The 106,377-nt window shown below is 69.5% G+C and carries 85 protein-coding genes, 1 tRNA gene, 2 other RNA genes and 5 pseudogenes (1 of these 93 running past the window's edge); 36 read left to right on the forward strand and 57 right to left on the reverse strand.

The window, feature by feature from the left end; all coding sequences use genetic code 11:
- A pseudogene (gene aceE, locus IPK24_19925) lies at positions 1–2,297 on the reverse strand (pyruvate dehydrogenase (acetyl-transferring), homodimeric type) (it extends 437 nt beyond the left edge of the window).
- A 211-nt stretch (positions 2,298–2,508) separates the two neighbouring features.
- On the opposite strand from aceE, the gene IPK24_19930 reads away from it, so the two are divergent.
- The 4 genes from IPK24_19930 (at position 2,509) to IPK24_19945 (ending at position 5,339) form a co-directional block, all read left to right on the forward strand.
- The gene (locus tag IPK24_19930; protein ID MBK8077762.1) at positions 2,509–2,985 is read left to right on the forward strand and encodes a DUF3052 domain-containing protein; all 477 of its coding nucleotides are present in this window, start codon (positions 2,509–2,511) and stop codon (positions 2,983–2,985) included.
- A 125-nt stretch (positions 2,986–3,110) separates the two neighbouring features.
- A tRNA-Val gene (locus IPK24_19935) sits at positions 3,111–3,183 on the forward strand.
- A gap of 215 nt (positions 3,184–3,398) precedes the next feature.
- Complete coding sequence (locus tag IPK24_19940) at positions 3,399–4,577, forward strand: Nif3-like dinuclear metal center hexameric protein (protein ID MBK8077763.1); 1,179 nt, start codon at positions 3,399–3,401, stop codon at positions 4,575–4,577.
- 21 nt (positions 4,578–4,598) lie between these two features.
- Positions 4,599–5,339, forward strand: coding sequence for a hypothetical protein (locus IPK24_19945; GenBank protein ID MBK8077764.1), 741 nt, complete (start codon positions 4,599–4,601; stop codon positions 5,337–5,339).
- Between the two features lie 92 nt (positions 5,340–5,431).
- On the opposite strand, the gene gabT is transcribed toward IPK24_19945, so the two are convergent.
- Positions 5,432–6,787, reverse strand: coding sequence for a 4-aminobutyrate--2-oxoglutarate transaminase (gene gabT, locus IPK24_19950; GenBank protein MBK8077765.1), 1,356 nt, complete (start codon positions 6,785–6,787; stop codon positions 5,432–5,434).
- A 130-nt stretch (positions 6,788–6,917) separates the two neighbouring features.
- Here gabT and IPK24_19955 point away from each other — a divergent pair, with 130 nt between their 5' ends.
- Genes IPK24_19955 through IPK24_19965 form a run of 3 tightly spaced genes read left to right on the forward strand, consistent with a single transcriptional unit; the run spans position 6,918 to position 9,223 of the window.
- Complete coding sequence (locus IPK24_19955; protein MBK8077766.1) at positions 6,918–7,574, forward strand: maleylpyruvate isomerase family mycothiol-dependent enzyme; 657 nt, start codon at positions 6,918–6,920, stop codon at positions 7,572–7,574.
- 24 nt (positions 7,575–7,598) lie between these two features.
- On the forward strand, positions 7,599–8,012 hold the full coding sequence (locus tag IPK24_19960; protein MBK8077767.1) for a rhodanese-like domain-containing protein: 414 nt from the start codon (positions 7,599–7,601) through the stop codon (positions 8,010–8,012).
- Positions 8,009–9,223, forward strand: coding sequence for an O-succinylhomoserine sulfhydrylase (locus IPK24_19965; protein MBK8077768.1), 1,215 nt, complete (start codon positions 8,009–8,011; stop codon positions 9,221–9,223). The genes IPK24_19960 and IPK24_19965 overlap by 4 nt, the downstream gene beginning before the upstream one ends.
- Positions 9,224–9,402: 179 nt before the next feature.
- Here IPK24_19965 and IPK24_19970 read toward each other — a convergent pair whose 3' ends face one another.
- Genes IPK24_19970 through IPK24_19990 form a run of 5 tightly spaced genes read right to left on the reverse strand, consistent with a single transcriptional unit; the run spans position 9,403 to position 14,345 of the window.
- On the reverse strand, positions 9,403–10,347 hold the full coding sequence (locus tag IPK24_19970) for a hypothetical protein (GenBank protein ID MBK8077769.1): 945 nt from the start codon (positions 10,345–10,347) through the stop codon (positions 9,403–9,405).
- Positions 10,344–11,456, reverse strand: coding sequence for an alpha/beta hydrolase (locus tag IPK24_19975; GenBank protein MBK8077770.1), 1,113 nt, complete (start codon positions 11,454–11,456; stop codon positions 10,344–10,346). The genes IPK24_19970 and IPK24_19975 overlap by 4 nt, the downstream gene beginning before the upstream one ends.
- Before the next feature lie 52 nt (positions 11,457–11,508).
- Positions 11,509–11,928: a DUF2089 domain-containing protein gene (locus IPK24_19980; protein ID MBK8077771.1), complete on the reverse strand. Its 420-nt coding sequence runs from the start codon at positions 11,926–11,928 to the stop codon at positions 11,509–11,511.
- Positions 11,925–12,833: a hypothetical protein gene (locus IPK24_19985; protein ID MBK8077772.1), complete on the reverse strand. Its 909-nt coding sequence runs from the start codon at positions 12,831–12,833 to the stop codon at positions 11,925–11,927. The genes IPK24_19980 and IPK24_19985 overlap by 4 nt, the downstream gene beginning before the upstream one ends.
- A 45-nt stretch (positions 12,834–12,878) precedes the next feature.
- On the reverse strand, positions 12,879–14,345 hold the full coding sequence (locus IPK24_19990) for an aspartate aminotransferase family protein (GenBank protein ID MBK8077773.1): 1,467 nt from the start codon (positions 14,343–14,345) through the stop codon (positions 12,879–12,881).
- A gap of 120 nt (positions 14,346–14,465) precedes the next feature.
- Here IPK24_19990 and IPK24_19995 point away from each other — a divergent pair, with 120 nt between their 5' ends.
- Positions 14,466–15,710 carry a matrilysin family metalloendoprotease gene (locus IPK24_19995; GenBank protein MBK8077774.1) on the forward strand — a complete coding sequence of 415 codons (1,245 nt, stop codon included), beginning with the start codon at positions 14,466–14,468 and terminating at the stop codon, positions 15,708–15,710.
- 271 nt (positions 15,711–15,981) lie between these two features.
- On the opposite strand, the gene IPK24_20000 is transcribed toward IPK24_19995, so the two are convergent.
- Entirely contained in the window at positions 15,982–16,758 is a 777-nt protein-coding gene (locus IPK24_20000) for a peroxide stress protein YaaA (protein MBK8077775.1), read from the reverse strand.
- 80 nt (positions 16,759–16,838) lie between these two features.
- Here IPK24_20000 and IPK24_20005 point away from each other — a divergent pair, with 80 nt between their 5' ends.
- The 4 genes from IPK24_20005 (at position 16,839) to rnpB (IPK24_20020) (ending at position 20,511) form a co-directional block, all read left to right on the forward strand.
- A complete protein-coding gene (locus IPK24_20005) occupies positions 16,839–17,327 on the forward strand; it encodes a cation:proton antiporter regulatory subunit (protein MBK8077776.1) in 489 nt (162 codons plus the stop codon).
- A 16-nt stretch (positions 17,328–17,343) separates the two neighbouring features.
- Entirely contained in the window at positions 17,344–18,534 is a 1,191-nt protein-coding gene (locus IPK24_20010; protein MBK8077777.1) for a cation:proton antiporter, read from the forward strand.
- A 21-nt stretch (positions 18,535–18,555) separates the two neighbouring features.
- Positions 18,556–20,043, forward strand: a complete 1,488-nt coding sequence (locus IPK24_20015) for an RNB domain-containing ribonuclease (GenBank protein ID MBK8077778.1) — start codon at positions 18,556–18,558, stop codon at positions 20,041–20,043.
- A 71-nt stretch (positions 20,044–20,114) separates the two neighbouring features.
- Positions 20,115–20,511, forward strand: an RNA gene (gene rnpB / locus IPK24_20020) — RNase P RNA component class A.
- A gap of 126 nt (positions 20,512–20,637) precedes the next feature.
- Here the strand turns inward: rnpB (IPK24_20020) and IPK24_20025 are convergent.
- The 20 genes and pseudogenes from IPK24_20025 to IPK24_20120 form a co-directional block, all read right to left on the reverse strand.
- Positions 20,638–21,147: pseudogene (locus tag IPK24_20025) on the reverse strand (TRSP domain-containing protein).
- A gap of 155 nt (positions 21,148–21,302) precedes the next feature.
- The gene (locus tag IPK24_20030) at positions 21,303–21,749 is read right to left on the reverse strand and encodes a phosphoribosyltransferase domain-containing protein (protein MBK8077779.1); all 447 of its coding nucleotides are present in this window, start codon (positions 21,747–21,749) and stop codon (positions 21,303–21,305) included.
- Complete coding sequence (locus IPK24_20035) at positions 21,746–22,846, reverse strand: HpcH/HpaI aldolase/citrate lyase family protein (protein ID MBK8077780.1); 1,101 nt, start codon at positions 22,844–22,846, stop codon at positions 21,746–21,748. Before IPK24_20035 ends, IPK24_20030 begins: the two co-directional genes overlap by 4 nt.
- Before the next feature lie 112 nt (positions 22,847–22,958).
- Positions 22,959–23,516: a TerD family protein gene (locus IPK24_20040; GenBank protein MBK8077781.1), complete on the reverse strand. Its 558-nt coding sequence runs from the start codon at positions 23,514–23,516 to the stop codon at positions 22,959–22,961.
- The gene (locus IPK24_20045; protein MBK8077782.1) at positions 23,513–24,235 is read right to left on the reverse strand and encodes a hypothetical protein; all 723 of its coding nucleotides are present in this window, start codon (positions 24,233–24,235) and stop codon (positions 23,513–23,515) included. Before IPK24_20045 ends, IPK24_20040 begins: the two co-directional genes overlap by 4 nt.
- Positions 24,236–24,462: 227 nt before the next feature.
- Positions 24,463–25,536: a hypothetical protein gene (locus tag IPK24_20050; protein MBK8077783.1), complete on the reverse strand. Its 1,074-nt coding sequence runs from the start codon at positions 25,534–25,536 to the stop codon at positions 24,463–24,465.
- A 2-nt stretch (positions 25,537–25,538) separates the two neighbouring features.
- On the reverse strand, positions 25,539–27,533 hold the full coding sequence (locus IPK24_20055; protein ID MBK8077784.1) for a hypothetical protein: 1,995 nt from the start codon (positions 27,531–27,533) through the stop codon (positions 25,539–25,541).
- A complete protein-coding gene (locus IPK24_20060; GenBank protein MBK8077785.1) occupies positions 27,530–29,716 on the reverse strand; it encodes a hypothetical protein in 2,187 nt (728 codons plus the stop codon). Before IPK24_20060 ends, IPK24_20055 begins: the two co-directional genes overlap by 4 nt.
- Before the next feature lie 36 nt (positions 29,717–29,752).
- Positions 29,753–30,763 (reverse strand): hypothetical protein, encoded by a 1,011-nt coding sequence (locus tag IPK24_20065; protein ID MBK8077786.1) that lies wholly within the window; start codon positions 30,761–30,763, stop codon positions 29,753–29,755.
- Between the two features lie 9 nt (positions 30,764–30,772).
- On the reverse strand, positions 30,773–33,421 hold the full coding sequence (locus IPK24_20070) for a hypothetical protein (protein MBK8077787.1): 2,649 nt from the start codon (positions 33,419–33,421) through the stop codon (positions 30,773–30,775).
- The gene (locus IPK24_20075) at positions 33,414–36,941 is read right to left on the reverse strand and encodes a hypothetical protein (protein MBK8077788.1); all 3,528 of its coding nucleotides are present in this window, start codon (positions 36,939–36,941) and stop codon (positions 33,414–33,416) included. The genes IPK24_20070 and IPK24_20075 overlap by 8 nt, the downstream gene beginning before the upstream one ends.
- Before the next feature lie 87 nt (positions 36,942–37,028).
- Entirely contained in the window at positions 37,029–39,824 is a 2,796-nt protein-coding gene (locus tag IPK24_20080; protein ID MBK8077789.1) for a VWA domain-containing protein, read from the reverse strand.
- Positions 39,821–39,988: a hypothetical protein gene (locus tag IPK24_20085; GenBank protein MBK8077790.1), complete on the reverse strand. Its 168-nt coding sequence runs from the start codon at positions 39,986–39,988 to the stop codon at positions 39,821–39,823. The genes IPK24_20080 and IPK24_20085 overlap by 4 nt, the downstream gene beginning before the upstream one ends.
- Positions 39,989–40,677: 689 nt before the next feature.
- Entirely contained in the window at positions 40,678–41,271 is a 594-nt protein-coding gene (locus IPK24_20090; GenBank protein ID MBK8077791.1) for a TerD family protein, read from the reverse strand.
- Positions 41,272–41,331: 60 nt separating this feature from the next.
- Positions 41,332–42,561 carry a DUF475 domain-containing protein gene (locus tag IPK24_20095; protein MBK8077792.1) on the reverse strand — a complete coding sequence of 410 codons (1,230 nt, stop codon included), beginning with the start codon at positions 42,559–42,561 and terminating at the stop codon, positions 41,332–41,334.
- Positions 42,480–43,067: a TerD family protein gene (locus tag IPK24_20100; protein MBK8077793.1), complete on the reverse strand. Its 588-nt coding sequence runs from the start codon at positions 43,065–43,067 to the stop codon at positions 42,480–42,482. Before IPK24_20100 ends, IPK24_20095 begins: the two co-directional genes overlap by 82 nt.
- A 94-nt stretch (positions 43,068–43,161) precedes the next feature.
- Complete coding sequence (locus IPK24_20105; GenBank protein ID MBK8077794.1) at positions 43,162–43,719, reverse strand: hypothetical protein; 558 nt, start codon at positions 43,717–43,719, stop codon at positions 43,162–43,164.
- A gap of 293 nt (positions 43,720–44,012) precedes the next feature.
- Positions 44,013–44,897, reverse strand: a complete 885-nt coding sequence (locus tag IPK24_20110) for a TerD family protein (protein ID MBK8077795.1) — start codon at positions 44,895–44,897, stop codon at positions 44,013–44,015.
- A complete protein-coding gene (locus IPK24_20115; GenBank protein MBK8077796.1) occupies positions 44,894–45,136 on the reverse strand; it encodes a hypothetical protein in 243 nt (80 codons plus the stop codon). The genes IPK24_20110 and IPK24_20115 overlap by 4 nt, the downstream gene beginning before the upstream one ends.
- A 43-nt stretch (positions 45,137–45,179) precedes the next feature.
- Positions 45,180–45,647, reverse strand: coding sequence for a hypothetical protein (locus tag IPK24_20120; GenBank protein MBK8077797.1), 468 nt, complete (start codon positions 45,645–45,647; stop codon positions 45,180–45,182).
- 272 nt (positions 45,648–45,919) lie between these two features.
- Here IPK24_20120 and IPK24_20125 point away from each other — a divergent pair, with 272 nt between their 5' ends.
- Entirely contained in the window at positions 45,920–46,495 is a 576-nt protein-coding gene (locus IPK24_20125) for a TerD family protein (protein ID MBK8077798.1), read from the forward strand.
- Positions 46,496–46,524: 29 nt separating this feature from the next.
- On the opposite strand, the gene IPK24_20130 is transcribed toward IPK24_20125, so the two are convergent.
- The 5 genes from IPK24_20130 to IPK24_20150 are packed head-to-tail and all read right to left on the reverse strand — an operon-like array spanning position 46,525 to position 51,306.
- A complete protein-coding gene (locus IPK24_20130; protein MBK8077799.1) occupies positions 46,525–47,313 on the reverse strand; it encodes a hypothetical protein in 789 nt (262 codons plus the stop codon).
- Positions 47,310–48,437 carry a cysteine protease StiP family protein gene (locus IPK24_20135; protein ID MBK8077800.1) on the reverse strand — a complete coding sequence of 376 codons (1,128 nt, stop codon included), beginning with the start codon at positions 48,435–48,437 and terminating at the stop codon, positions 47,310–47,312. Before IPK24_20135 ends, IPK24_20130 begins: the two co-directional genes overlap by 4 nt.
- 9 nt (positions 48,438–48,446) lie before the next feature.
- Entirely contained in the window at positions 48,447–49,145 is a 699-nt protein-coding gene (locus tag IPK24_20140; GenBank protein ID MBK8077801.1) for a response regulator transcription factor, read from the reverse strand.
- 11 nt (positions 49,146–49,156) lie between these two features.
- Complete coding sequence (locus tag IPK24_20145) at positions 49,157–50,344, reverse strand: hypothetical protein (protein MBK8077802.1); 1,188 nt, start codon at positions 50,342–50,344, stop codon at positions 49,157–49,159.
- The gene (locus tag IPK24_20150) at positions 50,341–51,306 is read right to left on the reverse strand and encodes a hypothetical protein (protein ID MBK8077803.1); all 966 of its coding nucleotides are present in this window, start codon (positions 51,304–51,306) and stop codon (positions 50,341–50,343) included. The genes IPK24_20145 and IPK24_20150 overlap by 4 nt, the downstream gene beginning before the upstream one ends.
- 613 nt (positions 51,307–51,919) lie before the next feature.
- Between IPK24_20150 and IPK24_20155 the strand changes: the two genes are divergently transcribed.
- Complete coding sequence (locus tag IPK24_20155) at positions 51,920–52,993, forward strand: cutinase family protein (protein MBK8077804.1); 1,074 nt, start codon at positions 51,920–51,922, stop codon at positions 52,991–52,993.
- 103 nt (positions 52,994–53,096) lie between these two features.
- Complete coding sequence (locus IPK24_20160) at positions 53,097–53,858, forward strand: CHAP domain-containing protein (GenBank protein MBK8077805.1); 762 nt, start codon at positions 53,097–53,099, stop codon at positions 53,856–53,858.
- A gap of 403 nt (positions 53,859–54,261) precedes the next feature.
- Here IPK24_20160 and IPK24_20165 read toward each other — a convergent pair.
- The 4 genes and pseudogenes from IPK24_20165 to IPK24_20180 all read right to left on the reverse strand — a co-directional run bounded on the left by IPK24_20165 (position 54,262) and on the right by IPK24_20180 (position 59,172).
- A pseudogene (locus IPK24_20165) lies at positions 54,262–54,981 on the reverse strand (IS256 family transposase).
- 131 nt (positions 54,982–55,112) lie between these two features.
- Entirely contained in the window at positions 55,113–56,570 is a 1,458-nt protein-coding gene (ltrA, locus tag IPK24_20170; GenBank protein ID MBK8077806.1) for a group II intron reverse transcriptase/maturase, read from the reverse strand.
- 591 nt (positions 56,571–57,161) lie between these two features.
- Positions 57,162–57,656, reverse strand: a pseudogene (locus IPK24_20175) (transposase).
- 313 nt (positions 57,657–57,969) lie between these two features.
- The gene (locus tag IPK24_20180) at positions 57,970–59,172 is read right to left on the reverse strand and encodes a tyrosine-type recombinase/integrase (protein ID MBK8077807.1); all 1,203 of its coding nucleotides are present in this window, start codon (positions 59,170–59,172) and stop codon (positions 57,970–57,972) included.
- A gap of 170 nt (positions 59,173–59,342) precedes the next feature.
- Between IPK24_20180 and IPK24_20185 the strand changes: the two are divergent.
- Positions 59,343–59,630: pseudogene (locus tag IPK24_20185) on the forward strand (ATP-binding protein).
- A gap of 49 nt (positions 59,631–59,679) precedes the next feature.
- Here the strand turns inward: IPK24_20185 and IPK24_20190 are convergent.
- Positions 59,680–59,982 carry a hypothetical protein gene (locus IPK24_20190; protein ID MBK8077808.1) on the reverse strand — a complete coding sequence of 101 codons (303 nt, stop codon included), beginning with the start codon at positions 59,980–59,982 and terminating at the stop codon, positions 59,680–59,682.
- Between the two features lie 128 nt (positions 59,983–60,110).
- Between IPK24_20190 and rnpB (IPK24_20195) the strand changes: the two genes are divergently transcribed.
- From rnpB (IPK24_20195) to IPK24_20205, 3 genes are all read left to right on the forward strand, one after another.
- Positions 60,111–60,507: RNase P RNA component class A (rnpB, locus tag IPK24_20195), an RNA gene on the forward strand.
- 123 nt (positions 60,508–60,630) lie between these two features.
- On the forward strand, positions 60,631–61,503 hold the full coding sequence (locus IPK24_20200; protein ID MBK8077809.1) for a hypothetical protein: 873 nt from the start codon (positions 60,631–60,633) through the stop codon (positions 61,501–61,503).
- Positions 61,504–61,855: 352 nt separating this feature from the next.
- Positions 61,856–62,170 (forward strand): hypothetical protein, encoded by a 315-nt coding sequence (locus IPK24_20205; GenBank protein ID MBK8077810.1) that lies wholly within the window; start codon positions 61,856–61,858, stop codon positions 62,168–62,170.
- Positions 62,171–62,226: 56 nt separating this feature from the next.
- Here the strand turns inward: IPK24_20205 and IPK24_20210 are convergent, their stop codons facing one another.
- The 4 genes from IPK24_20210 to IPK24_20225 all read right to left on the reverse strand — a co-directional run bounded on the left by IPK24_20210 (position 62,227) and on the right by IPK24_20225 (position 66,701).
- Entirely contained in the window at positions 62,227–63,009 is a 783-nt protein-coding gene (locus tag IPK24_20210; GenBank protein ID MBK8077811.1) for an ROK family protein, read from the reverse strand.
- On the reverse strand, positions 62,979–63,881 hold the full coding sequence (locus IPK24_20215) for a two pore domain potassium channel family protein (protein MBK8077812.1): 903 nt from the start codon (positions 63,879–63,881) through the stop codon (positions 62,979–62,981). Before IPK24_20215 ends, IPK24_20210 begins: the two co-directional genes overlap by 31 nt.
- Positions 63,882–63,988: 107 nt before the next feature.
- Positions 63,989–64,900, reverse strand: coding sequence for a type I methionyl aminopeptidase (gene map, locus IPK24_20220; protein ID MBK8077813.1), 912 nt, complete (start codon positions 64,898–64,900; stop codon positions 63,989–63,991).
- A 58-nt stretch (positions 64,901–64,958) separates the two neighbouring features.
- Positions 64,959–66,701 (reverse strand): hypothetical protein, encoded by a 1,743-nt coding sequence (locus IPK24_20225; protein MBK8077814.1) that lies wholly within the window; start codon positions 66,699–66,701, stop codon positions 64,959–64,961.
- A 98-nt stretch (positions 66,702–66,799) separates the two neighbouring features.
- Here IPK24_20225 and IPK24_20230 point away from each other — a divergent pair, with 98 nt between their 5' ends.
- Complete coding sequence (locus tag IPK24_20230; protein ID MBK8077815.1) at positions 66,800–67,003, forward strand: methionine aminopeptidase; 204 nt, start codon at positions 66,800–66,802, stop codon at positions 67,001–67,003.
- A gap of 56 nt (positions 67,004–67,059) precedes the next feature.
- Here IPK24_20230 and panB read toward each other — a convergent pair whose 3' ends face one another.
- The 3 genes from panB to IPK24_20245 all read right to left on the reverse strand — a co-directional run bounded on the left by panB (position 67,060) and on the right by IPK24_20245 (position 70,358).
- Positions 67,060–67,944, reverse strand: a complete 885-nt coding sequence (gene panB, locus IPK24_20235) for a 3-methyl-2-oxobutanoate hydroxymethyltransferase (protein MBK8077816.1) — start codon at positions 67,942–67,944, stop codon at positions 67,060–67,062.
- A 145-nt stretch (positions 67,945–68,089) separates the two neighbouring features.
- Positions 68,090–69,880, reverse strand: coding sequence for an NAD+ synthase (locus IPK24_20240; GenBank protein ID MBK8077817.1), 1,791 nt, complete (start codon positions 69,878–69,880; stop codon positions 68,090–68,092).
- Positions 69,881–69,920: 40 nt separating this feature from the next.
- Entirely contained in the window at positions 69,921–70,358 is a 438-nt protein-coding gene (locus IPK24_20245) for a DUF4870 domain-containing protein (GenBank protein ID MBK8077818.1), read from the reverse strand.
- A gap of 168 nt (positions 70,359–70,526) precedes the next feature.
- On the opposite strand from IPK24_20245, the gene IPK24_20250 reads away from it, so the two are divergent.
- The 6 genes from IPK24_20250 to IPK24_20275 all read left to right on the forward strand — a co-directional run bounded on the left by IPK24_20250 (position 70,527) and on the right by IPK24_20275 (position 79,208).
- Positions 70,527–71,897: a glutamine synthetase gene (locus IPK24_20250; GenBank protein ID MBK8077819.1), complete on the forward strand. Its 1,371-nt coding sequence runs from the start codon at positions 70,527–70,529 to the stop codon at positions 71,895–71,897.
- A 176-nt stretch (positions 71,898–72,073) separates the two neighbouring features.
- Entirely contained in the window at positions 72,074–72,631 is a 558-nt protein-coding gene (locus tag IPK24_20255; GenBank protein MBK8077820.1) for a type 1 glutamine amidotransferase, read from the forward strand.
- A gap of 77 nt (positions 72,632–72,708) precedes the next feature.
- Positions 72,709–75,768 (forward strand): bifunctional [glutamine synthetase] adenylyltransferase/[glutamine synthetase]-adenylyl-L-tyrosine phosphorylase, encoded by a 3,060-nt coding sequence (locus IPK24_20260; protein ID MBK8077821.1) that lies wholly within the window; start codon positions 72,709–72,711, stop codon positions 75,766–75,768.
- Positions 75,769–75,825: 57 nt separating this feature from the next.
- On the forward strand, positions 75,826–76,764 hold the full coding sequence (locus IPK24_20265) for a hypothetical protein (protein MBK8077822.1): 939 nt from the start codon (positions 75,826–75,828) through the stop codon (positions 76,762–76,764).
- Between the two features lie 81 nt (positions 76,765–76,845).
- Entirely contained in the window at positions 76,846–77,430 is a 585-nt protein-coding gene (locus IPK24_20270) for a DUF1349 domain-containing protein (protein ID MBK8077823.1), read from the forward strand.
- 59 nt (positions 77,431–77,489) lie between these two features.
- The gene (locus IPK24_20275; GenBank protein MBK8077824.1) at positions 77,490–79,208 is read left to right on the forward strand and encodes a hypothetical protein; all 1,719 of its coding nucleotides are present in this window, start codon (positions 77,490–77,492) and stop codon (positions 79,206–79,208) included.
- Between the two features lie 128 nt (positions 79,209–79,336).
- On the opposite strand, the gene IPK24_20280 is transcribed toward IPK24_20275, so the two are convergent.
- Positions 79,337–80,317, reverse strand: a complete 981-nt coding sequence (locus tag IPK24_20280; GenBank protein ID MBK8077825.1) for a type IV toxin-antitoxin system AbiEi family antitoxin domain-containing protein — start codon at positions 80,315–80,317, stop codon at positions 79,337–79,339.
- Positions 80,318–80,563: 246 nt separating this feature from the next.
- Positions 80,564–82,216 carry a glucose-6-phosphate isomerase gene (pgi, locus tag IPK24_20285; GenBank protein MBK8077826.1) on the reverse strand — a complete coding sequence of 551 codons (1,653 nt, stop codon included), beginning with the start codon at positions 82,214–82,216 and terminating at the stop codon, positions 80,564–80,566.
- A 415-nt stretch (positions 82,217–82,631) separates the two neighbouring features.
- Here pgi and ggt point away from each other — a divergent pair, with 415 nt between their 5' ends.
- From ggt to IPK24_20300, 3 genes are read left to right on the forward strand one after another with little or no spacing between them, the layout of a single operon-like run.
- Positions 82,632–84,335, forward strand: coding sequence for a gamma-glutamyltransferase (ggt, locus tag IPK24_20290; GenBank protein ID MBK8077827.1), 1,704 nt, complete (start codon positions 82,632–82,634; stop codon positions 84,333–84,335).
- A 46-nt stretch (positions 84,336–84,381) separates the two neighbouring features.
- Positions 84,382–85,218, forward strand: a complete 837-nt coding sequence (locus tag IPK24_20295; protein MBK8077828.1) for a hypothetical protein — start codon at positions 84,382–84,384, stop codon at positions 85,216–85,218.
- Between the two features lie 33 nt (positions 85,219–85,251).
- The gene (locus IPK24_20300) at positions 85,252–86,595 is read left to right on the forward strand and encodes an aspartate aminotransferase family protein (GenBank protein ID MBK8077829.1); all 1,344 of its coding nucleotides are present in this window, start codon (positions 85,252–85,254) and stop codon (positions 86,593–86,595) included.
- Positions 86,596–86,619: 24 nt separating this feature from the next.
- Here the strand turns inward: IPK24_20300 and IPK24_20305 are convergent, their stop codons facing one another.
- Both IPK24_20305 and IPK24_20310 read right to left on the reverse strand, forming a co-directional pair.
- Positions 86,620–87,024 (reverse strand): type II toxin-antitoxin system VapC family toxin, encoded by a 405-nt coding sequence (locus tag IPK24_20305; protein ID MBK8077830.1) that lies wholly within the window; start codon positions 87,022–87,024, stop codon positions 86,620–86,622.
- Positions 87,021–87,254 carry an AbrB/MazE/SpoVT family DNA-binding domain-containing protein gene (locus IPK24_20310; GenBank protein ID MBK8077831.1) on the reverse strand — a complete coding sequence of 78 codons (234 nt, stop codon included), beginning with the start codon at positions 87,252–87,254 and terminating at the stop codon, positions 87,021–87,023. The genes IPK24_20305 and IPK24_20310 overlap by 4 nt, the downstream gene beginning before the upstream one ends.
- Before the next feature lie 91 nt (positions 87,255–87,345).
- On the opposite strand from IPK24_20310, the gene recC reads away from it, so the two are divergent.
- From recC to IPK24_20335, 5 genes are all read left to right on the forward strand, one after another.
- On the forward strand, positions 87,346–90,894 hold the full coding sequence (recC, locus tag IPK24_20315; GenBank protein ID MBK8077832.1) for an exodeoxyribonuclease V subunit gamma: 3,549 nt from the start codon (positions 87,346–87,348) through the stop codon (positions 90,892–90,894).
- Positions 90,895–90,914: 20 nt separating this feature from the next.
- On the forward strand, positions 90,915–94,361 hold the full coding sequence (locus IPK24_20320; GenBank protein MBK8077833.1) for a UvrD-helicase domain-containing protein: 3,447 nt from the start codon (positions 90,915–90,917) through the stop codon (positions 94,359–94,361).
- Positions 94,358–96,142, forward strand: coding sequence for an exodeoxyribonuclease V subunit alpha (recD, locus tag IPK24_20325; protein ID MBK8077834.1), 1,785 nt, complete (start codon positions 94,358–94,360; stop codon positions 96,140–96,142). The genes IPK24_20320 and recD overlap by 4 nt, the downstream gene beginning before the upstream one ends.
- Before the next feature lie 143 nt (positions 96,143–96,285).
- On the forward strand, positions 96,286–97,548 hold the full coding sequence (locus IPK24_20330) for a hypothetical protein (protein ID MBK8077835.1): 1,263 nt from the start codon (positions 96,286–96,288) through the stop codon (positions 97,546–97,548).
- A 4-nt stretch (positions 97,549–97,552) separates the two neighbouring features.
- Complete coding sequence (locus tag IPK24_20335) at positions 97,553–98,017, forward strand: hypothetical protein (GenBank protein MBK8077836.1); 465 nt, start codon at positions 97,553–97,555, stop codon at positions 98,015–98,017.
- A 345-nt stretch (positions 98,018–98,362) separates the two neighbouring features.
- On the opposite strand, the gene IPK24_20340 is transcribed toward IPK24_20335, so the two are convergent.
- From IPK24_20340 to glnA, 5 genes are all read right to left on the reverse strand, one after another.
- Positions 98,363–99,214, reverse strand: coding sequence for a hypothetical protein (locus IPK24_20340; protein MBK8077837.1), 852 nt, complete (start codon positions 99,212–99,214; stop codon positions 98,363–98,365).
- Positions 99,174–100,118 (reverse strand): hypothetical protein, encoded by a 945-nt coding sequence (locus tag IPK24_20345; protein ID MBK8077838.1) that lies wholly within the window; start codon positions 100,116–100,118, stop codon positions 99,174–99,176. Before IPK24_20345 ends, IPK24_20340 begins: the two co-directional genes overlap by 41 nt.
- 185 nt (positions 100,119–100,303) lie before the next feature.
- Positions 100,304–100,978: a HipA domain-containing protein gene (locus IPK24_20350; GenBank protein ID MBK8077839.1), complete on the reverse strand. Its 675-nt coding sequence runs from the start codon at positions 100,976–100,978 to the stop codon at positions 100,304–100,306.
- Positions 100,978–101,367 carry a helix-turn-helix transcriptional regulator gene (locus tag IPK24_20355; protein ID MBK8077840.1) on the reverse strand — a complete coding sequence of 130 codons (390 nt, stop codon included), beginning with the start codon at positions 101,365–101,367 and terminating at the stop codon, positions 100,978–100,980. Before IPK24_20355 ends, IPK24_20350 begins: the two co-directional genes overlap by 1 nt.
- 49 nt (positions 101,368–101,416) lie before the next feature.
- The gene (glnA, locus tag IPK24_20360) at positions 101,417–102,841 is read right to left on the reverse strand and encodes a type I glutamate--ammonia ligase (GenBank protein MBK8077841.1); all 1,425 of its coding nucleotides are present in this window, start codon (positions 102,839–102,841) and stop codon (positions 101,417–101,419) included.
- A gap of 217 nt (positions 102,842–103,058) precedes the next feature.
- Here glnA and IPK24_20365 point away from each other — a divergent pair, with 217 nt between their 5' ends.
- Positions 103,059–103,529, forward strand: a complete 471-nt coding sequence (locus tag IPK24_20365; GenBank protein MBK8077842.1) for an RDD family protein — start codon at positions 103,059–103,061, stop codon at positions 103,527–103,529.
- A gap of 9 nt (positions 103,530–103,538) precedes the next feature.
- Here the strand turns inward: IPK24_20365 and IPK24_20370 are convergent, their stop codons facing one another.
- Genes IPK24_20370 through lipB form a run of 3 tightly spaced genes read right to left on the reverse strand, consistent with a single transcriptional unit; the run spans position 103,539 to position 105,951 of the window.
- Complete coding sequence (locus IPK24_20370; protein ID MBK8077843.1) at positions 103,539–104,261, reverse strand: DUF4191 domain-containing protein; 723 nt, start codon at positions 104,259–104,261, stop codon at positions 103,539–103,541.
- A gap of 5 nt (positions 104,262–104,266) precedes the next feature.
- On the reverse strand, positions 104,267–105,214 hold the full coding sequence (lipA, locus tag IPK24_20375) for a lipoyl synthase (protein ID MBK8077844.1): 948 nt from the start codon (positions 105,212–105,214) through the stop codon (positions 104,267–104,269).
- A complete protein-coding gene (lipB, locus tag IPK24_20380; GenBank protein MBK8077845.1) occupies positions 105,211–105,951 on the reverse strand; it encodes a lipoyl(octanoyl) transferase LipB in 741 nt (246 codons plus the stop codon). Before lipB ends, lipA begins: the two co-directional genes overlap by 4 nt.
- A 112-nt stretch (positions 105,952–106,063) precedes the next feature.
- Here lipB and IPK24_20385 point away from each other — a divergent pair.
- On the forward strand, positions 106,064–106,377 hold a 314-nt coding region (locus IPK24_20385), incomplete at its 3' end, for a hypothetical protein (GenBank protein ID MBK8077846.1).

Below are 106,377 nucleotides of genomic sequence, written 5' to 3' on the forward strand. Positions count from 1 at the left end.
CTGATCGAGCAACTGTTGGGCCTCCAGGGCCACGGCACCGCGACGCCCGAGGCCATCAGCTGCACCCGTGGCCGACCCTCCGGCGAGGGAGCCGGGGCGAGCCGGTAGATGCCGCGCAGCACGCCCTCGACGTCCAGGTTGTCCGGCTCGGCCGGCTGCGGGTACGGCTCGTTGTAGACGGTGAGGTAGTAGAAGATGTCCTCCGGCGTCGGGCCGTACATCCGGCGCAGGCCGTCCCGCACGATGTGCCCGAGCTCGTAGCCGTAGGCCGGGTCGTAGATCACCGCCGCCGGGTTGGTCGCGGCCAGGATCGGCGAGTGGCCGTCGGCGTGCTGCAGCCCCTCGCCGGTCAGCGTCGTCCGGCCGGCGGTGGCCCCGACCACGAAGCCGCGGGCCATCTGGTCGGCGGCGGCCCAGAACGCATCGCCGGTGCGCTGGAAGCCGAACATCGAGTAGAAGATGTAGATCGGCACCATCGGTTCGCCGAGGGTGGCGTAGGAGGATCCCACTGCGGTGAACGCGGCCGCCGAGCCGCCCTCGTTGATGCCGGTGTGCAGGATCGCCCCGGACGTCGACTCCTTGTAGGCCAGCATCAGGTCGCGGTCGACCGAGGTGTACTGCTGGCCGTGCGGGTTGTAGATCTTGGCCGTCGGGAAGAACGAGTCCATGCCGAAGGTGCGGGCCTCGTCCGGGATGATCGGGACGACGCGCTGGCCGAACTCCTTGTCGCGCATCAGGTCTCGCAGCAGCCGAACGAAGGCCATGGTGGTCGCCACCGGCTGCTTGCCGGACCCGCGCCGCACCACGTCGTAGGCCTTCTCGTCGGGCAGCGCGAGCGTCGTGGTGCTCGGTCGGCGGTTCGGCAGCGGACCGCCCAGCCGGCGCCGGACGTCGCGCAGGTGCTCGATGACCTCGTTGCCCTCGCCCGGGTTGTAGTACGGCGGCAGGTACGGGTCGGCGGCCAACTGCTCGTCGCTGACCGGGATGCGCAGCCGGTCGCGCAACATGGTCAGGTCCTCGAGGCTGAACTTCTTCATCTGGTGCGTGGCGTTGCGGCCGGCGAACGTCGGCCCCAGCGCCCAGCCCTTGATGGTCTTGGCCAGGATCACCGTGGGCTGGCCGGTGTGCTCGGTGGCGGCCTTGTAGGCGGCGTAGACCTTGCGGTAGTCGTGCCCACCGCGGCGCAGGCCCCAGATCTCGTCGTCCGAGAGGTGTTCGACCAGCTTGCGGGTGCGCGGGTCGCGGCCGAAGAAGTTCTCGCGAATGTAGGCGCCGTCCTCGGCCCGGAAGGTCTGGTAGTCGCCGTCCCGGGTGCGGTTCATCAGGTTGACCAGCGCCTGGTCGCGGTCACCGGCCAGCAGTGGGTCCCAGTCGCGGCCCCAGATCACCTTGATCACGTTCCAGCCGGCGCCCCGGAAGAACGCCTCGAGCTCCTGGATGATCTTGCCGTTGCCGCGCACCGGGCCGTCCAGGCGCTGCAGGTTGCAGTTGATCACGAAGGTGAGGTTGTCGAGTTCCTCGTAGGCGGCCAGCTGCAGGGCACCGCGGCTCTCGGGCTCGTCCATCTCGCCGTCGCCGAGGAAGGCCCACACCCGCTGGGCGGAGGTGTCCTTGATGCCGCGACCCTGCAGGTACTTGTTGAACTGGGCCTGGTAGATCGCGTTGATCGGGCCGAGGCCCATCGAGACGGTGGGGAACTCCCAGAAGTCGGGCTTGAGCCGGGGGTGAGGGTAGGAGGGCAAACCGCCGCTGACGTGGGACTTCTCCTGCCGGAAGCCGTCCATCTGCGATTCGGAGATGCGCCCCTCGAGGAAGGCGCGGGCATAGACGCCGGGGGAGGCGTGGCCCTGGATGAAGATCTGGTCGCCACCACCGGGGTGGTCCTTGCCGTGGAAGAAGTGGTTGAAGCCGACCTCGTACAGGGTCGCGGAGGAGGCGTAGGTGGAGATGTGGCCGCCGACGCCGATCCCGGGCCGCTGGGCGCGGTGCACCATGACCGCGGCGTTCCAGCGGATCCACCGGCGGTAGGCGCGCTCGGCGTCCTCGTCACCGGGGAACCAGGGCTCCCGCTCGGGCGGGATGGTGTTGATGTAGTCCGTCTGCGACAGGCTGGGGACGCCGACGCCGCGCTCGCGCGCTCTCTGCAACAACGCGAGCATCAGGTAGCGGGCGCGTTCGCGACCGCGGTCGTCCACCGCGGCATCGAGGGAGGCCAACCATTCCGAGGTCTCATCCGGATCGATGTCCGGCAGCGAACTGGGCAACCCGTTCAGGATCGGTCCCTGCTTGTGTGGCACGGCAGGATCCCTTCGTCGTGGTGAGGTGGACAGCGGTGACGGCTGTGACGCGGTGGTCGCGCGGGGTGTGCAAGGTCCATCCTGGCTGTCCTCGGTCGCCACGTCACCTTCGCGCGTGGCGAAATGAGAAGGTTTCCAGTGCCGACTCACCGGGGGGACCTGTTGCGCATCAGGCCCGCCGTGCAGTGCACTAGCGTCGAACCACTCCCGGATGCGCGTGCGACGGGAACCAGCAGTGAGACTTGGAGGGCAGGACGTGGGCGCGACCGCGGAGTCCGCGGCGGAGCAGTCGAGGGCCGGGAAGCTGGGTTTCAAGCCTGGTCAGATGGTCCAGGAGTTCGGGTACGACGGCGACGTCGACCTGGACCTGCGCACGCAGATCGAGGATGTGACCGGCCATGAGCTGGTCGACGAGGACAATCAGGACGTTGTTGTCGATGCGGTCATCTTCTGGTGGCGCGAAGAGGACGGCGACCTGGTCGATGCCTTGATGGACAGCCTGACCAACCTCGCCGAAGGGGGTGTGATCTGGTTGTTCACGCCGAAGGCGGGTCGTGACGGCCATGTCGAGCCCTCCGAGATCGAGGAGGCTGCGCCGACCGCCGGACTGCACGCCACCAGCACGGTCAGTGCCTGTGCGGACTGGACCGGAACCCGGCTGGCCACCCCGCGAGGTGGCCGGCGCTGACCCGTCGCCGGTGCTCATCACGGTGGTGAGTCTCGGAGGCAGCTCGATCTGTGTTCCCGGTGGCTGACGCCTGGCCGCACGATGGTGCTGTTGTGCGGCTGCGCGTTCGGGCAGACTCGTCCCCGGGGCCTGTAGCTCAGTTGGTAGAGCACCGCGCTTACACCGCGGGTGTCGTCGGTTCGAGTCCGGCCGGGCCCACCGTTGGCAGTGGATCAGTGGCGGTCGGGCCGTCGGTGGTCGAACGGTGGGCGGTCGATCGGTCGAGAAGCGGGCTCGCCGGTTCGGATGATTCTTCGCCCAGCGGTCACGAAGCGTCACCTCCAACCGCCGTTACTTGCTCTGAGTAATCGTTTCGTCGCTATCAGTCGAGCGAGTGACGTCATCGGGTGCGGCGCCGCACTAGTGTGCCCAAGGTGACCAGCGACACCCGTCCTCCTGTCCTCGCCGAGGTCATCGACGTCCTCGAGCACCTCTACGACCCCACCTGGGCCCGTGACTGGGATCGCGTGGGTTTGGTCTGCGGCGATCCGCGAGCGCCGATCCGGCGGGTGCTGCTCGCCGTCGACCCGGTGACCGCGGTGGTCGACGAGGCGCTCGACTGGCACGCCGACCTGGTGCTCACCCACCACCCGTTGCTGCTGCGCCCGGTGCACAGCGTGGCCGCCACCACCGCCAAGGGCCGGCTGGTGCATCGGCTGGTGCGCGCCGACTGTGCCCTGTACACCGCCCACACCAATGCGGACGCCGCGGCGCCCGGTGTCTCCGACGCCCTCGCTCGGGTGCTCGGCCTGCGGGACCTGTCGCCCCTGTCGGCCGATGATCCCGATCCCATCGACAAGATCGTCACCTTCGTCCCCCAGGAGGCCGCCGATCTGGTGGTCGACGCGTTGTCGAAAGCCGGCGCGGGTGCGGTCGGCGAGTACGCCCGCTGCGCCTTCACGGCCGTCGGCATCGGGACCTTCGTGCCCGGCGCCGGCGCCACTCCCTCGATCGGCGAGGCGGGACGGCGCGAGGACGTCGCCGAGGTGCGTCTCGAGATGGTGCTGCCGCGCCCGGCACGCCATCAGGTGATCGCCGCACTGCGGCTGGCCCATCCGTACGAGCAGCCGGTGTTCGACATCTACGAGCTGGCCTCGTGGAGTTCGGCCCGGGGCATCGGCCGGGTCGGGCGGCTGGCCGTCCCGACGACACTGCGTGAGTTCGCCCTCCTGGTGGCCGAGGCGCTCCCCGCGACGGCCCAGGGGGTGCGGATCACCGGCGAGCCGACCGCCATGATCGAACGGGTTGCGGTGTGTGGTGGGGCGGGCGATTCCCTGCTCGGTGCGGCCCGGGCCGCCGGGGTCGACGCCTATGTCACCGCCGACCTGCGTCATCACCCGACCAGTGAGGCCTGTGAGGAGGCCGGTGACGGACCGCCCTACCTCGTGGACGTCGCGCACTGGTCGAGCGAATGGCCGTGGCTGGCGGGTGTGGCCAACCGGTTGGAGGGCCTGTTGGAGGCGGCCGGGACCCCGATCGAGGTGCACGTCTCGGCGCGCAGCACCGATCCGTGGACCTTCCGGGTGCCCAGCCCGGGCGGAGTTGTCCGCTAGGCCACTAGTGTGAGCCGGGTGGTGACTGCCGTTCCTCAGGATCAATGGCGTCTGCTCGACGTCCAAGCCCACGACACCCGGCTGGCGCAGATCGCGCATCGACGGATGTCGTTGCCCGAGAACGCCGAGCTCGCGGCGCTGGCCGAACGGGCGCGAACCCATGGCGACCGGCTGGTCGCTGCCCGAACCCTGGTCGAGGACATCACCCGCGAGCTGGCCAAGGCCGAGTCGGACGTCGAACAGGTGCGTCAGCGGGCTGCTCGAGATCAGGCGCGCCTCGACTCGGGTCAGGGCAGTCCCAAGGACCTGCAGGCCCTGCAGCACGAGGTGGCCAGTCTCGCAGCGCGTCAGACGGCGCTGGAGGATGTCGAGCTCGAGGTCATGGAGCGGCTCGAGCAGGCCAGTGCTGAACTGGACCAGCTGAAGGCCGAGGTCGACCAGTTGGACGCCGAGACCGCTGAGGTCACGCGGCGCCGCGACGGTGTGCTGGCCACTCTGGACGACGAGGCCGCCGCCGAGCAGCGCTCCCGGGACGACGCCGTGGCCGGTCTGCCGGCCGACCTGATCGCGCTCTACGAGAAGATCCGCGTCAACAACGGCGGGGTCGGTGCGGCACGGATCTACCAGCGCCGGTGCGAGGGCTGCCGGCTCGAGCTCAACAACACCGACCTCGGCCGGCTCCGTGACGCTGCGGAGAACGCCGTGATCCGTTGCGAGGAGTGCGGTCGGATCCAGGTCCGCACCGCCGACTCCGGCCTCTGACCGGCCCAGCGGCCGGTCCACCGAGCAGCCACCGACCGGACCACCGACCGGACCACCGCCCACCCCGGGTTCGGGGCGGGCGGGGGGCTGGGTCAGCCGGCGACGGCCTCGGCCAGGACGTCGAGGCCTTCGGTGAGCAGGTGCTCGGGGATGACCAGCGGCGGCAGGAAACGCAGCACGTTGCCGTAGGTGCCACAGGTCAGCGTGACCACGCCCGCCTGGTGGCAGGCAGCGCTGATCCGGGCGGCCTCGGCGGCGTCCGGGATGGTGGTGCCGGGCTGCACGATCTCGATGGCGATCATCGCGCCGCGGCCGCGGACCTCACCGATCTTCGGGTGCGCGGCGGCCAGCTGCTGCAACCGGGGAACCATGATCGACTCGATCCGCTGTGCCGCAGCGACCAGGTCCTGGCTCTCGATGATGTCGATGGCGGCGAGGCCGGCGGCGCAGGCCACCGGGTTGCCGCCGTAGGTGCCGCCCAGGCCGCCGCCGTGCACGGAGTCCATGATGTCGGCGCGTCCGGTGACGGCGGCCAGCGGCAGGCCACCCGCGATGCCCTTGGCCGTGGTCATCAGGTCGGGCACCACGCCCTCGTGATCGACGGCGAACATGGCGCCGGTGCGGGCGAAGCCGGTCTGCACCTCGTCGGCGATGAACAGCACGCCGTTCTCGGTGCACCAGGCCGAGACCGCGGCCAGGAAGCCCGGCGCCGGAACGATGAAGCCCCCCTCACCCGAGATCGGCTCGATGATGACTGCGGCGGTACGGTTCACCCCGATCTGCTTGTCGATCGCCGAGATCGCGCGAGCGGCGGCCTCCTCACCGGTCATCGGCGTGGGCTCGCGGAACGGGTAGCTCAGCGGCACGCGGTAGATCTCGCCCGCGAAGGGGCCGAAGCCGTCCTTGTAGGGCATGTTCTTGGCGGTCATCGCCATCGTGAGGTTGGTGCGGCCGTGGTAGGCGTGGTCGAACACGACGATCGCGTCGCGGCCGGTGAACCGTCGGGCGATCTTGACGGCGTTCTCGACTGCCTCGGCGCCGGAGTTGAACAGGGCCGAGCGCTTCTCGTGGCTGCCGGGGGAGAGCCGGTTGAGCGCCTCACACACCTGCACGTACGGCTCGTAGGGGGTCACCATGAAGCAGGTGTGGGTCAGCTCCGCGACCTGGGCGGCAACCCGGCGGGCCACCTCGGGGGCGGCGTTACCGACGTTCGTGACCGCGATGCCCGAGCCGAAGTCGATCAGCTGGTTGCCATCGGCGTCGACCAGGATGCCGCCGCCGGCGCGCTCGACGTAGATCGGCAACATGGTGCCGATACCGGCCGAGACCGCGGCCAACTTGCGGGCGTGGATCGCCTGCGAGGCCGGGCCGGGGATCGCGGTGACCAGGCGGCGCTTCTGCTCGACGGCCGTCTCGGTGGCGAGGCTGTGGTCGAGGGTCTCGGTCATGTCTGCTCCAGTGCGGTATAGGTGGGCTGTATCGAGCGTACCTGGCGGAATCGAAAGCAACAGGACTGATTGTCGACTGGATCCGTCGTTCACGGCCAGGTCGCGAGAGGGGTGATTAGGGTGACCGGCCATGGACGTGTGGGCTGAGATCACCGATGAACGGGTGCGTCTGGCAGACCTGCTGGACGGGCTCGACGAGTTCGAGTGGGCCACGGCCAGTCTGTGCTCTGGCTGGACGGTACGCGACATGGCCGGGCACCTCGTGATGCCGCTCGCCACGCCTCACCCGATCCCACGCTTCCTGGTCGACATGATCAGGGCCAGGGGCAGCTTCGACCGGGTGAATCGGATGGCCACCGCGCGGTTCGCCGTCCGGCCGACGACCGAACTGGTCGACCTGTTGCGCCGGCATGCCGGCAGTCACTTCGTGGCCCCGACCATGCCGCCGACCGCCTCGCTCGCCGAGATCCTGGTGCACGGGCAGGACATTCGGGTTCCGCTCGGGGTCGATGATGCCGGCCCGGTCCAGCGCTGGACGGCGGCGCTCGGCTTCCTGCTCACCCCCGCCGCCCGGCGCGGCTTCGTCGGCGGGCGGCTGCCGGCGTTGCGCTGGCTGGCCACCGACGCCGAGTGGTCGGGCCTGTCCGGCAGCGACGGCGCCGCCCCCGAGGGATTGGTGAGCGGCCCGGCGTCCGCGGTCGGTCTGGCGATCATGGGGCGGCGCGCTCGGCTGGGGGAGCTGTCGGGGGACGGCGTGCCGGTGCTCACCCGGTGGCTCGATCGCTGAGCTCACCTCTGACAGGATTTCGTCATGACGTATGCCGGTGATCTGAGCCCCGAAGAGACCTTCAGCCTGTTGAGAGATGAGTCCGACGCCGTCCTGGTGGACGTGCGAACGGCGGCCGAGTGGGCCTACGTCGGGTTGCCGGACCTGTCCGCGCTGGGTCGTGACGTGCTCCGGATCGAGTGGGTGCGCTACCCGGACGGCGCCCGCAACGAGGCCTTCGTCGCCGAGCTCGCCGCCGCGGGGGTGCCGCACCAGGCGCCGGTGGCGTTCCTGTGCCGTTCAGGGGTGCGCTCCAAGGGGGCGGCCGCTGCGGCGACGGCCGCCGGCTACGCCCGGGCCTACAACATCGTCGACGGCTTCGAGGGCCAGTTGGACGCCGCCGGGCACCGTGGTGTCGGTGGCTGGAAGTCGGCGGGCCTGCCCTGGCGCCAGTCGTGACACCCGGCGGCCCCGTCACGGGCCGCGGCTCGGCCGATCAGGAACGCTGGCGGCCCGAGACGGTCGCCGTCCGGGGCGGGTTGCAGCGCTCGAATCATGCCGAGACCGCCGAGGCGATCTTCCTGACCCAGGGGTACGTGTACGACGACGCCGAGCAGGCCGAGGCGGCGTTCGCGGGCGACGTCGACCACTACATGTACTCCCGGTACGGCAACCCGACGGTCGGCATCTTCGAGGAGCGGCTGCGCCTGCTCGAACAGGCGCCGGCCTGCTTCGCCACCGCGACCGGCATGTCGGCGGTGTTCACCTCGCTGATGGCGTTCCTGAACGCCGGCGACCGGGTGGTGGCGGCCCGGGCGCTGTTCGGCTCGTGCTTCATGATCCTGGACGAGTTGCTGCCGCGCTGGGGCATCAGGTGCGAGTTCGTCGACGGACACGACCTGGCGCAGTGGGAGCGTGCACTGGCCACCCCGGCGCAGGCGGTGTTCTTCGAGTCGCCGTCCAATCCGATGCAGGACCTGGTGGATGTCGCCGCGGTCTGCGAGCTGGCGCACGCCGCCGGGGCGAAGGTCGTGGTGGACAACGTCTTCGCCACGCCGCTGCTGCAACGACCGATGACGCTCGGCGCCGACATCGTCGTGTACTCGGCGACCAAGCACATCGACGGTCAGGGGCGGGTGCTGGGCGGGGCGATCCTCGGCCCGAAGGAGTACATCGACGGTGGCGTGCAGACCCTGATGCGCCACACCGGGCCGTCGATGAGCCCGTTCAACGCCTGGGTGCTGCTCAAGGGACTCGAGACCATGCGGCTTCGGGTCGACGCGCAATGTGGTGCAGCGCAGCGGATCGCCGAACATCTCGAGGCGCACTCTCGGATCCGTTCGGTGCGCTACCCGTTCCTGGCGAGCCACCCGCAGCACGAGCTGGCTCGACGCCAGATGAGCGCCGGTGGCACCGTGGTCACCTTCGAGGTGGACGGCGGCAAGGACGGCGCGTTCGCGTTCGTCAACGCCCTACGGGTGATCGACCTCTCGAACAACCTCGGGGACGCCAAGTCGTTGGCCACCCACCCGGCCACCACGACGCATCGGCGCCTCGGGGCGCAGGGCCGGGCCGCCGCCGGCATCACCGACGGTGTGGTGCGGATCTCGGTGGGGCTGGAGGCCGTCGAGGACCTGCTCGAGGACATCGATCAGGCTCTGGGGGCCTGACCGGCGTTCTGCCCGTTGGTCACACCCACTCTCAGGCTCCTTGTCACGCCCTTGCCGTCGCCGACCCATGATCACGTTGAAGATCACGTTGCGTGGAATCGTCAGTTTCGAGCGTACGAAGTCCTCAATGTGATCTTCCGTCATGCACGAATCCCTCAACGTGATCTTCAACGTGATCGTCAACGTGATGGGTCGGCCTCGCCCAGGGCCAAGGGCTCGCTCTCGTCCACCCAGGACCAGCCGCCCCAGCCGTCGGGATCGGCGGGGGTCAGCGCCAGGTCGGCGTTGAGCCGGTCGAGGTCCTGATCGGGCAGCCCCGCGAGCAGGACGTCGTCCTGCCAGAGCCAGGCGATCCGTAGGGGGGCTCCGGCAGCCCGCAATGCCCGGGCGATCTCGACGTGCAGCACGGTGCTCAGGTACTTCGCGACGCCGAGATAGTCCAGGTGCAGCGGCCTGCCGGCCACGGTGAGGTCGAGTTGGTTGCGCAGGACATCGGACTCGTCACCGACGAACGCCTGCCGGATCCGGTCGACCACCACCGGCACGGCCCCGCCCGCGAGCTCGGCGAGATCGGCCACCTGCGCTGCCAGGTAGTCGTCCCACTGCTCGACATGGTTCTCGTGCTGGGCGAGGTTGGCTGCGTAACGGGTGGCGTCGACGTCCGGGTACCAGTAGTTCACCTCGCCCAGGCATCGCAGGACGTCGTCGACCGTGACGGGTTCACCGCGATCGGCCACCGCCGGGTAGAGAAATCGTGCCTCGGGTGCCTTCGGCGACAGGATCCCGGCGCGGCTGAGCACGGCGACCAGACGATCGACTTCTGCCTCGCCCTCCGGCGACAGACCGGGGAACGGAGGGATCGGCCCCGGCCGCCGCTGCGCCGGCTCGGCCTGCAGATCCCGTTGCACCTCGGCCGGGCGTTCGGCCCGTGGCCGTGGCCGTGGCCGCCACGGGGAGCGCCAGCCGGCACGGATGGCGATCATCGCGGCCAGGCTCGCCAGTCCGACCCCGAGGGTCAGCCAGCCGATGCCGGGGGAGTCCAAGGCCACCAGAGCGAGGCCGGCCGCGATGAAGAAGGCCACCCCCCACCAGGCGGAGCGCTCGGAGCGGGGACCGACGCTCACTCGCCGGCTCGGGCGATGAATCCGCCGACCACGTCGCACCAGCGATCCTGCGCGTCGTAGAGCGGTCCGTGTCCGGAGCCCTCGAACATCTCCAGCTGCACGCTGCCACCGGCCTGCTGGTAGGCGGTGAGCACGTCACGGATCTGGGTGACCATCGGCTGCGGCGGGTACACCTCGGCGCCAGGCCAGCCCGGGATCACGCCTATCGCCCCGAGCGCGCCGAGTTCGAGGGCGGAGTTGTCCGAGACGATCAGATCGGCGGTGCCCTGGGTCCACAGGATCGGCGGCTTGGGGTCGAGGTCGAGGACGCCGGTCCAGTTGGCGTACTTGGGCGACAGGGCGTTGAGCATGCCGGTGGTGCCGGGCGCGAACCCGGGCCAGCTCGCGGACGCCGCCGGGTCGCCGGGATAGGTGCCCTCGCCGATGCTGGTCATCAGGATCTCCTCGACCAACAGGTCCTCGCGCTCGGGTGGCAGCCGGAAGTCGGGCCGCCAGTACAGCCCGTTGATGACGTTGCGGATGCTGAACGGGGAGTCGGCCGTGGCATCGCCGTCCCGCAACCGTTGCACCAGTTCGGGATTGGCGCCGGCGGCCCCGGTACCGGCGAAGTCGGGGTGGCACGGCGTGCCGTCGCGGTGCACGCCGCCGTAGCCGTAGGGCGAGACCGGGCAGACATAGGTCAGCGACGCCACGGACGGCGTGCCGTCCGGGAGCCTGCCGTGCTCCATCGCGTAGTGGCTGATCGCCAGGCCGCCCGCCGACCAGCCGACCAGGTGCACCGGCTCGGTGACACCGATCGCGACCAACAGCGCGTGGATGTCGTCCGACCAGTCGCGCAGCCCCCGAGTGGCATCGACCGGCAGCTTGTCGGTGCGCCCGAAGCCGCGCATGTCGGGGGCGATCAGCCGCAGCGGGCGCGCGCCGTCCGGCCGAGCGGCGGCGGTCACCTCGGCGAGCTGCGCCATGACGTGCTCGTAGAACCGTCCGGTGCTCAGGTTGCCCTGCACCAGCACGACCGGCTCGCCGTCGCTGGGGCCGTACTCGAGCCAGTGCATCGCGAGCCGGTCGGTTGGGGTGGTGTGGGCGCTCACGCCGGGCAGGAGATCCATGGCCGCATCCTGGCCGAAGTCGGCGTCCGGCGGGAGGGGGAATGGTCGAGGTTCAGGACCCGGGATCGACCAGGCGGCGGGCGGCCTCGACGTCCAGGTCACCGGCAGCCAGGGCATGCAGGGCCGCCAGGCGGGGGTCGGGGATCTCGGGTGCGGGGGGCGGTGCGGGCGGCGTGGGGGGCTCGCCGGCGGGCTGCAGGCCGAGTCGGCGCAGCAGGTCGTCGAACCGGGCGCGAGCGGTGGGGTAGCTCACCCCCAGGTGGCGTTCGACGTCCTTCATGTTGCCCCGGGAGGTGAGGAACACGCGCAGCAGGGCGCGATCCTCGTCCGCCAGCCCACAGAACTCGCAGGCGCGGAACGAGCCCGACAGGGCGGTGCCGCACTGCGGGCAACCGAGCCGGGTGACGTGCAGCTGCTCGCTGCACACCGGGCAGTCACGCGGGGCGCTGTAGTGCACCTCGTGGGGGCTCATGCGTCGTCCCGAGTCAGCATGACCGAACTCATCACGGCGTCGATGGTCAAGGTGCCGCGCCCGGCGCCGATCACTGCCTCGGTGACATCGGGGTCGACCAGGCCACCCTTGGACACCGCGGTCGGCAGCACCACCTTGCCCAGCCGGTTGCGGGCCGTGATGCGGACATCGCTGCCGGCCCCGAGCAGCAACTTGACCGAGGAGGACTCACAGGCGATCTTCGAGGTGCCCGTGGGGGCGGCGAAGCCCTTGACCGAGGACGACAGGACGTCGAGATCGAGCGGGCCGCGGACGCGTTCCAGTTTGAGTGCCGCGGCGATGACCCGCAGCTTCGCCCCACCCTCGATGCCGCTGATCTTGACACTGGCGCCGGCGGCGTCCAGTTCGACCGGCAGCTCGGGGTTGACCCGGACGACGAGCCGTTGCTCGGTCCACGACTTGGCCCACGCCAGGCCGCGGGGCAGGTCGGCGAAGGTGAAACTGGCCTGTCCCCTCGTGCCGGGCTCACCGGCCTCGCCCAGGTGGAAGGGGCTGTCCATGCTCTCGACGACCAGCGTGGTGCCCTCGCGGCGCACGGTGTGCTGACCGGTGACCGCGATCTGGGCCACCGTGGGGTCGGCGACGATGTCGACCGGTCGGTAGGAGGCGTTGACCCGCACCGCGGTGACCGACTCGGTGAGTGAGGCGTCGATCGAGTCTGCGGTGCCCCAGACGGGCGGGGTGTCGGGCTCGGGCTCTGGTGTCTCGCGCGGCAGGGACGGCTCAGCCGGCGCCTTCGGCTCGGAGGCCGGCGCTGACGTGACGGAGGCCGGCGCGGCGGGCGTGGCGGCGTCCAGCAGGGGGAGGGCTTGTTCCGGTGTGAGCTCACCGGCTGCGACCTGTCGAAGGATCTCCTCGGTGTTCATGTGTCAAAAACTAAAACGATCCTTTACAGATCGCAAGGCGAAGCGTCACTTTTGGGAAGCCAGACGCAGCTCAGCCCAGAGGGCCGCGACGTCAGCGCGTTCGGTGGGCTCCGCGCCGATCGAGATCCGCACCATCCAGTGGCCGTCCAGCATGGCCGGGCTGACGAAGGCCCGGCCGGAGGCGTTGATCGCCTCGGCCCAGGCCAGCGTGTGCACGTCCAGGGCCGCGCCGTCCAGGATCGCGCCGTCGTCGGCCACCGTGCCGGCAGGCTCGTGACGCAGGCACACGGTCTGCAGGCTGACCGGCGCGAGCACCCGCCAGCCCGGCTCGGCCTGCACCTGCTCGGCCAGCCAGGCCGCGTTGGCCAGGTCGCGCCGCAACCGGGCGCGGATCGCCTCCACACCGTCCAGTCGCAGGTGGAACCACAGCTTGAGTGCCCGGAAGCGCCGCCCGAGCGGGATGCCCCAGTCCTTGTACTGCGGGACGCCGGCTGCCGCGAGGGCCTCGTCGGCGCCCGAGCGCAGGTAGCTGGGATTGGTCGACATGACCCGTTCGAGATGGTCGGTGTCGCGGACGTAGAGCAGCGAGCAGTCCAGGATCGTGCCCAGCCATTTGTGCGGGTTCCACGACAGCGAATCGGCCGCCTCGACACCGGTGGCCATGCCTCGGCACTCGGGCAGCAACAACGCCGAGCCGGCCATGGCGGCGTCCACGTGCAGCCACGGGCGAGGGGTCTGGCCCAGGCCGTCGAGCACCTCGACGATCTCGGCGACCGGGTCGATGGCCGTGGTGCCGGTGGTGCCGACCGCGGCCACCACGGCAGCCGGACGGCGTCCCGCGGCGATGTCGTCCGCGATGGCGGCGGCCAGCGCCACCGGGTTCATCGCGTAGGTGCGCGGGTCGACCGGGACATGACGCAGGTTGTCGGCACCGAAGCCGGCCAGCAGGGCGGCCTTGGCGACCGAGGAATGCGCGTGCGGGGAGGTGTAGACCACCAACGGAGCGGGTTCTGCCTGCAATCCGCCGCGCTGTTCGCCGTACTCGGTGGCTCGTTCGCGCGCTGCGAGCATCGCGACGAGGCAGGCGGTCGAGGCGGTGTCGTGAATCGCGCCGCGCCAGCCGTCGTCCAGGCCGGTCTCGACCCGCAGCCACTCGGTGACCACGAGCTCGACCTCGGTCAGCGCGGGGGCTGATTGCCAGGTGATGCCGAGCGCGCCGAGACCGGACGAGGCGATGTCGCCGAGCACCGATGCCAGAGCGGCGTTGGAGGGGAACCAGCCGTAGAAGTTCGGGTGCTGGGTCTGGGTGATGCCCGGGACGACGATGCGCTCGAGGTCGCTCAGCACGTCCTCGAACGACTGAGGGGTGGCGGGAGCCGTCGCCGGGAGTGCGGCGGCGATCTCGCCGGGTGCCACGGTGGCTCGCACCGGCAGCTCGGGAACACGCGTGCGGTGGTCGGCGATCCAGTCGATCAGGGCGTGGCCGGCGGCGCGGAACTCCTCGGGCGTCATGACTCCCACTGTCTCGCACTGTCTCGCACTGTCTCGCACAGCTATGGAGGTATCTGACGGTGGGTCAGCGGGCTCTGTCGTTTGTCTGCTTTCGTGCTGTATCGACCTGTGAGGCCCGTCATGTCGAACCCGACCACCGCCACCATCGACCTCGAAGCTGCCCAGAAGTACTTGGCGCAGTACGGATATCTCGCCACGCCGACCAATGGGGTCAACGGGGCACTGCCCCAGGCCACCTCTCGCGTCATCGACACCCGTCCCACCTTCACCGCCGGCAATCTGGACGACGGCACCGTCGCCGCGCTGCGCCGGTTCCAGCAGATGGCGCACGTTCCCGTCACCGGAGAACTGGACGCTGCCACCGCCGAGGCGATGGCTCGGCCACGCTGTGGCAACAGCGACATCGTCGGCTTCGTCGCCTCCGGTGGGCGTTGGCAGAACCGCAACCTGACCTACGCCTTCGCCGAACTGACCACCGATGTGAACGCCGCACAGATCCGCCAGGCCGTGCACCAGGCGTTCAGCACCTGGGCCGGGTGGACCGGCCTGAGCTTCCGGGAGGGGCCGGCGGCCTCGGCCGAGATCATCCTGCGCTTCGTGGCGGGTGACCACGGCGACGGGTTCCCGTTCGATGGTGGCAGTGGCGTTCTGGCGCATGCGTTCTTCCCCGGGGTGCCACCAGCGGCGCCGACGGCGATCCAGGGTGACACCCACTTCGACGACGCCGAGACCTGGACCATCGCCGTGCCGCCCGGGGCCAGCCAGTTCGATCTGACCACGGTGGCCATTCACGAGTTCGGTCACGCGCTCGGGCTGCAGCACTCGCCCGTGGCCGGTGCGGTGATGGAGGCCTTCTACGGCGGACCACGCCGCGTGTTGCACAGTGACGACGTCAATGGCATCACCAGCGTCTACGGCGGCTACACCATCGCCGAGGCGTCGTGGGTGCACGGCACCTCGGTGCAGGTCGAGGTGCCCGATGGACTCGAGCTGGTGCGGCGGATGGGGTTCTTCACCCGGATCGTCGGCAAGCCGAACACCACCAACTGGCTGCACTTCGCGATCCCGACACCCGTCATCCAGAACGGCACCCGGCGCACCTTCGGGCCGTGCATGCTCCGCTTCGCCACCGGTGGGCCGGCCGCGATGGTGCGTGACGTGCACCTGTACGACGGCGAGGTGCGGGTTGTTGCGCACGACGGCGTGAACCTGTCCGGCTCGCAGCCGTTCACCCGGTTCGGCGTGGCGCACGCGCCGAAGATCCTGTGGGGGATCGGCATCTCGATCGGGGTCAGCTTCGGCGCCGGCAGCGCGGCGGCCCGCACCATCGACCTGATCTCGGCCGGGTGCGACGTCCAGCCGTGATCGCCCGGTGATCGCCGTGTCATCCCCTTCCCCTTGACCCGCCCCCTTCCCCTTGACTCGCCCCCGGGCGACCCATCCCGTCCATGATCACCGTTTGATCGCGGTTTCCCACCGCTGAACCGGAGCGAACTGCGATCTAACGGTGATCATGGGCGGGTGGTGGTCGGGGTCGGGGTCGGGGGTTGGGTCGAGGTCGAGGTCGAGGTCGGGCTCGGGTCGGGTGTGGTGGCCAAGGTCGGGTCGGGGTCGGGCCGTTGTCCGGGCGGGCGGCTCAGTGGGCCAGGACGTCCAGCGACCAGCCACGCCCCGGACGGGTCGGCGCCACCGGCTCGACGTCCCAGCGTTCGCCCAGGGCGGCGGCCAGGTCGGGCACGGTGCGGGCCTCGATTCCGTGCACCAGGATGTCGCGGGCGATGAGTCCCCGGGTGTGCTTGGCCAGATGGCTCACCACGGTGCGTCCCTGCGGTCCGTCGCGCCAGACCCGCACCGCCGCAGTCCGTTCCGCGGCCTCGCCGCGCGGCGTCCAGGCCTTGGCGTACGCCTCGGAGCGGCAGTCGAGGATCACCCCGCTGCTCGCCGCCACGGCGTCCAGTACCGGCCCGAGGTGGGGTTGCCATGCGGTGTGCAGCGGCCCGAGCCCCGGCATGCGGACGTTCATCGACAACCGGTACGGCGGCACGGCGTCCGCGGGTCGCAACGCACCCCACAGCGCCGAGATCACCAGCAGCCGGGACGCCGCGCGCCGCTTGGCGCCGACCGGCAGTGAGGCCCAGTCGAGGGCCGCGTAGAGCACCCCGGTGTACAGCGTGGACGCCGCCCGCGCCGGCACCTCGCTCAGCCGGGTGTTGCGCTGCACCTCCTCGGCCAGCGAGGCACCCACCCCGAGGACGGCGAGCGCGTCGTCCCGCGCGCTGATCGTCGCCAACCGCTCGAGCATCGCCGCGCGGGCCGTCGTCAGCTCGGGGAAGGACAACGAGGCCAACTCGACCGGCCGACCGCGGCGCGCGGGGGCGGCCTTGCCCTCGGAAGGCGGCAAGAGAATCAGCACGAGTGCTGAGGGTAGGCCCTACATCCCCGCGCCGCCGCAGTCGCCATGAGCGAGGATGGCCGCGGAGGTGGGGTGCACCCATGGATGTCAGCGAGACGCTACTGCCCGGAGTGGGGATCAAGTACGAGTTCACCACGCGCACCGGGACCCGAGTGGGGATGGTCGCCCGGCGGGACGGGCGGATCGACCTCATGGTCTACGGTCCGGACGATGCGGACGCCTGCACCAACCTCATGACCCTGACGGCGGCCGAGGCCGAGACTCTGGCCGAGCTGCTCGGCGGCCCACGGATCGCGGCGAGATTCGCCGACCTGACCCGTGAGATCCCTGGTCTGAGCGCCGCCGAGGTCGTGGTGCGCGCCGGCTCACGGTTCGACGGTCGACTGCTGGGCGAGACGCGTGCCCGGACCCTGACGGGTGCCTCGATCGTCGCGTTGGTGCGCGGTTCGTCGGTGCTCGCCTCGCCAGGGCCGGACGAGCGGCTGGGCGGAGGCGACGTCCTCGTCGTCGTCGGCACCGATGACGGCATCGCCGGGGTGCGCGAGATCCTCGCCCGCCCTGCGCCCTGATCGGCGGCGTCGGCTGATGCACGTCGACCCGGCGTTCTTCGTCGAGATCGGGATCCTGCTGCTCATCCTCGGAGCGGCCGGTGCGCTGGCATGGCGCATCGGGCTGTCCCCGGTGCCGCTGTTCCTCCTCGCCGGTCTGGCTGTGGGTGAAGGTGGCCTGTTCCCCGCGCCCTCGGCCGCCGAGTTCCTGGAGTTCTCCGCGGGGATCGGCGTCGTCCTGTTGATGCTCACCCTGGGGCTGGAGTTCTCCTCTGCGGAGTTCGCCCAGTCGGTGCGTCGGCACGCACCGAGCGGGGTGGTCGATCTGGTGCTCAACGCGACTCCCGGAGCGCTGACCGGAATCCTGCTGGGACTGCCGCTCGCGGGGACGGTGGCCCTGGCCGGCATCACCTGGATCTCCTCCTCGGGCATCGTGGCTCGATCCTTGGTCGACTTGGGCCGGCTCGGCTTTCGCGAGACCCCCTCGGTGTTGTCGGTGCTCGTGCTCGAGGACATCGCCATGGCGGTCTACCTGCCGATCCTGGCGGTGCTGCTGGTCGGTGGCAGTGCGACGTCCGGAGCCCTCGGGGTGGGCATCTCGCTGGTGTCGGTGGTCACGATCCTGGTGCTCTCACGCCGAGCCGGCCCCCACCTCGAGCGGCTGCTCACGCACGACTCCGACGAACAGGTCATGCTGCGCACGCTGGGGCTCACCCTGGTGGTCGCCGGGCTGGCCGAGCGGGTGGGCATCTCCGCGGCGGTCGGCGCCTTCCTGGTGGGCATGGCGATTCCGACGGCAACCGCTGAGGCAGCCCGCCGGGTGCTCGACCCGTTGCGCGACCTCTTCGCGGCGGCGTTCTTCCTGTCGTTCGGCTACACCACCGACCCCGCCGACCTGCCAGGCGTGCTGCTCGTGGCGCTCGCGCTGGCCGTGGTGACGGCGCTGACCAAGATCATGACTGGTTGGTATGCCGCCGGGCGTGACGGTGTCGGACCGCGTGGACGGTGGCGGGCCGGCCTGATCCTGGTGGCCCGGGGTGAGTTCTCGCTGGTCATCGCCGGGCTCGCCGCCACGGCTGGGATTCCCGAGGTCGGTCGATTGGCTGCCGCTTATGTGCTCATCCTCGCGGTGAGCGGCCCGGTCCTGGCGCGGCTGTCCGGTCAGCGGCGCGATGCCCCGCGGCCTGCCAGAGCCCCCCAACTGGCCCAGGGCACCGCTCAGGCGTGAGCCGCCGCGTAGGGTGCCGCCATGGTTCGGCGTACCGTGCGGCTCACCGGGCGCGAGGCATCGGTGGCTCACCTGGCCGCCGGCTTCGCGCGGATTCGGCACGAGCTCGAGATCCCCGAGGAATTCCCACCCGACGTGCTCGCCGCGGCGACGCTGGCCAGCGCGCAGGTGGCCGGCGATGCCGGCGATTCGTGGGCCGACCTGCGTGACCTCGAGTTCGTCACGGTCGATCCACCCGGCTCCACCGACCTCGACCAGGCGATGGCGCTGCGGCGACGGCCCGGTTCGAACGGCGGCTACCAGGTCGACTATGCGATCGCCGACGTGCCCGCGTTCGTGGCGCCGTCCTCGCTGATCGACCGGACGGCGCGCTCGCGCGGGCAGACGCTCTACGCCCCCGACCGGCGGATCCCGCTGCACCCGCCGGTGCTCAGCGAGAATGCCGCCAGCCTGTTGCCGGGGGAGGATCGGCCGGCGTTCGTGTGGCGGTTCGAGCTGTCCGCCACCGGCGAGCTGCTCGGCATCGACCTGGTGCGCGCCCTGGTACGCAGCCGGGCCAGGCTCGACTACGCCCAGGTGCAGCAGGCCGCCGATGCTCACCCCGGTGTGGTGGACGACCATGCCGAGCTGTTGGTTCGTCAAGCGGTGCTGTTGCGTGAGATCGGCTTGGCGAGAATGGGCTTGGAGCGCCTCCGCGGCGGCGCCAGCCTGCCGTTGCCGGAACAGCAGGTGGACGCCGTGGACGGTCACTACCGCCTGGTGTTGCGCCCCGCGTTGGCCTCGGAGGACTGGAACGCGCAGCTGTCGCTGATGACCGGCATGGCTGCCGCCACGATCATGCTGGACGGTGGGGTGGGTCTGTTGCGCACCCTGCCCGCGCCGGACCCGGCGGCCCTGGAGCGGTTCCGGCGTCAGGCTGCTGCTCTCGGCGTGCGCTGGCCCGTGGAGCAGAGCTACGGCGAGTTGCTGCGCTCGCTGCGCCGCGACGTCCCCCGCGAACTGGCCCTGATGCACGAGGCGGGCGCGCTGTTCCGAGGGGCCGGCTACACCCCGCTCGCGCCGGGATCGCCCCCGCCGGTGGTGACGACGCATGCTGCGGTGGCGGCGTCCTATGCCCACGTGACCGCGCCGTTGCGCCGCTTGGTCGACCGGTTCGGGTTGGTGACCTGCCATGCCCTGGTCGCGGGTCGCCCGGTGCCGGGCTGGGTGCTGGAGGCGCTCGGCGAACTGCCCGAGCTCATGGCCACCTCGGATCATCTGGCCGGTCAGCTGGAGCGCCGCTCGACGGACCTGGTCGAGGCGGCCGTGTTGGCCCATCGGGTGGGGCAGGACTTCGACGCGGTGGTCGTCGACCGCAACCACTCAGGTGCCAAGGTGCAGCTGCTCGACCCGGCGGTCCTGGCCTCGGTGCGCGACCCGCAGGGCCGCGCCCGGCTCGGGCACCCGGTGCGGGTGCGGCTGGACGCCGTGGATCTCGACCGGGGAGCGGTCACCTTCGTCGTCAGCTGAGGTGCGGTCAGGAGCGACTGGCCAGGCCGACGTCCGGGGGAGCTTCTCGATATGGGTACGCTGGCCTCGGACGAGCCGGACGGGCGGCCGCGTCGAGCACGATCCCGCTGGTCGGGGGAGGGCTCGCCGAGGAAAGTCCGGACTCCACAGGGCAGGGTGGTGGGTAACACCCACCCGGGGTGACCCGCGGGACAGTGCCACAGAGAACAGACCGCCGGTTCGACCTCTCGGGGTCGGCGCCGGTAAGGGTGAAACGGTGGTGTAAGAGACCACCAGCGTGGCGGGTGACCGTCGCGGCTCGGTAAACCCCACCCGGAGCAAGGCCAGACAGGAAGCGTTCGAGGGCGGCCCGCCCGAGCTTCCGGGTAGGCCGCAGGAGGGCACCGGCAACGGTGTTCGTAGATGGATGGTCGCCATCCGCCGGGCAACCGGCGGATACAGAATCCGGCTTACAGTCCGGCTCGTCCGCTCACCAAGGTTCGGGCGGCATCCGTCATGCCGCACCGTGTCCCTGCTCAATCCATCTGACGACGACGATCTCGCCGGGAAGCTGGGCGAGCAGGTGCGGGTCGGATCGTCACCGTCGTGATCGGGGACGACGACGGTGAGGTGGCAGTCCATCGGAACGTTGTAGACGAAGCGAGCAGCTGACCCTCGGCCGCCGTAACCGATCACCGTCCGAAGCGGATAGGCGGCATCGTCGACAACGTGAGCTGGTGAGCGGGTTGTCGAGCTCACCGTGACTCGGGCGCTGGGATCGAGTTCGTGCCAAGCGGCGCCGATGTGCACTGGTACCGCAATCTGTTCCTCGATGCCCAGGATCCAGATCCGTTGGGCGCCCGGCGCTGCGTTTCGAGCTGCCATCGCGATCTGCACCGCGGCCTGACGTCCCGCGTCGGCGGTGACGGACAGACCGTGGCGGGGCGGTGACCACGGCGGCTCGGCATCCACCCAGGCGATGGCGCGCGGGGGACGTGACGGCGGGTCGGCCCGTGGCATCGTCTCCGCCACGACCGCAACCTGGTCGCGGGCCGACTCCGCTACTGTCACCTCGACTCTCGCCAGGGCCACCAGGCGAAGCTGGACGTCGCGGGACGCCGCCATCTCGGCCACTGCCTGGGGGTGCGGTTGAGCATCGATCAAGCAGGCCAGAGTGAACTGGCAGCCGGGATTGCCGGACACCAGCTCGCGCACGAGGTTGGCGACCATGCGACCGGAGGTCACCTCGTCATCCACCAGGAGGATGTGTCGACGTCCGGTCAGGAACCCTGCCTGGGCTGGTTGCAGCTCATGGTCCGCGGCATGCGAATGGTCTTCGGTGAACGACACGGCGCAGCTGGGTGCGGGTGGCGAGACACAGGGACTCGGGTCGAGTGGATGATGTCCATCGGGTCCGAGCCGGCCAGAGACTGAGCCACCAGAATGGCCAATCCCGTTGCGGTTTCCGCGAATCCGACGACCAGATCGATCGGCACACAGCTGTCGTCCCGAACCGCCGACGCCAGAGAGGCGGCTGCTGAGAGGGCTCTTGCCGGAGGAACGGGCACGTGCTTGGCCAACGGCGGGGTGACGATAAGCTGTACTCGGCGCGGATTCTCACGCAGCCCGAGACCGATGTCCGGCAACGTGGGATGCGCACGGCGCATGCGCACGCCGATGTCCACGCGGGACACGGTCCAGCCGACCGCGCCGAGGCCCTCGATCATCCGGGCATTCCCGCCATCGCGTCCGCCTCCGCAAAATGGATGTCCAACGCATCGGCGAAGGTGCGGTCGGGGCGCAACACACCACATGCTGCCGCTCGGTCCAGGGTTGATCTGGCCCAGAACCCATGCGGCCGACACTCGATCATCCGTTGACCGTTGACCGATGCCTGCGCCCCGCCGGATCGGTCGCTGAGGATCTCGACCGCATCCAGGTACTCGGCGTGGTCGACGATCCCCATCGCCGAGACGACCAGGGCCTGGTCGGGGTGAATCACCGATTTGCCGGTCAGCCCGTTAGCCCGATCCAGGAGTACCTCGCGGATCAGACCGTCGAGGTTGGCCCCGATCAAGGACTGGCGCGACGAGATCCGCGTCAGGTGCTCGCCCTCGACGAAGGGGGTCTGACGCAGTTGGGGGCGCAGCACCCGGGTGTGGCGTACGAGATGTTCCCAAACCCCGCCGCTGACGCAATAGCCGCCTTCGCCCCCGAGCATGCTCACCAAGTCACCGATTGTCGCTGAGAGGAAGTGCACCTCGTGCGCATTGACGTCTGGCGTCCGGCGGACGCCGTGAAGCCCAGCCAGGTCTGTGCTGCCGAATCGAACACACAGGATACGTTCGCTGTGGCGGTCGAGTGCTTGCCGGAGCCCGCTGATGGCCTGGTGTCGCACGTGGGCCTGCACGAACTCTCGCGTCTCGACGATGGGCATCAGCGACAGCAGAGCGCCTCGGTGGCGGTGTTCGGCCCCGGCCAGCGCAGCGGCGGTCGCGTCGATCGACGCCGGGGTCGCCTTGGGAAGAGCGATCCCGGTCAATCGTCGGATGGTGCGACCACACGTCTGGAGAAACTCATCGATGTCGTCGGTCGCCCGCAGCCGGACGAAGACAGCCACGTCGGCCAAGCCCAGCCCCGGGGCGGCGTCGTCGTCCATGAGACGAAGGGTCTGCATCACGCGTTCACGGGCGGACGATCGATCGCGGTCGGCCACGGCATCCTCGAGGTCCAGGACAACGCTTGTGGTGCCGCGTCGTCGGGCCTGCACCAGGTCATTGACCAGGTCGGGTCGGCTCGCGGGAACGTACAGTGTCGCGCCCATCGCCTCGACGAACCGGCGTGCCCCGTTTGCGCGAGTGGTCGGTTGGGGGAGAACCGAATACAGGTCATCGGCACGATGAGCGACCAGTCTCCCTTGCCGTATCTGCATCATCTCAGTCGATGTTCACGCCGTAGTCCTGACCGAAGGCGGCCAGGCCAGCGGAGTATCCCGCGTCGTGAATGCGCAGCTTCCACTGGCCTTTGTAGCGGTAGACCTCGGCGAATATCGCGCAGGTCTCGCGGGCGTACTGCGTCACGCTTCGGTACGCAGCATGCTCGACGCCCTGGGTCAGGTTGTGCACGCTGACCGAGAATCCTCCCCCTGATGCAATCACGCAGTCCTCGGCAATCGTCGACAGGGCGAGGTAGATGTGCTCGATGGCAGGATCAAGGTCAGCGAGGTTGAACAGCACCTGAGCACGGTCGACGTTCGGCGCGGGCTCCCCGCGGTTCACCCAACGCAAGAAGACCTGATGCTGTGGGCAGGTCGGCTGGTTCCAGAACAGGAAATGGGCGTCGCTCAGCACTCGTTTGTCCGGGCCGCACAGTAAGGCCACGACGTCGAGGTCGGCAGCGGGGTCATTCCAGGTGATGCCCACGGCCGTGGCGAAGCCGGGTTCGCCTGCGGCCGCGAGGACGCAGTTTCCGCCCTTGGCCAGGTGATGCGTCACGACGTGATCCCGTGGATGGTCCAGAGTGCCTTGATGAGGTCGAGGACTCGGTAGGGACTCACACCTGCCGGGTGCACCCGGTCTGTCGGTCGGTGCCCCAGGGCCGCGGTCGCGAACAGCCGAGGGGCCATTCCTGAGTCGGCGGCCAGGGCCATGAGCAGGCCGCCGTGAAGATGTTCGAGCAAACCGGTCAGCTCGTGCTGCAGAAGGCTGCTGTCGCGAGGGTCGTCGAAGAGCGAAGTGAACGAGGGATCGCGCTGCATCGCAGCGCCCGGTCGATTCATGATCGTCCGCCAGTTGACGTCAGGATGGTTGCGCAGCGCCTGCAGCTCGTCGAACTTGCTCAGCGCGATACCGAGATACTGCGCCCGATCAGGCCTTGCGTGCGCTAGGCGGGCGGCAAGAACCTTCTGTAGCACGTCGACATCGTTGCCGGCGTGCGATGGGATACTGCCGCCGGCACCCGCGAGTACCGCGACGATGCTTGGCACCTTGAGCGGGTCGACAATCGACACCAGCAGGTCGACTGCTCCGAGATAGGCGAAGGTTGGATCGTCCGGGGTGAGTCGCTCGAACTGCTCGCCGGCCGCGTCCGTGAGCGCCAGGCAGATCGGCCGCCCGCGGAGCTGGAACGACCACAGCAGGGGTTTGGGTTGGACCGGTGGCGTCCCGCCCGGCAGCTCCCCGGTGAGGAAGATCTTGGGGTACGTCAAGTCCATCCGTTCCCTAGTGTCGTGCAAGGGCTTCAGGACGGTGTGGTGCCGGTGGTTCAGGAAGTGTTCGAAGGTTCGCATCATGACCCCGATGAGAACCGTCTTGCCTGCGGTCTGAGCTCCGGTCATCGCCATCGACATGCGAAGAGACAAGGCCCACTCCGGCGGGATCTCGAAGGCGCATTCCGGGCACGGGCCAGCCCGCTCGATGTCCGTGGCGCAGCTGGGACAGTTCATGTGTTCCGGACCGTGGCGCTGAACATACCCATGGCAATCTCCTTGGCCACCGCGGCGGCGCCAGCCTCCGTGCTCACGGTGACCAGCGTATGCCGTCCCATGGTCGGGAGAGCAGCCAAGGCCTCGAACTCGTTGTCCCACCAATACATCGGCCGATGCGTGGCGGATGCCTCGAACGGTGAGCGGCCGATGCCCGTGATCTGCAGGGTCAGTGAGGCTGGGGCGGCCCACGCCCACGCCACCAACTCCACGGCGTCGAGCGGGACGCCGTCCACAACCACGACGACCAGGCCGTTGTGGTCGATGGCCGATGCGGCCTGCTTGACCGCAGGGAGCACGGCGGCCCACGGGCTGGGTCGGTCGCCCAGCCCCGTGACCCAGTCGACCTGCTCGGTGTCCAGCCGCGCCGTGATGTCGTCCGCACGACCCAGACGGGTGCGGAGCACTGCCTTCGGCGCGCCGTCTCGGGCGGCTGCGGCGATGCCGAAGACCACTTCGATCAGTCGGCCGACCTCGGTCCGCCGATCCGGAGCCAGCATGGTGGCCGACCCGTCGATGACCATCGCCCACGGGCCGGTCGGCGAGGCTGCCTTGGCGTGAGCGGCGTGGTAGGCGTAACCACCCGTCTCGTGCCATGAACGGGCAGCGAGTTGGACCGTCGGTCGGTCGACGCGGTGCCGGAAGGCGTCGCGGAGCACGAGGGATCCGGTTGCCACCGACAGCGTCACCAGCTGCACGGTGCTGCGCCCGGAGGCGTCCACGGGTTCGCGCAGAACCAGGTCATCCAGTGGCATCGACGGATGAGTGATGGTCAACCCCACCATGCTTCCCGGGGGGAAAGGCCCGCCCAGGATCGGGCTGGCCACGACCGTCAGATCAGAGCCCGGGGCGATCGAGGACGGCTGAACGATGAACGCCCCATCGGACACCCGCTGCGCCGGGGGAACCGGTTCCCCGGTGGCCGAGACCAGGTCGATGCGCACTGTTGCCGGGCCGGTGGCCGAGATGTGCAGCGGGCCGGGCCGGCTCGGCGGAACGATGCCACCATCGGTCAGTTGGGCGATGGCCATGGCTAGCTCCTGTGATCCGCGGAGAAGGAGGGGTCGAGAACTGACGCCACGATGACCGCCAGATTTTCACGAGTACGACAGGTCAACGACCATGTCGACAGCGTCGGTGGGGATCCCGCCCAGGCAATGATCTGGCGCGAGTAGGCGTAGGCATCCTTGCCCGGATAGGTCACTCGACGCGTGAGGGGATCGATGTAAAAGGTCAAGAAGTCCAGGTCGTAGCGGTCGAGCTGTTCGCAATATCCGCCGAGGAACCGGTACCACGGCGCACCGGCCCGGTCGTGTCCGTGATCGGCCGGTGGGTGGGCGACGTCGGCACGCGCCGCCAACAGCATCAGCGCGGGGGCAGATCGCTCGGCCTCGGGATGGGGCGACACTGCCTCGTGGATCGCGGCGAGCTCGATATCGGTCAGCAGGACGTCGTCGTCCAGCGCAATGAGGTAGAGCAGGGCCAGTTGCCCCGGCCAGGGCAGACTCGTCAGACGGTTCAGTTCCCAGCGGGGCGCCACGATGCTCTCGAGCTTCCCCAGCCTGGACAGCACCAGGGCCGCCTGGACAGCGGAGGTCGGCGTTGGGTAGGGCTGGTCGTCCAGAAGATCGCGAACCACGGGTGACGTCTGTTCCGGCTCATCGTCTGGCTCGAGCAGCGGCATCGGTGCGGTCTTCTCCAGATCGACCTCGATGCTGGGACGCTGCACCACGTCGACCTGGGCCGCGCTGGGCGATGGTGGCGGGGTCGTGGGCGTTGCCACCGACCGGGTCAGGTCAACCTGCTGCACGGCACCGGATGACGGCGACCAGTCGGGTTCCGGTGCCATCCCCGAAACGTGGTGCCTGTCCTGAGGGCTGGATCTGGACACAACCGGATCCATCCGCGGCCGTTGCCCCAGACCCATCTCTGTCGCCAAAGGAGCGATGACGGGCAGGTCCAATGCCTCGTGGGGCAGGGATGTCAGGTTGAGCGCCTCCAGGGCGTGCTGGCGGTCCACGACCACAGCGCCGCGGGTCGACAACATCCCCACCTGAAGCCCCACTCGGGCCGCAACCATGTGGTCGACCTCGAGTGAGCGAAGCTGGGCAAAGGCCTCATCGCGTTGGGCCAGAACGGACTTGGCGATGACGGGTTCCAGCCAGATCAGGTCCATTACGACATCGGACCAGCTGCTCACCGGCACAGCTCGGGCGCGCGGCACGGGCCAACGACGCTCACCGTCGTCGACCGGGCGCACCGACCAGGTCGGATCCAGAAGGGTCACCGAGCCCGGCAGATGCGTGGCGACTACTGGGTCGAGAATCCCGATCAGCTCGTGACCCGCGGCGAGGCAGCCCTCGAGCGATTGGGCGTCCTCCCAGCTCGAGAAGGCCACGGCCTTGGCCATCCGGGTCGGCAGCACCAAGCCGAACAGCGAGATCCAACCCAAGGCGTCTTCGGTGTGAGCCACCTTTATCGCGATCGGATGGCCAGCCCCGATGACACCGAGCATGGCGTCGATCATCCAGGGAACGCTGCTCCTGGTGTCGGCCCCCCGACCGTGCAGCCAGCCGAAGACGCTGTCCGCGCCGCGGACCGAGGCTGTGCGCAGGCCATCACCGGGAATCGCTGATCGGACCTGCTCCGGCCTGAAGGGTGCCAGCCAATCCGGCGAAGCGTGGTAGTCCGCCGGACGCGTGTGTGCTGGGATCTGCAGCGCCGCGGCATGGGTGAACACGTTCCCGGGTCGGTTGGTGTGATCACGACCTGCCTCCACCGAACGCCAGAACAGCCCGCAGTTGAACACCCGGGAGTGGCGGTAGCGCAACCGGACCGGCCGATGGGCAAGTTCGGCCGGTGTGGGGAAGTCGGGCATCGTGGTGGGCAACGAGAGGGTAACCCCCTCCTCCAGGGTGCGCTCGACGTTGGGGTTGACGTTGCCACTGCGATGGCAGATGCCCCAGCCGGAGGTTTTCCGACCGGGGATTCTGTCCGCGGCGGCGAAGGTGAGCTGCTGGTTGATCACGTGTGAGTCACCTGCTGGGCGTAGTACAGATAGGTGGGATCTGGGTCGAGGATGGCGATGGAGCCTGCCTCGTCGAGCGAGCTGACGAAGAGCCGGACCCAGCCCGGTGACCCGCCGAGCGGAGCCGTGAACGCGACGCCAACCGTCCCACGAGTGATCGATACCGCTTGCGCCGCAAGCAGTCGAGCCCCGGAGTCTTGGGGGTGAAGGGGCAACCTGTTCGGGTGCTGCACCAGGCACATCTGCACGTTTTGCAGCATCTCATCGCTGCGAATCTCCACCCGCAATCCGGCGGCCGGCTGGTTCGGTGGCACCTCGTTCCCGTTCGGCCCCACTCTGACCAGACGGTATTCGACCCGGATGATGCCGGGATAGTCCAGGATGACTGGGACGGACCTCAACGGTTCCGGGGTGAACACCACGCCATAGAGGTGCAACGAGCATCCGTTAGGCGGCAACGAGTCCGCGAAGTGCAGGCCGCCCTTGTTCATGTAGTCGGCCTCGGTCAAAGACATCAGAGGCTCATTGGCGGCGGGGTCGAGGTCCAGCTGTCCGCGCGGCCCCTGGAAGACCTCGACCTTGCCCACGCCCTTGGGCCAGGCGAAGGTGACGATCTCCGAATCCACCCGCTCGATGATCTCAGCCGAGCCGGGCGGCGGCACGAACACCTTCGCCACCGCAGAGCCGATTCCGATCCGTTCCTCGTCGACCACATGGGCCAGCACGAAGTAGGTGCGTACTCGGTTACGGGCCGAGGCGCATCCACGGATGACCTCACGACCGCCCTCGGTGAGTGGCGGGTAGAGCACGCGGAAGTCGTCGGTCAAGCCCTGCTGCTCCAGCTGTCCTCGGGACCGGACGGCGTCGGCGAAGCCGGGCTCCAACGCTGTTTCTCGCATGTAGACCTCGACCGATCCGAAGCCGGGGGTCGGCCAACTCAGGTCGTAGAAGCCAGGCTCGGCCTCGGTTACGGTGAGTTGCAGGGGAGCCGGGTCGGGCACGACTCGAATCCTCTGTTCGACAGGATCGGAGAACTCGTTCTGCCCCCCCGGAAGCTCGATGGAGGAATAGACCGCGTAGACGACGTCGACCGCCAGGGGCGGAGCCGGGTCGATGAATCCGGTGTTCGCAACCGTCGCCGAAGCCGCCAGCCGCCGTGCCGGGCTGTATCCGGGCGGCTCTGTGGCCAGTCTGCGCTGGACCTCGACATGTGCCCCAGGTGGCACGGTGAACACGGCCGTGACGTGCCGGGCGGCGTCCTCCCGCAGGCGGAAATTCGTTGGTGGCCAGACGATCTGGCCTGTGGCGATCAGGCGAGGCTGGGCTGCCCGGGCGCTGGCCTGATCGGTTCCCCCATGCGCGAACACGGACAGGTAGGCTACGGCGGATTCCGCTCGCAACGTCGTCCTGGCCATGGGTCGGTCCGTGACGCCTACCAGCGTGGCCAGGTCCGGGGCCATCGTCGCCCAGGTCAGCGGCGAGGACACCACTCGGTAGAGCACACAGGGTTGGTCGGTCACGGTCGGCCAGGTGAGCAGCTGCCCGTCTCCTGTCGTCGTCACCCTGATCGAGCCAGGCTCGGCCGTCTCGACCCAGTGATCCCAGTCGAACTCGACGAAGATGCCGGGGTCGGCGAAGAAGACGTCCGGCTGCTGAGCTGCGTCGGTCGGTGGCGTGGCAGGGAGTTCGGTGGTGGCGATGACCGATTCCGGTTGGTGGGCGTCACCAGTCAGGACTCTGGAGATCTCCTCGGCTAGTTCCTCGCTCACGGATCCTGCACCCGTGGCGGCCAGATAGCTGCGAACTGCGGAGGCTGCCTCGGCACTGGCATGCGCCAATTTGGCCAGCCGTACCCGGTCCAGCGCAGCAACCTCGGGTCGGCTGGCTTCGTGCTCGTCGTACCAGGTGAGTATCCGGTCGTTGCGGGCGCGGGCTGGGTCGACCGGCTCGATGGGTTCGACCGGCTCGACAGATGGAACTTGAGCCGCTCGGGTGTCGGCCTGCTCGGGCGATCCGGCGAGTAGCTCATGCAGTGCGCTCCAACGCAGCAGCACCGAGTCGGCGTCATGCCAGAGCACCAGGGCCGCCGCCGCGTCCGGGATGGGCCCTAGCAGCGCGCGCAGGTCCAGGTCGTCGGGATGGATTCGGTTCGGGGGAGTCTGGCTCGCCTGCCATGCGTTCACCGCGCGGCGTCGCTCGCCGAGGTCCTTCAATCCGGGTCACCACCCATCCGTGGTCGTTGGTGGGGTGGGAGGCCATGAGGGTGCCGTGGGCCACGATGGTGGAGTGGGACGTGCGGAGTCGCCGCCGGTCGGCGTCCACGGCGCCGGCGCGCTGCCCGGTGTGGGCGTCGAAGCGTTACCCGGTGCAGGCCAGGGCACGCTGCCCGGTGTGGGCCAGGGTGAGGCACCTGACGTCCCATCGTCTGGAGCCCCGGGCACGATTGGCGGCCACGCGGAGGCGGTGGCCTGCTGGGGTGTCGGTGGCAGGGTCACGACTGCCTCGGTGACTGCGGCGGAGGAGGGAACCAGCTCTCGGGCGCCACCCTTGCTCTGCCATCGTGACCCGGTCGCGCCGACACGGGTGACGATGCTGAGCGCCCCTACAGCAATCAGGACAGAGCCGGCGCCGGCAACCCAGGTCCCCGCGGCCAAGGCCAGGTCGGCCGACGCGTGGCCTGCGGTGAGCTGTGCAGCCACACCAGAAGTGGCCCGGACGAGCAGTGAACCGGCGCCGGCCAGGATCACCATCGAGGCGGCTCCCGCAGCCACCCAGGCCAAGCCGACAGCGGCGACGATCAGGGGTCGCATCCACAGCAGCAATCCGAGCCCCAACACCAGCAGCGTGCCACCGCTGAGCAGGACGGCGCCGAACACCGTGTCACCTAGCCCGCCGTTGAACGACTTGCTGAAGGTCTCGGCAGAGGTTTCGACCGCCCCCCGGAGCCGCACCCACTCGACGAAGTGTGAGGCGAACACCAACACCGCACCGATCAACAGGGGCAGGAAGCCGGTCAACACCGGCCGTCGGGACGCCCTGGCACTGGGGGGTCGGCGTGAGCCCAGCAGCGCCGGTAGGAGCAGACCGATCCAGGGCACCGCGGCTCCGGACAACAGCCCGATCCAACTGGCGAGGCCGCGTCGTCGAGCGAGGGCGGCGCCGGCCACGGCGGACAGTGCCGCATTCACGATGAACAGCAGGGACAGGGCGAGGAGTAGCGAGCTGAGCATGGCGTCTCCTCACACACCGGGCAACGGGGGGAACCCGGGAGACTCGGGCTCTGGCCCCTCCGGGTCCGGCAGCCAGAGCCGCTCATCGTGGGCCGTGCGGCGGAACTGATCCGCAGTTGCTGCCGTCCCGAACTGGATCAGGACGGTGGCCTGCGTCAGCCCACGGGACTGCTGGATCAGATGCTGGTCACCGATCATGCGCGCCTGGCCGGCGTGGGCAGCGAACATCGAGTCCAGGAACGCACCCGACGCCTCACGGTGGTCGTGGTCGAGACCAGCCAGGAAGTTCTCGTGAGTGATCGTCATGGGTTCGCCGGTGACGGCATCCTCGACTTGCACCGTCGCGAGCAGTTTCGACCGCGAGGACTCGTCGACCTCGATCTGATGCTGAACCTTGGCCACGAACCGATTCGAGGTATTGCGGTGCGGTGCTCGCTCGGCCACTGCGCGGCTCCATCGGTGCAGGATCGATCCTTGGCCATCCAGGTTCTGATCCTTTTCGAGCAGCGCGGGTTCGGCCGCCAGTTGGTAGCGCAGATCACCCAGGGTGCTCGGAACGTCGGCCAGGAACTCCTGCCAGCAATCTGCGAGCCAGCCTGCATCGAACAACCGCGGGCGCCACAGATTGCTCACTTCGTCCACGGCGTCCGGGTTGGCCACCGCAGCACCGATCCGCACCGAGCGCGGCATCCCCTGACCCACGTGCAACGATCGGATCTGGGTGTCCGGCATGGAGCCGAGGGGGGCATGAACGAAGGCCCCGAAGGCACGTGCCCAGTCGAGGTAGTGCCGGTAGGCGCGCGTGATCGTGCGTAGGTCTTCGTGCGCCTCGGCCAGGTGTCGTTCCGCGGTCTCGAGGTCGGATGCCGACTGCTCCATCCGGTGGATCATGGCGAACAGGCGACTCTGGTGACGCTGGAAGCTCGTGACGCCGCTGACGATCCACACCAGCACGGAGAGCAGCATGAGCAGCGCTCCGAGCCAGGCCGAGATCATCTGCATGCCGGTGAGCACGCCGAAGACCGTCAGGACGCCGGCCATCGCGAGGGTCAACAACCGCAGCCGTGACCCGAGGCTGGCCTGATCGACTGTGGCATCCGTGGCGGCTGCCTGGGCGCGTAGGGCGGCGACCCGCTGCTGGAGCAGCTCGATCTCCGCGACCACGCCGCGGAAGGCATCGCCGAGCCGACCGCCGACCCGACCGACGTACGAACCCGCCGCTTTGGCGTTCCACTGTGCCAATCGATGCTGCTCGGTGGTCAGGTCGTGGGCAAGGTTCGGCTTGGTCTGTTTGAGCTCCTCCAACCTCTGCCGCAGACGATCGGCCCCGATGCTGTCGGCCACCTCGATCCGCCATCCCGGAAGGTAGGCCGCCAGATGGTCGGGCAGGACGAAGTCGCCGTCCTGCTTGGAGGCGACCCGCTCCGTGGTCGAGATGACGGCCCGCTGGGCGCCGACGAACCGCGGCAGGAGATCGGCGCTGCGCTGGCCGGCGTCGAGCAGGGTCATACCAGCATCGACAAAGTCGCGCCACAGTTGCGAGGTGTCCGCGGGGACTCCCAGCTGCGCGTTCGGGGCGGTGCGGATGATCACCTGGTCCAGGGCTGCCTCGAACTCACCCCAACTGGCCAGCGAGCCATCGGGTTTGACGCCCTTGACCACCACGGTGAAGCCGGCGTCGGCCCCTCCGAAGAGCAACTTCTCGGTGGCAGCAGCCACCTTGCGACGTGCCTCGTGCGACAGCCGGTCGGCCAGCCGCTGGGGAGCATTCCGCAGCGCGTCCCAGACGAACCCGAAGAACAACTTCAGGGCCGTGATCCAGTCCAACGGAGGTTTGATCTTGCGCGGTGGGACCGTTCGCTGCCGCGCCAGTACTTCCGGATGCTTGGCGAGCAAGGCGTCGGCCATGGCGACGGCCACCGCCGATTCGTCCTGAACCACCAGCGCCGTCGAGGTGTCCACCCGGGGCACCGGGTACCGGACGCCGACCGTGACCAGTCGGGCCTGCACCTGTTGCTCGACAGCTTCCGCGGCCAGCGACCGCGAGTAGGCCCGCACGGGCAGGAGTTGCGTCCCGGGCAGGCTCTGTCGGTGGTCGAGGACGGCGTCGGTCTGTCCACGCCACAGCCCCAACAGCGAGCAGCAGGTGCCGACCACGTGGGTGAGCCATCGAGGGTCCTCGGGGTCGCGGACCAAGGCCGCTGCGCCCACGCCCGGTGAGGCGGCGTCCTCGGGCGAGATCACCAGGTTGTGCCAGCCGATCAAGGGGGCGAGGCGGTCGGCCCAATCGTCCTCCGGCGCCCCGGCGAAGATGTGCACGCGCAATTGGTGTGCCGACGGGACCGACGCCTGAACCGACTCGACGATACCCACACACTGGGCGGTCGTAGCGATCTCGCCCGGGTCGGTCACCGCGCTGACCACGCACACCTTGGTCGAGGAAATGACGGTGCGGGTGATCGCTTCCTGAAGGACGCAGGCGCCATTGACCGAGCCCTGGATGGCGAACGCAGGTACCTGGGGATCGCCGGGACGCACCGAGTCCAAGTCGACCACGTAGACCGGATTGACCAGGTTGAGGCTGCTCCAGTCGCGCAACATGGAGAGGAGCTTGACCGCCAGCGACCGCCGGGCGGCGACGACGACGACATCAGACACGGGGTGCGCCCTCCGTAGTCCCCGGGTACTTCGGCCGACCCTGCCGGAACGCCGAGGTGGCCATTTCGTCGAGCAGGTCGCAGGCCTGCATGACCAGTGGGCCCATCTCGACGTGCAAGGGACTTCGCTGGAGTTCCTCCACCGACCTGATCGACGAGACGTAGGCACCGGTGGAGTCCTTGACGACGCGTCCGGAGCCGCCGAAGAAGTACCGGCGCATGTCCTCCACCCACTTCTGGACCTCGGCGAGCACCGACTCAGGCGATCCGACCGCCCCGGGCTGTGGCAATGCCCCTGCGGATGGCTGAAGGCCGCCGGCGTCCCACGACGACGCGCCGGGACCCACGGGGCTGGTGGCCTGCTGCCCCAGAGTGAGCAGAGTCGACGGGTCGGCGGGCAGGGGGCGGGCATCACCGTACGAGGTGGGCAGCGTGAGTGGCTCGCCGAACATCGCCTGCCGCAGCAAGGTGGTGCCGCTGAACTCGGGAACGTTGACCGCCTGGTTGGTGTCCGAGGAGTCGACCAGGCGGCGCAGTGCTGCGTAGGGCCTCAGCGGTGTCAGACCCGGGTCTCCAGCGCACCGGATGACTGCCCAGGCGTGCGACATCATCACGGCCGGAAGCACGTCCAGAGGTGAGGCGATCCCCACCTCCGGTGACTCCAGCAGGTCACCGAAGGTCAGCCAGCCATCGGGGGTTGCGACCTGGCTCGGCGCACCGACATCACCACGAACCAGACCCAGCAGCCGACCGAGATACCAGCCGGCGACGACCCGGATGGCCTCCTCCGGGCTCATGGCCAGGGCGCTGGGCAACGGGCGGGTGCGCTTCCACTGCCACAGGGAACGGCGGAACTGCGGTGTGGAGCTCGCCCATCGATGCTTGATCGGTTCGAGCAGCGAGGTGAAGCAGAGCGGGCTGTACTTGCCATAGCTGCCGAACAGACCGATCCGGCTCGCCGTCGAACCCTGCGTCAGCGCCTGTTGGAACGTGCCGTGGGTCGCGGTGGCGAGCGAATGGTCGCCGCTCAACTGCGTGGTCAGGGCAGTGGCGACCGGGTGATTCGCCCCGAATGGGATCTCGCTGAAAGTGTAGATGTATTGGACGCCGGATGCGTTGCTGTGCAGGCGCTGCACCATCTGCGGGTCGACTCCCACGAGCGGCTGTGCCAGCGACATGGCCCGGCGGAACTCCCGGACGAAGCGCTCTCGGCGCTGCAATCGCTCCACGTCCGAGACGGCCGGATCGTCCAGGTACTCGATGATGCTCTGGTGCGCGAAGCGCGCGAACACATCGCCGGGGGACTCCAACCGGCGACGTGAGCGGTCCAACACGTCGGTGCTTGCGACCCTGACCCGGTACGACGGCTTGGCGGGTGCCGCGGGCTGGTTGGTCTGAGCCATCACAGGCAACGCCGAGGCCCGCCAGTGGCCGACCTGTGCCAGCACCTCCTCGCTCACCACCGCGCCGGAGGTGGCCCACTGGCAGGAGAGCACCTCGCTGCGGAGGCGGGCGATGCCCTCGGTGAAGGTGGAGGTACCCGCGCTGGCGGTGACATCGGCGACGAACTGTTGCGGAAAGTCCTTGGAGGTGGTCAGCAGGACCTCGTTCTGGGCCTCGTCCCAGCGGGGGTCCGGGATCTCCTCGGAACCGGGCCAGTCCGCGTACGCGGTGGAGTGCAGCTGAGCCAACCCCCCGGCCCCGCCCTGCTGAGCTCGGGAGTACTCCAGTGCCGCCAGGGCATCGTTGGCGGCCGTAGCGAGCGCCGCCAAGACGTCGTTGGCGAAGGAGGTCATGACCGCAGCTCCGATCGCGGCGGCCTCGTCGCGCACCCGGGTCTCGCAGCTGCTTTGGTAGGTCTGGATCAGCAGCGTCCCCAGCGCGTGGTGAGAGTCGACGTGTTCCTTGCGCAGGCTCGCTGCCTGGGTGTCGACAACCGGACCGACCTGCAGCGGATCCCTCGTGCTCGCGCCTTGGCCGGCAGCGGCCAGCTCGGCGCCGGCGGCGCCACAGATGGTGCGTGCCCGGGACATCAATTCACGCGCGTAGGGCAGGCCGAACGCCGCGGTGACGCGGGCGAACTCCGTCTTGGCGGCGGTCTCGAGCTGCCCCGCCCAGGTCTCGGCCCACCCGTAGGCGGCTCGCTGCAGTCGGGCGGTGACATCGGGACGCAGCGACTGGGCCGCATTCTTCGCCGCCGCCAGCCAGGATGCCGCCTGCGCCTGCCCGATGTTGGCCAGGGTGGCCGCGATCAGGTTGGTCGACTCGCGCGCGGCCGACTGCATCTGCGCTCGTGGGTAGGCCACGGCCTGGAACCACTGCAGCACGTGGGTACAGGGAGCCGGGAGCCCCATCGCCTGCAGGCTGACCCCCCATTGGTTGTCCATCAGCTGGGCCAGTTGCTGCGTGCTCGGTAAGGCACTCGTCGGGTCGCGGTGACCCTCCACGAGGTGATCGACGCCCAGCTTCGCCACGCGCTGAGCGGCGTAGTCCATGTACCGGTCCCGGCCGAGACTCAGGCTGGCGAAGCCCAACGACCCGAAGGGCAGGTCGGCGTCGCTGATCCCCCAACCGAAGTTGTCGGAGTCCGTGGCCAGGGGAATGTTGTTGCCGATGGTGTACGCGGCGTACTGCTGCGAGGCACTCACCGACATCATGACGCCGGCCAGGGCGCGGGCGATGCCGCGATAGACGCCGACCGCAGACCCGTCGCCGAACATCGCTCCCGATCCACCGATCTTTCGACCGATCGGGATCAAGCGAGCGAACGGCGGTACCCCGTGCATGTTCGCGGTGATCCCCATGCCGCCCAGGAGGCGGGCGTCGTCGGCCTCGGCCAACCGCGAGATCGATGCCACCACCTCGGCGACCGAGGCCAGGGCGTTTCCCTCGACATTGGCGCGAGCCCCTTCGGGCAGTTCCCCGAACACATCGGCGGTGTACACCAGGCAGCCGATGGTGGCGGGGTTGATCCCGGTGAGGGTGCCCAGCAGCCGGCAGACATCCAGGAACATCGACGATCCGGAGCCGCCTGCCATCGAGGAGATCACGATCGGGTAGATGACGTCCCCGGACTGCGCCTCGAGCGGGAGGTCACCCCAGGCGCCTGGCGCCACGGCCCGTGCCTGCGCCGCGACCAACGCCTCGCGCAACTGCGTCAGGCGCGGCAGGGTGAGCATTCGACCGATCGCCCGGAACTGGCCGGCGCCACCGACGACCGGGACGCCGCTGGCAGCGGCACGGTCGCGCGGTGCCCAGCCGAGCAGCGGCGAGTAGTCGCTGTGGTTCTTGGCCGCCAGCTGAGACTCCACGTTGAGGCTGGTCGCGGTGTAGGTGTTGGTGGGGCTGCTGAACGAGACATGATGTCCGCCGAGCTGCTTGATGTTGCCCAGCGGCGGCGGTCCGTCGTCGGGGTCCACCGGGACGTCGACGTGAAGGAACTGCCAGGCGGCGGGGAGTCTGCTGATTCCCTGGTCACGCAGGTCGGCCTGCAGCTGGTCCATCAGCAGGCGTACCGTCATCCCACCGGACCCACCACAACCGACGATCAAGAACTTCGGCATTGACTCAGTGGCCTTTCGAGCGGTGTGGGAACGGTTTCTGGCACGTCACCAGACACCTCCGGGATTGGCTGGTGGGGGCTGCGTGCCGGGCGCTCCGGGTGCGCCAGGCGCTCCGGGTGCTGGAGCGGGCGGCGTGGCCCATGGGTCAGCCGCGGGAGTCGTGGTCGTGTTCCAGCCCGGTGCGGTGCCGGCCGCCGGCCACCCGGCATTCGGCGACGGCACCTGGGCACTGCCGCCCTGGTCCCACGGATCCGTTGGTGCCGCTCCCGGGGTACCGGATGAAACGACGGGCAGCGAGCTGCGCAGCTTCTCGACCACGCTGGCCAGGTTCGCTTGCACGTCGTTCAAGACATCTGTCAATGAGCGAGTCGCCGAGTCGGTGAACAATGTGACCTCGACATCGCCGTGGTGTGGATCCTGTTGGTCGAGCGCCGTGCTCCAGTGGCCCTGAATGGCCAGGGGAAGTCGTGCTCCGGCCTTGGTTCGCGCCGCCGTGCTGCCACCGCCGGCGACCCGGCCGCCGTAGTCGACGACGGCGTACCCCGGTTCGGTCAACCCCAGTCCTGCCTTGGCTCGGACGGTCACGCCGGCCAGGTTCACCGTGCGGCGGTCACCGCCTTCCAGGGGGACGCGCTGCAGGTCGTTCGACTGCACGCTGACCCCGGCATCGGTGAAGGCGCTGGCGCCGCTCACCCGACCGCGAAGAGTTGCGGCGGCCACGTCGGCGCCCGAGATCTTGGCGGTGAGGCTCTTGACCAGGTAGAGCAGGCCCACCGGGATGAGAACTCCGAGCAGGGTCACGCCGATCAGGACCCACCACAGGGTGGCGGTGTTGAGTCGCACCATCTCCATCGTGAGGGTGACGTCCTGACTGGACGGCGCGGCGGAGGAGTCAGGCGGCAGGGTCTTCACCGTGATCTTGCCGGTGACCAGGCCGTTGCCGAGCTGCTGCGGGGTGAGCGTCAGGGTGATCGGACCTGCCGAACACGCCTCACGCGATGCCGCAGAGGCCGCGAAGGTCGCACCGGTCACGTCCTGCGGCAGGCTCTGGAAGGTGGCGGCGCCCTCGACCCAGGCACATCCCTGGCCGTTGACAGGCAACTGGGCTGTCACCGGGTCGAGGCTGTTGGCTTCGCCGAAGGCCACCCGGTCCGGAACGGAGGGGTAGTTCGCCGGCGCCTTGATCTGGATCGGAAAGTCCTTGACGATCGGTTCCAGCTTCGTTCCCGGCCGGGACTTCCACTGTTGAGTCGTGATGTCGAGGGTCAGGCGCATGGTGGCCGGACCGGCAGAGACCTTCTCCAAGCTGATGTTCTGTGCCTCGCTCATCTGGTCGGGCGTCAGCGGGCCGCCCGTCGCGATGACCTTCCCACCCGACTCGAGCGACCACGAGAGCCGAGTGCTCTCGGACAGGTCGGAGACCTTGATCGCCGACCCGTCGATGTGGGCGGCGCCGAACGTCGCGGCGGCCTTGGTCCCTGCGGTGAACGCGGCGGTGCCTGCATCGAGCCACGTCGGCTCGATGTCACCGAAGATCCGCAAGCTGGTCCGCGAGGTACCTGCTGCGGTGTCGGCATTGAAGATTAGGCCCCACTCACCGACCAGACCATCCGGGGTTGTCCGCGACAGGTCGAGTGAGATCGTCTGGACGGCGCCCTTGGTCTGCGGCACAACGGACTTCCACGACACTTCGGCACCACCGAAGGACTGTTTCTGCAGGGTGCCGTTGGGCTTCAGGTCGAGCCTGTCGCGCGCCGGCGACAACAAGGTCAACCGCTGGTTGACCGCATCGCTGTCAGCGAGCACATGGACCGAGCCGATCGTGGCGTCGAGAACGAAGGCGTGGGTACACGCGGCGGACGTCCTGGTTCCCTCGCAGACCTGGCCAGTGACCACTTCTCCCTGGCCGAGCGCCTTGCCGAAGGCGAACACCAGGTCACGCAGGTTCTTGGCCGGGAAGAACTGGCCCGGGACCGGCTGGGTGACCTGGCCGCAACTGGTTCCGGTGGTGAGCCCTTCGAGAAAGGTGAAGTCAGTAGGCGAGCTCTTCGGGGACAGGCCGATGGTCACAGTGCTGATGCCCTGCAACCGGGTCTGATCGGCTACTCCACCGGCTCGGCACAGGTCCTTCTTGCCTGCCGCCATCACGGCGTCGGCGTCGGCTCTGGTATTGAGCGGATTGTCCCGGGCATACGGCTTGGGGTCGCCGAGAGCCTTCCGAGCAGCCTGGTCACGGCCGCCGCGGGGCTCGACGCTGTACGCCCCATCGGTGAACCACACGATCATTGGGCATGAGGTCGTGTCGCTCTTCATCTGGGTGGACAGCTCGCGTCGAGCGCCCGTCAAGGCATTCCAGTAGTCGGTGTCCAGACCGGAGTTCTGGCTCCGCAGGCCTTCCAGCGCGGCGTCCAGCTCCCCGCTGGCGCCCTTGGCCGACCGCCAGCCAACGATCGGTTGGTAGGTGGTGTCGAAGGCCGAGATGGCGACCTGGATGTTCGCGCCGGGCTGCTTGCTGACCTCGGCATCGAGTTCCTCGACGAAATACTTGGCCGCGCTGATACGGACGGCTTGAGGATCGGTCTCCTTCAGCGATCCGGACCGGTCCATCAGCAGCAGGACCTGCCCGGTGCCGCCGCCGCTGACGCAGGCACCGAACCGCTGAACCGGAGACTGGGACCCCTGGGCGGCGGTGACCGCGCCGGTGGCGGTAACGGTTGCCGCCTTGAGCTGCTGCACCTGGCCGGGCCGCACGGCAGTTGCGGCGGTTGCGGACGGCATTACACCGAGGCCGGCGATCAGGCCGAGCGACAGCACGCACAGCCGGCGTCCGACAGGGTTCATGTCCACATCCCACGCGCCAGGTCATAGGCGATGCGATAGGCATTGAGCCCAACGGCGACCAAGGCGAGGGTGATCACCACGCGGCGACCCCAGCTGAGTAGGTCGCTACCGGCGTACCAGGCATCCTGGCGCGCCTTGCTCTCGGCGACGAGGAACAGCGCCACGGCGCCGATCGCCAGCGGCCCACCCAGCGCCCAGCCGATCGCCCCGAAGGTCGCTCCCCGGGTGAGGAGGAAAGATACGACCGAGGCGACGACGAGCAGGGACGCGACCAGCAGCCAGAGGCCTGGAGCTTTGCGGACACCGGGTGCGCCTGCGTCGGCGCGTGCCCCTGGCGAATCGTCGGTGACATCGATGACGTCACCGGTCCCGACGGGTCTGATCTCTCTCTGTGCAGTTTGCTGTGAGTTGGCCGTCTGGGCCGAGCCACCTGGCGCGCCGCCCTGGTTGCCGGGCCAGTCAGGGGCACCGGAACCTGGCCACGCGGACGTCGGGGGAGTACCTCCCGATGTGGGCCACGGCGCGGGTCCTGTGGGCTGATTCCCGGGCCACGTCGGATTCGACGAAGGCCATCCGTTCGACGACTGAGGGGGTAGGCCCTGGCTGGGCGGCTGGGAATCCGACCACGACATGACTAACCTCCTAGTCCGGACCACAACTGGCCGGTGGGCGAAGCGCAATACTGTTCTTACCAGGTGCGGGTCATCCACGTCGGGTTGTCACGGAACCGTCTCGCTTGGGCGAGACTGATCTGTCCGTTCCCGGGAGAATCGGAGCAGCAGGAATGCAGCGTCGCACGTGACGTCAGGCGCCCCTGACCGGCGACTTGGCGACGATTTCCCTCGGATCCGTTTCAGAGGCGCGCGGTGCGGATCAGGTCGACGACCTCGTTCAGGCGCCGCCCCTGCCCCGGGTGGCCGATCGCCGTGAACGACCATCCTGTCCCTTGCCGGGTCAGCTTAGCCATCACCATGGCGGTGTGCGGGCCGGTGCCGGTCAGGCTGTAGCGAACGAGCTCTTGGTCTCCCGCGGTGCTGTCCACGACGCGAACCACGGCGTTCTCGATCTCCGCGAACGACTCACCGCTGTAGGAGTTGACCACGAAGAAGATGATGTCCACCGTGGCATTGACGCTGGGTAGATCTACGATGATCGACTCGTCGTCGCCATCGCCTTCACCGGTGAGGTTGTCACCCGTGTGGTGGATGGATCCGTCCTTGCTGGCGAGTTGACCGAAGTAGACGATGTCGACCACCGAGTCACCCGCGCACAAGACGGCCGACGCGTCCAGGTCGATGCTCTTGGTGGTGCTCTTGGTGCCACCGAAGAACGACTTCTTCACCACGGTCATGGCATCCCAGCCGAGACCCATGCGGACGCGCGTCAAACCGCCCCCATTCGGCTTGGCCAGGTTGACGGTCTGGCCCTTGTTCAGATTGATCGACATACGTGCGCTCCTCGAATATCAGGGTCGGTCGCAGATTGTGGGAGTAGGGGGGGTTGAGAGCTAACTGGAGGTGTAGATACCGTGCGCCGAGGATTCAACGCCGTCGGCCATGTCATGGCGATTTGCGCTGACCGAACTGCGCCACGCTGCGAAGATGAACACGATGCCGACCAGGCCGATGACCATGTCGGGAATCTCAACCTTCAAAGTGATCAAGAGCAGGACGGCGAGAGCGCCGATGGCCCAGTGTGCTCCATGCTCAAGATAGCGATATTCAGCGAGGGCGCCGCGTCGAACCAGGTAGACGGTCATCGAGCGGACGAAGAACGCCCCTACGCCGAGGCCGAGGGCGATGACCAACGGGTCGGATGTGATCGCAAAGGCACCGATCACGCCGTCGAACGAGAACGATGCATCGAGGACCTCGAGAAACAGGAACAAGGAGAAGGCCGCACTGCCCACCAACCCCTTGACGGCGCCGGAGCCCTCGCCGCCGACCTCATTGAACTCCTCGTCCAGTGTCTCCTCGCGCTCTTCCATGGCCGACGCGAGGCCGTTGACCGCCAGGTAGGTGGCGATGCCTGCGACGCCGGCGATGAGTACCGTTTCCGCGCTGCCTGGTTCGGCCAGCACCTTGGCGACTGTCAGCAGGGTGACCAGAGCGATGGCGGCCGCGATCGTGTCGAGTCGACCGGCACGGATGAGCGGCTTCTCGATCCAGCCCAGCCACGTGGAATCCCGTTCGTTGTCGAACAAGAAATCGAGGAAGAGCAGGAAGAGGAACATGCCACCGAAGGCAGCAATGGCCGGGTGGGCGCTGTTCAAGACATAGCCGTAAGTGCCGGGGACGTGCGGGTCGCCCTTTTCAAGAACCAGTCGCCCGGCTTCAGCCGGAGTGATCCCACACGCCACGCACACGACAACGAAAGGAAAGACCAGTCGCATGCCGAAGACGGCAATGAGGACTCCTACGGTGAGGAATATCCTCTGCCACGACTCGCTGAGCTTGGCGAGATACTTGGCATTTACCGCGGCATTGTCGAATGAGAAGACGATCTCGACGATAATCAGGATCCCAGTGATTGCGGCGATAGTGACACCGCCATACCAAGTGGCCACCGCGAGCGACACCGCGGCCGCGGCCATGTCCCAGCGGAAGAATCTGAGGGTGTCGATGACAACTCCTGGGTCGGCAGGCGGGTGCGAAATCAGGCGACGCTGATACCGAAATCTGTCAGGACGCCGGCCAACCCGCTGGTGTATCCCTGGGCCACGGCCCGGAACTTCCATTCCGAGTTGTAACGGTACAGTTCACCAAAAATGAGCGCGGTCTCGGTCGCGGCCTCTTCGCCGAGGTCGAACCGCGCGCCGCGCGCGTCGTTGGCAGGGTCATCGGCATCGAAGACGCGAATGTAGGCGGCACCGACCTGGCCGAAGTTCTGTCCTCGTTCGGCGGCCTTGTCGATGCTGGCGACGAAGACGACCCGGTCGACCCATCCGGGGATCCTGGGCAGGTCCACGTTGATCTGCTCGTCGTCACCCTCGCCATCACCGGTGCGGTTGTCGCCGGTGTGATGAATGGCACCGTCGCCGCCATGGGTGTTGTTGTAGAAGATGAAGTCCCGATCGCTTCCGACTCGGCCTTCGGTGGTGAGCAGCAGGCAACTGGCGTCGAGGTCGAAGGGGGCGCCGTCGGTCGTGCGGGGATTCCAACCCAGGCCGACCGTGACATGTGTCATGCCTGGAGCCGCCTTCTCCAACGAAACATTCCCACCCTTGGTCAGGCTGATGGCCATGGGTCGACTTCCTCTCGAGTGATCTACGCCGCAGCCCGATGCTGCCGCGATCACCATAGACCGAGCGTTGCTCAGATCTCGGGAAAAGTGGTAATCACCAGATGATGCGGCCGAACGCATGAGCAACGGCAAGGCGTTCGGGCTGGATCGGAGGCAGGTTGCGGGCGCTACGCAGGACCAAAGCCCCGTTGACAACATGGCCGAGAGCGAGTGCGACGGCCAGCCCGGGGGGTGAGTCGAGACCCGGTGAGCGCAGAAGCAGCCGAAATCCCGAAGACGTCACCAACTGGAGTGTCGAGTCGGTGCCGCGGTCGAGCCCGTTCACTCGGTAGAGGATGAATCTGCGCCACATCGACACGTGCCGGAGCGTCAACACCAACTTTTCGTGATTGATGGTGGCCAGGATCGCCCGGTCGTGCTCGACCCGAGCTGGGTTTGAGGTATCGATCCAGCCCTGGCGATGGTCGGCGAATTCCCAGAAGCACCCGAGGAGGTTCCCACCGGACTGCCACGAGACCGTCAAGGTCCCGATCCCCGATCGCACCCGGTCCAGTTGCACAACCGGGTTGGACGCCCCGAGCAGGATCTCGTGCTCCCCTGCGACCGGGATGCCGTCGACCAGGGGAGCCAGGGCGTCGGTCCTGGTGCCCACGTTCGTCAGACGACCGGGTGGCGACGGCACCTCGGCGCGCTCGTGCGGCCTGATCGGTTGACGGCCTGGGGCCGGACCGAGGGGCTGCGTGGGGGGCGGCCAGTCCAGGTCGAGTGACGAGGTGGCACCCACCGGACCCACTGGTGTCGGAGGCGCTGCCGGTGGGGCAACCCGGCCTGCGCGTGGCGTCGGTTGGGTTGGTTCCGGGTCGGGGGCGGGTGCCGGTCGCGGGCGAGTGCGTCGACGCAGCCACTCCGGGGCCGGTTGGCCGAGGGCCTGAAGGTCGGAGAGCGTCACCAGGTGACACCGAAGTCGTCGGCCAGGGCAGCCAGTCCTTTGACGTAGCCCTGCCCGAGGACCTTGAGCTTCCAGAACCTGCGGTCACGGTAGAGCCAGCCGAGTACCGCCGCGGTGTTGCGGCCGAGGTCGCCGACCAGATTCACCGATTGGGCCAGTACCGCGCTCCTGCTGTCGTCAACTGCGCGGATCCGACACCCACGCAGTTGCCCCAGGTGGCGGTTGCGGCCTGCACTCGGGTCGATGATCAGGGCGAACACGATTCGCGAGACCTCGTCCGGCACCCGTTCGATGTCGATCACGACCTGCTCCTGATCCGAACCCAGGGCATGTTCCAGGTCGCGGACCGAGAGCTGGTCGTCGAGCATCTGGTTGTGGAAGACGACGCTTCGCTGGGATGTCACCCTTCCCGTTCCGTCGCAGAGCAGGGTGAGCGGGACGATGGCGTCGGACAAGGTGGCGTCACTGCCGGCGTCCCAGGCCAGGGAGATCACCAGCTGCGTCATGTGGGGGTTCTCTCGGGTGAGGGCGGCGTTGCCGCCCGAGGGCAGGTCACGCATCACAGGTCCAGGTCGCGGTGGGCATACCGATCCTCGAGAAAGCGGCCGTGCACCTAGGTGGCGGCGAACCAGACCGGAGACAAGGATCCGAGCCTCTGAGCCGGCGTCGTCCGCGAGCAACAGGTCCACCCGGTCGAGGAGCAGCATGGCCAGCACCGAGGCCCGCGGTGGGAGGACGTCACCGTGCATCTCCACGAGCCGGCGGGCCAACTCGGCGTCGTGGCGCAGCGCGGGTACATCCAACGTCTCGCCGGGAGGCTGAGCCGGTGCCTCGCCCTCGGGTCCGATGATCCGGCGCAGCCGCCCGAGGATGCCGCTCATCGAGGACCGTCCGGCATCACTCCGGGGACGCTCTGGCGAGCACGACGCAACGCCTCAAGATCGCGCAACAGCGCGGCGAACGTGCGTCCCACGTCTTCCATGGTCGCATTCAGGCTCGCGGTGCGCAGCGCCGTCCGCAGCCCGGATTCGGCCGTGGCCAGCTCGGCGTTCACGGCGGTCGTGCCGAGGCGCAACGTCTCGCAGGCCAGCAACGTCTGAGCGAGGGCCGCTTGCTGCACGCGCAATTCGAGCAGCCGATGTCGGACGCTCGACGCGGCGACATCAGCGTCCGGTCAGTCGCTCGAACAACACCTCGCAGGCGACGATGTAGCGGGCCGTCGACTCTTGGACAGAGCCCAGCTCGGACGCCGCCACGTCGATCGCGGCGATGTCGCCCAGGGATGCGTCGCGCCATGCGGCGTGGGCGACTCCGAACCGCTCTTCGAGCCGACGCCACGAGGCCGCGTCGGGCGGGCGAGAGCTCGAGGCGGAGCGTCCGAGGCGTGACCACCATGGGGCGGGGCTGTGGGCGCTGGCCCGCCGTATCTCGGCCACGACGTCGAGGAAAGCCTGCTGGGCGCCGGCGGAGTTGGATGCGGACAAACGACGGGCCAGGGCGCTCACGGCCCGCGCCGAGGCCGCGACGGCTGTGTGTCCCAGGTGTTCGAGGCTGGCGAGCTCTTCGCTCGCTTCGGGCGAGTGCGGCGTGAGGGAGAGCAGCCGATCGGCCAAGGCCTGGGCTTGAGCCACCGCCCCAGGCTCGCGATTCAACGGTCCTCCTGGCATGTCCCGTCGGGTTCGGCATGTAGTCAACGCAGTATCGCAAGAGCAGGGCCTCTGCCGAGCCCACGTGATGTTCACCACACTCGGATGCTCGTGGTCCTCCGCGGCCGAATCGGCCCGAACAATGCGCGCCACCTCTAGGCTGCTCATGGACGTCGTCTGACGACGTTTGGGAGACATTCCTGGAGTTGTTTCAGCGACAATCAGCGAAAGAGCGCCGGTAAACAGGAGGAAACGTCGTGTCGATCTCCCTTACCAAGGGTGGCAGCATCAGCCTGGCCAAAGAGGTACCTGGGCTTGCCCGGGTCGCTGCCGGTCTGGGCTGGGAGTCCCGCAGCACCTCGACCGCGGACCTGGATGCCTCGGTCATCGTCTGCGACGCCAACGGTCGATGCCTGAGCGAACAGTGGTTTGTCTTCTACGGCAACCTCAGGTCGCCCAACCTGGCTGTCGAGCACATGGGCGACGAACTCGTGGGCGGGGACGGGGCACAGGACGACGAAGAGATCCGGGTCGATCTGGGACTGCTGCCCGCCGAGGCACAGCGCCTCGTATTCGTCGTCTCGATCTACGACGCCGACGTTCGTCGACAGAACTTCGGCCAGGTGCAGCGTGCCTACATTCGTATGGTCGACGCCGCGAGCAACCGTGAGATCTTCCGCTACGACCTCGCCGAGGACTACAGCACCGAGACCTCGATGGTGTTCGGCGAGCTCTACCGACTGAACGGCGACTGGAAGTTCCGCGCCGTCGGGCAGGGCTACCAGGGGGGCCTCGCTGCGGTGATCAAGGACTACGGTCTCAACGCCAACTGACCCGTACCGGCCTGACCCGGACGACTCGTTCATCCGGTTGTTCGATCGGCGAACCATGCCATGATCTCGGCGCCTCCGGCCGGCCCGGATGCGGCGGTGACGGCCCAGCCGGCCGGCGCCGTGCGCTCGGTGGTCAGATGTTCCCGGTGGAGCAGGGAGCCGGCCGGTGAGCGGCTCTCGTGCGCCCGACTCAGCAGCCCCAGGTCCAACCCGGAGTCGCCGGCTGCCCGAAATGCCTCGACCCCCAAGCGCTGTGCGGCCCGATCCCACAGTTCGCCCTTGTCGACCACCAGTGGCAGCAGCGTTGCCCGTCGTCCCTCGGGGCTCAGCCGCCATCCTCGATCGGCGATCAGTCGGGAGGCCTGGTCAACCCAGTCGCTCAGGTCGCCTGTGGCGACGGAAATCTGGGCGAAGCGATCCGATCGCAGCTGGCAGACGGGACTGCGCAGGTGTGCCAGGGCGACGTCCAACAGGTCGAGCACTTCGGCCAGGGGCGCACTGGTCGCTGCCACTTCGGCATCGACCATGGCTGTCCAGTCAGGGTCGGGTTCCCGACCGGCGGGCAGGAACCGCCAGCCATTGTCGACCAGTGCAGGCGGTGACCCCGGCAGCTGCATCCGGGTGTATTGGACGATGGTGCGGGTGGTGACGACCGCGAGACATCCCTCGTCGGTGAGCGATTCGAACGCCTCTGCCGCGCGCCGGTCGAGGACGCCGATGCGCCCGTTGGGGTAGCGGTCGACCACCACCTGGCCGGGCTCGGCCTGGGCCGCGGTGAACACCAACGTGCCGTCGAGGTCGGTGACGGCGTCGATCACCCGCGGACCTGGGCAATGAGACCGACGGCGGCGTACGGCAAGTGCTCATCGACGGTGACGTGCACCCCGAGGGTGTCCGCGAGTCGCCGCAGGTGCCTGACCCGTGGGTCATCGATCGAGCGCAGCAGCACCTCGTGTGGTGATCGGCGCAGCAGCACCCGAGTGGTCTCGCCGATGCCAGGCTTGATCAGGTTCAGGTCGGTCATCCCCCTTCGCTCGGCGATCCGGGTCACGGCCTCCCAGCCCCGCCAGTCCGGCGCCGGACCGAGCTGCTCGGCCCGGCGCCCGACGACAACGTGCGCGAGCTGGGTCGTGACCGCATCCAGGAAGAACGTGCTCTGGTCATGGTGGGTCAGCTCCCGGTAGAACTTGGCGCCGTGAAACTGCCCTGGGCCGAGCGAGGCGTTGTGGACCGTGCGCGAGACGAGTCCACTGACGGTGGCGTTCAGACAGGCCGAGGGGATCAGGATGTCGTCCGTGGTGCCGTGTAGCGCTGTGCATCGACCCGGGTCGGCGACGACGGCGAGCTGAGGGTCGAGCGAGCCGGTGGCGCCGGGCCGGGCGTTCGCCTCGCGGACCGAAGTGGCCAATTGGCGTGTGATGGCCCCTTTGCCGGTCCACCCATCGACGAACACGATGTCGTCGAGGCGATGGTTCGCCGCGAGCCACCGCAGCGCGACCGGGTCGAGACCCTTGTCCCGAATGATCGACATGGTCAGGTGCGGGACGTCCAACCCGTGTCGGATGCGGAACCAACGTCGCGCCAGGATGCCGAGCGGGGTTCCTGCCCGGGCCAGGCTGACCAGGACCGGTTGTGATGTTCGGTGGGCCAGGATGCGATCCCCCAGGATGCCCACGGCTTCGGCGACACCGGGCGCCCACGCAGTCGTCAACTCTCGAAAGAGCACGACATAGTCCTGGTCCGGTCTGAACTCCACGGGCAAGGACTCCGAGTAGTGTGCCCGCCCGGACTGGATGGCTCGTTCCCGATCGCGCTGGGGCGCCTCCAGGGCCACCGCGCTCAGGTCGGTGAGCAGCCAGCGCACGTCGCTGGCGGCGTAGGACCCGAAAGCGGGACCGACGAGGGGGTCGGGGAGCAGCAGGGAGCCGGGCCGAGTGGGCATCTCTGCCGCTCAGCCCTCGTCACCGTTGCGGTGGCCATCGTCGGCGCCGGCCTGGACCTCCATGTCACGCAGTTCGTCCAGCGTGATCAGACCGTCCTCCAGCGCCCGGGCGATCAGCGAGCTCTTGGTCTTGGCCGGGCGCCCCACCAGGGCATAGCGCAATCGGGCTCGGTCGACGTACGTGCACACGGTGCGCGGTGACACGTTCAGTTGCTTGGCTGCCTTGGTCTTCGAGGACGAGCCGAACCAGGCCCGGAGCGCGGCCACCTCTCGGTCGGTGAGTTTGGGACGTGAGGGGTCGTCGTCCACCGCGAGGGCTCCACCCAGCGAGGGTGGCGTGGTGGCTCTGTCCTGGGCGGCGCGTCGAACGGCCTCGACCAGGAAGTCGCGTCCTTCGGCCTTGGTCACGTAGGCCATGGCTCCGAGCCGAATACACGCCACGGCGATGTCGTCGCGGGTGTGCTGAGTGAAGACGACCACCCGTCGGTCCTTGTCGACGAGCTGGCGAAGTGGAGCGAGGTCGGGGGTACCGTCGACGACGGCGGGACCGTTCAGGGAGAGGTCGAGGATGACCACATCGGCCGCCGCCCCGGGGCCGGTCCACGCCACTCCCAGTCGGGCTGACCATCCGACGAACTCGATGGGCGGTTCGGCCTCTTGGCACCACAACCGAACCCCGGCCGCCACGACGTCGTGGTCGTCGACCATCACCGTCGTGATCACGCGATCGTCCACCGGGCCTCCACCCACGTCTCGCCACCTTCGTCGTCGCCCTCGTCATTGTCGCCGTCGACGACGAACAGCTGCACCCGATCATGGCGGGCGAAGCGGGCAGCTCGCAGGTCGAGCTCAGTGGCGTCGGCCACGACGCCGACGGCCAGCTCCGCGTGAGTGCCCAGCACCGTGACCCTCGCACGCGTGTGTGCCGCCGTGAGCGCTGCCAGCGGCGCATCGAGCAGTGCCCGGCGTACCTCGACAGGTGGTTGTGACCAGGTGCCCAGGGTCTGAACCGTCACCTCGACACCGTGCCGCTCGGCGACGTCGGCGCCCTGGCGTAGTTCGTGCATCAACGGATCCGCAGAGACGTCGGTCTCGGCGAACAAACGACGCATCCGGGCAGCTTCGATCCGGCAGGCCCGCTGCGGCCGTTCGTCGAACGGGTCGAGTGTGCCATTGGCCAGACCACGGAGCAGAGGTGCAGCGGATTCGTAGAGCCCAGCGAAGCGGCACTGGCGTTGTGCGTGTAACTCTTCCGAGGCTGCCTCGGCCGTCCTGATTTGTTCGGCCTGCCAGGCAGCGGCGTGGGCGCGCTGCCCGACCGAGCGCATGAGGCTGCCGGCGATGGCCATGGCGAGCGGGTAACCCAATGCACCCATCGACCCGCAGAGCAGATCGAGCAGCGAATCGCGCGGCGCCGGCGATCGAGTGGCCACGATCATGATGGAGAACACCTCGTGGGCGCCGAGCAGCAACAGCAGGGATCTCGGACGCTTGAGGCACAGGATGACGAATACCCAGCCCAGGGTGCCGAAGGTCCAGTCCCCGGCAGTGGCCACCATGCCGGGCGGCATCGCGGCCTGCGCCACGCATGAGGCCACGAGCGCCATCGCCCCGGCCGAGCCGCTGAGCCGACCCCAGCTGCGGTGGCGCAGGATCAGCCACCATTCTCGATAGATGACCGTGCTGATGGCCGACCAACACGCCACTTGGACCCAAGAGCCGACCCTGCCCTGATAGTCGGACCAATGTCGCACCATCCCGCCGGGAATCAGGACAACGGTGGTGGCGATCAGCAGGGAAGCCCAGCGCAGGCCGCGGACCAACCGGTGGCGGGTCTGTGCCAGGCCGGCGGGATCGGCGACGGCAGGGTCGAGGAACAGGTCCCCGGCGAAGGGTGTGGCGCTCATGCGGGCCATGTCAAGGTGACCCGGGTGCCCTCGCCCGGTGTAGAGGCCACGTGGGTAGAACCGCCGATGGCTGTCATCCTGCCTTCGATCGACCCGGTGAGGCCGCGCCGGGTGGGCGGCACCGTCGACCGGGTGAAGCCGACTCCGTCGTCTTGGATGACCACGTGCACCTGATGCGCCGCCACGTCCGACAGATAACCGAAATCTATTCGGGCCGAACGGGTTCCCGCATGACGTAACACGTTGAGCAGGGCCTCTCCGGCTGCATCGGCGAGCGTGTGAGCGGGCAGTGCAGCGAGCGGCAGATGGTGCGGACCTCTCAGCTGGACGTCGAGACCGCTCACCTCCAGCACCTGGCGGAGCAGCGCAGCCAGGTCGCCCTGAGGCGGGAGCCGCCGCTCGTGCAAGGCTTCGAGGACGGCAAGGTCTCGCGCGGCGCGCTGGGGCAGGACCTCTTGGATCGCCGCCGCCGCGCCAACCCCCACCATGAGAAGTGTCGAGGCAGCCGTGTCGTGCAACGCCGCGTTGATCGCCTGCTGATCCGCCCGAACCTGTTCGGCGACGGTGCGGTTGCGGAAGGCATCCTGGGTCGCAGTGAGGGCGGAGTCGGCGTTGCCGGCGGCCCAACTGAGCGAAAGCCACAGGATGCGCGCGAGCACGCCGACAATGATCGTCCAACCGGCTGTCACCAGACCGTCCGAGACGGAGGCGGCGGGCAGGCCCCACGCGGTCCCGATGGTCGCCGAGGCGCCGACCGCGATCGTTGCGGCACCGGCGGGTTGCCAGCGTTCGGAGAATTGGTAGCCGACGCACGCGAAGGTCTGGAAGGGTACAGCCCAGGACTTGCCGCTCTGGAGCCACTCCGGTGCCACCAGAACAGGAATCGCCAGGCCGAGAGCGCTCAGCAGGCAAGCGTCAACACCAGTTGCCCACGTGGGGGCAGATCGGTACAGAAGCAGCATGTAGCCGATAGTCCAGACGGTCAGGACAACCCAGGTTGCGGCGACTCGCTGGTGCATCACCGGGTTCGAGGCGCTGACGAGGGCGGCGACAGCGGTGACGGGCAGGGTGAGCAGGCGGATCCCGATCGTGTACCGGCGTCCGACGACATCCAGCTCCGCGGCGACGGATCCGGTCCTCGCTCGGGGGCGAGAACGCATGGCAGGCAGCAGGGCACGCAGGAACGAGGGCATGGCCGACTCGTTCACGACGCCCTCTGCGGACCTGTCCATCGTGCACTCCCGAACCATCGGTGCCGCCGGTGTGCGGTTGCGCCACCGATCCTCACGCTATCTGTCCGATCTCGACGGATTGAGGGTCGATCGACGGACACGGAGCGTGGTTCGGAACAGATGAGATGAGCCAGGCGTCGCCGGGACGCCGCGATCGGTCCGAGTGAGCGGGCAGAGAGGACGGCGCATCGTGATCCGTCACCGGAAGATCCGAGGGGCATCGTCGGGAAGCCTCGGCTCGGGCTTCCCTCACACCCACAGGGGCGCCCGGCGCCTGGGGCGCTGGAGCGGGGTTCCGCTGGCCTGTCTGAGCGTCGTCCTGGTCGTCTGCTCTGGACTCTCGGTGACCGCTCCGGCGCAGGCCTTGGCCAAGGATTGTCGCCAGGTGCTGCTCTTCGGGGCCAGGGGGTCGGGGCAGAAGGCGAACGACCACCGTGGCCTCGGCACCCAGGTGGCCAATGTGCTCGACCGCGTGTCCACCGCTCTCGCCGGTCGTCGAACCACGACCGAGAAGGCCCTGGACTACGACCCCAACAACGTTGCCGTCCTGGCCAAGCCGCTCGGGATCGGCCTCTACCAGTACATGGCGAACCTCGGCTTCGGCGTCGACCTCGCCTACAGTGAACTGACCCTGCGCAAGATCACCTGTCCGTCCGAGCGGATCGTGCTGGCCGGGTTTTCGCAGGGCGCCATGGTGATGCACCGGGTGGTGCAACGACTCGCCGCCAAGGGGCAGAGCGCGATCCTGGCCCGGATCGACGGCGTGATCCTGCTGGCGGACGGCGACCACATCCCGCATGACAATGTCAACATCTATGGCACGGCAAGCGCTGCTGCCCGGGGGATCGGCATCGTCAATCGTGGCGTGTCGAGGTCGAGCACCACACCCTTTCCCTCGTGGGGCAGATCGCGCGTTCACAGTGTGTGTTCCGCGCGAGATGTCGTGTGCGATCACCTGGCATCGGTCGCGACCGGGCTGATCCCCGGCATTGCCACGCACGTGGGCGCCGCCTACCTCGGTGCCCACGCAAACATCACCCAGCCCGTCGGCGCGGTGGTCCGCACGCTGATCGCCTCCTCCGCGAGCGGATCTGCTCCCGCGGCACCGAAGCCGCAGCCGGCCCCCGCCACCGCCCACTCGGAGCAATCGGGCTCGCTGGGGTCGCCCACGTTCCTGAACCCGACAAACGCCGCCGGCGCCGGACCACGCGTCGCTGCGATGTCGACGGTGCAGGTCAGCTGCAGGGTGTATGCCCCGGCCATTGCCAGCGCCAATCCGGACGGCTGGTGGTACCGGATCGCCAGTTTTCCCTGGTCGAACCAGTACTACGCGGTGGCCAACACCTTCTGGAACGGGGATATCCCCGGGCGATTGCCCTACACGCACAACACCGACTTCGGCGTGCCGGTCTGCTGATCCTCACCAAGTTCTCGGCCCCGATCAGGAGGGGAGGGGCATTCGAGGCGACAGCGAACGGCACGCCGGGACAACCCCACGAAGCACACGATGGAGGATTCTGATGACGAACAGTGCAGTAGGTCGCTCGTCGACCGCCCGATCACTGCTCACCCTGCTTCTGGCAGGAGCGGCGGTGATCGGGGTCGCGCCCGGGGCACAGGCCAGCGGCAACGGTCGGGTGATCGCGAGCCCGTGCCTGAACTTCCGGTCCGCTCCCACGGGCAGCAGTGGGCTGCTGGGCTGTATCCCGGTCAACACCAACATCGTGATCGATTGCACCGCAGGGGGAACCACGGTCTCGGGGCCGTACGGAGCGAGCAACCTGTGGGACCACACCACCTATGGCGGCCGTCCGGGTTACGTGAGCGATGCCTGGGTGTACACGGGAACCGCTGCGGCGGTGGCACCGTCCTGTACCTACGCTCCCGTCCCCGCGACGGCGGGACGGGCTGTCGGCGTGAAGCGCTTCTTCAACAGCGGAGCGGCCGGCAACTGCACCTGGGGTGCGTATTACCAGTGGTACCAAGGGCGCGGCTACTACCCGGCCCTCACCGGCAATGCCAAGGATTGGGCCGCATCGGCGCGGCGCCAGGGGTGGACCGTGGTCGCCGATGCGCAACCGCGCTCCATCGTGGTGTTCCAGCCCCGCGTGTACGGCGCTGACGCTGGGGCCGGGCATGTTGGCTGGGTCACCTCCACGCAGCGTCGCGCGGACGGTCTGTACGTGACATTCCTCGAGATGAACGGCACCGCTGGACTGGGCCGTTGGGACCAGCGCACGGTGAAGGACATCGCCGGGATGTCGTACATCTTGGCGCCCTGAGGAGGTCGTCAAGGCTCAGGTTGGGATCACGCCTAGTAGCCAGGTGCGAGCTGTGTGTGGGTGGATCTGGTCGTTAGGGCAGCCGTTTCCCTACGCGGCGATCTTCACGGTGCTCTCGGCCGCCGTGGAGATCGTCGTGCGTGGATGTGGCGCGCCGTCCGGGCCGAATCGGCGCGCTGTTCCTGGTGACTCACGTCAAGATGCCCGCTTGGGGTGAGTCGTTGACTCATCGGTGGATGCCCGCGGGGCCTGGGGCGGTTTGATCTTGGTTTTGGACAGGTAGACGGCGTTGGCCTTGGCGCGGCGTTGGATGCTGCCGCGGCGGCGGGCCAGCTCGAGCAGGCTGGCCTGGACGGCGGCGATGGAGACTGTGCGGGCAACGGTGTAACCGGCGGTTGTTGATCTAGAGGTTAGCGGTGGGCATGCGGTCGGCGAAGACGATCGCCAGGACGTTCAGGACGGGCTTCCAGCGGGTCATCCAGCGCTGTTGTCCGGTGCCCTTGGGGTCCAGGCTGCGGGTGGTCAGGTACAGGGTCTTCAGGGCAGCGTTCTCGCTGGGGAAATGACCCCTGGCATCCACGGCCCGCCGGTAGCGGGCATTCAGCGACTCGATCGCGTTCGTGGAACACAACACCCGACGGATCTCGATGTCGTAGTCGAGAAACGGAATGAATTGTTCCCACGCGTTGCGCCACAATTTCGGGATCGCGGGGTATGTCTTTCCCCATTTCTCCTCCAGGGACTCGAACGCCGCCCACGCTGCTTTCGCGTTCGGGGCGGTGTAGATGTCCTTGACGTCCTTGGCCAGTTCACCCCAGTACCGTTTGGAGGCGTACTTGAACGTGTTCCGGATCAAATGGATGATGCAGGTCTGCACGACCGTGTCGGGGAAGACGACCCCCACCGAGTCGGGCATGCCTTTCAGGCCGTCACAGACCAGGTAGAAGATGTCGACCACGCCCCGGTTCTTCAGCTCGGTCAGGATGCCCAGCCAGAACTTCGCCGACTCCCCGTGCCCGGGCGTGCCGGCCCACAGGCCCAGGACATCCCGACGGCCGCGCAGGTCCACCCCGATCGCGGCGTAGAAGGGCCGGTTGGCGACCTGCCCGTCACGGACCTTCACGTGGTGAGGTCGGGCCGCAGCGCGGTGCCGGTCTTACGACTCGGTCCGTTTCTGCGGCCCGCCTCCCGAACCGGACGTGCGACTCTCACCGCATCCGGCTCTCCGCGGGTCCCCGTGGGTTCGGGGGGTGCTCAGGCTGCGGTTGGCCAGGGCGAGGGGATCTGCGCACCCCGGTACCGGTAGCGGGTGGTGCCCGCGTCGGTGGGGTTGAACAGGATCACCTCGCCTTGTCTGGGCCACCAGCGCCGGTCGCAGTAGCGGCGGCGTAGTTCCTTCCAGGTGATCCGACGGTGTCGCCGACGCAGCCGGTGCATGATCTGGCGCCAGATGAAGGCGCGCAGATACCGGAACGTCTGGAACGACACGCCGGGCCGGAAGTAGGTGGTCCAGCCGCGCAGCACCGAGTTCAGTTGGTGCAGCACGATGGCCAGGTCCAGGTTCAGGTCCTGCCGACAGATCGTCTTGACCTTGCCCGTGATCGAGGCTAGTGCCTTCTTCGACGGGTAGTTGTAGACGAACCGCCGGGTGTCTCCCTTGCGGCGGTGGCGTTGGATGCGCCAGCCCAGGAAGTCCAGTCCCTCGTCGATATGCGTGATCAACGTCTTGGCCTGCGACAGGCGCAGTCCCATCGGCGCCAAGACCGCTGCTGCCTGCTCGCGCAGGGCCTCGGCGTGCGAACGATCGCCGTGGACCAGGATCACGAAGTCGTCGGCGTACCGGACGAACCTCCACGTCCCGAGTCCCTTCTTGCGGCGCTGCTCGCGTTGCCATCGGCTCCAACCGCGCCACTGGGCGTCGAAGTGCTCATCGAGCACGCTCAGGGCGATGTTGGACAACAGCGGGGAGAGGATCCCGCCTTGCGGGGTGCCGGTGTCCGTTCGGCGCAGCCCGGTGTCCCGGCTGAGGATGCCCGCCTTCAGGAATGCCTTGACCAGCGCCAGCACCCGCTTGTCCGCGATCCGGTCCCGCACCCGCTCCATCAGCGCCGGGTGAGAGATCTCGTCGAAGCACGCCGTGATGTCGCCCTCCACCACCCACTCGTAGTTGCGTGGGTTGGACGTGAAGTGGCGCACCTCGGCGACCGCGTCGTGCGCACGCCTGCCAGGGCGGAACCCGTGCGAACACGGGCGGAAGTCCGCCTCGAAGATCGGCTCCAACACCAGCTTCAAGGAAGCCTGCACGACCCTGTCGGTCACCGTCGGGATCCCCAACCGGCGCCGCTGACGCGTGCCTGGCTTCGGGATCATCCGCTCCTTGACCGGCAACGGACGGAACGTGCCCGCCCGCAACGCGTCCCGCACCTCGGTGAGGAACGCGGTCGTGCCCCGTTCGGTCTCGACGTAGTAGGCCGTCTGGCCGTCCACGCCCGCCGACCGGGCTCCTTTGTTGCCCCGCACCCGATCCCACGCCACGATCAAGAACGCGGGATCGGCCACGAGGTTGAACAGGTCATCAAACCGGCGATGAGCATCACTCCTCGCCCACTGGTGCAGTTTGGTCTGGATCCCCAGTACCCGGGCTCGGGCCTGACCGAAGGACGGCCACACCTGATCCGGCGCACCGATGTTCACCGATGCCCCTCCTGGCATTCCAATCTCCTCCCTGCCGACTCACTGGTCTCCCTTCGCCCTGTGACCGGCTCTCCCGGCCGCCGACTACTACGAGACCTCCGCCCCACCGGTGACCATCAGCCGACGACGGACCTGCCCACCACCACGCTGGCCGCGCGGCAGCCGGGCGATCACCAATGGTTCCCACGTTCACTGCGTACCGATCGACGAGTCTGGCGCCCAGCTGCTATCCCGACAGCATCGCCACGACTACGCCGCAGGCCTTCACCGTGGCCTCCGGACCCGACGCAATCAGCCGAACCCGAAGTCAACCAACCACTACCGCACTGGTCGGTCGTGCGCTGCACCCCGGCCCACATCCACCAGATTCGAGCCGGTTCGTCGCTTACGAGACGTCAACGCTGGTTCCTGTTCGTACGCCCTCTCATCTCGCTAGCCGGACCCGCGCCATCTGGCAGTGCTGACACGTCCCGTCGTTGTCGAGGCTGCTTCCCACCCTCACCGGCGTCCCCCGGATCAGGCTGCCTCCAGCTTCAACCCAGCCGCTGCGACGGCCAGGCGGTGCAGGTCTTCCACCTCCACTCGGTAACACAGCGCCTCGTGGCGCACGATCGCGTCCACGAACACCGCCACGTAGTGGGAGGCCAGTGGCCGACTCGACCACTCGGTCATCTCCTCGATGACCCGCTCGGTGATCGTCGAGACGACACTCTTGGCGATACTGGCGCCGTAGACCTCCGCGAAATGCGCGCTGATCTCACCGGTGGTCAACCCCCGCGAATACAGCGACAACACGACCGCGTCGACATCACCCAGGCGCCGCTGCCGTTTCGCGACGATCACCGGTTCGAAACTGCCCGCCCGGTCCCGCGGGACCTCGATCTCGACCGGACCGACATTGTCGGTGAGCACCGTCTTGACCCGCCGACCGTCGCGGGAATTCCCGCCGTCACGGCCCTCGACGGCATGTTTCTCATAACCCAGGTGCGCCGTCATCTCCTCATCGAGCGCGGTCTCCAGCACCGTCTTCGTCATGATCTTCAACAAGCCATCCGGCCCGGTCAACGCCAGACCACGATCCGTGGCCGACTTCACCATCTCCCGGATCGCCGCCCGTTCGGCCTCGCCAGGCTTGCTGAGGGTCTTGTCGATCGTTCGTCCCAGGTCAGTCACGTCCTGGATCATCTCGGTCATCATCGGACCTTCCCGGCAGACACACTGGTCCACCCATCAGGCCAGTTACACCGAAGCTCGAACAGACCCTCCAGGAACGCGACGAAGGAGGGCAGCAGCCGCGCCGCGTCGGCCAGCTGATGCCCCAAGCCCTGACGCAACCTCAGGTAGTCCCGAAGTGCCTGGGTCAGCGGACTCACCGCCGATTCCACCATTGGGCTCTCCACTCGGCTCTTCGGCCCGTTCATCGGTCGGCTCCTGGCCAGGGCAACGCGATGCCACGCAGCGTGTCCAGGTCGACCTTGGCGTAGAGGGCAGTGGTGGCCAGGTCCTGATGACGCAGCACCTGACCAATCGCCCGCAGACCCGCTCCCTTGCGGAGTAGCTCACCAGCCAGCGCATGCCGCATCCGGTGCGGCCCGAACCGCCTGATGCCGGCGGCCAGACAGGCCCGCTCCACGACGTCGTTGACCAGGTCCGGGCGGATCGGCCGGCGCGGCGCGCGGCAGGTGAAGAACACACGCCGCGAGCCCTCGACCTGGCCACGCTCGACGAGGTAGGCGCTGAGGGCTTCACCGACCTCGCTGGGCAGGGGAAGCTTGTCCTGGCGGCGGGCCTTGCCACGCACCGTCAGCTCACCGCGGCGCCAGTCGATGTCATCGAGTTCGAGCCGGGCGACCTCGATCGAGCGCAGCCCGAGCCGTGCGACCAACAGCATGATCGCCCGGTTCCGGCGACCTTGCAGTGTGCTTACGTCGCAGCTGTCGATCACCGCTGCGACGTCGGCCGCGCTGACGATCACCGGGATGGACGCCAGACGCCAGCCCCCAACTGGCGGCACCGCGGCACCCAATCGCATCGGGAGCAGCTGGCGCAGATAGCAGAAGCGCAGCAGTGACCGAAGCTCCGCGACGCGGCCCTTCGCCGACCCGGCCGAGACCCGCGAGCACTCCCGCAGCAGGAACGCGTTCACGTCCGCGCCGGTCAGATCGCCGACCCGAAGTACTCCCTCGCGCAGGGCCTGCTCCGACAGGAACCGCCGAGCGGTCCTCTCATAGCGAAGGACTGTGCTCGCCGACAGGTTGCGTTCCTGGAACAGCCGCTGCCGGAACTCCACCAGCAGCAGGTCAAGCGCCGTGGGCTGCTCTTGCGGCGCCGGTGCGAGCAGGCCGCGCTCGTCCAGGAACGCCAGCAACCTACCTGTCCCGAGCCGCCCGGGAACGCCTCGTCGACCCAACGCCCGTCGCTGCGCGAACACCTCATCCACCAACGCGGCGTCGATGGTCGCGCCCGTCATCTCACGCTGCTGCAGCCAGACGCCAAGCTGCGACAGATTGCGCAACAGCGTCCGGACGGTGCCGGGCCTGAACCCCTGCTCGAGCAGCCACTGTCGATACGGCTCGATCTCAGCCGCCAACACCCCAGACTTGCGACGCGCGGTTCCCATCGGTGACCTCCTGCGAGAAGCACTCTGCTTCCCTCGAAGATCAACCCCGCCCTGTGACTATGCCGAGGACTCCATGCCCGGACCCGCGCTCCAGGAACGACCCCGGACCCTGTCCTCGGCATAGTCACGGGGTCGGTATAGGTCGATCTATGCGGATGTCCGCATAGTGCGACGAACTGGGCTACCTCCCACTGCCCGCCGAAGCCGCCTCCGCCCTGTTCCAGGTCGTCTCCCAGCGCTACTTGAAGACCAGCATCGTGATCACCACAAACCGCGGGGTCGGATCCTGGGGAGAAGTCCTCGGCGACACCACCGTCGCCGCCGCCATGCTCGACCGGCTCCTCCACAGATCCGTCGTCCTCACCCTCGACGGCGACTCCTACCGCCTGCGCGACCACCACGCCAGAGCAGACACCCTCCGCCGAACCGCCACCGGCACCCGCACACCACTACGCTGACCACGCCACCCAGGTGGGGAAAATCGACGAGCAACTCTGGCCAAGATCATTAAGCGCCATCAGCGGGTTGCAGCCGTTTACCGGTCGGGCCGTCCAGCACTGCCCAGCACGTCGCCAACGCCGTGATCGCTGCCTCGTCGTAGGTGTACACCGGTGCCCGTTTCGCCCGGGTCACGCCCATCGCTCGCCCGGCGACCGCGGCCCGGATCATCTTGCGGGCGTGGTCACGATGCCACCCGTTGACCGCCACCAGATGATCAAGGATGGCCGACTTCTCGACCTTGGTGGCCTTCGGCCACGCCGCCACCTGCGAGGCCAGCACCGCCCTGCGCTGCACCATGGTCAACCCCATCGAGCGAGCCTGACCCACGCGGGCATCCACCGATGAGTCAACGACCCCACCCACGCGGGCATTCGACGTGAGTCAACTCGCTGTCGACGTCCGGGGGAGCTTCTCGATATGGGTACGCTGGCCTCGGACGAGCCGGACGGGCGGCCGCGTCGAGCACGATCCCGCTGGTCGGGGGAGGGCTCGCCGAGGAAAGTCCGGACTCCACAGGGCAGGGTGGTGGGTAACACCCACCCGGGGTGACCCGCGGGACAGTGCCACAGAGAACAGACCGCCGGTTCGACCTCTCGGGGTCGGCGCCGGTAAGGGTGAAACGGTGGTGTAAGAGACCACCAGCGTGGCGGGTGACCGTCGCGGCTCGGTAAACCCCACCCGGAGCAAGGCCAGACAGGAAGCGTTCGAGGGCGGCCCGCCCGAGCTTCCGGGTAGGCCGCAGGAGGGCACCGGCAACGGTGTTCGTAGATGGATGGTCGCCATCCGCCGGGCAACCGGCGGATACAGAATCCGGCTTACAGTCCGGCTCGTCCGCTCACCAGTGACGCGAACGTCACCTCAGGAGAGGGGTATTCGGTCGCGCAGTCTCTTCCTGTGCCCGGGTGAATGCCCGACGATGTCGCCATGTCCCGGGCGCATCGACCGTGAAGCCGCACCATGGACCTGAATCTCGACCTGGCCGCGATCGCTGCCGCCACCGGCATGCAGCCGGACGATCCGGAGCGCGGCGCGTCACCCCCGCTGCACGAGCGGGGCGTACGTCTCGGCTGGCTCATCGGCTTTCTGAAAGAGGTCGACGCGCAGCGGCGGCTGATCGTCGACCGCCATGAGTCCCAGCGCCGCGCGAGCATTCACTTCGATTCGGTCCCGTGGCCCGAGGCGCTGCCCCCACAGGCCACCGGCGACCTCGACGGCGAGATCGTGGCGTTCGACGTCGTGCGCCCGATGACCAGGTGTGCCCAGGGGCCACTGTATGCGCGGGTGCCAGAGGAGCATCGCGGGCTCCCTGACCTGTTCGTCTCGCATGCGTGGGCGAACCCTCTCATCGGTGGCAGTGCCTTCACCTCGCTCTATGCCCTGTCGGGTCCGTATCGATCTCACGGGCCGGCGACCTTCGTGTGGCTCGATCTCGTCTGCTACAACCAGCACCGCCCGGAGGCGATCGCCGACGACATGCGGACCGTGATCCGCCATATCGGGCGGGTTGCGTTGCCGCTCATCAATCCCGTGCCGTTCACACGCCTGTGGTGCCTGTGGGAACTGCTCTGTGCGTTCACCACCAAGGCCGAGATCGAGGTGTGGGAGGCGAACGGATCGGTGTACGACCTCGGGTTCCTGGCCCGCACCTTCGAGGAGACGTTCGTGTCGGTGACCCACGCACGGACGCGGCTCGCGGCGGATCGGCAGCAGATTCTCGACGCCATGGTCGAGGCGTTCGGATCACTGGAGGCGGCAGATCGCTACGTGCGGCGCCTGGTGCTCGACCAGTTGTCGAAGGACTCGGACAAGCCGTGGAATCGGCCCGGCTGACCCGCGCCGGCGTGATCACATCCCGGCGTGATCACATCCTGTAGTCAGGCCCGGGACATGAGGCGGCCCCGCGTGATTACGGGGGGAGAATCACGCGAGGCCGTTGACACCTAAAGTACCTGTGATCTGCCTGTCGCGCAGACCAACTCGCCGAGTTGGTGAGCGGGTGTCGGGCTTCTGTCCAGTGCTGGCAGCAGCGATCGAGCGGTGAGACATCGTGACGCAGAGTCATGCAATGCCCAGCCTGTCGCGGTGGCACCTGGGCCGTGTGGGTGGCTGCCGGAGGGAACCGCTTGCCGCCCGCCCGACGATCTGATGCCGTGAGTCGTCGAGGACTCACGCCAGAGAACTCATGCAGCAGGCCACAGAGCGGGAGAACGACATGTCGACCCTGGAACGGCGCCAGGCGGCGCGGGCCAACCAGCGTGCCGCAGCGTTCGCCCGGTTTCAGATGGTCGGGGACGCCGAGGCCATGCAGGTGGTGCTGACCGAGGCCAGCGAGGACGAGTACGCGCGCCTGGCCTTCGTGACGGCGCTGGCCTCGCTGGCAGCCAGTACCGCGAGCACCGCGTTCGGACGCGACGGGGCGATGACCTACTTCCAGACCGTGGCCGCCAACAGCGCCGCCCTGTCGGAGGCCGACGACATCGACGACTACTTCAGCTGAGTCCGTCGAGCCGAGACCTGTTCAGCCGAGACCTGTTCAGCCGGGCTCAGTCGGGCCTAGCCGTGCTCGGCGGCGTACAGGGCCGCACCGACGATGCCCCCGTCGTTGAGCAGGCTGGCCGGCACGATCGGGGTCCGCAGGTTCAGCAGCGGCAGGAATTTGTCCGACTTCTTGCTCACCCCGCCGCCGACCACGATCAGGTCGGGCCAGAACAGGTTCTCGACCGCGGTGAAGTAGCGCTGCAGCCGCTTGGCCCATTTCACCCACGACAGTTCCTCGCGCTGGCGGGCGCTGTCGGCAGCCCGGGACTCGGCGTCGAAGCCGTCGACCTCGATGTGGCCCATCTCGGTGTTCGGCACCAGTTCGCCGTCGCAGATCAGAGCGCTGCCGATTCCGGTACCCAGCGTGACCACGATCACCACGCCCTTGACGCCCTTGGCGGCTCCGTACCGGGTCTCCGCCAACCCGGCGGCGTCCGCGTCGTTCAGGACGACGACCGGCCGGCCGAGGCGTTCGGTCAGCAGCGCGTCGACGTCGGTGTCGACCCAGGCCCCGTCCACGTTCGCCGCCGTGCGGGCCACACCGTGCTGGATCACGGCGGGGAAGGTGACGCCGATGGGCAGGCTTCCCGCGCGATCGGCGAAGTGGCTCACGAGCGTGCTCACGGTGTCCGCCACCGCGGCCGGGGTGGACGGCTGAGGGGTCGGGATCCGTAGCCGGTCCTCCCGGAACGTACCGGCGGCCAGGTCCACGGGAGCACCCTTGATACCCGACCCGCCGATGTCGATCCCGAAACCCACACCGCGGGTCACCCGGCGTCCTGCCGCACTCGTGGCCATGCCGCCCCGGTCCCTTCCGTCGTCCGTTCGCTGGGCAACCCTATAGAGGCCTGCCCGTCGAGGGCAGTCGCGCCGGCTCTCAGGAGGCCACCAGGGCCACCTCGAACCCGGACGCGGTGCGCAGCACCACCCGTTCCGGCACGGCGGCCGCCAGCTCCAACGTCGGCACGCTGCTCGTCGGGGCCGGGTTCTCGATGCGGTGGAATCCGTGCCTCAGCGCCTCGCGGGCGATCCGTGCCAGCCGGTCCTGGCGGCCGGCGCCGAAGGTGAGCCGGCCCTGGACGCCGACCGGCGTCGTCCAGGGTCTGATCGCCAGGCGCATCCGAGTGCCGCCCTGCGCCCAGCCCATGCCGGCGTCGTCCGCGGCCGGGTGCCAGCCCAGCCGGGCCAGCAACCAGGTCAGCGAGGCGGCACAGTCCGAGTCGGGCACGCTGACCAGCACCTCCTGCAGGCCGGCCGGCTCCCGCGGCGTGCGGGCCCCGATCGCGCGCCGCCTGCAGCATCTCGATCTCACTGGTCTGCTGGCTCTCGACGTGCCGCACTGCCTCTTCGAGTCGGGCTGCGAAGCGATAGCCGAAGCCGAAGGCGACCATCGCGGCGACGGCACCGATGATGGCGATCCCGGTCATCATCACCAGGACGGCGATCATGCGGCCGCCGATGGTCACCGGGAAGTGTTCCCCGTAGCCGACGGTGCAGACGGTGACGACCGCCCACCACAGAGAGTCATGCCACTCCCGAAGGTTGGCCTCGGGATGGTCTCGTTCGAAGTACCAGACCGCGGTGGCGCCGCCGAGCACGACCACCATCGACAGGGCCGTCAACCCGACGGCCCACCGCACCAGGTGGACCCATGGGGACGCCTTCTTCACGGTGCGTATTCTGCTCATCCGTCCGGCGTTTAGATAGGGCTCGAGCCGCTCTGGTCTCCAACCTCGCTCGGGGCGGGTCCCGTGGGTCAGGTCAGGGTCAGGTCAGGTCAGGTCAGGGTCAGGGTCAGGATCTCCGCGCCGGTGTCGGTGACCAGGATGGTGTGCTCGAACTGCGCCGTCCGGCGCTGGTCCCTGGTGACGATGGTCCAGCCGTCGTCCCAGCAGACCCAGTCGTGCGTGCCCAGGGTGAGCATGGGCTCGACGGTGAAGGTCATCCCCGGCTCGATCACCGTGTCGAACAACGGCGCGGCGTCGTAGTGCGGGATCACCAGGCCGGAATGGAACGCCGTCCCGATGCCGTGGCCGGTGAAGTCGCGCACCACGCCGTAGCCGAACCGCTTGGCATAGGAGGAGATCACCTTGCCGATCACGTTGATCTGCCGCCCCGGCGCGATCGCCTTGATGCCGCGCATCATCGCCTCGTGGGTGCGTTCGACCAACAGTCGCGACTCCTCGTCGACCTCGCCGACCAGGTAGGTGGCGTCGGTGTCACCGTGTACGCCGAGGCCGTCGACCACCAGGTAGGCCGTGATGTCGATGTTGACGATGTCGCCGTCGGCCAGCACCGTCGAATCCGGGATGCCGTGGCAGATCACCTCGTTGACGCTGGTGCACAACGACTTCGGGTACGGCGGCGCCGTGCCGTTGCCGGGGTAGCCCAGCGTCGAGGGATAGGCGCCGTGGTCGAGCAGGAACTCGTGACCGATGCGGTCGAGTTCGTCGGTGGTCACCCCCGGCGCGATGTGCTCGGCGGCCGCAGCCATGGCCTGGGCCGCGATCCGGCCGGCCTGACGCATCGCCGCGATGGTCTGTTCGTCCTTGACCTCCGAGCCGACAAAACGGTCGGCCTGTTTCTTGCCGACATACGGGGGCCGGGTGATCGAGGCCGGGACGGCGCGCAGCGGGCTGATCGCCCCCGGCGTGAGCGGGGGACGGCGGGCGCCGGTCGCAGCGGTCATGCGGGGGATTCTAGGCCGGGGCCGGTCGGCCGTCGTCGCGACGGATCACCGGCGGCGATCACCACACCGTCTGGTAGAGCTCCGCTTCGGCGTTCAGGTAGGCCACGAGGTCCGTCACGTCGTGCTGGCTGGTGATCGGGGCGAGCTCGGTGGCCAGGACCTCACACCCGGCCGCCTCGTACACCACCGGTCGGTCCGACGACAGGCCGCCGTGGAGCACACCGGTGCCCACCGGGGGCAGATCGGCCACGACTGCGGTCGGGGCGAGGTCGAGCACGGCGATCGGACGCCGGTCGTGCTCATCAGCCGCGGTCTGGGCGAAGAGCAGCGCCCGAACCTCGCCGGCATCGGTGACGAACAGTGCGTGGCGCACCGTGGTGGCCCGCCCGGTCCGCCGGGCACGACGGGCTGCGCGGCCCGGGCGGATCAGTTGGCTCAGGACCAAACCCGCCCCGCCGAGGGCTGCCCCGATCAGAACCGTGGCTGCTGCCGCCCAGAGTCGGTGACCCGCGTTCGGGGATGCCGCGCGAACCCACTGCGGCCGGGCGGTGGCGTACTCGATGGCCAGGGTCTCGGCGGGTTCCCGGGACCAGCCGTGGACGACGACGCTGGTCTCGACCTGCTCGCCGGACTCGGTGGTGAAACCGATGCGAAGCTCCTCCAGGGCCGGAGGGTACGTGGTGAGCACCGAGACCACGGTGGCCTCGGCGGGCCGGGTCTGCATGAGCTCCGTCATCGCCCCGGTGAAGGCCGGCCAACCGGCAAGGATCAAGAGGATCGGGATCAGCCACACCGTGCTCGCCTTCAGCGGGTCCCGCCAACGGCGCAGCCGATCACCGATGCGAGGCGCGCACCCGACAACTCGGTCAACCTCGGCACGGGCGGTGGCCGCCGCCCAGGTGAGATCTCTCGACTCCCACGGTCGCGGCTCGGCACGCGACCGGGCCGGCACCGGCTGGGTGGGCGGATCGATGGGGAGCCCTGCGGTGCGCAATGGGTCCTCCCGGCGCCAGGCCCACATCCGCCAGGGCACCGCCGCCAGAGCCAGCAACAGCCCGCCGCCGAGGAACGAACCGACGAAGAGCAGTGCGTCCAGGCGGATCGGCACGTCCGGCAGCCCCGGTGCCGGAGTCACCACCGTGGTCTGCGTCCGGCCCCCGAGGCAGCCGGATTCCCTACGACGTTCGACGCCGAGGTAGGGATCTGTCCAGACCGCCTCGCACCCCTCGTCGCCGGCCACGACCTGTGCGGTGGACATCGTTCCGGTGAGCAACAGCCCGGCCAGAACAGCGAGCGGCACCGCAGTCAGGATCGTCACGACAGCAGGCCAGGTCCGCCACGGCCGCGGCCTCCCGCTGGTCGCATTCACCTGGCCGCGGCGCACCTGGGTCACCGATCGCGTCAACAGCTCGCGGAGCAGGGGAGCGTCCGTTTCGCCCACGGCCAATGCGACGGGCGTGCCGTTGCCGTCCTGGCACAGCAGCATCCGGGACAGGTCGTCATCGCTGGTCTCGGCTGTGCCGGCCAGCCGGACCCGGGTGAGCTGTAGTCCGACGTGGGACAGATCGATCTGCCTACCCGAGCGCAGCGTGAAGCTGATCTGATCGCGGCTTACTGTGAGGCGACCCCGTTGCGCTCGGATCGGGTAGGGCGCCGTCGCACCACGTAGCGCGGCGGCGCATCGAAGGGTGCCGGTGGCTGCGACCCGGTGTCGGCGGCGGAGCGTGACCAGGTGGGAGGCACCGATGACGAGGCCCACGAGGGCAAGCCCTGCCGCTACCCCGAGTAGCCAGTCGAGCATCCGTCGCTCCCGTTCATGGAGGCACCATTGTGACCGCAGCTCGGCGCTGCGGTGGCGGCATCGTCACGACCGCGAGACAGGTCACCTAGAGTGCCGACATGGAGCAGCCACAGTTCTGGTTCAACGTCACGACCGGTCAGGTCGAGACCGAGGAGAACAAGTCTCGCGGGGAGGTCCTGATGGGTCCCTACCCCACCTTCGAGGCGGCCTCCCGGGCGCTGCAATCGGCGCGTGAGCGGACCGAGAAGTGGGACGAAGACGATCGGCGCTGGCGGGGCGACGGGGACGGCGAAGGCGCCTGACCGACCCACGGCGGCGCGCCGGAGCCGAGATCACGGAATGACCTCGGCCGCGGTCCTCAGCTCTCGAAGGAGTGTTCGGGGGCCGGGAACGTGCCGGCGCGGACGTCGTCCGCATAGGCCTTCGCGGCGTCCAGCATCACGTTGTGCAGGTCGGCGTACCGCTTGACGAACCGCGGCGCCTTGCCGGTGCGCAGGCCCATCATGTCCTGCCAGACCAGCACCTGGGCGTCGCAGTGCGGCCCGGCGCCGATGCCGATCGTGGGGATCTGCAGGGCCTTGGTGACCGCGGCGGCAGCGTCGTTGGGCACCATCTCGAGCACGATCGCGAACGCGCCGGCCTCTTGCAGCGCCAGGGCGTCGGCGACCATGCGATCGACGGCCTCCTCGCCGCGGCCCTGCACCCGGTAACCACCCAGACCGTGCTCGGCCTGCGGAGTGAAGCCGATGTGGCACATCACGGGGATGCCGGCACCGACGATCGCCTCGACGCTGGGCGCCACGCGCCGTCCGCCCTCGAGCTTGACCGCGTGGGCCAGGCCCTCTTTCATCATGCGCATCGAACTGCCCAGCGCCTGGTCCGGGCCGGCCTGGTAGGAACCGAAGGGCAGGTCGGCGACCACCAGGCAGTGCCGGGCGCTGCGGGTGACGGCGCGCACCAGCGGCACCATCTCGTCGACGGTGATGGGCACCGTGGTCTCGTAGCCGTAGACGTTGTTGGCCGCCGAGTCGCCCACCAGCAACACCGGGATGCCGGCCTGCTCGAACACGGCCGCCGCGTACTGGTCGTAGGCGGTGAGCATGGCGAACTTCTCGCCGCGCTGCTTCATCTCGCGCAGGTGGTGGATCCGCACCCGACGCGGTGGCGGCACGGCTCCCGGGGCCGCGGCGTCCGGCACGACCACCCGCGCGCCGTAGGGGTTCGGTTGCTCGTTCTCACTCATGCCTTCTCCAAAGGTTGCGTCCGAAACCTGCTCATGCTCCGCTGGTGACTCGCCATGATCGGACATTTCGCCCAGATTCACGTCGTGGGCGGAGCATCGGCGGTCACCGGCGGAGCATGAGCAGGTTGGGGGTGGGTGTTCGGGGTCAGGATTCGTGTTCGCGCCAGCGGCTGGTGATGGGTAGGCGGCGGTCGCGGCCGAAGGCGATGGGCGAGACCTTGGGGCCGGGGGCGGATTGGCGGCGCTTCCACTCGGCGCGGTCGACCATGGTGACGACAGCGTCGATCGTGGCCGGCTCGAAGCCGTCGGCCAGCAGTTCCGAGCGGCCGTGGGCACCCTCGACGTATCGCTCGAGGACGGCGTCCAACAGGTCGTAGGGAGGCAGCGAGTCCTGGTCCAGCTGCCCCGGGCGCAGTTCGGCCGAGGGCGCCTTGGTGATGCACGGTTCGGGGATCGGTGGCTTCTCGCCCCGGGCCACGGCGTCGGCGTTGCGCCAGCGAGCCAACGCCCACACATCGGTCTTGGGCACGTCCTTGACCGGGTTGTACCCGCCCACCGAATCGCCGTAGATGGTCGAGTACCCGACGGCCAGCTCCGATTTGTTGCCGGTGGTCAACGTGAGGTGGCCCTCCTGGTTCGACAACCCCATCAGGACGACGCCACGCACCCGGGCCTGCAGGTTCTCCTCCGCCAGGCCGGTCAGGCCCAGCGCGCTCAGGAAGGTCTCGACCATCGGTGCGATCGGCACCACCCGGTAGTCCAGGCCCAGCCGCATCGCCAGGTCGGCGGCGTCGTCCTTGGAGTGCTCGCTCGAGTAGCTGCTCGGCATCGAGACCCCGACGACGTTCTCCGCGCCGATCGCGTCCGCGGCGATGGCGGCCACCAGGGTCGAGTCGATGCCACCCGACAGCCCGAGCACCACCGAGCGGAACCCGTTCTTGCGCACGTAGTCCCGCAGGCCGACCACCAGGGCCCGGTACACCTCGGCGTCACCCTCGCGGTCGACGGCGAAGGTGGCCGGGGGTCGCAGCATCGGGTCGGGGGAGTAGGGCGCGACGGCGTCCTCGCTGATCGTGACGTGCCGGACGCCGTCCACCACCGCGGGTGCCGCGTGCCCGGAGTCCGCCGGCAGGTCGAGGTCGACCACGAGCAGGTGCTCGTCGAACTGTGGGGCACGGGCCAGCACCTCACCACCGGCCGAGACCACGATCGAGTCGCCGTCGAAGACCAGGTCGTCCTGGCCCCCGACCATGTTCACGTAGGCCAGGGCGCACCCCGCCTGTGCGGCGCGGCGGGTGACCAACTCGCGACGCACGTCGTCCTTGTCGCGCTCGTAGGGCGAGCCGTTGAGCACCAGCAGGAGCTCGGCGCCGGCCGCGCGGGTGAGCGCCACCGGGCCGCCCTCCTGCCACAGGTCCTCGCAGATGGCGATCGCCACGTCGACGCCGCGCACCCGCGCCACGGTCAGGTCACGCCCGGGCACGAAGATCCGGAACTCGTCGAAGACGCCGTAGTTGGGCAGGTGGTGCTTGGCGTAGCGAGCCACCACCGCGCCCCCGACGCAGATCGCAGCGCAGTTCTGCGGCTCACCCTTGGGTACCCCGACCCGGACGGCGGGCGCCACGTTCTCGCCGTGACCGTCACCGTCGCGGTCGACCCGGTCGAGGTAGCCGACCACGACCGGCAGCTCGCCCAGCCCATCGGCGTCCAGGTCGGCGGCCAACTGCTCGACTGCGGCACGACTGGCGTCGACGAACGACGTGCGCAGGGCGAGGTCCTCGACCGGGTAGCCGGTCAGCACCATCTCGGGAAAGGCCACCAGGTGGGCCCCGGCCTCGGCGGCCCGGCGGGTCCAGGCCCGCACCAGGGCGGTGTTCCCGGCGAGGTCGCCGACGGTCGGGTTCACCTGGGCCAGGGCGAGGCGCAGTTGCGTCATGCTCCGAGCCTACGGCGGGGGTGGTGGGCGGCGGAGCGGCTCAGCGCACGAAGCGCGGGGTGAGCGGCGGGTCCCAGGACTCGCCGGCGTTGGCCTTGACCGCCCCGAGGATGTGCACCACGAGCCCGAACACGCCGACGACGGCCGCCGTCAGGAAGCCGATCAGCACGAACATCAACGGCAGCGAGATCAGCAGTCCGATCCCCACGATGATCTGGACGTTGAGCGCGTTGGCGGCGTGACGGCGCACGAAGGCACTGCGGTCCTTGTAGAGCAGGTAGACCACGAGCGCCCCGACGAAGCCGAGGAAACCGCTGCTGAGCACCCAGGCGGCCAAGGTGATCAGGTGGGCGAGCATGCCCCACTGCCGCTCCTCGGCCGGGCTCAGCGCCGTGCCCGGGGTGGGGCCCCCGGGGGAGGCGTCGCCGGGATAGGACGAGTAGCCCTCGTAGGGGCCGGGTGGTGGGCTCTGGCTCATGGTGAACGACCGTCTCCGCTGGCAGGGTGGGAGCTGATGACTACAGCCTAGAACCGGGGGATGTCCACGTCGCGACCATCGGCGCGCGGGGCGTCACACGCCGGTAACCCGCCCTGGCCTAGCCTGGGGGACAGCAGGTGTTCCGTCGGTCACGAGGAGACGTGGGCAGTGGACAGACAGCAGGAGTTCGTGCTTCGCACGCTCGAGGAGCGCGACATCCGTTTCGTGCGCCTGTGGTTCACCGACGTCCTCGGCACACTCAAATCCGTGGCGGTGGCGCCGGCCGAGCTCGAGGGCGCCTTCGCCGAGGGCATCGGCTTCGACGGCTCGGCGATCCAGGGGCTGGCCCGGGTCTACGAGGCCGACATGCTGGTGCGTCCCGACCCGTCGACCTTCGCCGTCCTGCCCTGGCGCGGTGACCACCAGGGCACCGGGCGCATGTTCTGCGACATCCTCACCCCGGACGGCGAGCACACCCTCGCCGATCCGAGGTACGTCCTGAAGCGTTCACTCGAGAAGGCCGCCGGGCACGGGCTGACCTTCTACACCCACCCCGAGATCGAGTTCTACCTGCTCAAGGACGAGCCCGGCCCGGGCCGGGTGCCGGTTCCGGTCGACCAGGCCGGCTACTTCGACCACGTGGCGCGCGGTACCACCCACGACTTCCGGCGGGCGGCGATCAGCGTCCTCGAGAGCATGGGCATCTCGGTGGAGTTCAGCCACCACGAGGGCGGCCCGGGCCAGAACGAGATCGACCTGCGCTACGCCGATGCGCTCAGCACGGCCGACAACATCATGACCTTCCGTACCGTGATCAAGGAGGTGGCGTTGGAGCAGGGCGTCTACGCCACCTTCATGCCCCGCCCGTTCGCCGATCACCCCGGTTCGGGGATGCACACTCACCTGTCGCTGTTCGAGGGCGACCGCAACGCCTTCCACGAGGCGGGCTCGGAATACCAGCTGAGCAAGGTGGCCCGGCACTTCATCGCCGGGTTGCTGGTGCACGCCGCCGAGATCACCGCGGTCACCAACCAGTGGGTGAACTCCTACAAGCGGCTGTGGGGCGGGGTCGGCTCGTTGCCGCCCGAGGCCGGCCGCGGCAACGAGGCACCGGCCTACGTCTGCTGGGGGCACAACAACCGCTCGGCGCTGATCCGGGTGCCGATGTACAAGCCGGGCAAGGACAACTCGACGCGCATCGAGTACCGCTCCCTGGACCCGGCCTGCAACCCCTACCTGGCGTACGCGGTGATCCTGGCCGCCGGGTTGAAGGGCATCGAGGAGTCCTACGAGCTGCCCGACGGCGCCGAGGACGACGTGTGGGCGCTGACCGACGCCGAGCGCCGGGCGTTGGGCATCAAGCCGCTGCCGAGCAACCTCGAGGCGGCCATCGAGCTCATGCAACGGTCCGAGTTGGTCGCCGAGACCCTCGGTGAGGGCCTGTTCGACTTCTTCCTGCGCAACAAGCGCCAGGAGTGGGCCGACTATCGCCGTCAGGTCACGCCGTACGAACTGGACCGCTACCTTCCGATGCTGTGACCGCTGTTCCCGCTGCCGGCCCACGACTGCTGGTCATCGAGCACGAGCCGCACGCCGGGCTCGGTCGCCTCGGTGACCTCGACGGGTCGGCCCTCGACCGACGTCGTCCCGATCTGGGTGACGATCTGCCGCCGGACCTGTCCGGCCACGACGCGCTGGTGGTGCTCGGCGGCTCGATGGCGGCGTGGGAGGACGACGTCGCCCCCTGGCTGCCGCACACTCGCCGGCTGCTCGCCGAGGCCGTCGAGCGGGGGGTGCCGACCTTGGGCATCTGCCTGGGTGCGCAGCTGCTCGCCCTGGCCACCGGCGGCGAGGTCGATCGCGGCGGCAACGGTCTCGAGGTCGGCCGGGTCGAGATCCGGGCGTTGGACGCCGCCGCGGACGACGCGCTGCTCGGGCCGGTGGTCCGGCGCTTCGGGGAGACCTTCGCCGTGGCTCACTGGCACCAGGACGCCGTCCTGCGGCTGCCGGCAGGTGCCGTGCCGCTGGCCGTCGGCGAGCGCTACCCGCATCAGGCGTTCCGGCTCGGATCGGCGGCCTGGGGGCTGCAGTACCACCCCGAGGTCAGCGTCGAGGACTGGGCGGACTGGATGGTGGACTTTCACGGGGCGCTGCACCCCGAGGGGCTGCACCCCGAGGAGGTCCAACGGGAGATGAGCGCGGCCGAGGACCACTTCGTCACGTTGGCCGAGGTCCATGCCGCGGCGTTCGTGTCGGTGTGCCGCGCTCGTTGAGGTGAGCCGCGCCATGCCCGGCTGTCGGGGGTGCTGGCTACCCTGAGGCCGTGCCCGCAACCCCGCGTTCGTCGTCCCTGGCCGCACGCCTGGCGCGGTTGTCCTTCGCGCAGCCGGATCGGGCCGAGGTCTTGCTGGCCGATCCCGCGTTGGCCGGGCTGATCGACCCGCTGGAGGACCTGTTCGACGACGGCGTGCTCAGCGCTCTGGGTGAGGCCCCCGACCCCGACAGCGCGCTGCTCGCCCTGGTCCGCATGCTCGAGGAGTTGGGCCGGACCTCGCCGGCCGGCACCCGTTCGGTGTCCTCGCGGGTGCACCACGACGCCCATCCCGCTGCGCTGCTGGCGGCGGTGCGCTCCGGTGGCCCCGCGCGCGACCGGCTGCTCGCCGTCCTGGGTGCCTCGCACGCCCTGGGTGATCACCTCACGCGTCACCCCGAGCACTGGACGGTGCTGCGCGAGGTCGAGCCCGCCTCACCCGAGCAGATGCGGGCCGAGCTGTTGGCCGCCGTGGGGGCGCGGGCCGAGGACGACGAACCGGTGGCGACGCTGCCGCTCACCGCTGCGACGGACGCGTTGCGGGTGGCCTACCGACGCCGGCTGCTCGCCATCGCCGGGCGCGACCTGGTCGCGCACGACCCGGCGACGGCGTTGCCCGAGGTGGCCCGTGATCTGGCCGACCTGGCTGCCGCAGCGCTCGAGAGCGCTCTGGCCGTGGCCCGTCGCGAGCTGCCCGACGGGGCCGAGCCCTGCCGGCTGGCGGTGATCGGCATGGGTAAGTGCGGTGGCCGTGAGCTCAACTACGTCAGTGACGTCGACGTGATCTACGTGGCCGAACCGGTCGAGGGCGGCGACGAGGCAGCGGCGATGGCCACCGGCTCGAAACTGGCGGCCGCCCTCGCGCGGGTGTGCTCGGCCTCCACACCCGAGGGCACGTTGTGGCCGGTGGACGCCGCGCTGCGGCCCGAGGGCAAGGCCGGCCCACTGGTGCGCACCGTGGCCAGCCATGTCAGCTACTACCAGCGGTGGGCGCAGACCTGGGAGTTCCAGGCGCTCCTCAAGGCCCGCGTGGTGGCCGGTGACCGGGCACTCGGCGAGCAGTATCTGGAGGCCTTGGCGCCGATGATCTGGCGGGCCGCCGAGCGCACCAACTTCGTCGAGGACGTGCAGGCGATGCGGCGCCGGGTCGAGTCCCACGTCGGTGCCAAAGTGGCCGACCGGCAACTGAAACTGGGTCCGGGTGGGCTGCGCGACGTCGAGTTCAGCGTGCAGTTGCTGCAACTCGTGCACGGCCGGATCGACCCGCGATTGCGCACCGGCAACACCCTCGAGGGGCTCGAGGCGCTCAGCGCCTACGGCTACGTCGGCCGGGACGACGCGGCCGAGCTCGACCGTGCCTACCGGTTCTTGCGCACCCTCGAACACCGGATCCAGCTGCATCGGCTGCGGCGCACCCACGTCGTCCCGGACTCCGCGACCGAACTGCGCTGGATCGGGCGCTCGTTCGGCTACCGGCGCAAGCCGGCCGATGAACTGCAGCAGACCTGGCGCCTGCACGCACGCGAGGTGCGCCGGCTGCACGAGAAGCTGTTCTACCGGCCGCTGCTGGCGGCGGCGGCACGGCTGACCACCGACGAGGTGCGCCTGACCCCCGAGGCGGCCAATGCCCGGCTGGCAGCGCTCGGCTATCGCGACCCGGCCGGCGCGATGCGGCACCTGTCCGCCCTCACCGCGGGCGTGAGCCGCCGGGCAGCGATCCAGCGCCAGTTGCTGCCGGTGATGCTCGGGTGGTTCGCCGACGGTGCCGACCCGGACGCCGGACTGCTGGGATTCCGTCGCGTCAGTGACGACCTGGGCACGACCCATTGGTACCTGAAGATGCTGCGTGACTCCGGTGCCGCAGCCGAGCGCATGGCCCGGGTGCTGGCCTCGGGCCAGTTCGTGACCCAGATGTTGCAGCGGGGTCCCGAGTCGGTCGCCATGTTCGGTGACGACAGCGAGCTGGTGCCGCGCTCGCGGTTGGCGACCGTGGCGGCCATGCGGCGCGCCGTGGACCGGCACGCCGGTGAGGCGTCGAAGGCCGCGCTGGAGAACGCGGCCGGGGCGGCGCGCGGCGTCCGGCGGCGTGAACTGCTGCGCACCGCGATCGCCGACCTGGCGGGCCTGATCGATCTCGATCAGGTGGGCTGGGCGTTGTCGGACGTCGCGGTGGCGACCATCGACGGTGTGCTGCACGCGGCCTCCGAGCACGTCGCCCGCAGCTACGGCGGCACGTTGCCCACTCGCATGCTGGTGGTCGGCATGGGGCGCCTGGGCGGTGGCGAGCAGGGGTATGGCAGCGATGCCGATGTGATGTTCGTGCACGCACCGCTGGAGGGGGCTGACGAGCGGTCGGCCCATGACGCCGCCATGGCGGTGGCGGGCGAGCTCCGCCGGCTGCTGATCGCCCCGGGGCCCGATCCGGCGCTCGACGTGGACGCCGACCTGCGACCCGAGGGACGCAACGGCCCTCTCGTGCGCACGCTGGAGTCCTACGGCGAGTACTACCGGCGCTGGTCGCTCACCTGGGAGGCCCAGGCACTGACCCGCGCCGTGCCCATCGCGGGTGACGAGGCTCTGGCGCAGGCCTTCGTCGAGATGATCGACCCGCTGCGCTGGCCGGCCGACGGGTTGGACGACGCGGCGGTGCGTGAGATCCGCCGGATCAAGGCCCGGGTGGAGTCCGAACGGTTGCCGCGCGGCGCGGACCCGCTGCGCCATCTCAAACTGGGCCGCGGCGGGCTGGCCGACGTGGAGTGGACCGTACAACTGCTGCAGTTGCAGCACGCGGGGTCGGTGCCTGCACTGCGCAACGCCTCGACGGTGGCCGGGCTGATCGCCGCGGTCGCCGCCGGGCTGCTCGATGCCGAGGACGGCGAGACGTTGCTGGCAGCCTGGCGACTGGCCTCCCGGGTGCGCAACGCCACGGTGCTGTGGCGTGGGCGGCCCTCGGACGCCTTCCCGACCAAGCGCATCGAGCTGGACGGGGTGGCCCGCATCGTCGGGTACCCGCCGGGGTCGGTCGCCCAGCTCGACGAGGACTACCAACGCACCACGCGTCGCGCACGTTCGGTGGTGGAACGCGTCTTCTACGGCTGATTCGGACGCGTCAGCACTCCCGTCGTACCGGGTGAGCAGCTCTGGCACTGTAGGACGATGTCCGTTGCGTTGACTGCTGTGGTGCGCGTCGACCGACCCGCTCCGCCGGCCGCGCTCTTCGATGCCCTCACCCGGTCCGTCGAACGCCTGCCCGAGCACTCGGGCACCTGGTCGTCGCCTGCCGTGCACCGAGCGGACTTCAACGGGACCAACAGGGTCCGCGTCGCGGAGAGCCCCGGTAGCGGTGCGCAGCTGCGAGATCAGTTCGGTCGCCTCGACGCAGCCGACGTGCGGCTGGCCGCGTCGACCCTGCTGCGGGGTCGGCGCTTTCCCGCAGAGCCCGTCGATCCCGATGAGCCGCCGCCCCAGCTGGCGCTGCGCGTCGCCGTCTGGGGGCCGGCGTTCCGGCAGGGTGAGGAACGCGACGACGGCGCGGCGTGGCTGACCTTCGATCCCGTCTGGCCGTTCCACACGCCCGGGGGCGAGATTCCCGCCGCCGAGGCCGCCGACCGCGCGGGCAACCGGGACCTGCTGGTGCGACTGGTGCAGGACGTCGTCGTCGCGGTCGATCCGGCGTCGGTCCGGCTGCACACGGACGTCGGGGATCCGTTGCCCTTCAACGCGCATCTGGCCTACTACCGCGACGTGGCGCAGTTCGCGGCCGACCTCGCGTGGATCGAGGAGCTGTGGGTGCGCGGGTCGGCCTCACGTCGGGTTCCGCCGCTGAGCGAGCTGTCGGCCACCGAACGCATCTGGCCGCTGCACGAGTGGCGGACTGCGGCGGAGCGAGAGCGGGTGCTCCTCGACCTGGAGCGGTTGGTTGCGGTGCTGCCCCGGCTCGGCCCGGAACAGCTCACCGCGGTGCAGGTCGCCGGCAGCTGCCCGGTGCGACCGTTCGGCCCGGGTTTCCTGGTGCTCAGCGGGGCCGCTTTCGTGGACGGGTTCGTCGATCGGTTCTTCACCGAGCTCGCCGACGTCGTGGATCTCGGCGCCTGACGCCCCGTCGGCACAGTGATTTGCCCCCTTCCTGGCGGCGATCGCTGGGCGACGCGCTGCGGCGAGGGCCAGACTGTGGTCATGCCCTCCGCCGACCGTGAAGCCGTGTGGCTCAACGAACCTGCCCGCTGGCGCCATGCCGGCAGCGACCTGGTGCTGACCACCGATCCCGACACCGATTTCTGGCGACGTACCCACTACGGGTTCGTGCGCGACAGTGGGCATCACTACGGCGTTCGGGTCCCGGGGGAGTTCACCTGTCAGGTCGAGGTCATCGGGGACTACCGCGACCAGTACGACCAGGCCGGCCTGATGGTGCGCCTGGACGCCGAGCGCTGGGTGAAGTGCGGCATCGAACTGGTGGACGGTGTGCCGATGATGTCGACGGTGGTGACCCACGCTGTCTCGGACTGGAGCACCAGCCCGGTGCACGGGCTCGAGCCGGGGGGCGTGCTGAGGCTGCAGCTGCGCCGTCACGGTGATGCCCTGACCGTGCAGTACGCGCTGGGGGAGACTCAGACGGGCACCGGCCTCGAGGTGTGGACCACGCATCGCCTGGCCTATCTGCCCCCGGGCCTACCGGTCTCGGTCGGTCCGATGGCGGCCTCGCCGCAGGGCGCTGGGTTCGACGTCCGGTTCCGGGCGTGGACGACAACCGGGTCGTGATCCGGTTCCACCGCGTCCGCGCTGGTCACCGGTCGCGATGTTGCCTACGGTGAGTGGTCATGCGAGCACGTCGTAGTGCAGGTGGACTGACCGTGCAGGCGATCGCCGGTACTCACACGGTGTTGTTGGGCCTGAACCTGGCCGATCCGGCGGGCTGCCTCGGGTTCGGCATCCGGCGGATCGACCACACCGAGGGCGAGACGGCGTGGCTTCGGGGGATGAAGACCTTCGACGCCGTGGTGGCCGATCCGCCGCCGGGGTCGGACTACAGCACCCGCGAGCACCCCATCCAGGACTTCCAGTGGGGTGACTACAGCGCGAAACCGAACCACGACTACAGCTACGAGGTCTCGGCCATGGGTGGGGCGCCGGGGGCGTTGCACCCGCTGGCCACCAGCACGGTGCGGGTGCGTACCGAGGCGCCGGACGACGGCGTCCACGGGGTGTGGTTCAACCGCGGCGTGGCCGGGTCACAGGCCTTTCGTCGGCGCTTCCCCGACTTCGTGCCGGGAGCCGATCTGCCGGACTCCCACCCGGCCATGGTCTGGCTCTCGCGGGGGCTGGGCGAGGCCTTCATCGCCTACTGCGCCGAGGCGCTCGGACCGGGATGGGGGCTGCGCGGGGCGTTCTACGAATTCACCTGGGGCGCGGGGCTCGCCGCGCTCGCCGATGCTCGCACCCGTGGGGTCGACGTCCAGCTGGTGGTGCACGGGCGCGACCGCGACCCGGCGGGTAGCGCCGGACGTGACGGTGACGACGACGACCGGACGGCGGAGCAGTCTCACGCAGCGGCCGCGGCCCACGGTCTGGACGTCGACGGTGTGATCCATTGGCGGACAGCACCCAACAAGGGGGCGCTGCACCACCACAAGTTCCTGGTGCTGACTCACCAGGGGCGCCCGGTCGCGGTCTGGACCGGGTCGACCAACCTGACCCGGGGCGGGGTGTTCGGCCACTCCAACGTCGGCCATCTGATCCGCGACCGGTCGGTGGCCCAGTCCTTCCTCGACGAGTGGCACCAGCTGGCGGACGGCGTCCCGACGACCCGGCTGCGCGTCGTCCACGAGCAGGCGCCGCCGCCTCAGGTGGTGCCGGCCGGTGCGGGGATCACGGCGGTGTTCTCGCCGCGGGCCACCACCTCGACGCTGCTCGACTGGTACGCCGGGCTGTTCGACGGCGGCGCGTCGTCCGCGCACATCACCGGGGCGTTCGGGCTGCACCAGGTGTTCCGCGACAAGCTGGGCGTGGTGCGGCCGCTGGTGCGCACGGTGCTGCTCGAGAAGGTGCCGCCGCGCAAAGCGGCCATCCCTCGGGTCGATCAGAACGTGCGGATCTCGACCGGCAGCCACCTGGCATCGGGTCGCCTCGATCAGTGGGCGACCGAGCACCTGAGCGGCTTCAACAATCACGTCAAGTACATTCACACCAAGATCATCATGGTGGACCCGTTGACCGACGACCCCACGCTGATCACGGGCTCGGCCAACTACTCGGGTGCCTCGACCACCACCAACGAGGAGAACACCGTGGTGATCCGCCCTGGGCGCACCCGCGCGACGTCCCGCCGGGCCGTTCGGCGACTGGCCGACATCTACCTCACCGAGTACCACCGGTTGTTCACCCACTTCACGTTCCGCGCGATGACGCAGGGCGTGGCGCTGAACGAGGGCGAGCGGCGTCCGATGGCTCACCTCGACCCCACCGATACCTGGACCGTGCGCTACTTCGCGCCCGGATCCTGGCGCGAACGCCAGCGCAGGCTGTTCTCCGGCACCTGAACGGCGCTGTGACGGGCAAGCGCGCACTGACCAGGGCGTAGTGCACTGTCCTGCCGATATGCCGTCATGACAGTGCGTCAGGTCGCGCGCCAGTGATAGTCGCGAGTGATCAGTCAGGCTCGATGCGGTCAGGAAGGAGCGCCGCTGACACGCCTGAGCGCCGCGTCGACACGGCGCTTCACCAGCTCAGGGGTGTCGAGGTCGCCCGCGCCGAAGCGCGCGAACTCCCAGCCGTCGCAGCGCAGGGCTGCCTCGCGCGAGCGCTCACGGCGTAGTTCGCTGGGGTCGTCGTACTTGCCCAGCCCGTCGTACTCGACCAGCACCCGGGATCCGTTGATACGCAAGTCGGCGCGGTAGGTGTGCCCCTCGGCCGACACCTCGGCCTGTAGCTCCACCCGATAGCCCAAGCTGAGCAGGACGAAGCGCAGCCGTGACTCGCCGGGTGACTCGGCCCGGCCGTCGGCCCATTCCACGGCCCTGCGGACCTGCGCGATCCCCGGTGTCCGTCGATAGGCCGTGACTGCGCGCGACAGATCGGTCGCTGAGATCAGCTCTCGGCGCAGTGCAGCGTCGGCCGCGACCAGAGCCTCGCCGGGGCCGGCGTCCAGGCCGAGTTGAACGACCGCGAAGCCCGGCTCGACACACTGCCGATCGTGCTGCGCGGACGGGGGAACCCGGTGGACGACGCATGTCGGGCAGCCGGCTCCGGCGCCGGGCGAGCTGTCCCGTGGCGACCGCCGACTGGTGGGACCCGCGTCGATTCGGCCCAGGTGCACGGCGTCCAGCCGGTCACGGCGCACGGGTAGGCCGAGCACCACGAGGGCACTGTCGTGCGTGGCGATCAGCCCTGGGCATCGGCTGGCGAGCTCGGCCCGGAGTCGCAGTTCGTGCCAGCCCTCGGGGGTCCGGCGGGATGTGGCCAGGGCATACCAACCACGCCTCAACCGGACGACACGGCCCTGGCTCACGGCCCGTCGGAGCACGCTCGGGTGAATTCCCGCCGCACCCGCGGTCGTCGAGCTGAAGAGCCCGTCACCGGCGAGGGCCAGTACGTCGAATCCGCTCTCTCGGCTGAGGACGACACGTGAGGACGTGGGGGAGACCGCCATGTGGTGCAGCCTGCCTGGCCGCGGACAGAGTCGTTGCCCGGTCGTGCCGACCTGTGGATGACGGTGTCAGGTCGTGGGTCTGTGGACGCGTCGTCGGGCTCGTCGCGACCCCTTCGCGCCGCGTCGGAGCCACTGAGTGCTGCAGCGGTCACTCTGCTGGTGTTGTGCGGCAGTCACAGTGGCAGCAACCGATGCACAGTGACCCGACCACCCGCACAGTGAGCCCGACCACCCCACCTCACGAGGTCAGGCCCGACCCCGGGCGGCGCGGTAGCGGCGGATCAGCGCGTTGGTCGAGGAGTCGTGCGCCAGGTCGGGGACGGCGTCCGCGGTCAGCTCGGGGGCGATCCGGTTGGCCAGCACCTTGCCGAGCTGAACCCCCCACTGGTCGAAGGAGTTCAGGCCCCACACGATGCCCTGGGTGAAGACCTTGTGCTCGTACAGCGCGATCAGGGCCCCGAGCGTGAACGGGGTCAGCTTGTCGCCCAGGATCGTGGTCGTCGGCCGGTTGCCCTCGAACGTCTTGTGGGCGATCAGCGCTCCGGTGGCACCCTCGGCCGCGACCGCCTCGGCGCTCTTGCCGAACGCCAGCGCCTCGGTCTGGGCGAAGAAGTTGGCCATCAACAGGTCGTGGTGCACGCCGACCTCGTCGCCGGGGTGGACGAACCCGATGAAGTCGGCCGGGATCAGCTTCGTGCCCTGGTGCAGCAACTGGTAGTAGGCGTGCTGGCCGTTGGTGCCCGGCGTGCCCCAGACCACCGGGCCGGTCTCGTAGTCGACCCGCTGGCCGTCAACGGTCACCGACTTGCCGTTCGACTCCATGTCGAGCTGCTGCAGGTAGTCGGCGAACGAGTCGAGGTACTGCGCATACGGCAACACCACGTGGCTCTGCGCGCCGAAGAAGTTGCCGTACCAGATGCCCAGCAACCCCATCAGCGCCGGGGCGTTCTGCCGGTAGTCGGCCGTGGCGAAGTGCTCGTCGACGGCGCGGAATCCGGCCAGCAGATCGCGGAACGACTCCGGCCCGATGGCGATCATCAGCGACAGCCCGACCGCGGAGTCCATCGAGTAGCGACCGCCGACCCAGTCCCAGAAGCCGAACATGTTGGCGGTGTCGATGCCGAACGCGGCCACCTCGTCGGCGGCGGTCGAGACGGCGACGAAGTGGCGGGCCACCGCGTCGGCCCCGGCGCCTGCGCCGAGGTGTTCGAGCAGCCAGGCCCGCGCGCTGGCGGCGTTGGTCATCGTCTCCTGGGTGGTGAAGGTCTTCGAGGCGATGATGAACAGGGTGGTCTCGGCGTCCAGATCGCGTGTCTTGTAGGCGATGTCGTCGCCGTCCACGTTCGAGACGAACCGCACGTCGAGGTGCTGCGCGGCGTACGGCGCCAGGGCGAAGGTGGCCATCGCCGGGCCGAGGTCGCTGCCGCCGATGCCGATGTTGACGACCGTGGTGATCGCCTTGCCGGTGTGTCCCGTCCAGGCGCCGCTGCGCACCTGGTCGGCGAAGCTCGCCATCGAGTCCAGCACGGCGTGAACGTCCGGGACGACGTTGTGCCCGTCGACCTCGATGTCGGCGTCGGCCGGGGCGCGCAGGGCGGTGTGCAGGACGGCGCGGCCCTCGGTGACGTTGATCTTCGCGCCGGTCATCATGCGCGCGGTTGCCCCGCGCAGGTCGACCGCCTCGGCGAGCGCGACCAGCAGATCGAGCGTCTCGTCGGTGATCCGGTGCTTGGCGTAGTCGAGGTGCAGCCCGGCGACCTCGACGGTGTAGCGGTCGCCGCGGGTGGGATCGGCGGCGAACAGCTCGCGCAGAGGGGTGTCGCGCAGGGCCTGGGCGTGGGCGGCGAGCGCGGCCCACTCCGGACGGGTGCTGACCAGGGGGGCGGCAGAGGTAGTCACCCTCCTACCCTGCCGCGTTCGGTGGTCGGGAGCCAGGACGTGGGTCGTGTCTTCGTCACACCCACCCCATGATCACGATCTGGCATCCGGATCCGGGACGGAAACCCCGCGACGCGGAGTCCAAATGGTGATCATGGCGCGGCTCTGGGGGTGATCCCCGGCGGAACGTGTGGGATGTTGGGGGATATGCCCCGTTGGGGATGATTTCTGAGTCGAGCGGGACGGCGAGGGGACGACGATGAGCCGAGTCACGAGTCACGCCACACGAGCTGCCCGGCAACGACCGACAGACAGGGCGCGGACGGCGCGGACGGCGCGGGGGACCCTGCTCGGCGCCTTGGCGGTGGTCCTGACCGCGACGGGGGTGCAGGGCGCCGCGGCGGCCGCCACGACCTCGCCGGCCACTGCTGCGCTCATGGCGTCGGCGTCGACACCGGCCAAGGTGCCGACCGCTGTCGGCCACGGGGGAGCAGCGGCCACGGTCGATCCGGACGCCACGCGCGTCGCCGTCGACGTGCTGCGTCGTGGCGGCAATGCCGTGGACGCCGCGGTGGCCGCCGCCGCGACCCTCGGTGTCACCGAGCCCTACTCGGCCGGTATCGGTGGTGGCGGGTTCTTCGTGTACTACGACGCCAGGCACCGCCGCGTGCACACCCTCGACGGCCGGGAGAGCGCCCCGGCGGCGATGCGTGCCGACAGCTTCGCCCCCGGTGGGGTGGCGATCCCGTTCGCCGACGCCGTCACGAGCGGGTTGTCGGTGGGGGTTCCGGGGACGCTGGCCACCTGGCAGAGCGCCCTGTCGTCCTGGGGATCGTTGTCGCTGCGGCAGGCCTTGCAGCCGGCGATCGCTGTGGCGCAGAACGGGTTCGCGGTCGACGCCACGTTCCGCCAGCAGACCGCCGACAACGCTGCCCGGTTCGCCGACTTCCCGGCGACCAAGGCGCTGTTCCTGCCCGGGGGAGCGCCGCCGTCCGTCGGCAGTGTGTTCCGCAACCCCGACCTGGCGGCGACCTACCGGCTGATCGCCCAGCAGGGCACGAAGGCCTTCTACCGCGGAGCCATCGGCACCGACCTGGTCACAACCGCACAGTCACCACCGGTCGACCCGGCGGCCACCCGCGTCGTCCGGCCCGGGTTGATCACGCAGGCCGACCTGGCCGCCTACCGGACCATCGGGCGCGCTCCGACGCACATCGGCTACCGCGGGCTGGACGTCTACGGCATGGCCCCGCCGTCCAGTGGTGGCTCGACCGTGGCCGAGGCGCTGAACATCCTGGAGCGGTCGTCGTTGTCGCGCCTGGATCGCACCCAGGCGCTCCACCGCTACCTCGAGGCGAGCGGGCTGGCCTTCGCCGACCGCAACCGCTACGTCGGTGACCCGGGCGCGGTCTCGGTGCCGTTGCGGCAGTTGCTCTCCGACGGATTCGCCGCCGAACGCGCCTGCCTGATCAGTCCCACCTCGACCCTGACGCGGCCGATCGCCCCCGGCAGCCCGGACGGTGCCTACGCCACGACGTGCGCCGGCGCAGCGACGGGCGCGAGCGACGCCGGGCACGAGGGCCTCTCGACCACCCACCTGACCGTGGCCGACCGCTGGGGCAACGTCGTCGCCTACACGCTGACCATCGAGCAGACCGGTGGCAGCGGCATCGTCGTGCCGGGGCGGGGGTTCCTGCTCAACAACGAGCTGACCGACTTCAACTTCACCGACACCCAGGGTGGCAGCGACCCGAACCTGCCGGCACCCGGCAAGCGCCCCCGCAGCTCGATGGCACCCACGATCGTGCTCAGCCACGGCAAACCGCTTCTCGCCGTGGGGTCCCCGGGCGGGGCAACCATCATCACCACGGTGCTGCAGACCCTGGTGAACCGGCTCGACCTCGGCATGACGCTGCCCGAGGCGATCGCGGCGGCCCGGGTGAGCGAGCGCAACGGCGCGTCGTCCCAGGCCGAACCGGCGTTCGCGACAACGGGTCTGATCGCACTCGGCCACACCTTCAGTGCCACGCCGGAGATCGGAGCTGCCACCGGCGTGGAGTTCCTGCGCGACGGACGGGTGCTGGCCGCGGCCGAGCCGACCCGACGCGGCGGCGGCAGCGCCGGGGTGGTGCGCCCCTGACGGGCGTCCAGCGAGAGGATGTGGGCTCCTGCGCCGAAGGAGTCCGATGGCCACGCGAGCCCGCATCCTGTTCGTCACCGACCTGGCCTACCCCGCCCAGGGCCGCCGTTACGGCGACGAGGATGTCTGGCTCGCCGCGCGGCTGCGCGAGACGTTCGACGTCGCGTCGTGCCACCCGCGGGACGCCGCTGCCCTGATGGGCGACTTCGACCTGGTGCTGGTGCGGAACAGCGGGCCCGCCGTCCACTATCTCGACGCCTACCGCGCCTTCCGGGCGCAGGCCCTGGCGCAGGGCGTGCGGGTCTACAACCCGTTGCACGGCAAGGCCGACATGCTGGGCAAGCAGTACCTGATCGACTTGTTCGCGGCCGGGTACCCGGTGATCCCGACGGTGGATCGCCGAGCCGAGCTGGATCGGCTGCCGGCGGCGGAGGCGTATGTCGTCAAGCCCAAGGCCGGGTCCGACTCGGTGGGCCTGCGCGTGATGACGCCCGAGGAGCTGTCGGCCACGGCGCTGGACGGTGGGCTGTTGGTGCAGCCACGGATCGACCTGGTCCACGAGATCTCGTTCTACCTGTTGGACGGCGCCTTCCGGTACGCGCTGTACGCGCCTCGGCCCGAGCACCGGTGGCAGCTGGAGCCCTACCGACCGAGCTCGGCGGATCTGGCGTTCGCCCAGCGCTTCGTCGACTGGAACGACCTGGAGGTCGGCATCCAACGGGTCGATGCCTGTCGCACCGCGACGGGAGAGCTGTTGCTGGTCGAGGTCGAGGACCTCAACCCGTACCTGTCGCTCGACCTGATCCCGCCCGACGTGCGTGAGGCCTTCGTGACGGATCTGACGGTGACCCTCGACCGCCTGGCGGGGCAGCGGCGATCGTGACTGCGCCCGTCGGCGAGCGCTAGCGTCGCGAGGGTGCGACGACCGGGCAACACCCAGGACGCGTTCTTCTCCCTGGCCACCTCACGGCGACTGCCGACCATCGTGTCCGGGCAGGGGGTCCACCTGATCGACGACGCCGGTCGCCCGTTGATCGACGCGTGTTCCGGCCCGTTCCTGGCGCTGCTGGGCCAGGGCAACGAGAGGGTCATCGCGGCGATGACGTCGCAGGCCCGCACCCTGACCTACACCTACTCCAAGACGACCCGACACCCGGCCAACGCCGAGCTCTCGGCCCGGCTGGCCGACCTGGCCGGCCCGGGATTCGACCACGTCCACCTGACTTCGGGCGGGTCCGAGGCCAACGAGATGGCCGTGAAGCTGGCCCGCAGCCTGGCGCTGACCCGCGGCCAGCCGGAACGGACCGTGCTGGTCACGCTGAACCCCGGCTATCACGGCGCCACGGTGCACACGCTCGGCCTGAACGGGGACCTCGGGGGCCGGGCCGCCTGGGACCCGATGACCGTGCCCAGCCGTCGCATCCCGGCGCCGCTGACCTACCGCGCTCCCAGCCCGCGGGCAGCCGCCGACGCGAGTATCGCGGCGCTGCAGGCACTGATCGACGAGATCGGTGGGCACCGGCTGCTCGCCCTGCTGATCGAGCCCATCGGCGGGCAGGCCACGGGCGTCAACGTGCCCGACCCGTCCTTCGCGCGGCGGCTGCGCGCGCTGGCCGACGAGCACGGGTTCGCCCTGGTGTTCGACGAGATCGTCACGGCGTTCCGCACCGGGGCGTTCCTGGCCGCGCACCACGACCCGGCGGCTCGGCCCGACCTGGTCACGCTGGCGAAGGGCCTCGGCGCGGGCTATGCGCCGCTCGGGGCGGTGCTGGTGCCGCAGGCTGTGGCGCAGGAACTCGCGCACGGCCTCGGCTTCGAGGTCTCGCATTCCTACGATGCCAACCCGATCGCCTGCGCCGTCGGTTCGGCCGTGCTGGACGAGGTCGTCGATCGGGCGCTGGTCGAGCGGGGCGCCGAGCTCGGCGCCCGGTTGCGTGCCGGTCTGGAGGCCATCGCCGAGCACAACCCCGTGATCGGCGACGTGCGCGGGCGCGGGGCACTGCTGGCGGTCGAGCTGGTGGCCGACCCGGCCACGCAGGCCAGGTTCCCGGCCGAGGCCGACCCGGCCGCGGTGGTGTTGCGTCGTGGCCTCGACCGGGGCCTGCTGCTCTACTCGCGCCGCCAGAACCAGGGCCGGTTCGGCGACTGGCTGCTGATCGCGCCACCGTTGGTGATGGACGACGCCACGGCCGACGAGCTGATCGATCGGCTGAGTGACGTGCTGTCGATCTCGGCGCGGGAGCTGCTCGCGGTCAGCTGATCGAGGCACTCAGCGTCGGCGCGATCAGGGAGCCACCAGCCGGACGGTGGGGAAGTACGTGCGATAGCGTGCGACGTCCCGGGTCAGCAAGGTCAGGCCTGCGACGGCGGCATGGGCGCCGATGAAGAAGTCCGGCAGGGTGCTGGTGCGGACACCACCGTGGCGCCGATAGGTCGTGAAGGCCTTGCCTGCCAAGAAGGCCGCAGCCCATGGCAGCGCGGTGCGGTGGACGTCCCGTGGTGACAGGACGTCGTCCAGCTCTTCGATGGTGGTGAACCGGATCGACACCTCGGCGTAGATGATCGGGTTGATCACGATCGGGCCGGTGTCGGCCGCCTCCGCGAGAGCAGCGGCCGACCAGCTGAACCAGGTGGGGTCCTCGGTGAGCAGATCGAGCAGGACGTTGGAGTCGACGAGCGTCGCACTCACTCGCCCGGTCCCCGGGTGAGCGCCATGATCTCGTCTGTGCTCAGGGGGACGTCTCCGCGGCCTCGAAGCTGTTCGGCCAGGCGCCGACCGCGGCTGGGGGACTGCGTGGACCGGCGAATCAGGATGCCCTCGTCGGTGGGTTCGAACGTCACCTCCGTGCCCGGCCCGATGCCCAGGTCGTCGCGGAGCTGCTTGGGGATGGTGACCTGTCCCTTGTCGGTAACGCGCATGTAGGAATCTTACGAGTAGGACTCCGACTCTGTCGCGCCCGGTGATGATCACGCCTCCAGGTTGTCGGTGGGGGCCGTTAGGGTCGCTCACGTGTTGCACATTCACCGGGCCGAGTGCGCCGACGCGCTGGTGGAGCCGCTTGCCCAGGTGCTGGCCGATCCCCGCGACGATCCGTTCGCCGACGAGGTCATCTCGGTGCCCACCCGCGGCATCGAACGCTGGTTGGCGCAACGCCTGTCACACCGACTCGGTGCCGAGTCGGGTGAGTCGGGTGAGTCGGGGATCTGCGCCGGGGTCGCCTTCGGCTCGCCGTCCCGGCTGGTCGCGGGAGTCCTCGCCGACCTGGCCGAACCGGCGGGGGACGCCGCTCCGGACGATGATCCCTGGGCGCCGGAACGTCTGGTGTGGCCGCTGCTGGAACTGATCGACGACTGCATCGCCGAACCCTGGTGCGCGCCCCTGGCGCACCACCTGGGCGCCGGCGCCGACGATCCCGCTGCCGGACGGCGCCTCGGCGTCGCCGGACGACTCGCCCGATTGTTCTCCTCCTATGCCACGCAACGTCCCGGCCTGGTGCTGAGCTGGGCGGAGGGCGGTGGCATCTCGACCGCCCCGATCGCCGTGCCGGGCGCCGACGACCTGGGCTGGCAGATCGAGCTGTGGCGCCGGTTGCGGGCGCGCCTGGCGACGGCGAGCCCGGCCGAGCGGCTCGCCGCGGTTGAACGGCGCCTGATCACCGATCCCACCGCCACCACGCTGCCCGGCCGGCTGTCGGTCTTCGGGGCCACCCGGCTGCCCGAGACCCAGTTGCGCGTCGTGATCGCGCTCGCCCGGCACCGCGATGTGCATCTCTGGTTGCCCCACCCCAGCCCTGCCCTGTGGCAGTCCGTTGCCGAGCATCCGCGGAGCTCACCGCGTCGCGCCGACAGCCCACTCGCCGCCCGGCACCCGTTCCTGGCCTCGATGGCTCGCGACAGCATCGAGTTGCAGCAGCGGCTCGTCACCCTCGCCGCTGCCATCGGTACCGAGCTGCGCGACGTCCGGCACGGCTCCGGGCGGGCATCGACCGGCGATGCCGCACGGTCCGTTGTGCCTGCTGCGCCCACGGAGCCCACTGTGCCCAGGGTGCTGGCCGCGCTGCACCAGGCTCTGGCGGCCGACGACCCCACACCCGGGCTGCACCGGCTCGAGCCGGACGATCGCAGTGTGCAGGTGCACTCCTGCCATGGCCGGGCACGCCAGGTCGAGGTGCTGCGCGAGGTCGTCACCGGGCTGCTCGCCGACGACCCCACGCTGCAACCGCGCGACATCGTGGTGATGTGCCCGGATGTCGAGGCCATCGCCCCCTTGATCTCGGCCACCTTCGGGCTGGGCAGCGCGACGATGCCCTCCGGTCCGGAGGGCGATCGGGTGCAGTGGCATCCGGGCCAGCACATCCCGATCCGCTTGGCCGACCGGTCGCTGCGCCAGACCAACGCCCACCTCGCGTTGCTGTCGAGCCTGCTCGACCTGCCCGCCAGCCGACTGACCGCGAGTGAGCTGCTCGACCTGGCTGCCGCGCCCGCCGTCCGGCAACGCTTCAGTTTCACGGACGACGACCTGGCCCGGCTGCGTACCTGGGTGATCGACTCCGGTATCCGCTGGGGTGAGGACGCCGAGCGGCGCGCCCGTTTCGGCCTGCCCCACGTGCTGCAGGGCACATGGCGGTTCGGGCTCGACCGATTGCTGGCCGGGGTCGCCGTCGGCGGCGAGGACGCCTACCGCTATCTCGGCACGGCGCTGCCACTGGACGATGTCGAGAGCACCGACGTCGACCTGGCCGGGCGGCTCGCCGAGCTGGCCGACCGGCTCGGCGTGGTGCTGGATTCGTTCGAGGGCCGCCACCCCGTGGGGGCCTGGATGACCCGGCTCGGCGAGGCCCTCGACCTGCTCGCCGGCGACGATCCCGAGGCGAGCTGGCAGGGCGTGGAGGCCCGGCGGTTGCTGACCGATCTCGAGGCGAGTGCCGCGGCGCACGACGAGCTGCCGTTGCGGCTGCCCGACGTCCGGGCGTTGCTGCAGCGCCATCTGGTCGGTCGGCCCACCCGGGCAGGGTTCCGCACCGGGGCGCTGACGGTCTGTTCGCTCGAACCCATGCGTGCCGTGCCGCATCGGGTGGTCTGCCTGCTCGGGCTGGACGACGGCACGTTCCCGCGGTCGGGTCCGCGAGACGGCGACGACCTGCTGCTGCGCGACCCGTGGATCGGGGAACGCGACCGGCGCAGTGAAGACCGGCAGCTGTTCCTGGATGCCGTGCTCGCCGCTCGCGAGCATCTGATCGTGCTGTACAGCGGAGCCGACGAACGGCTGGGCACCACGCGGCCCCCGGCGGTTCCGGTCGGCGAACTGCTGGATGCCCTCGATCGCACCGTCACCACCGCGGACAGCCGTCCAGTGCGTGAGCACCTGACCGTGCACCACCCGCTGCAGCCGGTCGATGCCCGCAACTTCATCGACGGCGCGCTCGGCCGTCCTGGCCCGTTCAGCCGGGACGCTCACGCCTGCGGCGCAGCGCTTCAGGTACGCGACGCCGGGCACCCGGTGCCGGACGGCGCCCCGCGGGTGCTGCTGCCGACGCCGCTGCCGGTGCGTCCGGTCGGTGAGAGCGACATCGATCTCGACGACCTGATCGCCCTGCTGGAACACCCGGCGAAATGGTTCGTGCGCAACAAGTTGGGGGTCTGGCTGCCCGGTGAGGACGACGAAGTCGACGATCACCTGCCGCTGCGGCTGGACGGTCTGCAGAAGTGGCAGATCGGCGACCGGTTGCTGCAGGCCTGCCTGACCGGTGTCGATCACCACCAGGCCCTGGGGGCGGAGAACCGCCGCGGCATGCTGCCGCCGCGCGCGCTCGGTCGCAGCACCCTGAACGAGGTCGACCAGACCGTGCTGCCGATCGCCCGTGCGGCGCTGGACCACCTCGGTGGCCGGGCCGCCGGTGTGCCGGCGGGACCCGAGCGGGTCGGTGACCTCGACGTCGACGTCGACCTACCCGGCGGCGGCCGGATCACCGGGACGGTCACCGGAGTGGTCACCCCAGCAGCCACCGACGAGGGTCGCAGCGGTGAGCGCACCGTCGTGCGGGCGATCTACTCCCGGCTCGGCGCCAAGCACCGGTTGCGGGCGTGGGTGCAGCTGCTCGCGCTGGCCGCTGATGGTCGGCGTCCGGTGCGGGCCGCGGTCACCATCGGCCGGGCCGCGGGGCGCCGTCCGGCGGCTTCGGTGTCCACTCTGACCGCACCGGCCGAACCCGTGGCGCTGCAACGACTCGGCGAGTTGGTACGGCTTCGCCGTCGGGCGCTGCGTGAGCCCCTGCCGATGCCGGTGGACGTCGCCCTGGCCTACGCCCGCTGTCGGCACGGCGGGGACGCCGAGGAGCAGGCGTTGGCCGAGGCCGCCCGCGCCTGGGATCGCTGGGGCATGATCGATGATCCCTATCACGAGCTCTGCTGGGGCGTGGCCGCCCCGCTCGGGGTGTTCCGGGCCGCACCGGCGCGAGACGAGCAGGCCTGGGCGCCGGACGACGGCACCCGCCTCGGTGTCTACGCCCGCCGGGTGTGGGACCCGTTACTGGCCCACGAGGAGGTGCGGACCCGGTGAACCGGACGCCGCAGCTGCTTTTGTCGAGCCTGCCGCCGCCGCGGGCCTTCCAGATCCTGGGCGACCTCCCCGAGGGCACCACGTTGCTCGAGGCCAGTGCCGGTACCGGCAAGACGTACACCATCGCCGCGCTGGCCACGCGCTACGTCGCCGAGGGCCGGGCCGAGCTGGACGAACTGCTGCTGGTCACGTTCGGCCGGGCCGCGACGTCCGAGCTGCGCGAACGCGTCCGTGAACGCCTGGTCAGCGCGCATCGCCTGCTGGCGCAGCCGGATTGTCGCGCCAGCCGTGACCGGCTCGTGGCCCACCTGGCCGATGTGGACGACGCCGAACTCGACCTGCGCCGAACCCGGTTGACCCGGGCGCTGGCCGAGTTCGACGGTGCCACCATCGCCACCACGCACGGCTTCTGCCAACAGATGCTCACCCGGCTCGGGGTGCTGGCCGACCTGGACGCCGACGCCGTCATGGTCGGTGACCTCGCCGACCTGATCACCGAGGTCGCCCAGGACGTCTACCTGCAGAGGTACGCGACATCGGAGCGCCCCGAACTGACCGTCGAACAGGTCGCCGAGGTGACCCGGGCCGCAGTGGGTGACCGGCTCGCCGTCCTCGAACCGCAGGCGGCGCACCCCGACTCGATACCGGGTCATCGCTACGCCGCGGCGTACGCGGCCGTCCGGGAGGTCGCCCGGCGCAAGCACGAGCGCCGGCTGCTCGACTATGACGACCTGCTGGTGCTGTTGCGTGACGCCCTGGTGGATCCCCAGTTGGGCGAGCTCGCTGCCCAGCGCATCCGGCAGCACTACCGGGTGGTGATGGTCGACGAATTCCAGGACACCGATCCGGTGCAGTGGCAGATCCTGCGCACCGCCTTTCACGGCCATCGCACCCTGGTGCTGATCGGCGACCCCAAACAAGCCGTGTACGCCTTCCGGGGTGGCGACGTCGTCACCTACCTGGACGCCGGCCGGGACGCCACGGCCACCGCCACCCTGGAGCGCAACTGGCGCAGCGACGCGGCCCTGCTGGACGGCCTGGGCCACCTGATGCGCCAGGCCGCCCTCGGCGACGACCGGATCGTGGTGCGTCCGGTGACCTCGGAACATGTGGGCAGCCGGCTGATCGGGGCAGCACCGCTGCGGCTGCGGCAGGTGCGGCGCAGCGCCCTGGGCCTGCGTGATCGGGCCACCCCCAAGGTGGGCGACCTCCGCGAGCTGATCGCCGCCGACCTGGCCGCTGACGTGGTCGCCCAGCTCGCGCGGGTCCAGCTCACCCCCGGTGAACCCCGTGCGCTGCAGCCCGGGGACATCGCCGTCCTGACCCGCAAGAACTCCGAGGCCACGTTGGTGCAGCGGGCGTTGGTGGCCGCGGGGGTGCCGGCGGTGGTCTCGGGCGTGGTGAGTGTGTTCTCGACCCGGGCCGCCCGGCTCTGGCTGACCCTGCTCGACGCCCTCGATCACCCCGGGCACGCCGGCCGCACCGCTGCTCTGGCCCTGACCGAGTTGGTGGGCTGGGACGCCGCCCGCCTGGCCGGCGCGGGGGAGGACGAGCGCGATGCGCTCTCGGATCGGGTGCGCGGCTGGGCACGCCTGCTGCAGGCGCGTGGCGTCGGGGCACTGCTCGAGGCTGTGACCAGTACCGGCCTGCTGCACCGGGTGGCCGCCGACGCCGACGGCGACCGGCTGTTGACCGACCTGCGTCACGTCGGTCAGGTGCTGCAAGAGGTCTCGGTGCGTGAGCAGGCCGGCGTCTCGGCGCTGGCCGCCCACCTGCGCCGGCGGGTCGCCGAGGCCGAGGGCGACTACGCCGAGGAGCGCAGCCGCCGGCTCGAGACCGATCAGGCCGCGGTGCAGGTGCTGACGGTGCACGCCAGCAAGGGGCTCGAGTTCCCGGTGGTCTACCTGCCGTTCGGGTGGGACCGGTTCGAGCCCGACGAGGTCGCCACCTTGCGCTACCACGATCAGTACGGTCGCCGGGTGCTCGACCTGGGCGGCGTGACGTCCGGTGCCGATGCCCTCGACCGCCATCGGGCCGAGGAGCGCGGCGAGGACCTGCGTCTGCTCTACGTGGCCCTGACCCGTGCGGCCAGCCAGGTGGTCGCGTGGTGGGCGCCGTCCCGCAACACCCCCGGCGGTGCGTTGACCCGCATGCTGTTCGGCGGGCACGGCCCCGGCGAACAGCCGCCGGCCACGGTGCGGGTCGGTTCGGACGACGAGGTGGCGGCCTCGTTGGCCGAGCTGGCTGCCGCCAGCGGCGGCGTCCTGGTGGCCGAGGCCGTCACCCAGGCCCCGGCCGCGGCCCGCCGGCCCAGTGCACCGGCCGATCCGGCCCGGCTCGACCTGGCCGAGTGGCGCCGGGACCTCGACGGCGGTTGGCGCCGGTTGTCCTACACCGCTCTGACCGCCCGTGCCCACGCGGCGACACCCATGGCCTCGCCGTCGGCCGAGTCCGCGCTCAGCGAGCCCGAGAGCACCGGGGTGGACGACGAGGCCGACACCGCTGTGGGGGACGACGCCGCACCACCGCCCGAGCCGGACGGGGCGATCGACGCGTCGCCGTGCCCCCTGGCCGACCTTCCGGCGGGCGCGGCGTTCGGCACCCTGGTGCACGAGATCCTCGAGTCGGTAGACCCGACCGAGCCGGACCTCGCCGGTGCGCTGCGCCGGCTCGCCGTACAGCGCGGCGCCCGATCGATCCTGGCCGGTGGTCGGGACGCCGCGCGGGAACCCCACCTGGTCACCGAGCGCCTCGACACTCTGGCAACAGGCCTCGAGACGGCACTGCGGACTCCGCTCGGTCCGCTCGCCGGCGGGATGACGCTGGCCGATGTGCCGGTGCGAGACCGACTGTGCGAGGCCGAGTTCGAGTTGCCGCTGGCCGGTGGTGACCTACCCGGGCAACCGTCGCTGCAGGCGGCCCACCTCGGCCACGTCGCCGACCTGATGGCCCGGCACCTGGCCCCCGACGACCCGCTCGCCGGGTACCCGGCGATGCTCGCCGAGTTGGCCGACAGCGACGCCGATCCGGTGCAGCTTCGCGGTTACCTCACCGGCAGCCTGGACGCCGTGTTGCGCCGGCACACCTCCTCCGGGCCGCGGTACCTGGTGGTCGACTACAAGACCAACCGGCTGGCCCCGCCGGGGGAACCGTTGACGGTGCAGCACTACCGGCCGCAGGCGATGGCCGCCGCGATGGCTGCCTCGCACTACCCCTTGCAGCTCGTGCTGTACCTGGTGGCGCTGCACCGGTTCTTGCGGTGGCGTCAACGCGGGTACGACCCCCAGGTGCACCTCGGCGGCGGCCTGTACCTGTTCGTGCGGGGCATGTGTGGGCCGGCCACGCCCACCGGTGCCGACGGCACACCGTTCGGGGTCTTCGGCTGGCGACCACCGACGCTGTTGATCGAGCAGCTGTCGGCTTTGCTCGACGGCCGAAACACCTCGGGCCGAGGGGGTTCGGCATGACCGCCGCCTGGCTCGCCGTCCGGTCGAGCGGTCTGCTCGGGGAGTTCAACACGGCCGGCGTGCTCTCGGCGGCCGACGTGCACGTGGCGCGACGACTCGGCGCGCTCACCGGTGAGGGGGACGAACGGGTGCTGCTCGCCGTCGCCCTGGCCGTGCGCGGAGTGCGGGCAGGATCGGTCTGCCTGTTCCTCGACGATCGCGACGCGATGCTCGTCCCCGAGGCCGAGGACCGGCTCGCCGGCGGGGTTGACCCGGCCGATGCCTCGCCCCTGTCCCTACCCGACCCCCGGGTCTGGGCGGCGGCGCTGGCGGCCAGTCCGCTGCTGGCCTCCGGAGCGATCCGTCTGGTCGACGGCCGGCTCTACTTGGAGCGGTACTGGCGCGATGAGTCCCTGGTGCGCGAGCAGGTCGCGGAGCGGTTGAGGGGGCCGATCGAGCAGATCGACGACCTGCGCCTGGACGCTGCGGTGCGCCGGCTCTTCCCTCATCCGGACGACGCCCGCCAGCGCCAGGCTGCGGCGACCGCGGCGCGCAGTCGATTGTGCGTGGTGACCGGTGGGCCGGGCACCGGCAAGACGACGACGGTCGCCCGGCTGGTGGCGGTGCTGCAGGCGGTCGCCGGGCCGGGGCTGCGGGTGGCACTGGCCGCGCCCACCGGCAAGGCGGCTGCCCGGTTGGCCGAGGCGGTGCGAGCCGAGACCGCGCGACTGGATCCAGCCGACCGCGAGCGGGTGGGTGAGCTGACCGCCGGCACCGTGCACCGACTGCTCGGCTGGCGGGCGGGTTCGCGCACCCGTTTCGTGCACAACCGCCACCACCACCTGCCCCACGACCTGGTGGTGGTCGACGAGACCTCGATGGTGTCGCTGCCGCTGATGGCCCGGTTGCTGGAGGCGATCTCACCGCAGGCCCGGCTGGTCCTGGTCGGTGACCCCGATCAGCTCGCCTCGGTCGAGGCCGGGGCGGTGCTGGGTGACCTGGTCGCTCACCCGGAGGCCCGTCGTACCGGGGTGATCCGGCTCGAGGTGGTGCACCGCCACGGCTCCGTGATCGGTGAGCTGGCCCGCGCGGTTCGAGCGGGCGAGGCGGACGCCGTGATCGAGTTGCTTCGGGCGGGCAGCCGGGAGGTCTCGTTCGTCGAGCCGCTGGGGGACTGGGTGGGGGCCGGTGAGATCCAGCCGGTGCGGGTCGATGCCGAGGCCTCCGGACTGCGCCTGAGGCGTGCGGCCCGAGCCGGGGACATCGCCGGGGCCTTGGCGGCGCTGGAGTCACACCAGGTGTTGCTGGCGCATCGGCGGGGGCCGTTCGGCGTGTCCACCTGGGCGGCGCGCGTCGAATCGTGGCTGGTGGCCGCCGAGGGGTCCGGCGCCGGTCGCCGTCACGGTGGCCCGTGGTACCCCGGCCGGCCGTTGCTGGTGACGGTCAACGACCGTGACAGCGGCCTGTTCAACGGCGACACGGGGGTGGTGGTCGCCGACCAGGGCGAGTCCGGGGTGATCGCAGCCTTCGGCGACCCGCACCGACCGGTGCTGGTGCGCCCACACCGGCTGCCCTCGGTCGAGACGGTGCACGCCATGACGGTGCACCGGGCACAGGGCAGTCAGTTCGCGAGGGTGAGCGTGGTGTTGCCACCGGCCACCTCGCCGCTGCTGACCCGCGAGTTGCTCTACACCGCTCTGACCCGGGCGCGCGAACACGTGCGGGTGGTGGGCAGCGAGGCCGCGGTCCGGGCCGCGGTCACCCGGCCGGTTCGGCGGGCGAGCGGACTGCGATTCGGGTGACGTGTCAGCGGTCGATCGCCGGGCGACTGGGGGCCGACCTGCACGGAGTCACTCAGCGTCCACCAATCATCACACTTAAGGATTTTCCGGGCCAAAACCCACCTGGTAGCGTGCCCGGCCGGAGAGCCAGCAAGGAGGCCGCGTTGAGCCAGGACCCCGAGGTGCCGTCGTTCGACGAGACACGGCCGATGCCCGCCGCCCCCACGAACCCGTGGGCGACGCCGGCCCCCAGCCCGGCACCCGCCCCGGCGTCCCGGCCGAGCCCGCTGGACGACGACTGGCACGGTGGGGACTCCCCACCCGCTTCGATGCCGCCGCCGAGCGGGCCACCGGCGTTCGGTGCCCCGCCCCCCGGGTATCAGGCCGCTCCGCCGGCGGACACCGTGCTGTGGTCTCGGTACGAGGACACGGGGTCCGACCCCGACAGCCGGGCCACGTTCGGCTCGGATGCCGATGAGGCAGCGCGCCAGGACCGTTCCCCGTCGAGAACGGAGAGTTCGACCTCGCTCTTCGAGAGATACGACCCGCCCGCCGCCCCCGACGCGGCGATCGTCGCCGGGCTCTCGGTGCCCGCGCTACCTCCGCCCAGCGGGACGCCGTCCGTCGGGGCGCCGCCGCCCGGATACGACCCGGCTCCCTCCACGGCGAGACACAGCGCACCCCCCAGCCCGCCGCCCCAGCAGCCCAGCGTGTCCTCGTACGATGCGCCACCCCCGGGCGGACCCTCCTACAGTGCGCCGCCGCCGAGTGGACCGTCCTTTGACGCGCCGCCGCCGAGCGGCTCGCTGTACGACGCGCCGCCGCCGAGCCGTTCCTCCTACGCGTCGCCGCCGAGCAATTCCTCCTACGACGCGCCGCCACCGAGCAGCTCCTCCTATGACGCGCCCTCCTTTCCTCCCCCCTCCCCGCCGGGCGTCGGGGGTGCGCCGCCGCCACCGGTCTATGACGCGCCGCCGCCGTCGGGGTTCGACGGCTTCGCTGCAGGGTTCGCGCCGCAGCCTCCCGGACCGGCCGGACCGGGCCAGACCCCGGGGCAGATCGCCGGCGAGCGGGCCGAATCGGCCAAGAACTGGGCCGAGGGCATGGTGGCCAAGCACGGGTCCCGCAACCTGGCGCACGGTGCGGTGCCGGTCTTCGCCGTCCTGGGGGTGCTGTGGCCGCCCATGATGATCACGCACAACTTCCTGTGGGCGATCTTCGCGCTGATCGCCGCGGTGGTGACCCTCACCGGGCGCAAGGCGGGCGCCGGCAGTTGGACCACCGCGGCGGCGGGCACGGGTGCCTACTTCGTGTTCTGGGTGTTGATCGCATTGCCCTCGATCAGCGGGGCCAACGGGTTCTTCCTCACCGCGGCCCTGGCCGCGGCGGTGACGGGTCTGGCCCTGCACCCGGACAAGCGGTGGTGACGGCGTGAGCGCGCTGACCACCCTCCCGCTGCGCACGGTCCGCCTCGCGGCGCTCGGTCTGGTCTTGACGGCGACCTCGCTCGGCTTGCACTGGGCGACCTCCACGACATCCGGCGGCGTCATCCCCGGCTACTACGTTCCGGACAGCTACGTGATCCAGTGGGACGAGGGCACGGTCGACACCGTGCCCGGTTTCGTCGGTGCCCCGATCTTCACCCAGGGCACCAGTTACGACCTGTCCGGGGCCGAGACCCCGGCCCGGCTGTGGCTGGTGTGCGCGCTGGTGGTCGCGGCGCTCGCGTTGCGCACCGGCCGGCCGGGGCTGTTGCGGGTGGCGGCGTTGGGGCCGCTGCTGGCGGTGCCGTTGGCGGGCCTGCACGTCTACCCGGGCAAGGTGGTGGCGCTGGCCGGCGCAGCCATGTTGCTGGTGGCCGGGTTGAGTGCGCGGCGTCGGGCACCCACCCCCTGACCCGCCCGGTAGCGTTGCCGGCGTGCCCGCGCCGCTGACCCTGCAGCAACGGGAGTACTCCGTCGCCACCGTCGAGGAGCGCTAACCGGCGGTGCGGGTGAGGGCGGTGGGGCGCAACTCGGCCGAGGTGTCGGGCGAGACCGCTGTGATCAGTGGCGGATTGGTGATGCGCTGAGGGTGGTGCCGCCCATAAAAGTGCACGGATTACATGATCACCGAGGGGTTGGGGGTCAGCGGGCCAGGTACCCGCCGCCGTCCCAACGGACTCGGTCATGGTGAGTGGGCGGCCTTGCTGGCGCAGTCCTGGCCGGTCAGAACCAGGACGGCGGCCACACCTCGAGCCCCTCAGCTGCTCGGCACCTCGAACTCGGTCCCTTTCAGGTCCTCCAGCGCTTCGGCGGTCTCCTCGGCCTCATCCTCTGCCGATTCCTCGGCCTCCAGGGCGGCCTCGGCGTCCCCGACGATGCTGTCGTTCCACGGCATCGGTTCCGGCAACGCCGCGGTGGCGGGACCGGCAAGGCTCGCGGGTGGCGAGGAGGGGCTCACCGCGCGCAGGTTCTCTGCCGGTACTCCCTGCTGGAAGACCGAGAGGATGTTCCGCGTGATGACTGCAACCTGGCCACGTGTGACCGAATCACCCTTGTGCGTCAGGCACGAGCGGTTCAGATTGCAGATCCAGCCCATCGTGCCCACGTTGACGACGCCGGCACCGGAGATCGGGCTGTTGTAGTAGGTCATGGCCCATGTCGCCGGCACATTCTTTCGGCCAGCGCACTTGAAGGATGCCCCGGCGAGGACGCTGACGTGAGCGTTCGGTGGCCCGGCTTGTGGAAAGTACGCGTCGTTCTCGAGGTCCACGATGCGGTTCAGTGTCCGCCCGCCACTCTTGGCGAAGACCCAGCTCGACATCTTCTTGACACCGGTTGCCGTCGTCCGCAGGCAGGCATACATGCTCCCCATCAGGCGCGACTCGTACTGATGGGACTGCCGGAACGTGGTCGTCGCCCGGGTCGGGTCCTTCACAGGGTCCTTGGCGATGCTCCGGTACACGAACAGTCGAATGTCGCCCTTGTAGGTGACGCGAGCCCGGGTGTACCCCTCGTTGGCCCCCAGGTTCACCAGGTTCACGCCGGCGTTCACCGCGGACTGCAAGCCGTCACGCATCACGTTCGTCCAGTATTCGTCGTGTGTGAGCAAGACATTGACCTTGGAACGCAGCAGCAGTTTCGGGGCCCTGTCGATGTCGATGTCCGTGACATAGGTCAGGTCCAGCCCGATGCCTTCCGCCCAAATTCACGAACGGGAACTCCTGCTCGATGAACACGCCGTCTCCGAACCGTCGCTTGCCGTCGCCGAGATACGGACGGGCAAACGTGACGGCATATCCGGGGTCCGAACGGGAGCGCTGGTTCGTGGCGTAGAGCGAGGCGCCACCCCAGAGGTTGTAGGCCTGCCAGGTCATCACCGCGTTCACCACCTGAATCGGGGCGACCGAGGACCTGTCCACGATGGTGAAGGGAACGAAGCTGAATGACTTGTCCGACGCCAGGACACGCACCAGATAGTCGCCTGGTGTCCAGTGCCGATCGATCTTGATGGCCATGTCGCGAGACCATCCGGCCAGGGCCGTGTACGTAGTCCTGTTGACGATCTTCCCGCCGCCTCGGTAAACGCCTCGGTGCTTCCCGGACGTGTACACGATGCGCGCGCCCTTGCCCCCGTAGTAGCCGGTGCGCACGATTTGCACCGTGTACGACGGTGCCTTTGTGGACACATAGAGGCTCAGGGTGTCGGAGCAGGTGGCGCTCGGCGAGGACAGGTAGGCCGCCGTCGACGTCGCGTACCGATACCCCACAGGCAAGACCGCCACCCTGCCGGACTTCTTGGCGTTCTCGCGGGCGATCCAGCCCGGCTTGTGGTCATACCCACAGACATTCGGGACCGGTGCCGCTGCTGCCGACACCGGTGAGGCGGCTGCGGACGGCGGTGATGCTGCGCCGCAGACTCCGATGCTCACCGCGACCGCGGCAGCTGCTGCAGTGACGAGATGGCCGCCCCGGCGACGAAGCGGATGCGCATCGGTGTGTCCCGGCATGGTCATAGCAGTCATCCCCCGGCATCGCGGTGAGGTATCGCCTCACGCGCCCTGTCGGCAGCTCGCGCCGGAGCATGATCGAAAAGCAGGTGATCGCTGGATCTGTCGGGGGTGAGTGGATGGCCGTAGGCACCGTCGTGAGCGCCTCGAACAACGTCAGGTGTGACGCCCGATGAGGTCCACCCGGGCGGTCAGAGCCGAGTCAGGCGGGCCAGCCGGGAGGCGACCAGGTCCGTCACCCGCGGGTCGTCGCGGCTCGCCCCCTCGTCCAGCGCTGCGGTCAGGCGAGTCAGGACATCGACGATGCGGCGCCGGGCGGTCTCTGCGCCGAGTCCCCAGGAGCGAGCCTCGCGGACGACGTCCTCGATCGTGATCGTCCGCAGGTCGTCGCGTTCGGCGATCGACATGGCGGCCTCGGTGCGCAGGCTCGGCCAGAGCGCCGTGGGAACCGTGTCGTACAACGGGGCCAGACGCACCCGCCCAGGCTGGACGTGGAGCAGGGCGAGGTTCTTGCCGTGGGCGTCCGCGTCGCCGATCACCAGGGTGAACAGCACTCGGTCGAGCAGGTCCAGCAGGCCCTGGCCGGAGGCCGGACCCCAGGCGGTGAGCACGTCGGCGACCGCCCGCAGGGACGGTCCGCCGTATCGCTGGTACTTGGCACGGCCCTGGTTCTGCTCCGGGTTCACCCCGGTCGCCTGGCAGACATCCTCCTGGTGCACCCGGGTCACCTGTGCGCCGGTTCGCTCACGGTCGAAACGCTCGACGACCAGGCATTCGGTGTCGCCGACGGTGACCATCCGCGGGCTGCGCACCCAGGCGACGTGTCGTCCGTGCAACCAGACGGCGAGCTCGGTGATCCTGGCCATCAGTTCGGATCACCGGCGGTGTCGGGGATCTGCACGATGATCTCGGCCCCCAGGCGACGCAGCAGGCGCAGCGAACGCTCGAGCAGCACCGTGGACAGCCCGCTCTCCAGCCGAGCCAGGTAGGTCCGGTCGATGGAGAGGGAATCGGCGAGCTCCTGCTGGGTCAGTCCACGAGCTGCTCGAGCCGTGGCGACCGCCAAGCCAGATCCTGGGGACGACGCACGATCACGCGCGGCATGACGCCTCCTCTGTGTCAATATCAGCACATTGGCACTCAGGAATCCGTTGTGTTGATATCGGCACAGTCGCCCGCGCTCTGGAGCCGTGCCGAAAACAGCACACGACGACGTCCGGGTCCGGGCACGCCAAAGTGCCGAGATGGCTGCCATTCCCCCGTGGGAACGACAGCCATCTCGGGTCTGTGGTGAGCTGACCGACTCAGATGTCGTAGTACAGCTCGAACTCGTGCGGGTGCGGACGCAGCCGGATCGGGTCGACCTCGAGCGTGCGCTTGATGTCGATCCAGGTCTCGATCAGGTCCTCGGTGAACACACCACTGTCGGTCAGGTAGGAGTGGTCGGCCTCGAGGGCGTTGAGCACCTCGGGCAGCGACCCCGGAACCTGCGGGATGGAGGCGTGCTCCTCCGGGGGCAGCTCGTAGAGGTCCTTGTCGACCGGCGCCGGCGGCTCGATCCGGTTCTTGATGCCGTCCAGGCCGGCCAGCAGCATGGCGGAGAACGCCAGGTACGGGTTGCTCGACGGGTCGGGCACGCGAAACTCGACGCGCTTGGCCTTCGGGTTGGATCCGGTGACCGGGATCCGGATGCAGGCCGAGCGGTTACGCGCCGAGTAGACCAGGTTGACCGGCGCCTCGAAGCCGGGCACCAGGCGGTGGTAGCTGTTCACCGTCGGGTTGGTGAAGGCGAGCAGCGACGGTGCGTGGTGCAGCAGGCCACCGATGTACCAGCGGGCCAGGTCGGACAGGCCGCCGTACCCGCGCTCGTCGTAGAACAGCGGCACGCCGTCCTTCCAGAGCGACTGGTGCACGTGCATGCCGGACCCGTTGTCGCCGAACAGCGGCTTGGGCATGAAGGTGACGGTCTTGCCGGCGTGCCAGGCCACGTTCTTGATGACGTACTTGAACAGCATGACCTGGTCGGCTGCCTTGGCCAGGGTGTCGAACCGGTAGTTGATCTCCTGCTGGCCACCGGTGCCGACCTCGTGGTGGGCGCGCTCGACCTGCAGGCCGACCTTCTCGAGGGTCAGGGTCATCTGGTCGCGCAGGTCGGAGTAGTGGTCGACCGGCGGCACCGGGAAGTAGCCACCCTTGTACCGGGTCTTGTAGCCCCGGTTGCCACCCTCCTCGACGCGGCCGGTGTTCCAGGCGCCCTCGATCGAGTCGATGTGGTAGTAGCCCTCGTTCTGCTTCGTCTCGAAGCGCACGTCGTCGAAGATGTAGAACTCGGCCTCGGGGGCGAAGAAGGCGGTGTCGGCGATGCCGGTCGACTTCAGGTACGCCTCGGCCTTCTTGGCGATCTGACGCGGGTCACGGCTGTAGGGCTCGTCCGTGTACGGGTCGACGATGCTCATGTTGATGTTGAGCGTCTTCTCCGCGCGGAACGGGTCGACGACCGCGGTGCCGAGGTCGGGGATCAGCTTCATGTCCGATTCGTTGATCGCCTGGAAGCCGCGGATGGACGAGCCGTCGAACATCTGGCCATCCACGAAGAACGACTCGTCGAGGCTGTGGGCCGGCACGTTGAAGTGCTGCATGACGCCCGGAAGGTCACAGAACCGCACGTCGACGAACTTGACGTCCTGGTCCGCGATGAACTTCAGAACCTCATCGGGGCTGCTGAACAATCCAACCTCCAGTTGGCGGGGTGGTACTGGTAGGTGGCGCGGGCGCCGTCGACCCGCTCCGGAACTGCCCGGAACGCTAGGCAGTGGCGATTTCCCGTCGGTGTCCCGTTTGTTTCCGCGGTGTTACGAACCCCGGACGCAGGTGTCGTCCATGTCACGGCGGAGTTCGTCTGGAACACCCAGGTCATGCGCTGCCTGCCGACGATCCTAGGCTGGGGTGGTGGAGCGCAGAGAACTGGGTGGCTGGTTGCAGGGGCCGGGCGGGTCGTCGTCCGGCGAGGGTGGGTCGGGATCGTCATCCGCCTTCCCGGGGGAGCGGTTGGGCCGGCCGGCCCAGGGCAGCGGATCGATCGGCCGACCCGGACGGCGCCTGGCCGCGCTCGCGATCGACTGGGCGCTGGCGCTGGTGATCGGCAGCGGTCTGATGCGACCGCTGGACTGGGGTTCCTTCGCTCCCTTGGCCGCACTGCTGGTCATGAACACGGTGCTGGTCGGCACCGCCGGCTTCACCTTCGGCCACCGTCTGCTGGGCCTGCGGGTCGAACGGCGCGAGGGCGGACAGCCCGGGCTCACCCGGGCGTTCGCCCGCGCCGTCCTGCTCTGCCTGGTGGTACCCGCCGTGGTGTGGGACAGCGATCAGCGTGGCCTGCACGACAAGGCCGTCGACACGGTCTTGGTGCGCCTCTGACCGGCAGGGTCAGCGGCCCCGCATGGCGCGACGGTCGGGGCGCATCCGGGTCGGGTCGATGCCCTTGGGCATCGGCATCTTGACCCCACCCAGCGCCCGCAGCCGCTTCGAGATCTCGCTGACCTGGGTCTTGGTGAGCTCGGGACGCTTACGGGTGAGCACCCGGCTGATCTTGATCAGCGGGGTCTGGCCCTCGCCGTCCCCGGCATGGATCACGATCACCGGGACGGCGTCGCCCAACACTCGCTTGATGTGCTTGGTCTGCTGGTCGGACAGCTTGTTCACACGCGGCAACGGCCCCTCGGTGACCAGCACCACGCCGGGGCGACCCACCGCACGGAACACCATGTCCTGGGTCCGCGGGTCGACCGCGACCGGCTTCTCCTCCACGCTCCAGCCGCGCCGCAGGTTCTGCAGGGCTGCCGCGGTGGCACCGGGCTGATCGGCGATCTGCGTGAAGGCGGCGCGCTCGGCACGGCGGGCCATCACGATCAGCGCGAGCATGAACCCGAGCGCGCTGAACAGGAGTCCCATGTACAGCGGCGAGGCGATCCAGAGCCCGAGCAGGGCGCCGAGCGCGATGGTGCCGACGAAGGCCAGCAGCATCCACCAGATGACGGCGGGGTCGGCCTTGCGGGTCATCGTGAAGATCGCCCACAACTGGGAGATCCGGCCCTGCTTCTTGGGCTTCGGGCTCGGCTTCGGGCCCGACCTGCCGGGGAATCGCACCATGGGGTTCAGGATAGGCGCTCGGCGCGCCTCGCCACGGCCTGAGCCCACAGCCGCCCCGCACGATACGACGAACGGACCAACGGGCCGGACATCACGCCGGCGAAGCCGAGCTGCTCGGCCTCGCTCTGCAGCTCCACGAACTCCTCGGGGCGTACCCACCGCTCGACGGGGTGGTGCCGGGTCGAGGGGCGCAGGTACTGGGTGATGGTGATCAGGTCGCAGCCCGCCGCGTGCAGGTCGGCCAGCGCCTGGCTGATCTCGTCGCGGGTCTCGCCCATGCCCAGGATCAGGTTCGACTTGGTGACCATGCCGGCGTCCCGGGCCTGCGTGATCACGTTCAGCGAGCGCTCGTAGGAGAAGGCCGGCCGGATCCGCCGGAACACCCGGGGCACGGTCTCGAGATTGTGGGCGAACACCTCGGGGGCGGCCTCGAAGACCTGACCGAGCAGCTCCGGCTTGCCCGAGAAGTCGGGCGTGAGGATCTCGACGCCGGTGCCCGGGGAGATCTCGTGGACGGCGCGCACCGTCTCGGCGTAGAGCCAGGCACCCTCGTCGTCCAGGTCGTCGCGGGCCACGCCGGTGATGGTGGCGTAGCGCAGTTCCATCGTCTTGATCGACTCGGCGACCCGGCGGGGTTCGTCCCGGTCGAGCGGGTCGGGCTTGCCGCTGTCGATCTGGCAGAAGTCGCAGCGCCGGGTGCAGGCGGCACCCCCGATGAGGAAGGTGGCCTCGCGGTCCTCCCAGCACTCGAAGATGTTCGGGCAGCCGGCCTCCTGGCACACCGTGTGCAGGCCCTCGGTCCGGACCAGGTTCTGCAGGTCTCGGTACTGCGGCCCCATCTTCGCCGTGATCCGGATCCACTCCGGCTTGCGCTCGATCGGGGTCTCGGCGTTGCGGGCCTCGATCCGCAGCAGCCGCTTGGGCTGGGGGGTGGGCTCGGAGGTGGTGGTCATGACCGGCTCCCGGTGAGAGTGGCGCCGAGGGCGGCGCGCAGCCGGCGTTCGGCCAGCGGCAGCACCTCGGCGACGGTGACGTCGCGGTCGAGCTCGGCGCTCAACGAGGTGACGTCGGCATCGTCGATGCCGCACGGCACGATGTGGCCGAAGGCCGAGAGGTCGGGATTGCAGTTGATCGCGAAGCCGTGCATGGTCACGCCCTGGCTGACCCGGATGCCGATCGCGGCCACCTTGCGGTCACGACGGGGGCGGGCCGAGGGTGCCGCGCCGATCGGCCCCACCCCGGTGATCGGGGCGGCGACGCCGGCACCGGGAACGGCCTGGGCAGGGTCGGCCGCGATCCATACCCCGGTGCGGCCCTTGACCACGTCGGCGGTCACGCCTAGGTCGGCGCACATCCCGATCAGGGCGCGTTCGAGCCGGCGCACGTGAGCCACGACGTCCACCGGGTCGGGCAGCCGCACGATCGGGTAGCCGACGAGCTGGCCCGGCCCGTGCCAGGTGATCTTCCCGCCGCGGTCGACCTCGATCACGGGAGTACCGTCGTCCGGGCGTTCGTGGGGCTCGGTGCGCTTGCCCGCGGTGTAGACCGGCAGATGTTCCAGCAGCAACACGGTGTCCGGCCGCTCGCCGGAGCAGACCTGCGCGTGGACGGCGCGCTGGTGGTCCCAGGCGCGCTGGTAGTCGACCGGGTCATCGCCGATCCCGACCACCTCGAAGGCCAGCTCGCTCATGGGATCAGCCTACGTGCCGCGGTGTGGTGCGCGCCGTTCGGTCCCGACCGGCGGACACGGCCGCGCGGGGTGGTGCGCTCGGTTGTCGGTGGTGGTCAGTACCCTCACCTTCGTGAGCACCGAACCTGGTTCCCCCCTGCACAGTTACCTCGAACCCACCACTGCTGCCGACCCGGACGCCGACCTGCCGCAGCGCCCCGGGTGGGTGCGCCGCTACCGCTGGGTCTTCGCGCTGCTCCTGCTCGTGGCGTGGCTGCTGGTCGGCGGCGGCGGTGGGCAGTTCGCCGGCAAGCTGTCGCAGGTCCAGAAGAACGACACCTCCTCGTTCCTGCCGGCGGATGCCGAGTCGTTCAGGGCCTCACAGCTGCTCACCAAGTTCGCCACCGAGCAGACGTTCCCGGCGTTCCTGCTGGTGGACAGCGACTC

Source organism: Kineosporiaceae bacterium (genome assembly GCA_016713225.1).
GTDB lineage: Bacteria > Actinomycetota > Actinomycetes > Actinomycetales > Kineosporiaceae > JADJPO01.

What these genes read in the sequence shown, in the direction of transcription:
- IPK24_19930 (MBK8077762.1), top strand. Translation starts at nt 2,509, where the DNA reads ATGCGCGTGCGACGGGAACCAGCAGTGAGACTTGGAGGGCAGGACGTG.
- gabT (MBK8077765.1), bottom strand. Translation starts at nt 6,787, where the DNA reads ATGACCGAGACCCTCGACCACAGCCTCGCCACCGAGACGGCCGTCGAG.
- IPK24_19955 (MBK8077766.1), top strand. Translation starts at nt 6,918, where the DNA reads ATGGACGTGTGGGCTGAGATCACCGATGAACGGGTGCGTCTGGCAGAC.
- IPK24_19960 (MBK8077767.1), top strand. Translation starts at nt 7,599, where the DNA reads ATGACGTATGCCGGTGATCTGAGCCCCGAAGAGACCTTCAGCCTGTTG.
- IPK24_19975 (MBK8077770.1), bottom strand. Translation starts at nt 11,456, where the DNA reads ATGGATCTCCTGCCCGGCGTGAGCGCCCACACCACCCCAACCGACCGG.
- IPK24_19980 (MBK8077771.1), bottom strand. Translation starts at nt 11,928, where the DNA reads ATGAGCCCCCACGAGGTGCACTACAGCGCCCCGCGTGACTGCCCGGTG.
- IPK24_19985 (MBK8077772.1), bottom strand. Translation starts at nt 12,833, where the DNA reads ATGAACACCGAGGAGATCCTTCGACAGGTCGCAGCCGGTGAGCTCACA.
- IPK24_19990 (MBK8077773.1), bottom strand. Translation starts at nt 14,345, where the DNA reads ATGACGCCCGAGGAGTTCCGCGCCGCCGGCCACGCCCTGATCGACTGG.
- IPK24_19995 (MBK8077774.1), top strand. Translation starts at nt 14,466, where the DNA reads ATGTCGAACCCGACCACCGCCACCATCGACCTCGAAGCTGCCCAGAAG.
- IPK24_20005 (MBK8077776.1), top strand. Translation starts at nt 16,839, where the DNA reads ATGGATGTCAGCGAGACGCTACTGCCCGGAGTGGGGATCAAGTACGAG.
- IPK24_20010 (MBK8077777.1), top strand. Translation starts at nt 17,344, where the DNA reads ATGCACGTCGACCCGGCGTTCTTCGTCGAGATCGGGATCCTGCTGCTC.
- IPK24_20015 (MBK8077778.1), top strand. Translation starts at nt 18,556, where the DNA reads ATGGTTCGGCGTACCGTGCGGCTCACCGGGCGCGAGGCATCGGTGGCT.
- IPK24_20030 (MBK8077779.1), bottom strand. Translation starts at nt 21,749, where the DNA reads ATGATCGAGGGCCTCGGCGCGGTCGGCTGGACCGTGTCCCGCGTGGAC.
- IPK24_20035 (MBK8077780.1), bottom strand. Translation starts at nt 22,846, where the DNA reads ATGGGCGCGACACTGTACGTTCCCGCGAGCCGACCCGACCTGGTCAAT.
- IPK24_20045 (MBK8077782.1), bottom strand. Translation starts at nt 24,235, where the DNA reads ATGGACTTGACGTACCCCAAGATCTTCCTCACCGGGGAGCTGCCGGGC.
- IPK24_20050 (MBK8077783.1), bottom strand. Translation starts at nt 25,536, where the DNA reads ATGGCCATCGCCCAACTGACCGATGGTGGCATCGTTCCGCCGAGCCGG.
- IPK24_20065 (MBK8077786.1), bottom strand. Translation starts at nt 30,763, where the DNA reads ATGCTCAGCTCGCTACTCCTCGCCCTGTCCCTGCTGTTCATCGTGAAT.
- IPK24_20075 (MBK8077788.1), bottom strand. Translation starts at nt 36,941, where the DNA reads ATGACGGTACGCCTGCTGATGGACCAGCTGCAGGCCGACCTGCGTGAC.
- IPK24_20080 (MBK8077789.1), bottom strand. Translation starts at nt 39,824, where the DNA reads ATGAACCCTGTCGGACGCCGGCTGTGCGTGCTGTCGCTCGGCCTGATC.
- IPK24_20090 (MBK8077791.1), bottom strand. Translation starts at nt 41,271, where the DNA reads ATGTCGATCAATCTGAACAAGGGCCAGACCGTCAACCTGGCCAAGCCG.
- IPK24_20095 (MBK8077792.1), bottom strand. Translation starts at nt 42,561, where the DNA reads ATGGAAGTTCCGGGCCGTGGCCCAGGGATACACCAGCGGGTTGGCCGG.
- IPK24_20100 (MBK8077793.1), bottom strand. Translation starts at nt 43,067, where the DNA reads ATGGCCATCAGCCTGACCAAGGGTGGGAATGTTTCGTTGGAGAAGGCG.
- IPK24_20110 (MBK8077795.1), bottom strand. Translation starts at nt 44,897, where the DNA reads ATGAGCGGCATCCTCGGGCGGCTGCGCCGGATCATCGGACCCGAGGGC.
- IPK24_20135 (MBK8077800.1), bottom strand. Translation starts at nt 48,437, where the DNA reads ATGCCCACTCGGCCCGGCTCCCTGCTGCTCCCCGACCCCCTCGTCGGT.
- IPK24_20140 (MBK8077801.1), bottom strand. Translation starts at nt 49,145, where the DNA reads ATGGTCGACGACCACGACGTCGTGGCGGCCGGGGTTCGGTTGTGGTGC.
- IPK24_20145 (MBK8077802.1), bottom strand. Translation starts at nt 50,344, where the DNA reads ATGAGCGCCACACCCTTCGCCGGGGACCTGTTCCTCGACCCTGCCGTC.
- IPK24_20150 (MBK8077803.1), bottom strand. Translation starts at nt 51,306, where the DNA reads ATGCTGCTTCTGTACCGATCTGCCCCCACGTGGGCAACTGGTGTTGAC.
- IPK24_20160 (MBK8077805.1), top strand. Translation starts at nt 53,097, where the DNA reads ATGACGAACAGTGCAGTAGGTCGCTCGTCGACCGCCCGATCACTGCTC.
- ltrA (MBK8077806.1), bottom strand. Translation starts at nt 56,570, where the DNA reads ATGCCAGGAGGGGCATCGGTGAACATCGGTGCGCCGGATCAGGTGTGG.
- IPK24_20180 (MBK8077807.1), bottom strand. Translation starts at nt 59,172, where the DNA reads ATGGGAACCGCGCGTCGCAAGTCTGGGGTGTTGGCGGCTGAGATCGAG.
- IPK24_20190 (MBK8077808.1), bottom strand. Translation starts at nt 59,982, where the DNA reads ATGGGGTTGACCATGGTGCAGCGCAGGGCGGTGCTGGCCTCGCAGGTG.
- IPK24_20200 (MBK8077809.1), top strand. Translation starts at nt 60,631, where the DNA reads ATGGACCTGAATCTCGACCTGGCCGCGATCGCTGCCGCCACCGGCATG.
- IPK24_20205 (MBK8077810.1), top strand. Translation starts at nt 61,856, where the DNA reads ATGCAGCAGGCCACAGAGCGGGAGAACGACATGTCGACCCTGGAACGG.
- IPK24_20210 (MBK8077811.1), bottom strand. Translation starts at nt 63,009, where the DNA reads ATGGCCACGAGTGCGGCAGGACGCCGGGTGACCCGCGGTGTGGGTTTC.
- map (MBK8077813.1), bottom strand. Translation starts at nt 64,900, where the DNA reads ATGACCGCTGCGACCGGCGCCCGCCGTCCCCCGCTCACGCCGGGGGCG.
- IPK24_20225 (MBK8077814.1), bottom strand. Translation starts at nt 66,701, where the DNA reads ATGCTCGACTGGCTACTCGGGGTAGCGGCAGGGCTTGCCCTCGTGGGC.
- IPK24_20230 (MBK8077815.1), top strand. Translation starts at nt 66,800, where the DNA reads ATGGAGCAGCCACAGTTCTGGTTCAACGTCACGACCGGTCAGGTCGAG.
- panB (MBK8077816.1), bottom strand. Translation starts at nt 67,944, where the DNA reads ATGAGTGAGAACGAGCAACCGAACCCCTACGGCGCGCGGGTGGTCGTG.
- IPK24_20240 (MBK8077817.1), bottom strand. Translation starts at nt 69,880, where the DNA reads ATGACGCAACTGCGCCTCGCCCTGGCCCAGGTGAACCCGACCGTCGGC.
- IPK24_20245 (MBK8077818.1), bottom strand. Translation starts at nt 70,358, where the DNA reads ATGAGCCAGAGCCCACCACCCGGCCCCTACGAGGGCTACTCGTCCTAT.
- IPK24_20255 (MBK8077820.1), top strand. Translation starts at nt 72,074, where the DNA reads ATGGCGGCGTGGGAGGACGACGTCGCCCCCTGGCTGCCGCACACTCGC.
- IPK24_20265 (MBK8077822.1), top strand. Translation starts at nt 75,826, where the DNA reads ATGTCCGTTGCGTTGACTGCTGTGGTGCGCGTCGACCGACCCGCTCCG.
- IPK24_20270 (MBK8077823.1), top strand. Translation starts at nt 76,846, where the DNA reads ATGCCCTCCGCCGACCGTGAAGCCGTGTGGCTCAACGAACCTGCCCGC.
- IPK24_20275 (MBK8077824.1), top strand. Translation starts at nt 77,490, where the DNA reads ATGCGAGCACGTCGTAGTGCAGGTGGACTGACCGTGCAGGCGATCGCC.
- IPK24_20280 (MBK8077825.1), bottom strand. Translation starts at nt 80,317, where the DNA reads ATGGCGGTCTCCCCCACGTCCTCACGTGTCGTCCTCAGCCGAGAGAGC.
- ggt (MBK8077827.1), top strand. Translation starts at nt 82,632, where the DNA reads ATGGCGTCGGCGTCGACACCGGCCAAGGTGCCGACCGCTGTCGGCCAC.
- IPK24_20295 (MBK8077828.1), top strand. Translation starts at nt 84,382, where the DNA reads ATGGCCACGCGAGCCCGCATCCTGTTCGTCACCGACCTGGCCTACCCC.
- IPK24_20310 (MBK8077831.1), bottom strand. Translation starts at nt 87,254, where the DNA reads ATGCGCGTTACCGACAAGGGACAGGTCACCATCCCCAAGCAGCTCCGC.
- recD (MBK8077834.1), top strand. Translation starts at nt 94,358, where the DNA reads ATGACCGCCGCCTGGCTCGCCGTCCGGTCGAGCGGTCTGCTCGGGGAG.
- IPK24_20345 (MBK8077838.1), bottom strand. Translation starts at nt 100,118, where the DNA reads ATGACCATGCCGGGACACACCGATGCGCATCCGCTTCGTCGCCGGGGC.
- IPK24_20350 (MBK8077839.1), bottom strand. Translation starts at nt 100,978, where the DNA reads ATGGCCAGGATCACCGAGCTCGCCGTCTGGTTGCACGGACGACACGTC.
- IPK24_20355 (MBK8077840.1), bottom strand. Translation starts at nt 101,367, where the DNA reads ATGGCAGCCATCTCGGCACTTTGGCGTGCCCGGACCCGGACGTCGTCG.
- IPK24_20370 (MBK8077843.1), bottom strand. Translation starts at nt 104,261, where the DNA reads ATGGTGCGATTCCCCGGCAGGTCGGGCCCGAAGCCGAGCCCGAAGCCC.
- lipA (MBK8077844.1), bottom strand. Translation starts at nt 105,214, where the DNA reads ATGACCACCACCTCCGAGCCCACCCCCCAGCCCAAGCGGCTGCTGCGG.
- lipB (MBK8077845.1), bottom strand. Translation starts at nt 105,951, where the DNA reads ATGAGCGAGCTGGCCTTCGAGGTGGTCGGGATCGGCGATGACCCGGTC.